This is a genomic window from Crossiella sp. SN42, assembly GCF_023897065.1.
Lineage (GTDB): Bacteria > Actinomycetota > Actinomycetes > Mycobacteriales > Pseudonocardiaceae > Crossiella.
The window spans coordinates 1-115,343 of the sequence record NZ_JAMHIV010000003.1; the positions used below are offsets into that span (position 1 = coordinate 1).

The window sequence follows — 115,343 nt, forward strand, 5'->3', positions numbered from 1 at the left end:
GGTGTACTGATTACAGAGGTTGCGAACGGTCCGACACGTAGTCGGATGATCTTGGAGTGAGGGAGGGCCTCCGGGTTCGGTGTGGATTGCGACATCTACCCGAACAGTCCAGGAGGCCCTCGTGACCCACGCTAACGCACCGCTGACTCCGCTGGGCAGGCTGCGGCTGGCTCAGTGTGTCGTGGACAAGGGCTGGCAGGTGCGGCGAGCCGCTGAGCGCTTCCAGGTCTCGGCATCCACCGTGCACCGGTGGGCCAGCCGGTACCGGGCCGAGGGCGACTCGGGGATGACCGACCGAAGCTCACGCCCGCTGTCAAGCCCGCACCGCATTCCGACCCGCACCGAACGGCGGATCATCAAGGTCCGCCTGGCACGGCGGTGGGGACCGGCCCGGATCGCATTGCTCCTGCAGTTGGTGCCCTCGACCGTGCACCGGGTCCTGACCCGTTACCGCCTGGCCCGCCTGACCCACCTGGACCGGGCCACCAGCTAGCCGGTGCGCCGCTACGAACGCGCCACCCCTGGTGAGCTGGTGCACGTCGACATCAAGAAGCTGGGCAACATCCCCGACGGCGGCGGGCACCGGGTCACCGGCCGCCAAGCCGGGCAGCGGCATCGCACCCGCACCCCGGGCAAGACCCTGGATGCCAACGGCAACAGCCATGTCGGCTACGGCTATCTGCACAACGCCGTGGACGATCACTCCCGGTTGGCCTACAGCGAAATCCTGCTCGATGAGAAGAAGGAGACAGCGGTCGCGTTCTGGCAGCGAGCCCAGATCTTCTTTGCTGCCAACGGCATCACCGTTGAACGCGTGCTCACCGACAACGGCGCGTGCTACAAGTCCCTGCTCTGGCGCGACACACTCGCCGCTGTCGGGATCACCCACAAACGCACCCGCCCCTACCGGCGGCAGACCAACGGCAAAGTTGAACGGTTCAACCGCACCCTGCTCGATGAGTGGGCCTATGCCCGCCCTTACCGGTCTGAGACCGAACGTCGCGAGGCGTTCCCGAGGTGGCTGCACACCTACAACCACCACCGCAGCCACACCGCACTCAGCGGCCATCCACCCATCAGCCGAGTCAACAACCCAGCGGGTCACTACACCTAGGGCGCGTTTGAGGTTGGTTCGGGCGGGTCCGGGTAGCTGTCACCAGCAGCACGTCTCGTGGCCCGCCCGACTCGAACTGCGCCGCAGCCGATCCGGCTGGATTGGCCTGTTGCGACTGCGGCGGACAGCTCAGCGTTTGTGGTGTGTGAGAGGCCAGCGGAAGCGTGTCCGTAGAGGCAACGGTATGGCTGCACGACGTTGATGATCTTGGATTCCGCAGGACAGCCGCAGTGGAGCGACCACATGTCCACAGTGGACAGTCCAAAATGAACGGTCCCACCTACTAATGCAGGTGGTGTTGGTCGGGGTCGCTGCGTGCCGTCTTCGCAGTTCGGGCCGAGTTCGCCGTGCCGGTATCTACCGTGCGCTGACAGCAGGTCCGCTGCAGCGCAGCGACCACGGAGCAACCATGTTCCTGTTGAGCGGTTGCGCGAACCTCAGATTGTCAGACCCGACTACTGCTTCGCGTGCATGATTGAGCTGGTACTGATCACTAAACAAGCGTCAGGTTTCCTGGCCTACGGGCCTGCTGGGGCTGGCGAAGCGGGACAAAGTCAGTCAGCCAATGTCTCGGAGGTCTACCGGCGGGACTGCGTGGAATTCAGCATGAAATGCCGCCGATGGGTCATGAGTTCGGCCGGACCTGTCAGTGGGACAGCTGCCAAGACCGCCAGCAACAGGTCAATCCGGTAACGTTCCGCGACTTCGGTGAGGCCAGTCAGGATCAGCACGAAGTCGGCGAGCAGCATCCCGCACAGTCCGATCCCGAACATGCCGAGCAGGCCGAGCCGCTGCTTTCCAGGTCTGATCAGACAGGCCAGCGCTCCAACGGCCAGCGCGGTCCAGAACAGGGTGATCACCATGTCTCCCGATCAGGATTCCGGCGTGGACAGCTGTGCAGCGGCCCACTGCTGGTAACCGGCCAGCTCGGATGCCAGCAGGTCGTCCATGACGGCCTGCACCAGTTGCGGGTGCTCAACGTCGCCCCGGGTGAGGATCGTCCGCGCTGCACCGGTGGTCGCCTCGGTGACCAGGGCGAGCGCGAGCAGTCCTGGCGGGATCAGCGTCATCTCGTAGTACTCAGCCGCCTTCGCGGCCAAGCGGACCGATGCGGCCAAGTCCTCGGACACGGTGATCCACAGCGCGCCGTCGTCGAGCACGAGCGGCATGTCCGCGGCCTCGGCGCGCTGGTCGAGAGCCTGTGCCAGCCGTTCCGCATCGGGAAAGCCGGCGTGCAGCCAGAACTTGTCCCAGTCGCCGTGGATGTCCTCACGTGCCAGCGCGACGAGCAGTGCGCCGGTGTGCAGAACGTCGCCAGTGTGGGTGAGGAATGCCCGGCGGAAGGCATTTTCCGCACTGGTGGTCAGCCGTGGTTGATCCCCTCCGGTGGTGGTCGCCGCGCGTGTCGATGTGTGATCGACCGCCCCTCCGGGATGATCCGCTGCCGGCTGTCGGCTTCGTTGGCGCTCAAGTTGGGCGAGCCGGTTGTAGGCCTTTTCGAGCAGGGTTTCCAGTGTCGCCTCGTCGGCATGGCGTGCCTGCGCCGCACGCAGTGCGGAGGTCACGGGTTCGGATTCACCCGCATGGGCCTGCCAGAATTCCCGGGCGCCGTGGACGATCAACACTCGCGCCAGCCCCACCGGCTTGCTCGGTTGGATCGAGATCAGCCACTCGTACAGGTCCGAGAGGCCCACCACGGCGTCCGGCACACCGTTGTTTATCGCCGTGCTCCACCACTGGATCGCGCGGAAGGCCGACCACAGATGGGGAACCAGCGGTTGGGTTCGTGCTCCGTCGTCGCGGTACATCCCCCGGAGGGCTTCGCGAGCGTCCGGCTCATACATCGCCAGCTCTTCCAGCAGCTTCAAGGCCGCGACTTGCGCACCTGCGCCACCCTCATTGTGGTAAAGGGATTCTGCCCGATGGACGATGTCCTTGACTGAGCCGTGCGGCACCGGGCGGGAGAGGTGCCACTGGACGGTTCGGTGACGGAACTCGTAGGCAGTGCCGTTGCGCCGCAACACGCCCTGACCGTGAGCATCTTCGAGAAACCTGACCGCGCGCAGCGGCGTTCTCCCGGACAAAGCCAAGATCAGCCACGACACGCGAAACCGGAACCAGGCGGTCGCACTCACATAGACGCCCAGTACGACTGCCCAGGTCGAGGCGGCGGCCACGGCGGCCCAACCCAGCCGCGTCTCCTCCCGCGGTACGGCCAAGGCGAATTCCAACGGAGCCAGTTGTGGCGGATCCACCAGCGTTCTGGCGAGGTCGGCAGCATTAGGCCAGCCGAAGGCCACTGCGGCGAACACCGCACTACCGGCCACCACCGCCGCGAAACCTCCGCGCAGCACTGCTGCGCGCCGGTCGGCGGCCAGCTCCGAGCAAAGGCCGTTCTCACTCACGACCTTCGAGCTGGGGGCGTTCAGCAGGATCCACATCATGGCGAGGGTCAGAACACCGGACGCGGCGAGCGCGATCGGCTGCCAGTCGAGTGCCACGAGCAGCTCCCTGGCCCGCGTAAGCGTGTCGGGACGACGCAAGTCCTCCAGGGAGATCGCCAGGTAGCCGCTCACCCCGGCGACCACGCCGGCGAGCACCCAGAACAGTGACCTACCGAGCCTGGCCAGGACCCTGGACCACGCGATCCGAGTGGCCAGCCGCCGCGGCCTTCGCGCGGACAGCGGGAACAAGGGCAGGTACTCGGGCAGCATCCACCAGATGAACTCGCCGCTGTGGTTACGGGTGAGCATCGACGCTAAATACCCCAGCCAACGTTTCACGCGGACGGCTCGGCGCGTGCCGAGCGGGTAGGTGCTCTCCAGATAATGGGACAGCAGGTGATTCTCGATCGCGCCGACTGTCAGCGTGGCGCCGATGTCGACCAGGTTGGCCGGATCGCGTTCCCGGTCTCCGTAGACCACGAGCGCGAGTTGCAGCATCAGTGGCAGGGACAGCGTCACGGCGAGGGAACCGTTCGGCTCGGCGCGCAGGTGCTCCGACACCGGTGACCACCGATGCCGATCCGCGGCCGCGTGCAGGTACGCGACAGCTGATTCGACTCCGACAGGCGCGAGCTGCAACACCCGGGAACCATCGGCGTCTACGCACTCCTCGGGCACGATCTCGTCGGCCGCCTCGGACTTGCACGCCAGCACGAACTCCCGGTCGGGCGAGCCGAAGGCGTCGGCCAACCGTTGACGGGCGGCCGGCCACGACGAATCGGGTAGTTCATCGACGCCGTCGAGGATGGGCAGGACCCGCCTGGTGCTGACCAGATCGACCCGGCCAGCGGTGCGACGACGCTTTCGCCGTGTCGTCGGCAAGCCGAGTCTGCGCCGGATCGCGTCGTCGAGCGCCTCCCGCTGTGGATCCCAGTTGGACAGGTTGACCATCACGGGTACCGCACGGGCAGCGGGGGCGCGCCCGCTGAGCACCCGGCGAGCGAGCATGATCAGCGCCGTGCTTTTGCCGCTGCCTGCGGGTCCGACCACCACTAGGCGCTGGAAGGACTCTCCCAGTCCTGCCGACACCTCGCTCAGTTTGACCGGCGTTGCGTGGTCACCGACCACCAGCGAGCCGGGTAGGTCGATCGGCTTGCTGAGCCCTCGTGCGCGCAACTCGTTGTCGAGTTCATTCCTGAGTGCCACGGCGAGCGCCTCCATGCCCGCGCCCATGGCCTCCGGAGAGGAGTTCATCGTCAGTCGGGCTTCGTCCTCCGCGCGCCAGGAAACCCGCATGGTCAGCACCGTCCACACGGCCGCCAGTCCGAGCACGGCGCTCAGGGCGTGCCAGGGGTATCGGCGGAGCAGGTCGAGGCCCCAAGGCCACACCGAATCCGCGGATGCGACGTTGACCGGCAATCCCACGAGCACCATGGCGATCGCGACAGCCACGCCGACCAACAGCAGCACGAATCGACCAAGTCTCACCCTGCGGCGAGATGGCACATTGTTCATGTCCCACCTGTCTGGACGGACCAACGCATCGGTCACATTCGCGACGACTCGGTCGCCATGTAGACCTGCGACATGTTACGACCCGTCAGGTAGCGTATTCGATGGCGCGACCTGACTGTGGCGCCGATTGTCCACAAATCGCGATCGATCACACCTCTCCAGTTATTTGGGGCCGGACCGTGATTACACCCTTAGTGATGAGCTCAGAATGAGTTTTCGCAGGCAGATGATCGAGCAGGTCATTGGGTTCGCTCTGGTACGGCCACTCCCGAGACGGTGGCCGAGGCGCTGGCCGCGGTTGTCTCCTAGGACCTCAGGCGGTCGGCGAGGACATGACCAGGACTGGCTTGCCCATGCTTCGTCCAGCGCGCGCTGCGGCCTCGTCAATCTGTATGAAGGGGAACGGGTTGATCAACCGATCGAGCAGAAGCCGCCCCGCACCGTGCAGCTCGATCAGCCGTGGCAGGCGGAGCCGCGGATCCTTGTCGCCGTGGTTGGTGCCAGCAGAACGGATTCTCCGCCCGAGCAGGTTCGGCGCGCTCTGGGGATGCTCGTGTCCAACGGGGTGGGGCCTACCGCCAGGCAGGCGCTAGCCGGGTCAGGGAGTCGGTAGCGGTCCGCAGCACCTCCGAGCGGCCGGCGGTTTCCACGATGGATTCGGCGCTGGTGCCGCCTGGCTGCTGGCCGACTTCGCGGCACAGGAAGGCTGGCGGTACGTCGAGGTGTTGGAGGCCTGGGACCGGGCGTTACCGAGGTGACCACCGATGGGCCCCACCTGCTCGTGTGCACCGCCGACGGTGCCGAACTCCGCACCCGCAAGGTCATCGCCGCCACCGGGGCTTTCGGCCGTCCGCACCGCCCCGAGCTGCCCGGCCTGGACACCTTCACCGGTGAGTTGTGCCACGTCGCCGACTACCGGAACCCCGTCGCCTACGAAGGAAAACGGGTGATCGTGGTGGGGGCGGGCAACTCCGCCGTGCAGATTGCCGCCGAACCCGCCTCGCAGGCCAAGGTCACCTTGGCCAGCCGCACACCGGTCAAGTTCACCCGCCAGTGTCCCCTCGGCCGGGACCTGCACTTCTGGTTCCACCTCACCCGCGTCGACCGCCTGCCCATCGGCCGCTTCTTCCCCCCGAACTTCCCCCAACCCGTCCTCGACCACGGCCCCTACCGCGCCGCCCTGGCCACCGGTCACCCCGACCGCCGCGAGATGTTCAGCGGCGTCAACGGCTCGACCATCACCTGGCCTGACGGGCACGCGGAGACCGTCGACGCGATCATCCTGGCCACCGGGTACCGCCCGGACCTGCCCTACCTCGCCTCGCTCGGTGTCCTCGACCGCGATCAGCGCCCACTGCACCGGGCCAGAGTGTCGACGGTGCATCCAGGACTCGGCTTCGTCGGCCTGGAACTCCAGCGGAGGCAGGCCTCGGGAAGTCGGCGCGGATGCCCGCTTCGTCGTCACTCGCTTGCTGCGCCGCGCGGCAGCCGACGCCAGATCTTGACCGCCCGCACCGTCTCGAGCTGCTCGGCCGGTGGGCTGCGGAGCGGGACGGTTGGTCAGCGTGTCCCGCTCCGAACCGCGCCGCCAAGGTGCCCCATCGACTGTGCGTGCCTTGCGACATCGGGGCCCGCCGGATGCCCACTGGCTACCCTGCCGAGAGCCCGATCCGGCCCGGCGGGAGCCGCTCTCGTGCAGAGCGGTCTGGTGGGCGCCGGACAGCTTCGGTTTGCTCCGGGCAGCGGCTCGACCGGACCTCGACATCGCGGCGGGTGATCTCGGCGAGTAGCCGCCGCTGGTCCTGAGTGGACGGTGGGGCGGTCCCGGTTCGCCGGTGCCGCCCCACTGGTCCGGCTGGGGTCACTCGGTGAAGACCTCGGTCCGGGTGATGAGTACGGTGTCGCCGTTCGGTCCGGCGTTACCGAGTACGGACGCGCCGCCCGCGATGAGCACTCGGCCGTCGGCGAGCTTGACCGCGCCGAACTTGGTCCGGCCGACGGTCAGTCCGATCAGCGGGCCCCAGGAGCCGGTGGCGGGGTCGAAGATCTCGGAGTTCTGGTACCCGGCGTCGTAGCCGCCGTATTCCAGCCCGCCGATGGCCAGGACCTTGCCGGAGTCCAGGCGCACCAGGCGGAACTCATCGCGCGGGATGCGCATTGCCGCGGCGGCGCTCCACGTGCCGGTGGCTGGGTCGTAGCGTTCGGATTCGCTGAAGCTGAAGGGGTTGTAGTTCCAGTTCAGCGGGCCGCCGGAGTGGCCGCCGGTGAGCAGCACGGTGCCGTCGGCCAGAGCGATCATCTGGGCGTTGCAACGCGGCTGCCCGGTGCTCTGTCCGGCCACGGCGCCGATCGGCGCCGTGGGCGACCAGATTCCGGTGGCGGGGTCGAAGATCTCGCAGTAGGTGAGCCCGGCCAGGTCGCCGCCGGTCTCGATGGTGCCGGCAGCGACCAGCACCTCGCCGCCGGGCAGGGGCGCCACCGGGAACGAGGCCCGCGCGTAGATCATGGAGGCGGTCCTGGACCAGGTGCCGGTGGCCGGGTCGTAGAGCTCGGCGCTGGCGATGATGAAGGAGTCGACGCCGGGCAGCTCGGTCGCGCCGCCCATCACCAGCACGCGGCCGTCGGTGAGCAGGATGGCGTTGTGGTTGCTGCGGGCGGTGTGCATGGAGCCGGTCGGACTCCAGGTGCCGGTCGCCGGATCGAAGAGCTCCGCGGAGGCGAGCAGGTTGGGCGAGGTGGACGGGTGGCCGTGGAAGCCGCCGGCGGCCAGCACCTTGCCGTTGGGCAGCACGGTCATGGTGTGCAGGCGGCGGCTGGTGGCCAGGGAACCGGTGACCGTCCACTGTCCGCCCCGCGGGTCGTACAGCGCGGCGTCGGCGTAGGTCACCGCGCCCCGGTTGTTGCCGCCACCCGCGGCCAGCACCCGGCCGTCCTGCAGCAGCACGGGTCCTTCGCTCGGGCCGTCCCATTGCCGGGGCCAGGGCAGATCGCCGGTGGCCACCCAGCCGCTCGCGTTCGTCTGCGTATCGGTCTCTGTGCTCATACCACCGAAGGTCACCGCGATATCCGCGCGCAGCAACCGATTGCGCGATCGTCTTCCCCTTCGGCGGGAGAACAGGGCCGATCGGGTGGCCTTTCAGCAAGGGGATCTGCTCGCGCCGGTGTCCACATGGGACGCCGGTCAGTTCGCCACCGCCCCGGCATCTGCCCGCCCACGCCGGTCCTTCCATCGTCGAACAGTGTCGGGCCATTCTGTCATTGGCGGGCAGGCGGCGTCGGGCCGCGAGTTCCTGACTCGCACCCGGACTGCGGGCCCTACGAGGGCAGGTCGTCCCGGTTGACCTGTCGCCGATGCACCAGCAACCTGCCGCCCTCGCGCACCAGCACGTCCTCGCACAGGCAGGCGAGCTCCAGCTGGCTCGGGCCGCCGGGCGGTGTTCGGATGATCTGCGTGTAGGTCCGGGCGAGCACTGAGCCGTCCGGCTGCTGGTAGGCCTCCAGCATCCCCAGCCAGTGCCTGCGGGCGATGCCCTCGGTGCGCAGCCGTTGCGCGGCCTCCTGCGCGTTGCGGCGGATCGTCTCCCGCCCGACCAGGGGTTCCGGCCGGCCGTTGGTGCCGAACACCGCGTCCTCGGTGAAGTCGGCGGCCCAGGCATCCGGCCTGCCCTCGTCGACGGTGCGGACGTGGCTTGCGTAGAACTGCTGGATCTCCTGGTACAGCGCGGGACTGACGGCGGCGGGCGCTTCCTGGTGAGAGGTCATGTGGAGCAGGATCACCGGTCGTTCTCAAGCCATTCTCGAGCCTTGAGGTTGGCTGGCGCTCAGATTGAGGCCGGGGAGTTTGCGTTGGGACACAAGGGGGATCTACTGCTCCGAGGAGGCCGGATGAACCGGATCAGGACGAGCTCGGCGGTCCTGTTCGACCCCGAGGACGCACCCGGTGGTCCGCCGTGGACCGACCTGAGCTCCCTGCTGGCCGATGCCGCGCGGCGCCACGGTGATCGCGAGTTCCTGCGCTGCCCCGACCGGAGCGTCAGCTTCGGCGAAGCCGGGCAGCGAACCCTGGGGCTGGCCGAGGGGCTGCGCGCTGCTGGGGTCGGGCCCGGGGACCGGGTGGCGATCATGGCGGCGAACCTCGCCTGCTGGCCGCTGCTGTGGCTGGCCGTGCTGCGGGCGGGCGCGGTCGCGGTGCCGGTGGACATCCGGTGCCGCAGCGCCGATCTGGCCCACGTGCTCGCCGACTCCGGCAGCACCGCGCTGCTGACCTCCGACCGCGACGAGGACCTGGTCCGTTCGGTGCTGGCCGACATCAGCGCCGCGGTGCCGGTGCACACCGAGAGCACCTTGGCCCGAACGCCGGTGGGCGCTGCCGACTGGCCGGTGCGGGCGCTGGCCAACCTGCAGTACACCTCGGGCACCACCGGCTTTCCCAAGGCCTGCATGCTCACCCACGAGTACTGGTTGCGCACGGCCTGGCAGATCGCCGTGCACGCCGGACTGCGCGCGGACGACGTCGTGCTCACTGCGCAGGCGTTCTCCTACGTGGACCCGCAGTGGAAGACCGTGCTCTGCCTCATGGGCGGTGTGCCCCTGGTCGTGCTGCCCCGGTTCTCCGCCTCGGGGTTCTGGCCTTCGGCGCGGACACACCGGGCCACGCTGACCTACGTACTGGGCACCATGCCGCGGCTGCTGGCCAAGCAGCCCGAGTGCGCGGGCGACCGGGACCACCGCATGCGACTGGTGCTGTGTTCGGGCATCGATCGCGACCGGCACGCCGAGTTCGAGCACCGGTGGGGGGTGCCCTGGCGCGAGGTCTACGGCTCCACCGAGAGCGGGCTGGACCTGATCGTGCCGCCGCAGGCCACGGAGACGGTCGGCACCGGCGCGCTCGGCAGCCCGCCGCCCGGCAAGGAGGTCGTGGTCGCCGACAGCGGCGGCCTGCCCGTCCCGCCCGGCGGCACCGGCGAGATCCTGGTCCGGGGGGAGCCGATGATGCTCGGTTACTGGAACCACCCCGAGGAGACCGCGCGGGCCTTCCGCCAGGGCTGGTACCACACCGGCGATCTGGGTGCGGTGGACGAGCACGGCGCCATCCGGCACGCGGGCAGGCTCAAGGACGTCATCCGCAGGGGCGGGGAGAACATCTCGGCCGCCGAGGTCGAAGGCGTGCTCGCCGAGCACCCCATGGTGCTGGCCAACGCGGTGGTCGGCATCCCCGACCCGCTCTTCGGTGAGCTGCCCAAGGCCTTCGTCCAGCTGCGCCCTGGCCACGCCGGGCACACCGAGAGCGCGCGGGCGTTGCTGGCGCACGCCAGACAACGGTTGGCGCGCTTCAAGATTCCCGCCTACCTGGAGTTCGTGGCCGAGTTCCCCATGACTCCGTCCGCCCGGATCCGCAAGCGGCAGCTGCTGGCCGGGCGGCCGGACCAGCGAGCCGGTTGCTTCGACACCGGGACGGGGGAGTGGGCGTGAACGGGATCGTCGAGGTGTCGGTCCGCACGGAGGTGGCGGTGTTGCGGCTGAACCGCCCGGAGAAGCTCAACGCGCTCAACCGGGACATGCGGCGCGAGCTCGCGGCGCGCATCCGCGGCCTCGGCGAGGGGGACCGGGTGCGCGGGTTGGTGATCACCGGTGCCGGCCGGGCCTTCTCCGCGGGCATGGACCTCGTTGAGGCGGAGAGCTCGCCGCCGGGCGGGCTGCTGGCGGAGGTGTCGCTGTTCCACGACCTCACCAGGGCGGTGCTGGACACCAGGATGCCGGTGGTCGCCGCGGTCAACGGCGTGGCCGTCGGCGGGGCGGGGGAGTTCACCTTCTGCTGCGATGCCCGGATCGGCAGCCCCTCGGCGGAGTTCGTGCTGCCGGAGAACGCGGTCGGCCTGACCGTGTCCAACGCGGCCAGTGTGCTGCTGCCCCGCCTGGTCGGTGGCCGGGCGCTGCGGCTGGTGCTGGACAGCAGCCGGATCGGCGCGGAGCGGGCACTGGAGCTGGGGCTGCTGGATGAGATCGTGCCCCAGGAACGACTGCTCGACGCGGCCGTGCGGCTGGTCCGGCGCTGGACCGAGCCCGGGAGCGCCACCGAGGCGCACCTGGCGTTGTTGCGGCCGTCGCGGGCGGAGCTGGAGGCCGCCTTCGAGCGGGAGACCGCCGCCGTGCGCGCCACCGAGGAGAACGGGACCGCCCGGGCCGGCCTCGCGCGGGCGCTGGCCGGCCGGGCGGCGGTCAGTCGGTGACCTCGACCACCAAGGCTGCGCCGCTGTCCCCGGCGGCGCAGCCGGTGAACAGGCCGATGCCGCCGCCGCGCAAGCGCAGCGTCTCCACCAGCTGGGCGATCGCGCGCAGCCCGGTCGGGCCCTGCGGATGCCCGAACACCAGGCTGGAGCCGAAGCGGTTCATGTCCTCCAGCTTCACCCCGGTCTCGCGCGCGAAGTGCAGGTCGTTCACCGCGAACGGGTTGTGCGTGGTGATCTCGTCCACCGAGCCGATGTCCAGGCCGGCCGCGGTCAGCGCGGCCTCGGCCGCGGGCGCCACCGCCTCCGGCATCCTGGCCGCGGCCACCCTGGCGAACCCGCTGGCCAACAGGCGCACCACGCCACGGCCACCGGAGAACTCCCTGGCCCCGGCCTCGGTGGTCACCACCGCACCCGCTGCGCCGTCGGCGGGGTAGGTCTGCGCCGCCGTGCTGTGCACCCCATCCCTAGTGGCCGGGGGCAACTCGGCGGCTCGCCGCGCGTCGCACAGCCGCACACCCTCATCCGCGGCCAGCAGCACCCGGCCGTCCTCCTCGACCACCTCCACCAGGAACCGGCGCTGGAAGGCGCGGCTGTCGGCCATGGAGGCCGCGTACTGCTCACCGCGCAGCACCGCGACCCGGTCGGCGTCCGCACGGGTGAATCCGGCCTTCGCGGCCAGGGCTTCCGCGGTGGCCAGCATGCCCACCCCGGTGAGCGGGTCGCGGCGGAAGCTGTCCAGCACCCAATTCTCCGTTTCCGGCTCCTGCCCGGCCGAGGGACGCGGCCAGTCCAGCACCGGCCCCCTGCTGGTCCGGTCGGCGACCACGACCAGCTGAGCGCCCGCGCCGGTCAGCACCGAGCCTGCCGCCTGGTGCAGCGCGGCCACCGAGGTCGCGCAGGCCTGGCTCACCATCGGCCCGGTGACCGAGGGCAGCCCCAGCCGGGCCGCCACCACCGGGCCGCCGTAGAAGATGACGGGCTGGGGCACCGTCCAGCCCAGCACCAGCCCACGCAGCTCCTCCGCAGGCAGCCGCCGGGTGGCCAGCGCCCGGCGGGTCACCCACACCCCGACATCCAGGCTGGCCGGTGCGGCCAGCGAACCGCGCCACCTGGCGAACGGCGAGGACCAGATCCCGCCGTAGGGCGCGGCCACGTCCCGGTAGCGCACCCCGACCTTCATCGGCTGTCCCCGTGCAGGTGGCCCGCGAACAGCGCCACGCTGCCGCGGATCTCCAGCCAGTGCGAGTCGAAGTGCTCTCCGAGCGCCTGGTGCAGCATGTGCACGCTGTCCCGCTGGGTGTTGAACGAGCCCTGGCGCTGGTAGAGCTGGTTGAAGTAGCGCGACAGCGGGGTGTGCGCGACCCCGTGGGAGAGCACGGTGCTGCCGAAGAGCACTCCGCCGGGCGCCAGCACCCGCTTGAGGTTGGCGAAGACCAACTGCTTGCCCTCCGGCGGCTCGGGCAGGCAGTGCAGCACGTAGTTCAGCGCGATCGACTCGAACGGCGGACCGGCCAGCGGGGGCAGCGGCTCCAGGATGCTGGTCTGGATCACCTCGGGCCGGTAGCGGCCGATGCGGCCCGCGGTGAACTTCAGCGGGTCCGGGTTGAGGTCCAGCAGGGTGATCCGCGGCGCAGGGGTCGGGAACCGGCAGTGGTCGAGGTAGTAGCCGCTGCCGGGGCCGACCTCCAGGTGCCGGGCGCTGACGTGGTCGTTGTACAGCTGCACCAGGCGTTCCCGGGGGCAGCGCCACAGGAAGCGGTTGGACAGGGTGGTGACGACGAGGTCGTAGAGCTTGAGCCTGCGGTTCTCGTACCACGGCTGGCCCTCGAAGGCGGGACGGGTCTCGGAGATCTCGAAGGTCATGGGTGCATCCCCTGGTCGGGCCGAAGGAACCGGTCAGTAGCTGCCGAGGCCGCCGCAGACGTTGAGGGCCTGCGCGGTCACCGAGTCCGCGACCGGGCCCGCGAGGTAGCGCACCATGCCGGCCACCTCCTCCGGCGTGCAGTAGCGGCCGAGCGGGATCTTGGCCTGGAAGGAGGCCAGCACCTGCTCAGGTGTCACGCCGTTGAGCGCGGCGTAGTGCTCGCGGATCTCCACCGACATCGGTGTCTCCACGTAGCCGGGGCACACCGCGTTGACCGTCGGGCCGGTCGCCGCGTACTCCTTGGCCAGCGCCTTGGAGAAGCCGATGACACCGGCCTTGGCCGCGGAGTAGGGCGCGCCGAAGGGGACGCCCTGCTTGCCGCCGGTGGAGGCGATGTTGATGATCCGGCCGCTGGGGGAGCGCAGGGCGGGGCTGGCGTTGAGCACCTCACGGGTGACCCAGAAGACGCTGTTGAGGTTGGTGTCGATGACATCCAGCCACAGCTCGTCGGACAGCGCCGTGGTGACCCCGCCCCCGCTGCGGCCCGCGTTGTTCACCAGGACCCTGGGCGCGCCCTGCTCGTCCACCACCGTCCGCACCGTGGCGGCCACCGCGGCGCGCTCGCGCACATCGCAGAGGTACCCGGCCACCCGGTGCCCCTGCTCGCGCAGCGTGCCCAGAGCACTGTCCATCTTGGACTTGTCCCGTCCGGTCACCACCACGGTGAACCCGTCGGTGGCGAGGGCGGCCGCGATCGCGAGGCCGATGCCACTGGTCCCGCCCGTGACGAGGGCGACGTCGTTGCTGTTGCTCGTACTGGCCATGGGGCGAGGCTGCGGCCGGGGCTTGGAGCTGACCTCAAGCCGACCTGGTGTGTCCTAAGTAGACAGTCCGGACCAAGTCGGCTCCAGGTTCAGTTGAGCCGACGGGCGCATCGTCCCGTGCCGTGAGCCGACGAGTTGTCATCACCGGACTGAGCGTCCTGGCCCCGGGATCCACCGACACCGAGGGGTTCTGGGCGATGATCACCCAGGGGCGCAGCGCGATCCGCAGGATCACCGCCTTCGACCCCTCGGCCTTCCGCTCCCAGGTCGCCGGCGAGATCGACTTCGATCCGCTGGCGCACGGGTTCCGCCGCAGGGAGGCGCGCAGGCTGGACCGGGCGAGCCTGTTCGCGGTCACCTGCGCCCGGCGGGCGCTGGCCCAGTCGGGAACCACCCTCGGCGACACGGTGCCGCCGGAGCGCGTCGGGGTCTCCATCGGCACCGCGGTCGGCTCGGCGACCAGCATCGAACGGGAGTACGTGGTGCTCTCCGACGAGGGCCGCGAGTGGCTGGTGGATGAGAACTACGCCTCCCGGCACCTGTTCGACTACTTCACCCCCGGCTCGATGGCCAGGGAGACCGCGTGGGCGGTCGGCGCGGAAGGCCCGGTCGGCGTGCTGTCGGCGGGCTGCACCTCCGGCATCGACGCCGTCGGCCACGCCTACCAGCTCATCCAGGACGGCGCGGCTGACGTCATGGTCGCCGGGGCAACTGACGCCCCGATCACCCCGATCGCGGTGTCCTGCTTCGACGCCATCAAGGCCACTACCCGCCGCAACGACGATCCGGTGCGCGCCTCGCGGCCGTTCGACCGCACCAGGGACGGCTTCGCCATCGCCGAGGGCGCCGCGGTGCTCGTGCTGGAGGAGCACGGGCACGCGCTGCGGCGGGGCGCAGAGATCCTGGCCGAGATCACCGGGTACGCCACCCACTGCAACGCCCACCACATGACCGGGCTGGCCAGGGACGGCCACGAGATGTCCCGCGCCATCGACACCGCGCTCGCCGAGGCGCGGCGGCCACCGACCGCGCTGGGCTACGTCAACGCACACGGCTCGGGCACCAAGCAAAATGACCGGCACGAGACCGCGGCGATCAAGCGCAGCCTCGGTCAGCACGCCTACCGGGTGCCGGTGAGCTCGATCAAGTCGATGATCGGCCACTCACTCGGGGCCATCGGCGCGATCGAGGTGGCGACCTGCGTGCTGACCCTCCAGCACGACCTGGTGCCGCCGACGGCCAACCTGCACGAGCCCGACCCGGAGTGCGACCTGGACTACGTGCCACTGGCGGCGCGGGAGACACCGGTGGACGCGGTGCTCACCGTCGGCAGCGGGTTCGGCGGGTTCCAGAGCGCGATGGTGCTGGAGACCTTCACCAAGGAGCGGCCATGAGCCAGGACGTGCTGGTCACCGGGATCGGCGTGCTCGCGCCGAACGGGATGGGCGTGGAGGAGTACTGGAGCGCCACGCTGGCGGGCCGCTCCGGCATCCGGGCGCTGTCGAACTTCGACGCCCGCCGCTACTCAGCGGGCACGGCCGGCCTCATCGAGGGCTTCGCCGCCGAAGAACACCTGCCGGGCAGGCTGCTGCCGCAGACCGACCGGGTCACCAGGATGGCGCTGGTCGCTGCGGACTGGGCGCTGGCCGACGCCAAGCTCGACCCGGAGCAGCTCGACGACTACACCACCGGCGTGGCCGCCTCCAATGCCACCGGCGGGTTCGAGTACTCCCACCGCGAGATGGCCAAGCTGTGGACCCTCGGCCCCCGGGAGGTCAGCGTCTACCAGTGCTTCGCCTGGTTCTACGCGGTCAACACCGGGCAGATCTCCATCCGCAACGGCCTGCGCGGGCCGGGCAGCGTGCTGGTCGCCGAGCAGGCCGGTGGGCTGGATGTGCTCGGGCAGGCCCGGCGCAGCCTGAACCGGGGCCGGGCCTCGGTGATGCTGGCCGGCGGGGTGGAGTCCTCCTTCGACCCGTGGGGCTGGGTCTCGCACCTGGCCTCCGGCCGGGTCAGCGCCGAGCCCGACCCCCGCTACGCCTACCAGCCGTTCGACCCCTGGGCCCAGGGCTACGTGCCCGGCGAGGGCGGCGCGATCCTGGTGCTGGAAAGCCCCGAGCGGGTCGCGGACCGGGCGGTCACCCCCTACGGGCGCATCTGCGGCTACGCGGCCACCTTCGACCCGGCGCCGGGATCCGGTCGCCCGCACGGCTTGCGCCGGGCCGCCGAAGGCGCGCTGGCCGACGCCGGGATCAGCCCGCCCGAGGTCGACCTGGTGGTGGCCGACGCCGCCGGGAGCCCGGACCGCGACGCCCAGGAAGCGCAGGCGCTGCGCGAGCTGTTCGGCCCGCGCGGGGTGCCGGTGTGCACGCCAAAAGCGTTGGTGGGCCGCCTGATGGCCGGTGGCGGCCCGCTTGATGTGGTGTGCGCGCTGCTGGCCATCCGCGACGACGTGGCGCCACCGGCACGGCACCTGGACGCCGGCGCCGGGGACTACGGGCTCGACCTCGTGGTCGACCGGCCCAGGGCCATGCCGATCTCCACCGTCCTGGTGCTCGCCCGCGGCGAAGGCGGCTTCAACTCCGCCGTCGTGGTGCGCGCGCTGTCCTGAACCACCGCCGAACCACAGCCGACCACCGACCGGAAGGACACCCACCATGCTGACCCTCGACCAGCTGCGCGAGGTCCTCACCCAGTGCGCGGGCGCCGACGAGGGCGTCAACCTCGACGGCGACATCCTGGACCAGGACTTCCTCGAACTCGGTTACGACTCCCTCGCACTGATCGAGACCACCGCCGAACTGCGCCGCCGCTTCGGCATCGAGATCCCCGAGGACCTGGTGAACGAGCTGGAGACGCCGCGCGCGATGCTCGACTACGTCAACGGCGTCAAGGCCGAGGGCTGACCGTGACCGCCGCGCCGGAAGTGGTGCTGCTGTTCCCCGGACAGGGCGCGCAGCAGCCCCGGATGGCCGCGGGCCTCTACCAGGTCTCAGAGTCCTTCACCCACTGGATGGACCAGGCCTTCACGCTGCTCGGCCCGGACGGCCCCCGGCTACGGGAGCTGTGGCTGGCCGAGCGCCCGCCCGCGTGCTTCGACGACATCACCTGCGCCCAGCCGCTGCTGTTCGCGGTCAACCACGCGATGGGCCGGATGCTCATGGACGCGGGGGTGCGATTGAGCGCGTTGCTCGGGCACAGCGTGGGCGAGCTGGCCGCGGCCACCCTCGCCGGGGTGTTCGAGTTCGCCGACGGGCTGTCCGTGCTGCGCGACTTCGTGCGCGGCTACGGCCGAGCGCCTCGGGGCGGCATGCTCGCGGTGGCCGCGGACCTCGCGCAGGTGCGGCCCTACCTGCGCGGTGATGTCGTGGTCGGCGCGGTCAACGGCCCGCGCCAGCTGCTGCTGGCCGGACCGGATCCCGAGCTGGGCGAGGCCGAGGCCGAGCTGCGCGCGGCCGGGGTCTCCTGCGCGCGGGCCAAGGCGCGGCAGCCCTTCCACAGCCCGGTGATGAGCCGGGTGGTCACCGAGGCCGATCGCCAGGCCTGGCGCCCGCCGCTGCGCCCGCCGCGCATCCCGGTCTGCTCGGCCTACCTCGGCGGCCCGCTCGACGGGGCGACGGCGACGGACTGGGACTTCTGGTTCGCCGGCCCCGCCTCTCCGGTCCACTTCGGACCGGCCCTGGACCGCCTGCTGGCCACCGGCAGGCACGTGCTGGTCGAGGCGGGTCCAGGACAGAGCCTGACCGCTCTGGTCCGGCGCACCAGCGCGGCACGCGAGGGCCGGGCCGCGGTGGCACCGGCCCTGCCCGCGCGCCGGGGCGGCGGCGAGACGGACCGGCGCGCCGTGCGCGAAGCGCTGGCCCAGCTCCGCGAGCACGGCTGTGTGCTCGACCCAAAACCAGGAGGAAGTGCAGGACATGCAGTCAACACAGATCGACCTGGCGGCCGTGCTCCGGACCTCGTTCCGGGGCGAGATCGTCCTGCCCGGTGACGAGGACTACGACGAGGCCCGCCGGATCTGGAACGGCACCATCGACCGGCGGCCCGCCCTGGTGGCCCGCTGCGCCGACGAGGACGACGTGCGCGCGGCGGTGCGCCTGGCCCGCGAGCACGGACTGGTGGTCGCGGTGCGCGGCGGCGGGCACAGCATGGCCGGTCACTCCACCTGCGACGGCGGCATCGTCATCGACCTCTCCGCGATGAGCGCGGTGCGGGTCAGCAAGGCGCGGCAGCGCGCCAGGGTGCAGGGCGGTGCGCTGCTGGGCGCCTTCGACACCGCCACCCAGGCGCACATGCTGGCCACCCCGGCGGGCGTGGTCTCGCACACCGGGCTCGGCGGCCTGGTGCTCGGCGGCGGTTTCGGCTGGCTGAGCCGCAAGTACGGCCTGTCCATCGACAACCTGGTCTCCGCGCGCCTGGTCACCGCCGCGGGCGAGGTGATCACGGCCAGCGAGACCGAGCACCCCGAGCTGTTCTGGGGACTGCGGGGCGGTGGCGGCAACTTCGGGGTGGTCACCGAGTTCGAGTTCCGGCTGCACCGCGTCGGGCCGGTGCGCTTCGCCAGCGTCTACCACACCCTGGACGAGGCGCCGCGGGTGTTGCGCGCCTGGCGGGACCACATGGCGACCGCGCCGGACGAGCTGACCTGGGTGCACTACCTGCGGCTGGCCCCGCCACTGCCCGAACTGCCCGCCGAGCTGCGGGGCAAGCCGGTGTTGTGCTCGATGGTGTGCTGGATCGGCGACCCGCACGAAGGCGACCGGCGGATCGAGGAGGCGCTCTCGCACGGCAAACGCTACGGGATGACCAAGGCGACGCTGCCGTACCGGGCCGTGCAGGCCTACTGCTTCCCCGGCGGGGTGGTGCCGGACCGGATCTACACCAAGAGCGGCTACCTGGCCGAGCTGCCGGATGAGGCCATCGACGTGGCGCTGGCCCATGCCGAGCGGATCGAGTCCTACATGACCCAGCTGGAGCTGCTCTACCTCGGCGGGGCGGTGGCGCGAGTGCCCGACGAGGCGACCGCCTTTCACAACCGGCGGTCGCCGTTCGTCGTCAACCTTGCCGCGTCCTGGATGGACCCGACCGAGGATGATCGACACGTCCGATGGGCCAGGGAAGGTCATGCGGCGCTGGCGCCGCACCTCACCGCCGGGGCCTACGTCAACTTCACCAACCCCGGGGAGGCCGCTCGGACGGTGGAGATTTACGGTGGCGACAAGTACGCCCGGCTACAGGAGCTCAAGGGCCGGTACGACCCGAACAACCTGTTCCGCCTCAACCAGAACGTGGCGCCGCCCGGCCGGTGACCGGTCGGCAGCCAGTGGAGACCGGTGCCGGTTCGTCCCAGGGCGGACCGGGCCGTGCCCCCACCCGGCCGGCACACGGAGCCGAGCACCTCAGGCCCCGAGCATGATGGTGAACTCATCCGAACCGGCGGCGCTGGTGGTGGGCTCGCCGGCCAAGATCCGCCGGTGCAGGCGAACCAGCTGCGCGGAGGGGTCGATCCCCAGCTCCACTCGCAAGGTTCGCTCCAGGTTCCGATAGGCATGCAGTGCCTCCCCCCTGCGCCCGCAGCGGTGCAGGGCGCTCATCAACTGATAGTGGAACCACTCCCGCAGCGGGTAGCGGCCGGTCAGCGCCTGAAGCTCGCCGACAACCCGGTGGTGCCTGCCGAGTCGCATGTCCAGGGCGATCCGCAGCTGGATCGCGTCGAGCACCTCTTCACGCAGCTGCGTGACGTAGGGCTGGAGCACCACGCCGGGCGTGATGTCGGACAGCGGCTCATCGTCGACCAGGCTCAACGCCTCCCGTGCCACCTCGGCCGAGCGGGCCGGGTGGTCGTCGGCGAGACCGCGGGCCTGCTCGATCAGCCGGTGGAACCGGTAGGCGTCAACGTTTGTGCGGTCCACCCTCAGCACATAGCCGGGGTGGTGGGTGGCGAGCACCCGCTTGCTCGGCTTGGTCTTGGTCAGGTCGCCGATGAGCCTGCGCAGTTGGTAGATGTAGGTCTGCGTGGTGGTAATCGCGGTGCGCGGTGGTTCCTCCCCCCACAGCTCCATGATGATTCCGTCGCTGCCCACCACGTCGCCGGCGCGCAGCGCCAGCAGGGCGAGCACCTGACGGACCTTGGGCGCCGGTGGATTGATTATCTGGTTTTGGGCTCCTATACGTGTCTGCCCCAGCAGTTTGATTTCCACTCTTCCGAGAGTCACACATCCGATCTTCGGCTGTCACTAGGCTGAAAGTGTGCCTTTGAGTAACAGCATGTAGCGATCTCAGTGTAATATGAACGAGATCGGGAAACGTACCGCAAAGGTATCGACGAAGTATCGCATTTGTGATGTATGGGATACCATGGTATCACAAAAACTAGCCGTTCGGCGGGTCTGGCTGCGAGGAAACCTGCTGGCAGTCGCGTCGTCACGTAAAATTTGTGTGAAGTGAAAATTAGGAGCCTCGATCCGATAGCTGCGCTTCTAATTTCTCCCCATCTTGGCTCTAGGTTCGCTCCGTGAGCGGCGTGGCTAATGATTTCATGGCCGAGCCAGTCTTCAATATCTCTACTTTGGTCGATGGTCACGTCACCGCCGGAAGGGCCGTCCGGACCGCATTTGTGGACGCCTCGGAAACAATCGACTACGGCGAGCTGCACCGGCGGATGTGCGCCGCAGGGCTGACCTTGCGCGCACTCGGCGTGCGCCGCGAGGAGCGCGTGCTGCTGGTGCTCGACGACTCCACCGCCTTCCCGGTGGTGTTCCTGGGCGCGCTGCGCATCGGCGCGGTACCAGTGCCGGTCAACCCGTGGCTCACCGGTGAAGAGCTGGCGTACGTGGTGCGGGACAGCTACGCGAACGTGGTGGTGGTCGAGGCGAGCCGGTACCGGGAACTCTCCGCCGCGCTCGCCGGCACCGGGGTGCGGCTGCTGCGCACCGGCTCCGGCGACGAGCTCGCCCTGGACGACCTGCTGCGGCAGCACCACGGCGAGCTGGACCCGGTGCGCACCCACCCGGAGGACATGGGGTTCTGGCTGTACAGCTCCGGCTCCACCGGCAGGCCCAAGGGCGTGGTGCACCGGCACCGGGACGTCCTGCTGCCCTGCCGCGGCTACGCGGGCGAGGTGCTCGGTGTGACCGAGACCGACATCCACCTGTCCACCACAAAACTGTGCCACGCCTACGGGTTGGGCAACTCCCTGCTGTTCCCGCTGCACGCCGGTGCCGCCGCGGTGCTGTGCCCAGGACGGCCCGCCCCCGGCGCGGCGCTGGCCGCGATCGAACGGTACCGGCCTACCCTGTTCTTCTCCGTGCCCGCGCTCTACCACGCGATGTTGCGCCACCCGGCCGCGCCGGAGCGGGACCTGTCCTCGGTCCGGCTGTGCGTCTCCGCCGCCGAGCACCTGCCCGCCGAGACCTGGCGGCGGTGGCGGGCGGCGTTCGGGCTGACCATCCTGGACGGGGTCGGCTCGACCGAGCTGACCCACATCTACTGCTCCGCCCGGCCAGGCGCGGTCCAGCCGGGCTCTGCGGGCACCCCGGTGCCCGGTTACCAGGTGGAGTTGCGCGACGAGCACGGCGAGCTGGTCACCCCACCCGGCTCGGGCACCATGCACGTGCGCGGCGCCAGCGCGCTCGCCGCCTACTGGCACCGGGACGAGCGCACCAGGGCGGCCCTGCGCGGGGAGTGGTTCGACACCGGGGACCGGTACCGGGTCGACGAGGCCGGGGCCTACTGGTACGAAGGCCGCGCCGACGACATGCTCAAGGTCGGCGGGCTGTGGATCGCCCCCGGCGACATCGAACAGGTCCTCCAAGCCCACCCCGAGGTCGTCGAGGCGGCCGTGGTGGCCGTGCGGGTGGACCAGCTCAGCCGGATCAAGGCCTTCGTGGTGCCGAGGGCCGCGGTGGATCGCACCGCGCTCGCGCGCACCCTGCGCGGCTGGTGCCGGGACCGGCTCGCCGGACACCAGAACCCGCACCTCCTCGAGTTCGTCGAAGCGCTGCCGAAGACGGCCACCGGCAAGCTGCGCCGGTTCGCGCTGCGCGCGGGCGGGGCCGGGCCGCCGGGGGAGTGAGGGCCCGCCTCAGGCGGCGGCCCGGTTCGGGCTCAGGTGCAGTCCGGCCAGGCGCAGCACGGCGCCGTCGCGGACCAGCACGAGGGTGAATCGGAACGCCCCGCTGGCGTCCGCGCCGTTGTTCGTGCCCTGCTGCGTCTGCGCGGCCACCACCACCGCGGTGTCGCCGTAGCGGCGCAGGTCGTAGTCGTGCACGGTGAACTCGGTGTTGCGCACCGCGCCGGAGCTGTGCCTGCCCAGCCACTGCGCCCTGGTCCGGACGAAGCCCTGCGGGCCCACGCCGACGAAGTCCTCGGTGAGCAGCGCTCCCAGCTCCCCGGCGTCCCCGCTGCCTTCAGCCTCGGCCCACTTCGCCACCAGCTCGCGCACCTCGCGCTCGTCGATGCCCGCGCTCATGCCGCGCACTCCGCGAGCTCGGTGTCGCCGAGCAACTCCTCGGCCAGCCGCTCGAGGTAGTCGGTGATGGTCACGTCGTGGTCCAGGAACGGCACGATCGCGCGCACCCGCTCGTACAGCGGCCGGGTCCAGCTGGACAGCTTGTCCGCGCCGCGGATGTCGGCGGCCTGGCAGGCGCAGAGCAGCTCGAAGGCGACCACGTAGGCGCAGTTGCGCAGCACCTCCCTGGCTCGCCGGGCCGCCACGAAGCCGAAGGAGACGATGTCCTGGAAGTCGGCGGTGCTGCTGAGCGACTGAATGGACATCGGCATGCTCATCGCCCTGGTCTCCGCGGTGAGCGAGGCGGTCATGAACTGCCCGCCCATCAGACCCAGCCGCAACCCGGGGTCCACACTGCACAGGAAGGGCGGCAACCCGTTGCTGTTGCTCTTGTCCAGGAAGCGATCCACCCGGCGGTTGGCCAGGTTCGTCAACGTGGTCAGCGCGATCACCGCGTGGTCCATGGCCATGGCCACGTACTGGCCGTGGAAGTTGCCGTTGTGGAAGACCTCGTTCTCCTCCGGCACCACGATCGGGTTGTCGTTGGAGGAGTTCAGCTCGTCCTCCAACGTGCGGCCCACGGCCAGCAGCGAGTCGAGCACCGGGCCGAGGATCTGCGGGGTGCACCGGATCGAGTAGGCGTCCTCGATCGGCGCCGAACCCGCCTTGGCCGCATCGCCCATCTCCTTGGCCAGCAACCGTTCGGTGTCGCCCTCGTTGACCGCCATCCGCGAGTCGGCCAGGCCACGCCACAGGTTCCTGGCCACCGCGAGCTGGCCGTGGTGCGGCTTAACCGTGTGCACCCTGGGATCGAACGGCTTGGTGATGCCGGCCAGCGCCTCCACCGACAGCGCCGAGATCCGCTGGTACCGGTTGGCCAGGCGCAGCGCGGACTGCTGCACCACCGCGCCGAGGCCGACCATGCCGGAGGTGCCGTTGATCAGCGCCAGCCCGTCCTTGTAGCTCAGCTCCATCGGCGCGATGCCCGCCTCGGCCAGTGCCCGCGCGCCGGGCAGGACGCGTCCGCCCAGCCGGGCCTTCCACTGTCCGATACAGACCAGCGCGATCGCGGCCAGCGGTCCCAGGTCGCCGCTGGTGCCGAGCGAGCCCTTCTCCGGCACGCACGGCGCGATACCCGCGTTGAGGACCGCGACCAGGGTGTCCAGGTTGCCGGGCGAGATCGCGGAGTTGCCCCTGGCCAGCGAGACGATCCGGGCCAGCATGATCGCCCGCACCGTGGTGTCGTCGAGGTGGTCGCCGACGTTGGTGGCCACCGCGTTGAGCAGGTTCTCCTGCAGCCGCCGTGCCTGGGCCACCGGCACCAGGTGGTCGACGAAGCCGCCCATGCTGGTGTTGACGCTGTAGATGATCCGGTCGTCGGCGACGAACTTGTCCAGGATGTCGCGGGAGGCCACCACGCGGGCCCGCGCCGGATCCGACAGCCCGACGGCGACGCGGCCGGTGGCGACCCGCGCCAGCTCGTCGAGGCGCACACGTTGGCCTGGGTTCAGCACAAAAGTCACGTTGTCTGCCCTGCCCTCGCAGTGGGTGGTCGTGGGACTCCTGTACTGAAGCGAAACCACCTAGACCCAAAAGCAATCCGTCCTCAATGCGCTGTCGCGCTCCCGGCTCGGCCCAGCAGCCGGTCCAGGTGGTAGGCGAGCACGGCCTGCGCGTCCTTGGGGGTGCGCTGCCCGACAAGCACGTTGGTGCCCAGGCCGTGGGTCATGGTCAGCAGCATGGCCGCCTCGTGCCCGGGATCGAGGTGCTCGGCCAGCTCGCCCCGGTCCTGCGCGGCCCGCAACACGTCGGCCAGTTGGCGTTCCAGGCGGCGGGGGCCGGCGATAAAGGGCTGCGCTGCGTACTCCGGCTCGGTCATGGCCAGCACCGCGAAGGAGGTGAAGACCTGGTGGAAGGCGCGGCTTTGCCGGTCGGTGGGCAGGGCTTCGGCGAGGAAGGCGGTCAGGTAGGCGCGCAGCGCGGGCGGTCTGGGCAGGGCGGCCAGGCGGGCGGCGAGGCGATCGTCGCTGCGCCGTTCCAGGTACTCCAGGGTGGCCAGCAGCAGGTGGGCCTTGGAGTCGAAGTAGTACTGGACCTGGCGCAGTGAGACCTCGGCCTCGGCGGCGACGTCCCGCAGCTTCACCGCGTGCAGCCCGGTGCGGGCGGCCAGGCGGACCAGGCCCTCGATGATGAGCGCCCTGCGCTGCTCGTGGTCGACGATCTTCGGCACCCGGTCCGTCCCTCACTCATCCGGCTTATTTGATACCACGGTATCCTAAAGGCATGAGGAGTCAGCGCACGAGCGCCGCGCCCCCGCCGATCCCGGCCCGCACCTGGCAGATCTCCGCGATCACCGGCGCGGGCGCGTTCATGGCCATGCTGGACTCCACGGTGGCCAACCTGGCCGTGGAGTCGGTACGCGCGGACTTCGGCTCCACCCTGCCGGTGGTGCAGTGGATCGCCACCGGCTACCTCATCGCGCTGGCCGTCTCCCTGCCCGCCACCGGCTGGCTCGGCGCGCGCTACGGACAGGGCCGGGTCTGGGCGGTCTCGCTCGCGGTGTTCACCGCGGCCTCGGCCCTGTGCGCCTCGGCCTGGGACGCGCCCTCGCTGATCGTGGCGCGCGTTCTGCAGGGCCTGGCCGCCGGGCTGATGGTGCCCGCCGGGCAGGCGATCGTCGCCCAGGTCGCCGAACGCGACCAGCTGGGCCGCCTGATGGGCGTGCTGGGCCTGGTGGTCAGCCTCGGACCGGCGGTGGGACCGGCCGTCGGCGGCGTACTGCTGGAGGCCGCCTCCTGGCGCTGGCTGTTCTGGATCAACGTGCCGGTCGGCCTGCTCGCCCTGCTCGCCGCCCGCGGCCGGGTGCCCGGCGGCGAGCAGAGCACCGCCCGCACCCTGGACCGCCGCGGCCTGCTGCTGCTCGGCCTCGGCCTGCCGCTGTTCCTCTACGGCGGCACCGAGATCGGCGCGTCCGGCGTCAGCACGGCGCACGTCCTCGCCATGGCGGCCGGTGCGCTGCTGGTCGGCGCCTTCCTGCTCACCGCCCGCCGCGCCGAACACCCACTCGTCGACCTCGCGCTGCTCCGCAACAGCAGGTTCGCCGCCGCCACCACGACCACCGGCCTGACCGGCGCGAACATGTACGGCGGCCTGCTTCTGCTACCGCTGTACCTGCAACTGGTGGCCGGCCTGGACACCGCGGGCACCGGCCTGCTGCTGCTGGCCATGGGCCTGGGCTCGGCGCTCGCGCTCTACGTCGGCGGCGCGCTCACCGACCGCCACGGGGCAGGCCCGGTGGCTTTGACCGGGGCGGTCCTGCTGGCGCTCTCCACCGTGCCGTTCCTGCTGCCGGAGGTGCTGCCGATTCCGGTTCTCGCGATCCTTCTGGTGGTCCGGGGGATCGGCCTGGCGCTGACCCAGATGCCCGCGACCACCGCCGCCTACGCCTCGGTCGACAAGACCCAAGTGGGCGATGCGGCCACCGTGGTGAACATCGTGCAGCGCGTCGGCGGCGCGCTCGGCGCCATCGTGCTGGTCATCGTGTTGGCCCAGTTCGCCGGCCCGACCGGCTACCTGCTCTCCTTCGCCGCGCTGGCCGCGATCGCGGCGGGCACCGTCCTGCTGGCCCTGCTGGTGTGGCGGCACACCCCGGTCCGCGACGGGGAAGACGTGGCGCGGAAAGCGAGGTAGCCGGAGCATCGTCGCAGGTGCAGGACCGATCGGTCTAGAACCCGGTTTCCGGGCTCCAGACCCTCGTGTTGATCAGTCGTCCTGGTGCTCCGTCCACCACTGCCGCCCGGTCTCCGGCAGGCTCGTGATCGGGTCGTAGTACGGATACCGCCGGTCCAGCCCTTCGGCGTCCTGAAGCTCGATCCCGGTCCGGTAGTTCTTTGTCCAGTAGGAGATTCCGCGCTCCCGGTCGTACTGCGAGACCTGGTGCACCCACCGCTTCCCGACATACGGCACATCGCACACGATCCGCGGCGTGGCATACCCCGGCAGATACCCCATGATCGCGTGCTGGAACTCCTGCGCCTCCCACACCGCGACCCGCCAGGGCTCGGCGTTGGGGATCATGTCGCACATGATCAGCGTAGCCCGACTGAGGTGGCGCTGACATGGGACTTCCGGGTTTCGGGATGATCATGGGGCCGATTGTGGGCCGTCGCGAGTCATGCAGGGCCGCCGCCACCAGCCCACCCCAGCCCGACCCACGGCGGCTGGCCGCGCTGACCGAGCGGGAACGTGAGGTGCTGGCCACCGTGGGCGCGGGCTGCTCCAACGACGAGATCGCCGCCCTGCTGCACATCAACCCAGCCACCGCCCGCAACCACGTCAGCCGACTGCTGACCAAACTGCACGCCCGCGACCGCGCCCAGCTGGTGGTCCTGGCCTACGAAACCGGCCTGATCACCCCGGGCAGCCGGTGATCCGGGTCAGCGCAGGTCGACATCGACGTGGTGCTCGGCGAACAGTTCCAGCACATCCTCCAGGGTGATCGCCGGTGACCTTCGGCGGCGGTCGTAACCCGCGACGAGGTGCGCGCGGGCGACGGCCGAGTCGCGCCACACCAGACGGAACGGCGTCCGCGCGCCGTAGCCGTCGCTCAGGCAGTCGTGCAGCGCGTCGAAGTTCCCGCCGAAGTACCCGCCCGGGCCGTTGATCGCCTCGCCGAGCGCGCAGTAGAACCCCGCGATGTCGGTGACGAATCTGCCGTCGAGTTCGTAGGTCGCGCCTGCGGGCCGGTTCGGCGCGCCGGACCGGTGGTGACCGTTCGCCGCGTCGATCCACTCATACCGCAGGTCCTCGTCGTAGCCGACCCACAGGTTCGGCCGGTCCGGCGGTCCGGCGGGCCAGTGCTCCAGGATGTCGAGGGCACTGGTCGGCAGCGGCACGCCGGAGTCTCGGCTGACGGTCACATCGAGCAGCCCCGCACCCAGTCGCGACGGCTCGGCCGCGTCGACCGTGCCGCGGATCTCGGCGCCGAGCACCCACCCCACCGATCCGTCGTCGGCCACCACGCGCACCCACGCCCAGAACCAGCGCCGCCGCAGGCCCTCCTCGGAGCGGTCCCCGATCGCCGCCAGTGCTGCCAGCAACGCGGGCTCCGGCCGGCAGCCGATCAGCCGCACCTGCGGCACCGGCAGTTCGGCCCCCTCGCGGAAAACACCCGTGACGTCCCGGCAGGTGCCACAGGAGGACCCATCCCAGTCCAGGAGGCGGAACTCCTCGACCTCGTGCGGACGGGCCACCACATCGGTGTAGCCGTGGCCGAGCACGAATCCGTCCAGGTCGATGTCCACGGTGGCCGGGATCGTGGCGTTCTGCCGTCGCCCCAACACGACCAGGTCGCCGAGGTCCTCGCCCCACCAGGACGGCCGAGTGCCCGGCGGTGGTGGCGGCCCGTCCAGGAAGAGGTTGCCCAGCAGGGCTCGTTCGGTGCCCAGTTCCGCCGCGGGCAACCGGTCGAGGAGTTCGGCGAGCTTGCCCTCCGGGACGCAGTCAATGAGGGTGAACCGCTCCCGCGGCTGGGGCGGCAGGTCGACGAAGAGCCCTTCGATCTCCGCGCACAGGGCCAGCGGCTCGTCATTCCAAGATCATCCGACTACGTGTCGGACCGTTCGCAACCTCTCCGGTCAGTACAACTAGCCGGAGCTTGCTGTCGACTCGACCTCGCACGCGTCGCCGCAGAACTGTCAGCGTGCTCTGTTACCGTCCTTCCAGGCGATAGTGCTCCAGGTCAAAGCAGGGCCCGTTCCAAGCCTAAGGCATTGGAACGGACGAACTACGTCATCGCACGCCGATGACGCTCGGATAGCCCTCCGTCACGACTTGGTGGTGCTCCGACCGTCAGGCTGTGGCAATCCGCGGCCCTGCGGACGGGAACGCGCTTGATCGGGCCAAGCGGCCCTTCGCGTTGATTGCGGCCCTTTGGTGCCGTGACTGTCACGGTGCTTGAGCAACGCGACAGGAAGAACGACATGGTCGAACCGACCACCGACGCGCCGGACAACGACCTTGTGATCGAGCCGATCAGCTCGGCCGAGAAGGAGTTGCGCGCCAGCCGTCTCAAGGACATCACCTTCGGGCAGTACAAGGCCATCCGCTCCGAGGCGATCAAGCTGGGCGTGCCGCTTGAGGTCGCCTCGATGCTGCCCTGGTACGCGGCGGACCCGCAGGCCGTGGTGTCGGCGCTGCGCGCCGCCGCACACCGCCAGGAGATCATCGCCCGGAACGTCTTGGGCGTGATCATCGAGTGCGACGTGCTCACCGCCCACATCCTGCGGTCGCTGGAGAACCTGCGCGCCGAGCACGAGCGCTATCAGGGCAAGTTCACGATCGACCGCCTCACCACCACTGACGACGGCACCGCCCTGCGCGCGGACCTGGCGGGCCAGCCGTCGATCCAGTCCGCCTTTGGCGCGGTCGAGACCCAGTTGCAGGTCGTTGACGACCACATCAGCAGGAAGAGCCCGTACGGGGAGGACATCAGGGTCAACGGCATCCGCCGTGGCGGCGTGCTGTTCCCGGTAGTGCTCGATCTGCCCGGCAGTACCCGGATCGGCGGACTGGAGAGTACCGACTCCTACTCCCGCACCCTGTTCGCCCAGCACCACAGCGGCATCACGGTGTCCACCGTGTTGCAGACCTGGCTGGAATACCCGCCCACCACGCCCAAGGAGTTCAGTAACCACCCGGCCAAGAAGGCACGGAACAAGCTGGTCGCCATCGCCAGGGCCATCGTCGCCGACCCCGAGTCGGTCACCAAGGACGAGACCTCGGTGGTGCTGCGCGCCGTCATGCCGAAGACCTCGGTCGTGCTCGCGGTCGATGCCTCCAACGGCCTGCGCCTGGACGAGGTCCGGCGGCGCCTGGTCAGTGAGCGGCACCTGGACAAGCAGTTGGAGTTCAGCGAAGACGCGCAGAATGAGACCCGTGCCGAGGCGGTAATCGGTGAGTTCGACCGCCGCGCCATGCTGCCCGAGCGTCCCGGTTTCACCCAACAGGACACGTTGGGTCTGCTGGAGAATCCGCGCGTGGCCATCGGGCGGGGGGTGTATCGCGACGATCTGATGGTCGTGGCTGCGGCGGTGTTCCTTCCTACCCCGAACACCAAGCAGGATCGGCTGATCTTCCCAGCGATCCGTAGCCGTGGCGTGATCACGCCGGACGAGCAGAAGAAGAAGTGGCTGCGGTCCGAACTGGCCACGCAGGTGATCATGCGCTCGATTCCCGAGGAGTTCCCGGAACGGGGGCTGCGCAAGTCCGCGCTCGAACGCGCGCTTCGTCAGGGCAAGCTCCGCGGCGCCACGCTCGATGCCCGCCCAGTGCCCGAACTGCTGACGGCTGCGCTCGCCGAACTGGAGGAGTCCGACCGGGCCCGTCGCCGTGGCGAGCCGCCGACCTGGGGGTCGGCGATGGTGCAGATCACCCTGCGCGGTGCCTTCTACCTGTTCTTCGGCCACAAGTTGGCCCTGGACCGCAGCCCGGTTGGCGGGAAGAAGGGGATCGGCGACAACCGGGAGGCCACGCAGATCATCGAGGATCTCGGGAACATCGAGGTTGGTCTGCAGCAGCTGGCGCAGGCCATCTACGACGGCCGCAACAACATCGCCGTACGCCTGTTGCCCAAGGGCACCAAGGCTGAGGACATCCGCACCGAGCCCTCGGAGGAGAACGAGCTGACCGACCAGCGCCTGCGGAAGTGGCTGGGTGAGGCGATCGAGGAGGACAAGGCCCAACGGCTGGGCGAGGACAACAGCGCGCGCTCTCGCGTTCACACCGCTGCGGTTGAGGTCAAAGGGCTGACCAACCGGCTGGACAACCTCGTGAAGGGGATGGCCGTGATGGCGGACAAGGTCCACAACGGCGACCGGGAGCTGGAGGAGGACGGAGAAAACTCGACTGACGCCGGTCCGCCCTACGTCAGGGTGCACGGGTTGTGCGACACCTTCAACCTGGCGGGCACGCTCGACGAGATCGCGCGCACGCTCGCCAAGTGGCACATGCGGTTCGAACTCCGCGGAAACTCGGAGGGGAAGGCATGATCCGCCCACCGGTCCAGTTCACCCACGCGCACGCGAGCCACATCCACGCCATCCTGTCCGACCTGGTGCCCATGATCGGCGAGCCGGGCCCGTACAACCGGCTCGGCGTGGACAGCAGCTCGCTCGGGCCGACGCTGATGCCGGTCCGCCAGGTCCTCGACGGTTCGGAGCACGCCGAGGTGAAGACCGCCGTGTACGTGGTGACCGACGAGGATCGCACTGTCCGGTACGTAGGTTCGGTTGACCGCCGCACACCTGCCCTTCGGCGGCGGCTGGCCACGCACTTCGCTGAGCGCAGAGCCGAATCCATCCGTGCGTGGACTCGCGTGGGCCTGGTGCTCATGCCCGAGGACTTCACACACCAGAAGGTGCTGCTCTGCGAAGGTTGGGTCGGGCGCGTCCTTGATCCGCTCGACAACGACCGGCTCCCGTGCACAGGCATGCCATGGACGCCCCGGCCGGGAGCCGCTTGATCTCCAGGTGTGGTCCCGGCGTGAACCGGGATCACACCTGCCGTTCGAGTTCCTCGGGTCGGCCGTCTGTGTTTGGATTCGGCGCTGCTGGGCCGCGCTGCCTACGTGCCTTCATCGTGGTTAACAGGGGACTCGAACCCCGAACCCGCTGATTAAGAGTCAGCGGACTGGCATGTCGGGTGGTGTCGTTCGCGGCCGTCTCGTGCCGTTCCCACAGTTCAGTTCAAGATCGACGTGTCGCCACGTGTCGTGCGTTGATGGCGTGTCCGCCGCAGTGGAGCGACCACGGAGCAACCAGGTTCCTGTTGATCGGTTGCTGAAGTTAGTGCGCAGATTGGTGCCCACGGCGGGACTATCAAAGGATGGGATCCGGTCTAACCAGAACTGCGCGTTGGCGATCGAGTAGCTGACGGGCGAGCGGTCGTGATCCCGCGCTGTTGCCGATCAGCAAGGCATGTGGGGCGGGCCGCTGCCGATCGACGTCACAAGGTCGTCGAGTTGCCGTTGCACATGCGCGGCGTCGTTGTGACGGTTTTGCTCTTTGTACAACCGCAGGGCCAACTGCCATACCGCGCGGGCCTGTTCGTGCTGGCCGAGCGCGGCGTGTGGATGGCCGAGCCCATCGAGGGTGTTGGCGACCTCGTAGCTGCTACCGAGGTCGTGGAACAGGTTGAGAGCGCTGTGGTAGTGGTCGATGGCCTGGAGGTGGTGGCCACTCTGGTGGTCGGTGTAGCCGAGGCTGTCCAGGGCGCCTGCTTCGCCTTCGGAGTTGTTGTGGTGGCGATGCAGGACGAGGGCAGCTTGGCAGTGGTGGCGGGCGGTGTCGTAGTCGCCCAGGCGGGCGGCGTACCGGCCCATCATGTTGAGCGCGTCAGCTTCCCATGCTGGCTGATCGAGGCTGCGGTGGAGATCCAGGGCGTGACAGGCGTGTTCCAGAGCCCGCCGGGCATCGCCTCGTCGTGCCCAGACCCATGCGAGCGCCCGGTGGGTGCGGGCTAGATGAGTGGGATCGTGGTGATGTTCGGCGATAGCGAGGGCATGGTGCAACTGGTCGAGGGCGTCCTTGTGGCAGCCCAGATCAGCGTAGGCGTAGCCGAGGAGCCGGTGGGCATGGATGCGGGTGGTCTGGTCGGGCAGGTGGGTTGCGGCGATGACGGCGGCCTGCCACACCGTGAGCCGGTCGGGGAGGTGTCCGCGCCGGGAGTTGAAGGTGTGCAGACTCCAGGCAAGGTGCCAGACCGTGAAGTGCCAGGCTCGGGTGGTGGCGGTGTGCTGGGCGGCGAGCAGGCAGGCGTATTCGGAGTCGAACCAGGCCATTGCCGCCGCTGAAGTGGACAGCGGGTGGGAGCAGACACCGAGGGCGGGCGGGGCGAGCTGCACGGAAACGCGGTGGGGGTACAGGAGCCGGTCCGCGGCATGGGCGGTGTGGGTGTAGAAGTCGAGGACTCGCCGCAGCGCAGGCTCCCGCACGTTGACGGGCAAGGCACCGGCGAGGGTGGTGGCGTAGGCACGCACGAGGTCGTGCATGAAATATCGCCCGCCTGCGGCGCGATCGAGCAGAGAGGCGTCGGACAGGCCACGCAGCACCGCGTGCGTCTCTCGCTCGGGTAGGCCGGCGAGGCTGGCGGCAGCGGGTAGGCCAATGTCGGGTCCGGGGGCGATTCCTAGGAGGGCGAACATCTCGCGTTGTTGGTGGGTGAAGTGGCGTAGGGACCAGGACAGCACGGTGGGCAGGCTGGCTGTGGGGTCGTGGGAATCCAGGGCGTCGAGGCCGAGCATGCGCAGTTCGGTGACGGTGTCCGCCAGGGGTAAGCGGGGATCGGCGGCGGTGCGAGCGGCGATCAGCCCCAGCGCCAGGGGGAATCCCCCACACAGCTCGATCAGCTCCGCGATCGCCTGCTTGTCAGTCTCGGCGCGGTCGCGGCCGATCGCGGTAGCCAACAGGGTGTGAGCGTCGCCGTCGGTGAGAACCTCCAGGTGCACCGTGCGGGCACCATGGCCGGTGGCGAGGCCGTGGAGGTGGTTGCGGCTGGTGATCAGCACGGTGCAGTGGCGGCCGCCGGGCAGGAGTGGGGTGATCTGCTCTGAGGTGGCGGCGTTGTCCAGCACGATGAGAATCCGTTTGTCGGCTACCAGACTCCGGTACAGCGCGGCTCGTGGGTCCCGGTCGGCGGGCTGGTGGTCACGGTGGACACCCAGAGCATCCAGGAATCCGCTGAGCACATCGACCGGCTGCGCCGGTTGTCCGGTGGGGCTGAAGCCGTGCAGGTCGGCGAACAGCTGTCCGTCGGGGAACCGGTGCAGGTTGCGGTGGGCCCAGGTCAGGGCTAGCCAGGTCTTGCCGATCCCGCCGGTGCCGCCGATGGCGGAGATCAGCGCCATCGGCGCTTGTTGCTGCCCTTCTGCTCTTGATGCCTTGTAGGCGGCGGTGCTGGGGGCATGGCGATTGAGGTCGGTTAGGTGGTCGACGCGACCGACGAACCTGTGCGGCGCCGGTGGCAACTGCCGTGGCACCGGCCGGGTGGGCGATCCGGGATGGTGATCGTGGTGGTGGACGCCACCGGTGATCGTGTGGGCCTGCACCAAACCTGACGCCGTGGTCACGATGGAGTTGTTCTGCACCTCAGCGCCAGTCTTGAGCGATTGGCCGCCCGCAGAGTCGGACTGGTCAGTGTCGCCGGTGTTCACGTCGTTCTGGCTTTGGACCGCCATTGTCCCGTCCCGGCTGCCTGATGAAGAGACTCCGACGCTACGAGTCGGGCACCGGCCCGTCTCGGGTACCGAGGCGTAGCCACCCGTATGCGCGAACGCGACGATGTGCCGAGGACGGAATGCTGGGTTCAGCGGCTTGGTGCTTTGGTATGGCCTCCGACAGCGGTACCGGTTTCGTGCATCCGGTGAGCGAGGTCGAGCGACAGCGCGATTCCCAGCCCCGTCTTGCTCGATCTAAGCCCGCCCGACACAACTTGACGCCTAGGTTGAGCGTGCGGCAGCAGTTGACGATCACGGCCAGCGATCCGCTAACGCTGCCGCCATCTGGGTGTCAGCGCAACAACTCCGGGGCCGTGGGCTGCGGGGGCCTCCGAAGAGGGCAAGTCGAGTTCCATAATCGTCCTGCTGGCTCGATCACTCCGCGCGACTCAACTCCGAACGGATGGTTGCGGTGACAGGTTCAGAACGGCCGGTCTCGCCTCGGTTGACAGTGTTGGGCACCGCCGGTACTGCCGGTGGTGCTCAAAGAGGGTGGGCGCTGGTCACTGATGGGACGGCGCCCCTGACTGTAGGCGGGATGGCGGCCGGTGGGTTCGGGGTCGAGGCCGCGAAGTCTTTCCTGGCTGATGAAACTGCCGGGCGGTGGTGGTTCGTGCTGGCCTTCGCCGTGGGGCTCGCACTTGTTGGTCTGGGGCTAGGGCTGAGGAGCAGGGCGCGTCATCAGGTGCGGGTGGGCATCGTGGTCACCGCGGCGGATGACCCCCGGGGGCTGGCAGGCGCACGTCAGTTGGACCAGCAGGCGGAGATGTTCAGCCGCAGCACCTGCGCGGTGACCCTCAAAACCGGTTTCGAGTTGCCCGGTACAGGGGTGTGGGACTGTCAACTGGTCGACGCCCTCGCTGATGAGACGTTGTCGGCCATGACGCTGGCGGAACGCCTGAGCCCGGACGCCGTCCGGATCAATCTGATCCCGACCATGCCGCTGCATGTCGGTTTCTGGTTCGGTGCCAGGCTGGGCTACACGCATGCCCGTGACGTGGTGGTGCACGCCATCCGCCAAGCCGATGGCGCGCCGCCGTACTTCCCGGCGACCTCACTGCGTGCGGTGGACTCCACCAGCGAGCCGCTGACCGTGGACCGGTTGAAGGCGATCGAGGGCGGCGATCCGACCGTTGTCGCTCTCGCGCTGGACCTGCAGGGCCGCGGAGACCAGTTCTTCGACTCGGTGGAGGCGGTGTGCCGCCGGCACCGTATCGGCTACCTCCTCCCGCTCCGGAGTGCGTCGTCACGGTTGGCCCAGGACAGCCTGACCTTCACCGGGGTGGTGGAGCAGACCTGCCGGGCCTGGCGGCAGGCGCCGTTGCCGGCCGGTGCGCGAACCGGTCGGCACGCGATCTTCCTCAGCGGACCCGTTGCGATCGCGGTGGCACTTGGCGCTCGGCTGGCCGCGCCCGAACGCGGCCGGTGGACCGCTTTCACCCTCGACGCGGCCAGCGGCACTTACGAATCACTTCCCGAACCAGACTTCACCTGACATGGGCAAATAGGTCGGAACCGGGTTGTGCGCCGATCGGGTGGCACCGTCTTGACACCCTATTGGTCGATATGCGTGCCCGCCCGTGCGCGGTGGGGTAGGTGTCTCCATCCGTCAGTCGGGGATGTCCGGTTCCGCTGCAGTAGGGGGGCACGTCCGTGCACCTGGTGCGCATTGAAGCGCTGAGCAAGCAGTCCTACATCTTCGCCAGCAACAAGCTCCGGGAAGCAGTCGGTGCGTCCCAGCTCATCGCTGTCTCCACCACCGACTGGGTGGACGAGGTCACGGCAGGCCTGGGCGTGACGGTGACCGAACGCGTCAAGGTGTCGGGCTTGGCGGAGTTGGCGATCTCTGGGAGTTCGGCGGAGGAAGAGCAGGCGGCGTGCCGGGCACTTCTCGCCGGCGTCACCACCCGAGCGCTGCGCCCCGCCAGGGTGATGGAGTCCGAAGACGGCGGCTGCGGGCTGCGGCTGCTCGGGGCGTGGATGGCAGTCGATGGCGAACCGACCGAGAAAGACCGGATCGAGCTGATCAGGCTCCTCGCCCAGCACCGGGAAGAGGTGGCGTCGCCGCTGGCGCGCTTTCCGCGGATGCCGGTCGTCGCCGCCTGCACCACCAGTGGCGGTCCCGCCGCCCAAGTGCTGGATGACAAAACCGGGGATCCGCCGCGGCCGCTGTCGGCGATCAGCATCGCCAAGCGTGCCGCCAACTGGCGGGGTCGTCGGAAGATCCGCACCAAGCTGGACCACCTGTTGGCCGACAAGCTGGGAACCACGCCGGAGCAACTTCTCGTGGCTTCCGGTGACCTGGAGTCCGTGCTGCTGGGCGAGGTGGGCTGGCTGGGTGTGGTGCACGCCGATGGCAACCGCATCGGGGACCTGTTCACCCACAACTCCGACCGCACGGCCCAGCTGAGCCAGGCGCTGAACGCCTGCACCGAGCAGGCACTGGCCGAGGCCGTCACGGCGCTGCGAGCGTTGCGGGCCGCGGCCGACCCGCAACGTGGGGGAGCGCGGTTGCCCCTGGTGCCGCTGATCGCGGGCGGGGACGACCTCACCACCTTGGTCGACGGCCGCTATGCCCTGCAGTTCGCCGCGGCCTACCTGCGCGCCTTCACCGCACTCAGCGCCGAGGACCCGACGTTGTCCGACGCCGCGCGGCAGGCGGGCCGCGCCCAGCTGACCGCATCCGCGGGAGTGGCGATCGTCAAGCCGCACTTCCCGTTCTCCACCGCCTATGAACTGTGCGAACAGGCCTGCGCGTCGGCGAAACGCCTGGCCGCCAGGGCCCAGGTGCCCGCCCTGGACTGGCACGTGCACTACGACTCCACCAGCCGCGGACTCGCCGCCGCGCGCGCCACGCTGCACCACGACGACGTGATCTACCAGCGTAGGCCTTACGCCGTCCTCCCACTAGGCGCCGAGCCGCCCGATGCCGCCGAGGGGCGAGACTGGTCCAAGCTGGAGCACCTCGTGCGCACCGTCCCGGTGTCCCCGCACCCCGATCCCGGCGAGGCCCTGCCCTCCAGCCAGCTCCAACGGCTGCGCCACGAACTGATCGTCGGCGGGCCGGAGCGGGCCTCCCGCTTGTTCCGCACCCTGCTGGGCCGTGCGGAGCTGGCCGAGTTGCTGCACCAGCTCGGCACCGACCTGTTCACCGTGATCCCCGACCTGACCGGAAAGCACGACCGGGTCCGCTCGACCCTGCTGCTGGACTTTCTCGACGGCCAGTTCGTCCACCCCTGCCCCGACCAGGTCACCGAGGAGGAGGCATGACAGAGCCGTTCCTGCTACCCACCACCACGGTGATGCGGGTCCGCACCCGCAGCGACTGGCACGTCGGTGCCGGGGCGGGTGCCCCCGGCGACCGCAACGCCCTCATCCGCCGCGACGCCGACGGCCTGCCCTATCTGCCGGGCACCACCCTCACCGGTGTGCTCCGCGAGCAGTGCCTCCAGATTGCCCGCGGCCTCGACGACGGCGCCCCGGCGGGGATCTGGCAGGCGTGGCATCGATTCCTGTTCGGCAGCAGGCAGCACGCCAGCACCGAACCCGTTCCCGCCGCCGTCGCGATCCGCGCCGCACACGCAGAACCCGCGCTCGCCGCGATGCTCACCACCACCCCGGAACTGCTGGCCGCGACGACCTTCCGCAAGCCGGGCGTCAAAATCGATCCCGATAGCGGGCGCGCCCAGGACAAGTTCCTCCGGTTCACCGAGCTCGCCCGCGCGGGCATGGTCCTGCGCGGCCTGATCACCCTCCCCCTGGACGGACTGACCGCCCGTCAGCACACCGTCGCGACCGTGCTGCTGGTCCTGGGCGCCCGCTCACTGCGCGCACTCGGCGGCGACCGCAGGCGCGGGTCCGGCGCGGTCGAGGTCGACCTGATCGCCGCCGACGGGCCCGAGTGGCAGGTATGGGTCCAAGACTGCATCACCTGGGCGAGCAGCCACACCCCGCCCGGCCCACCGGTGCCAGCCACGGGAGAGAACGCACTCGCCTTCACTGGGACGACCACCGCGACCACCGGTCGGTGGGTGGAGATCCCGCTGACCATCACCACCGTCGACCCCGTCCGAGTGCCCAGCACGATCCTGGGCAACGTCATCACCGGCCACGACCACATTCCCGGCACCACACTGCTTGCCTGGCTGCTGCGCACCCTGGACGGGAACCCGACGCTCCGGCATGCCCTGACCAGCGGTACGGCGGTCATCACGCACGCTTCCCCGTTGCTCAGCGGCCACCCCGCCAGACGCAGTCCCTCGGTCTTGCGCCTGGACAAACACGACAGCACTGGCGTGCTGCCCAACGCGTTCCTGCGGGAGGATGCTCGTGGCGCCAAGGCCACCGGGTGGGGCGTCCACCTCGGCCCCCAGCAGTGGGGCACCCGCGATCCGGAGGTGCTCGCCACCGAGCTGATCACCCACAATGTAATCACTGAGGACTCCGGCAAGCCCACCAGCGACGACGGCGGTGTGTTCACCGTGGAGGCCATCCCGGCCCGCCGAGCTCTGCGCGCGGTCCTGCGGATGCGGAGGACCGTCCACGACTCCATGGTCGCCGAGCACGGCGCGGACTGGGTGCGGCGATTGGCGGGCGAAGCTCGGCTGGGCAGCGCCGCCAAGAGCGAGTACGGCCGCGTCACCGTGGCTGTACAGCCCGCTACTGCGATTGCTCACCCTCCTACCAAGCAGGGTGAGCTGACTGTCTGGGCGCTGTCGGAGGTGCTGGTGCGCGATGAGAAGCTGCGCTACAGCGGCCGGGTCGAAGACGTGGTGTCCGCGCTGTCGCGGCGATTGGGGGTGGAGCTACAGCTCCTCTCCAGTTCCGTCCGCGACGTGCGCACCGACTCCTGGCAAGGGTCCTGGAGACTTCCGCGTCCATCCCTGGTCGGCCTGGCCGCCGGGTCCTGCCTGCGGTTGCACGCTCGGCAGCCGATCTCGGCTGACAGGCTGGCCGACCTCGCCGCGGGCGGCCTCGGTGACCGGCGAGGTGAAGGCTTCGGACAGCTCGCGCTCAACCACCCCTTGCTCGATGTCGGCGAGGCAACCCGTGCCGTGCTCGTCGAACCCCACCCCACCACTGCACCTGCCTCCGGCCAGTTGGACCAGGAGGACAGCGGCTACCTGGCCGTGGTCCGAGAAGCCGCGCTGCGCGCCACCCTGACCGCCACCATCGACGCGGTGCCCGCAGCGGTGCGCACCAAGCTCGACTCCGCACTGCGCGGAGTCAGCCGCTCCCAGCGCGGCGCGGTCCGCCAGGCCATCACCACCCTCGGAGCGACCTCCGGCGCGTCCCTGGACTCCTACCTGCGCCGCACCGGTGCTCCGAAGACGGTTCAGAACCTGCTCAACTGCTTGGCTGAGCTGAACAACACCGTCGACAGCCCGCTGCGGGCCTTCGCCGATGACGCCGCCGCGAAGGTCGGTATCACCGTCCCGTCCAGCCTCGCGCTGCGCGAAGCCCTCGGACTGCTGGTCCTTGACCTCCTGGCGGGCATCGACGCCCAGCGCGCCGCTGCCGCCCCCGACGGTCGCCGGCACCGCAGATCCCCAGCGGCGACGGCAGTGGCCAGCGTGCCCCAACGCCAGCACCGCGACGGCCGCGGCCGCAGCACCAGCACCAGCACCCAGACCCCGCCTCCTGTCCGGGTGGTCTACCGCCCAGTTCACACCCGCTGGGAACTGACCGCCACCCTCATCGCCCGCACACCCCTGCACGTCGGCGGCAGCCACGATGACCCGTACGTGGACCTGACCGTGGCCCGCGACGGCCGCGGCGCCCCGTATGTCCCCGGCACCTCCCTGGCGGGCATCCTGCGCGCTTGGGCTGCGGAGAAGGCGGAGAACCGGGAGCAGGCTGAGGCACGTGTGCACGCGGTCTTCGACGGCCTCGCTCGCCGCTCCGGCCCAGGCGATGAGGAGTTCCTGGCCAGTCTCATCGAGGTCGACGACGCCCCGCTGCGCACCGCCGAAGGCGCCCCGGCCGTCCCGGTCCTGCGCGATGGCGTCGGCATCGATCGCAGGCGGGGAGCCGCCGCGTACCGAGTCAAGTACGAACGTGAGGTGGTGCGCGCCGGGACCCGCCTGCTGCTGCGGGTGCGCGCCGAGGACGTGGAGAAACCCGCCGACCTCAACGGGGAGAGGACCCTCGGCCAGATGTTGACCGAACTCCAGGAAGACCTGCGCTCCCGCGAGTTCAGCCTCGGCGCGGCAGGCACCCGCGGCCTGGGCCGGGTCGTGGCCATCACCGACACCGTCACCCTGACCGAATATCCGGTCGGAACCCGCGCCGGCGTGCTCGACGCCTTATGCGCCACCACCCCCTGCGGTCCGCTGACGGATCCGGCCACCACATCCGACCCGGGGCCAGGGCCGGGTGTGCTGCGGATCGAGGTGGGCTGGCAGGCGGTGGGCCCGCTGCTGGTCGCGGCATCCGAAGAAGGCGTCACCGCGCAGACGGTCCCGCTGCTGGACGCCCACCCAGACACCGGGGACCCGGTCCCCGTGCTGCCCGGCGCGTCAGTCAAGGGTGTGCTCAGTTCTGAGGTAGAACGCGCCCTGCGCACCCTGTTCGAGCGGGACCTCGGCACGAGCTTCGTCGCGGCCCGCGCGGACATCGCTGAGGAGTGCCCGGTCTTCGGCGCGTTGTTCGGCTCGCAGGATCGCCGAGGCGCACTGTCCATTCCGGACACCTATTCGGTGCCATCGACGGCGTTCACGTGGTCGCAGTGGAGCGACTACCTCGCCACCGGCGAGCAGCCTCCGCACGGCTGGGCGGAGACCACGCACGTCGCCATCGACCGCTGGTCCGGGGGAGCGGCGAACAACCAGTTGTTCACCGTCCTGGAACCCCACGGCCTCGCCTGGGACGACCTGCGATTGGACATCGACACCAGCCGCCTGGCCCAGGACGAGGCCCACCGGGCGGCGGCGGTGACCCTGCTGCTCTACGCGCTGGCAGACTTCGCCGCCGGAAACGTGCCCCTGGGCCACGGCACTCACCGCGGCATGGGCGCCGCCCAAGCCGCCGGCATCACCATCAGGGGAACCGGCCTGCCCAGGCTGCCGAGGGGCGAGCACCCCCTCACCGGCGAGCCGGCCGAGCGCCGCGCCAGTGTCCTCACCCTCGCCCGAGCGCTGTGGGAGGACCCCGCCACGTGGACCGACCACCTCTCCCGGGCACCCGAAGCCGAGCAGACCGACGGAGCCGCGTCATGACCACAACGTTGCTGTGGAACGGAATGGACACCGTCACCCTGGCAGCCGCCCTCGAAAAGGCGGATCTGACCGACGCGAAGGGCATGGTCAGCACCACCGCCTGGCACGGCTTCGTCACCGTCACCGGCACCACCCTGACCACCCCGACCGGGCCGATTGACCCGTCCACTGTTTTCGAGGCCCGCTTCTTCGCCTCCGGCCCGATCGAACTCCGCTGGGTCCATGACCACAACGGTGCCGGAACCGCCGTCCTGCTGTCGGAGAACCCGAACCACCCGGAGTCCACCGAGGTCCACACCACCTTCGAGCAGACCCACCTCCTCTGGGGCACCCCCGACGGCACTCCGGGATCGGGCTGGACCACTCTCCGCGAACACCGCACCGGTCCCCTGCACGTGCCCATCAGCCTCACAACCAAGTCCGGTGACCGAGTCGCCCTCACCACCCGCGAATACATCGTGCTCGACGACTACGGCAACGCCTCGGTCGCCGACGAGCTGATCACCGGCATCCAGTGGCAACCCACCGACCGCTGGGAGGCAGACCAGTGAACGGCTTCCACAACCCCTACAACTTCATCCCCGCCGCCGACCGCGATGCCAAGGACCAACACCTCGGCGACCGTGCCCCGGCGGGTCACCACCGTCTGCACGAGAAGCTGTGGACCGGCACGATCAAGGTCAATCTCACCACCGTGACGCCCATGCTCATCCCCGACAAGGGCGCCAAGGACGATGCCACCGGTCACCACACCTTCGGCACCCGCATCGTCAACGGCCGGGTGGACCTGCCTGCCAGCACCGTCAAGGGCGTCCTCCGCTCGGCCTACGAAGCCCTGACCAACTCCCGGATGGGGGTCTTCTCCCACCGCACCCGCCTCGGTTACCGGCCGCCAGCCAACAGCGGGCTCCAACTCAGGCCTGTACTGATCACACTCGACGGGCAGGGTGAGCCATCCAAAGCGAGATCGTGCGCCCACCTCTATCCCAAGGGGCACCCGCAGGTGCTTCCGTGCGTGGCGCTACCTGCCTACCTCCCAGGGACCAAGACACCACTTACCTTCGCGGACGATACGCCGCCGCAACACGGACAGCAGGTCTCCGTGTGGGCCGAACTCGTCAAGCGGCCGAAGACCGCAAAACAACGCGAGTACCTCTACTGGCGGGCCGCCCAGGCCTGGCTCCATTCTGACAACGATCCGCCTCGTCCCGACAATCTGGGAGTACCCGCTAAACCAGCCGAGCGGCACCAGGTACTCGGCCCGTATGCGCTGATCCAGGGCATCGTTCATCGCACCAACCACAACATCCATCGTAAGCACGACGAACGCCTGTTTCCCACTGAGATCGACCCCAAGAACACGGCCGACTTCGACAACGGCCCGTTGAAGATCAACCTGGGAAAATCCCTGGAGCTGGAGGATGACGCATGGTCGACCTACCAAGAACTGCTCGCGGACTACCGTGCACAGCACACCACGGCCAAGCGCGACGGCATCTGGGACCGGCCGCAGGGTCTGAAACCGTGGGAGACTCTCCTCAAGAAAGACAAGAAAGACAAGGAAGACGAAGTCTACGCCTGGTCCAGGCACCTCTATGACAACCCCGACAACGGACAGGGGCCGGATGCGTTGCAGCCCAACATGGAAATCACCTGCTACGCCGAGTTGAACGGCAACCGCATCGTCGCCCTGTACCCGGTGCTTATCAGCAGACGGTTTTACGAGATTCGGCCCGGAGCGCTGCTGCCCGCCACCGTGGCTCCCGCGAAGGCGCTGGAGAACCTATCGCCAGCAGACCGGGTGTTCGGCTGGGTCCGGAACTCCAGATCGGAAGAGGAGTCGAAGGAGGTCGCCGAGGACGACCGTGAAGCCGCTGTCGCCGCGGCACTCCGGGTCGGACCCGTCACCGGACCGACAAAGGAAGACGCAGCCAAACCGTTCCCCGGCGGTGGAATTCCGCTGGATATCCTCGCCTCGCCGAAACCCTCGCAGGGCCGCTTCTACGTCGGCAAGAACACCAACGACTTGCCCGCGCCACTTGAACCGGGCACGCGAAAAGACAAGTTCTTCACCGAGGACAACCTACTGCGCGGGCGCAAGGTCTACCCCCACCAGGAGAAAACACCCGACTACTGGAACCCCGACGACAAGGGACAGGAGTTCCGTCGACCGAAGAACAAGCCCGACAGCCAGAACCGCACCATCACCAGCTGGGTCAAGCGCGGCGTGACGTTCGAGTGCACCCTCCACGTCCGCAACCTCACCGACGTCGAACTCGGCGCCCTGCTGCTCCTGCTCACCCCGGAGCAGTACGGCAAGGATGGCAAGGACGGCCTGCACCGCATGGGTGGCGGCAAACCCCTCGGTTTCGGCTCGGTCAAGCTGACGGTCCACGACACGGACCTGCGCCGGGGTACGGACTGGCGGAAGGACTTCACCACCCTGGGCGAGGCCACCCCCGCACAGCCGAACCTCGACGAGGTGATCGGAACCTTCCTCACCGCCCTGAACAACACGCCCCACGGGCCCCGCATCCTCCGCGACATCCGGACGGCAGCGGTGGGCTTCGCCAAGACGGACCAGGTCCACTACCCGAGGATGCTGGGAGATAAGGACCCCGACGGCAAGAACTACGAATGGTTCATCCACAACGAAAGGCAGAAGGGAGGCGCCGCTTCCCTGCCCGCCGTCGGCGAGGCACTGCCGTACTACAAGCGCGAGCAGAAGCCGAAGAAGGGAAACGGCAAGCAGCACAACAAATCTGAATACAAGGGCAAGGGGCACAGCGAGAGGTGACTCCGTCCTCCGTCAGGAGAGGGTATGACACGACATCCTCGCGCAGCCGCCGCCGATCCGCTGGCGGTCGTGGCGCGGCCGGAGACGGTGTGGGCGGCGTGGGCACGGGTGGCCGCCGGCAGCGGAATACCGGGGGCGGACGGGATCAGCGTTGAGGAGTTCGCCCGCGCTCTGGGACCGCGGCTGTGGCTGCTCGGCGACCTGCTGCGTTCCGGTAACTACCAGGCGCAGCCCCTGCGTCCGGTGCTGGCCACCCGTGGCGGCCGGACACGGCAGCGGGGCATCCCCACGGTGGCTGACCGGATCGCGCAGCGCGCGGTACTGCACGCCTGCGCGGACCGACTGCTGCCGGCCGCGTCGGAGACCAGTTTCGCCTACCAACGGGGCAGATCCTGGCTGGATGCCCTCCAGCGGGCACGCGCCCACGGTGCGGCCGGGTTGCGGTGGGTCTTCCGCACTGACATCGCCGAGTTCTTCGCCACGATCGACCGCCGCCTGCTCACCGAGCCGTCGCTCGCCGTGTCCTGGATGCCGGCGTGACCGATCTCGTGGCCCAGTGGATCGCCGCGCCGATGGTGACCGAGGCGGGCCCGCGCCGAGCGCGCCTTGGAATCGCTGAAGGAGCGCCGATCAGCCCCGCTCTCGCCAACCTCTTCCTCGCCGACTTCGATCAGGCAGTGGACCGGCGCCACGGCAGGCTCGTCCGCTATGCCGACGACCTGGCGTTGTTCTGCCGCGATCTCGACACCGCGGTGGCCGGGGCCGAGCACCTGCTGCTGGAACTGGCCGCGCCCGGACTGCGGCCCAACCCGGACAAGACCTACCTCAGTTCCTTCGACACCGGATTCCGTCTGCTGGGATGGGAGTTCAGCGGTGGCCAGGAGTATCCGCCGTCAGTGCCGCGGGGTGCGGGGTGCTGAGGGGAAAGCCGTTCCACGTCGCAGGAGCGGACTGTGTGCTCACCCGGCGTGGCGGTCGCCTCGTGGCCTTCCGGGATGGACAACCGCGGGCATCGGCTCCACTGTCGATGGTGAGCGAGGTCGTGCTCACCGGCCCGGTCAGCGTCACCACCGCGGTCATGCACCTGTTGCTGCGCAACGGTGTCCCGCTGATCCTGCTCTCCGGCACCGGCCGCCCCCTGGGCAGGATGGAGCCACCGAGCGCCCCGCACATCCAGGCCCGCACCCGGCAACTGGACCTCCACCGGGATCCGGCCACCCGCCTGGCGGTGGCCGCCCGCATCGTCTCCGGCAAGATCCACAACCAGGGTGTGCTGCTGCGCCGGCGTGCCCGCCGCAGCCTTGACCCGGATGCGGTGTGGACGGTGGTGAACCGGTTGGCCAAGCTGGAGGAGACCGCGGGGAGTGTCACAACGCTGCCCGCTCTGCTGGGTGTCGAGGGCGCGGCAGCGGGGGCCTACTTCGGTGTCATCCGCGGCTTGGTGGTGCCCGGTCATGGCTTCAGCACCCGGGACCGTGCGGGCCGCGACGTGGTCAACCAGTTGCTGAACTACTGTTCGGCGCTGCTGCGGGAGACCGTGGTCTCCGCACTGCTGTGCGCGGGACTGGACCCGTTCCTGTCGTTCCTGCACACCCCGGCACGGGGCCGGCTGACGCTGGCCTTCGACCTCATGGAGGAGTGGCGCCCGGTGCTGCTGGAGTCCACCGTGCTCGCCCTTCTCGGCCTGGGCACGGCCACCGCCGCCGACATCGAGGACGGCAGACTCACCCGCCCCGTGGTCGCCGCCGCCATCAACCGCTTCCAGACCAGACTCGCCGCCCCGGCCCGCGGCTGGCCCGCGGTGGCAGGTGGCGTCACCTACGGCGAGGTGGTGCGCCGCCAGTCGCTGCGCCTGCGCGCCCACCTGCTCGATCCGGCCAGTGCCTACGAGCCATTTCGGTGGCGGTGATGATGGTCCTGGAGTGGCTGGTGACCTTCGACGTACCCGGCGACCGTCCCCGCCGGGCCCTGACCCGTGTGCTGGAGGCGCTCGGCCCGCGCGTGGCCCACAGCGTGTTCCTGCTGCCCGCCACCCCCTCGGGCATCGATCAGCTGCTGACGCGGACGGCGGATCTGCTGGTGGGCGGGCATCTGCTGGCACTGCCGTCGTGTCCGCGCTGCCGTGTGGTCGTGCTGGGCCGAGATCTGGAGGAACTGCCGGATTCGGCGTGGATCGCGTGGTGAGGGCACCGGTGGTCGTGGTCTACGACATCCTGGACGACCGCCGTAGGGCGCGGGTGCGCGCGGTGCTCGACCCGATCGCGGTCCGTTTCCAGCAGAGCGGCTGGTTGCTGCCGGCGGGGACCGGTGAGACGGTGCGGTCCCTGACCCGCAGGCTCACCGAGGTCACCGCCCCTGCAGACCGGGTGCGCCTGCACGCTCCCTGCCCGGGATGTGTGGCGGCGGCACGATGGCTCCCCACCGGATCCGTGTGGACACTCCGTCCGTTCCCCGGCTGGGTCGTGAGTTGAGAATCGTTGTCCCACCATGGAAAGGAGCGTCCGTGCCGGTGCGGATCAGGGTTGAGCTGGAACCCGAGCAGCCCACGGCGGTACCGCCGCCGCAGAACGCCCCAGCGGTCAACGCAGCCTTCCTCGCCGCGATCCGCGCCACCGACAAGGGCCTGGCCACGGCCCTGCACAACGCCCCCCGCTACAAGCCGTTCACTCTCACCCCGCTGCTGGACCACCAGGACGCCACCCCCACTGATCCGGGTCAACCGGCCAGGTTCGAGGTGGGCCTGCTGGCCGACGAACTGACCGCTCCGGTGCTGACTGCACTGCACGGACGTGCGCGCATCCGGGTCGGCACCACGGGATACCGAGTCGCGGAGGTGGGGGTGGTCGCGGCGGCGAGCTACGAGGCTCTGGCCCACTCGGCGGCCACCCGCAACCGCTGGTCGTTCACCCTGATCACCCCGGTCAGTTTCGCCACTGCCGCCAACGAAGGCGTCCGCCGCGAACGCCCTTGGCCGGACCCCGACCGCATCTTCACCAACCTCGCCAACCGCTGGGACACCTTCGCCGGCGACGTCTGCCTCCCCCTCGCCGCGGGTGACCTGATCCGCGACAACCTGGAAACCACGGCTGGCACACTGCGCCTGGTGCCACACCTGGTCAAGGCCCCGGACATCCACCGCCAGGGCTCCGTCGGCGAGGTAACCTTCCGCGCCGCCTCCGCCACTGGAGCACCCGCGGAGGCGGTACGCGCGGTCGACGCCCTGGCCACCTTCGCCAACACCGCCGGTTTCGGTGACCGGACTGCGCTCGGCATGGGTTATGTGCGCCTCCACCAGGCCGGACTGCCGTAGGATGAGGCATCCGTTCCTTGACAACAGCAGACCGTTCCCTCGTGTCGTGACGCGGGCTGCCACAACCTCTGTGACAGCGTTATGGAGCAGGGGTTGGCGCACAACATCAACAACTGTGTTGAGCAGCTGTAACGAGTGTACTCAAGATCGGGATGGTCTTTTGAAGGTGATCTTCGGGGACAGGTTGGCGCAAGGCGTCGCATCGTCGCAGGTCACAGGCGTCAAAATCGGGGTACCGTCGCAACCCTCCGCAAAACCGGGTCGGATTGAAACGATTTGCCTTCAGACAGCTCGAGCTGCATCAACTGAGGTCGCAACCCTCCGCAAAACCGGGTCGGATTGAAACGCCTAATACACCCCAGAGAAGCGGAACGAGTTGTAGGGTCGCAACCCTCCGCAAAACCGGGTCGGATTGAAACTGGAGGCGGAGGCGGGAACCCGCGTACAGGGCTGTCGCAACCCTCCGCAAAACCGGGTCGGATTGAAACCGAAAGCATAGGCGGTGGAGATTGCCTGTTTGGGTCGCAACCCTCCGCAAAACCGGGTCGGATTGAAACCGAAAGCGGCGGCCATCAGGGTCGCAGTTGACTGTAGAGTCGCAACCCTCCGTAAAACCGGGTCGGATTGAAACGGAATCATGACGCTTCCTTTCGATGAAGTGTGTCGCAATCCTCCGCAAAACCGGGTCGGATTGAACCTCCAGGTGAACAGCAATTTGCCTGTTCAAAGTCGCGGCCCTCGGCAAAGCCGCGTCGGATTGAAACACTTTCCCGTGACGGTTCATGCGGGTTCTCGGGTGTTGTAGCCCTCAGTAAAATCGCGTCGGATTGAAACGACAGACGGCATCTTTACGGCCAATGCACTTGGGTTCGAAATGTTGCGCACGGTGCCGGGGCTATTTCGGCACGATGATAGGTTGTTGCAGTTGAAGATCCAACATTTCCGCAGCACTATGATCTCGTCGACGGAGGCAGGATTTCCTGTTGTCGATCTTGAGAAATGTCGAAAGCTGAATCAGGTCGACGACTGGTGATCTTCGTGCAGCATAAAAGCGAGGTCCCGACCCGGCAGGTCGGGACCTCGCTTTTATGTTCGATTTTAGGCAGTCGGATCAGGTAGTGGGGCCGGAGTGGTGGTGAAGGTGGGGGTTCCGCCTCCATCGGCGAGGGCTCGGGGCGAGCCGGGGCCACAGGCGGGGCAGGTGTCATTGCGGGTGGCGGACAGGCTGGTCGTGGTGTCGGCGACCAGGTCAAGCAGGGTGTACGGGGTGTGCGGCCGCCAAGGGGTCAGCCAGTTGAGTAACTCGGCAACGGCATGGCCTGCGATGATCTGGTTGAGGAAAACCACGCTCGGTGTTGGCTCCGCTGGTGCGTCGGCGCGATATCCGATGGCGCGGACCGCAGCGGCGAACTCGGAGTCGAGCTCATGGGCTGCGGCGCGTGGGTCGTAGCCGGACAGGCACAGTAGACAGGGACCGGCCGGGCGGACCACGGCCACATGGCCGCCTGCCTCCAGGTATCCGGCCTCTGTCCGGCGCAGGTCGACGCCGGTATCGGCGTACCAGCGGCCGTACTGGACGGCCAGGCGGTTGAGCGCCCACCGTGGGGCATGACCATCAACCGCCCCGATCACCAGGTCAGCCGACCGCAGCTGCCGCCACGGCTCTGGCGTCAGGACGCTGCCGATGATCGCCTGGATCTCGATGGTGGGGTTGATTGCCCGGGCGGTGCGTGCGGCCACATCGACCTTGGGCACAGCCTTTGCGGCGTCGTCGGGACCGGCGCCGATCAACCGGTTGAGGTTGCTTGGCTCGGCCACATCGGGGTCCAGCAGAATCAGTCCACCCACGCCGAGGTGTGCCAGTGCTTGCGTGATGAAGCTGCCTACGCCGCCGAGGCCGACCACGGCCACCGTCGTCGAGGCCAACGCGTGCTGGGCCGTCGTGCCAAAAGCCGCTATCTGCCGGTCGAAGCGAGTGCTCCCGGTCAGTTCTGGCACAGCGTCACCGCTTGGAGATGCTCGCCCAATACGGTCAGCGAGTGCAGCGGTAGCAGTGCGCCTGAGCGTGGATCGGTGAACGCCCCGGCGACCGATTCTCGGCCGAGCACGAGAGATGCCACCCCGATCGGTGGGTCGGCCGGCATCCGCATGAGGAAGTCACGGTGGGTCTCCCGCATGTTCGCCACGTCATGGCCAGAGAACGAGACGTGATCGGTCGCGAACGGGTGGGAGTGCACATCAATGAGGGACAGACCGGTCTCGTAGCAGGCGATAAGCAACTCACGTGTCACCGACGCCTCCGGAACCACACTCACCGCGCTCTGGTGGGACAAGCCGCTGTCAGGCACCAGTACCACCCTGGTCACCAGCAGGTCCAGCACCGGTGAGCCCGAGTGGTCGGCCCACCTGGTGGCTCTGGCCAGCAGGTACGCCATGCGTTCCTGCTCGCTGCCCAGCAGGTGTTCGCGCAGGTGCGACCACGAGCCGTCGCCGGTCCGTATCGAGGCGCGCATCAGTCCGCGGTCCCCAGGTAGGTCCGAATCGCCTCGACGAAGCTGACCAGGGAGTCCTGCGCGGAGTCCCACCGGCCTTCCGGATCTTCCAGGTAGTACCAGCGGTATCCGGCCTCGGCGTAGGGGTTCTTGTAGTTGGTGAAGTAGTGCCCTGGAGTTCGGGTACGCAGTCCGTCTCGGCGGAAAAGATGATCACCCAGGTAGAATCCGTCCGGAGCCGCTTCGGGATAGTTGACCGGCGGTGTGATCAACACCGAAGTGGTTCTGGGGCTCCAGTGCTGGGGCAGCCGAAACGTGGGGATGTGCACGTGGGATTCGTTCTCGGCCACCGTCAAGCCAGGGTAGGCGGCGGCCAGTTGTGTGGCTTCCTGCCTAATCCTCCACTTCCGCATGGGCAGACTGGCCTTGGAATGCCGGGCGTGGTGGGTGAACGACTGTCGATTCGCCACCCGAATCCGCTGGTCGTCGGGCACGATGGTGTTGGCGTCCGTGTCCTGGCGAACCAGCACCCGGTCGGACGAGATTCCTGCTCGTCGCTTGATTTCCCGTCCTGACAATTGATCTTCGATCACTGGCACGTCGATCCCGTTGATCCGGATCGTCCTACCCATGTGTGGCTCCCTTCGCTACCGTCACCCAGTAACGACGGATGGAGAACCGGTGGCTGCTCCCACGCTCCGCCGCAACCTCCGTGACACTGTTACTGAATGGAGGTCGCGGCAGAAGATCATTCTATCCGCTGAGCTGCGCAGATGCGTAAAATCAAGGTCAAGAAGGGCGAGTGAGAGTGATCTTGGAGTGGAGGTTGGCGCATGGCGTCGCGTCGTCGCAGGTAAGGTTGGGTGTGTTGGGGGGTGCTGTCGCGCCGCTGAGCAAAACCGCATCGGATTGAAACTGCAGGTAGGTATGAGATTCTAAATTTTAACCGTCGCGCCGCTGGGCAAAACCGCATCGGATTGAAACTGAACTGTGGACTCCACAAAGACATACGTGCATAGTCGCGCCGCTGGGCAAAACCGCATCGGATTGAAACCGAAAGCTAGCCCGCACGTCGTGCGCGATCAACAAGTCGCGCCGCTGAGCAAAACCGCATCGGATTGAAACTGAAAGTACAGCGATGCTTGGCTTGACCTCGTAGGTCGCGCCGCTGAGCAAAACCGCATCACATTGCGATGTCGTCCGCTCATGCTGTAGACGTGGTCGCCAAAGGCGTGAAGCGACCCAGCCGCCCGAGCGGAGGTGAGGTGTAGGAGATCGGCTGCGGCGCGGCGAGGAAGGTTTGACTGCTCACACAGCCGTGTGTAAGTGTCTCGAGCGTTCAAGCCAGAACCATCGCTAGACGGGTACCGGTCCGCGTTGGCGGCCGGGCCGGATGAGTCGCAGTGGGTGACACACCGGCCGGACCCAGGTGGTTTCCATGGCTGGCCCAGCAGTGCCCGAGTTCCTTGAGATCGCGCGCGTCGTGTTCGACGAGACCCGGGCGGTGCGCCGCGATCTGCACCGCGTGCGCGGTGCACTCGGGTGTGATGCGGTGTACGAGTTGGCCGAGCGGTACCGCATCAGCGGTAACTGCCCGTGTGTCGACGAGTTCACCGACGCCGTTGTGAAGGTGTGGCGGTACCTGGAGAGCAGGAATCCCGACGAAGTCCGCTCCTACGGGGCGATGGCCCGCGCACACTGCCAACTGCGGATCGTCGGTGACCTGGTGCGAGCGCGACGCGGCGCCCGGGGACTGCAGCGCACCGAGTACCTGGCTGACTCGGTGATCGGGCGGGCGTTGGCCACAGACCAGCAGCGGGCCCTGTTGCGGCACCTGGCCGATGAGGCCGCCTCCTCGGCGCCGCTCGGTAGTGACGCCCAGTTGCTGGGCCGGTTGGCCGAGTTGCGGGCCCAGGAGTTCGGCGGCAGCCGGGAGCAGCACCGCGCGGGCGTCGTCGCCGACCTGCCCGTGGTGCGGGAGGCCGCGCTCCGGCATGGCCGGCGGCGCCGCGACGGTAACGGGGACCTGGTGTCGTGGTGGGAGTTCTACATCGAGACAGGCCTCGGCCGCCGGGAGCGGCTCAACCTTCTCGTGGACGTCGATCTCGCCCATCCCCACACCGACCACGTTGAGGATGAGGTCGTCGTGAGCGCGGTACTCAACCACGCCCGGAACGGGACCGATGTCCCCACCCTGATCACCCACCTCGGCCGACTGGGCCTGGTGAACGCCCGCCTGGGAGCGGAATTGCTCGCGGATCCGAACCGGCGGGATCGCGCGAGCAGGGCCGTCGCCGAGTTGGTCGCGGCTACCGTGACACCATGAGGACGTGGCTGGTCCACATCGTCGGTGACGCCGACCTCGGAGTGCCCAAGGACGCAGAACCGGAACTGCGGACAACGCGGGTCCAGGCCCTGCGCGAGTCGGCCGACCCCAGCGGCGCGCTGGTCTTGCTCGACTGGCCCGGCCCGGTCACGGCATCCCTGTCCCCGCTGGCCGCCGCGACCCGCGGGATGAACGCCCCGGCCGCGCTGGTCCTGGTCGCCACGGCGGTCACCAAACCCATCGCCGAGGCGCTGGCCCACGCTCTGACCGTGGCTCCGGCCGCGTTCGGAGTGGAGTTCGGCACGGTCGTGATCGCCGAGGGCGACCTCGCGGAAGCCCGTGTGACCACAGCGGTCGCCCAGGCGCTGGCCCCTGCGGCATCAGGTGATCAGGCCGTACTCACGTGGGGGAGTGGGTCCACCCAGCTGGCCCTTGGCGTGATGGACGCGGTGATCGACCGCGGGCTGCGGTGGCGGATGTCCGTGGTCGGCGTCGACTCGGCTGGTGGCGACCACCAGATCTTTGACCCCACCCTCGGCCTGCGCGCCGACCCCATGCGCGCGTTGGCCCGGCGTTGGGGCTACACCTTCGACTCCGAGGCCGGCCGTTGGCACCGCGCGCACCTCGCCCCGGATCTGGACGGTCTAGGCCTGCTCGTGGCCGACCTGTTGACCAAGGGGGATGCCACCAGCGGCTTCGCCGTCCGCGAGTACATCTGGGCCCGCTACCGCGCACTGCGCGACCCGGCCCACCCCGATCTGCGGCAGTGGGCCGAAGGGCAGGTGCACAACGCCAGGCCCACCACCGGCCGGCTTCTCGGCGTCATCGAACGCCTCGGCCCCCACGCCGCTCCGGCGGTCCGTGCCGCGGTCGACTCCACCGCGGGTGCTTGGCTGACCTCCCAGCCAGCCAAGCTACTCAACAGGATCGGTGCGAGGAGCAGCCATTCCCTGCTCCCGCCCTGCCCGCAGGACAGCCAGCTCCTTCGTCGCGAACTGGGCATGACTCTGGCCACGACCGCCTGGTACCTCGGTGTCCTGGGTGACCAGCCCGAGGTCAGGCGGAACGAGCTGTTCCTGGCCGTCCACGACAACGGTGCCGACCGTGCGGTGGTCGACTATCTCGGGTTCGCCGAACCGGCCGATGTGCCCCGCCGCTACCTGGTGCTCGGCACCCCGCCCACCCATTCGCATGCCGGGACCTACCCCCATACCCACGAACTGGCCGCCCGCCTTGGCACCGGTGTCGCCGACCTCGCCCCCGCCACTCCGGAAGCTGCCCACGCGCTTCTCACCCAGCACTGGGCAGCCATCACGGACCAGGTCGGCGCCATTGTGCTCATCCCGTCCGGACCCAAGCCCGTTGTGCTGCCCGTGTTGCTGGCCGCCTATCGCATCGCCGCTGAGAACGGGATACCGCTGTACGTGCGGGAACTCGCCAACGACGGCACGATGCACCGGCTGGTCACCCGCTTCGGCGCCCACCGGGACTTGCTGGAACTGGCCGGACACGCACTGTCCACAGTGGAGCTGGACGTGGCGGCCCGGGTGCTGGAAGCCTGCGGACAGACCTCGCTCGCGGACCGGGCCCGCAGACTGGCCATCGCCCTGAGCTGCCGCACCCTGGATAACTCCCGCTGGCCCACCGAACTCCCCGACACCGGCCAGGCCATCCTCACCCGTGGCCTGCTCGCGCAGCGACTGCTGGTCTGCGCGGAGCTCGCCGCCCGGCACACCGACCCCGGCCACACCGTGCGGGCACTGTGCGCGGCACGAGCGGTGATCGAGGAAAGCGTCCGTAAGTCCGCCACCGGCCGCACCGCCGACCAGGAGTGGGTGCACTTCCGCAACTTGCTCAATCGCTCCTCGGACCAGGCGAGTCGTCTGATGGCCGCGGTGATCGAACTCCGCGACGCGCTGCCCATCGTCCACGGCCCCCACCTGTCCAGTCCGGCGGAGTTGGCGCGGCTGATCGCGGACAAGCTCACCACTGCAGGGGTACGCGGCGCCGTTTCCCGGCCCACCGCCGCCACGGTGCTAGCCGCCGCCGCCCACACCGCCCGCGCGGTGCCCGCGCTGGGCATGCCGATGGCAGCGCACCGTGGGCCCATGCTGTCTGAGTTGTTCGCCGCTCTGCGCGACGACGTCGCCGCATACGCCGCCGCGGAGTGGGAGAGGCTCGTGGCCGCGGCCCGGTTAGCGTGAGGTGGTTCAGCACAGCACTGGGCCATCGCCGACTTCCGGGGACACCGTGGCCATCGCGGCCCCATCCCCGTGGCAGAAGAGACAAGACTCAGGCGCATGGGCAACCGGGTTGATGTACAACGTGGTCAGCGGGGCAGCCGGATCGGCCGCACAGGGGGGCACCACCCACCGAGTCGCCCTGCCACTGTCGCCGGAGGCCCGCCGATCCCACAGCAGCTTCCCCCGCGTGCGCGGGGACGACAGGATCCGTGGGGTAAGGGAGTGTCCGAGGGGGGACTTGAACCCCCGCAAGTAGCGTCCCCGCGCAGTGCGCGGGTTCATGTGAACTATTATAGCGCTCCGACTTGCGGACAGTCCACTCTGGCTCAGTTCGTCCGTGTGGATCACCAGGGCAATCACGACATCAGGACTCAATCCGCAATGTCGGTGTCCTGCTGTCGAGGTGAGCAAGCTGCTCTCGTAGCCGACTGGCTTCAGTCTTCGCTTTGCGAAGGCGCTGCTTCAGGCCGGCACGTGACGGCGCTTTCGGAGATCGGTCGTTGTTGAGGTCCTGGCACTCCCGCAGCGCCGCTTCACGCGGCCTGGCGGTCCTGGGCAACTTCTGTAGACGTGTGGCTGGCGCGAGGCTGGCTGGCTGTGACGGAGCAACGACCGCGCAGGAAATCAGTCCGGTTGTCGACGGTTCTACTCCGGCTCCCTCTCGGCCGGTCATGACGACCGATCATGCCAGCCCCAAGGGTCCGAGCAACGTTACAGGCCAGCACGCGAGGATGGTCAATCGCGATCTCCGGCGAGAGCGCACTGTCAGGGCGAACCAAACATCGACGGAGTTTCCACCAGCCCGATTAGTCCAAGGCACTTCGAGGAGCTGTTTGCGCATTAGCGGCACCCAGGTTCGTCGTCCCGGAGACATCATCATCGTCGGTGAATGGGATACTTGACCGCAAGGACACGTGCTCGACGTCGCCATCCAGCTTGGCGTCGGCTCTATCTTCACTGAGAACGATCGCGTCTTCCAGCGGCAGCTGCGTCGCGTGCACGCCATCGAGTTCGACACGTAGGCCATAGGTGCTTTCGTATTCGGTCGGGAACATCTCCCAGTGCACCGACGGCGCCAGGACCGGCATCTTGGCCTCCAGCTTCGCCAGATAGACCGCTGCCCTCAGCAACACTGCGGACGGTGAGTCGCCGGCGAACTCAACCCAACTGCTGCTTCCGCGGCGAAAACCCGCAGCCCTCCACTCGGGTTCTGACAATCCGGGCTCGCTGGACAGCCCGACAGGTACCGGCATTGGCATGGCGGCACGCACGGCAGCGAGACTTGTCCGCATGGGATCCATGCGCAGAACCGTGTAGAACAACGTCTTCGTCATGGCAGCCAGCGGGAGATACGGAGACTCATCGAATTCGCGAAGCGTGGCCGGTCGGTTGTCTAGAGCATGCTGGACGTCTCGTTCGAACATACTTACGCCGTGGGTGGTCATGTTTCGCAAAGGCACTCGGGGATTCGCTTGCGCTGCTGCCGCAGCGGTCTTGGCTGCCTTCCATCCCGTGAAGTATGCGAACCCGAGGGAATACTCGGCTACCAGCCGCTCAACGGCCTCTGTCAACCGCGGCGCGTGATTCTCCGCAACCTCTGGAAGGTTGTGCCTCTCCAACTCCCGCATGAACCATCGTATTGCCTCGGCCACGAGAATTTCGTACACCATGCCCAGCAAGTCCTCCTGTCGCTGTGCGGTCATATTTTCCGGAGCAAGTCGCTCGCACAAATGGGTATCCAGCAATGCTCGACCCGTGTCCGGGCTCGACCCAAACGGGATGCGCAGGAGAGTGTCGAATGGATAGTATTCATCGGTGCGCTTCGGTGGTTCAAGTTTTTCTAGATCACCCCCTGCTGCTGTCCATGCCTCCTCAAAGGTAGGCGGGTCCCAAATAAATGCAGTCAGTGGAGTGTTGGAATGAGGTAGGACGAGACCCGCAGTGCGGGCATCGTTGATCAGCGGTCCGACCCCAATGGCGGCGTGGAAGGGAAACGGGTGATGCCACTGTCGCATCGGCGGTATCGGGTCGACTTGAGCGGCGAAGCGCAGAAGTGCCAAGGTTGTCAGCTCCGCCCTCACAGAAGCGGCCGGAATCTCATCAGTCGGTCCTTGTCCTGAGAAGTCCGCCTGGAGCGCGTGCTGCTGGTGACGGCGCCACACTTCGTTGCCACGCAGATAGGTCTCCCGCAGTCGCTGCTCGCGCTCCTTCTGTTGCTGTCGCTCCTCGCGGCGTCGTCGAGACTCCTCGGTCTCGGGCGCTACGACGGCTGCAGCCCTCTGCACCAACTTCGGCTCGCAGTCCACACAATGCGTGGCCCGACCGGACAGCACATCAGACAAGCTGGACCGGCTACGAAGACGAAGCAGTTGCCCGCATCCACTGCACTGCACATCCGGCAATACCGCACGTACTGCCGCTGCCGCAACGACGTTCGCCTGCCCACGGCCACGAGTGTCGATGTTCTTGACCGACGTCTCCCACGTCGGTTCGCCATACTGGTCGACACCGGTCAATGACCAGTACTGCAAGCCAATCTCCACCAGCTCGGCATCCACGCCAGAGATGGGCTCCACGTCAAGCTTGTACTCACCCGGCAGATCCATGATCACCCCTAGTTCACCCCGTGACAGCAACGCGCGAGGGACCGTAGCCCACGCAGTTTGTCTTTCCCATTCGGGTGATAGGTGCGTCATGACGACGCAACGGGTTAGCGATCATCCGCCACATCTGACGCTCAGCACCGGCGGAGCGCGCCCGGCGCTCCGCCGCCGCGCTGCACCGGAACGAAACTGGAGCCAGCTGAGTCACCCCGCCGCGGTCGAGCCCGCCATCTGCCGAAGTCGATCAAGTGCCGCGCGGCAGTCTCCGATGGCGCGGTGCCCGCCGTCGAGCTTGTGGCTCCGGAAGCCCGTGCCGCGGGCGTTGGGTACGGCAGCCCACACGGCGTGCCAGCGCATCGCGCATTCCCAGGGACGGGCCAGCCACTCCGGCTCTGGAGCATTGCCGCTGATCCGGTTGTACTCGGCACGTACACGGGCCTGATCGAACGAGGCGTTCCACGTGATCACGGTCTTGCCCTGCAACACCGCGTCCAGTTGCGGCCACACTTCTGTCATCGTGGGCGCGTCGACGAGCATGGCCGCGTCGATGCCGTGTTGTTGCTGCGCCTGGGGGCGAATCGCGGCTCCCTCGGGATTCACCAACGTGTCCAGGAGGGCCGTGCCGTCCATGCTCAGCACGCCCAGTTCGATGATCCTGCCCGCGAAGTCGGTGAGTTCGGTGTCCAGGACCACCGCCTGCTTGTTGCCGAGAGCTGTGGCGGCCAAGTGAATGGCGTTTTGCCGGGACACCGTCCAGGGTCGAGTTGCGAGGTCCGCCGCGGTTTCGGGCTGGAGTCGCTGTTGAACTGGGGGGATTCGACCAGGCACGTTCGGGCGCGGTGATGTGCGTGTCGACGGTTCTCCTCGCGTCGAGGCAGAGGCAGTCGGCGGTTCCGGGTCCCAGTTCGTGATCAGACCGGGTACGGGCAACAGGTGAGCTCCAGCGGCGGTGAGGACGGATACCTCAACCAGGCGCCCTGCGGCCACGGTCCTGTTGGCCATGAACCAGGTGCCCACCGCCAGGATCTCGTGGTCGCTGGTGCTCACGGCGAGGCCGGTGATGGTGAAGCGGCCGTGTGGATGCTGCGCGAACGTCGCGAACACCAGGTCTCCGTGGCCGATGCCGTCTACGGTTTTCTGGAGCACTTCGCGGTCTTCCTCGACGCCTTCGGCGGGGTCGAAAGCCGGTGCCTCGCTGGATTCGATTGCCAGGACCGATTTTTCGGGTTTGAGGCTGGACTCGATGAACAGCGAGCCGACCATGAAATTCTTCACGCTGGGGGAGAGGATCGCCGGACCCTCCACCACGAAAATCCCGTATCGATGATGTTGGAACGTAACTGTGAGCTGGTTCCCGTTCCGCAAGTTCGCCAACAACTCGGTCATGCCCTTGACGTCCCGGCGAGCCGGGGGCATCAGGAGACGAGACTTAGGCACGCGACGGTTCCTTCCGACAGATGTCAGTGGTTGCATACCGGCGCAGTGCGGCTGCCTCGTCACTGTCGGCACCATCCGTTGGTTCCTGTGCAGCAACCCACGGATGGGGTGAATGAGGTCAGTACATCGAGTGGCGGTGAGTCTCCTGCCGGAGGCAGGGCGCGGCGTCTAACGGGTAGAAAACAGTGCGCACAACATCAATCCTGCGGTACACCCGCGTATGTGGTACCGGGACGCTGGCTCGATCTGGAACTCCGGGCGGCGGGCTTACTGCAAGGTCGAGTTCGATCACGAAGCCCCCAGAAGACTCCTATCAGCATCTGGCGGGTGCGGATGCTGCAGCACCCGCCGGGCCGGTCGGCCGGGCGTCTCGGCGTTAGGTCAGGGCGCGACGGAGCGATGTTGTTCGGATCGATTTTTCGTATTCGGCCGTGGCTCACCTGGTCGGGGTACTGGGTGGCCTTGGCAGGCAGCAGGATCCGGGAGGCCATGTGCGCCTGGGCCACATGTCCGGGCGGGATCTCCAGGAGGTCGGCGACACCGGTCCCAGATACCTGCGGCCCCACCGTGCGGACAGCGCGAGCAGCTCCGCCCACATCTGGGCCAGCTCGTTGAGCACCCCGGCATCACCGCCAGGTCAGCCGAAGGAGCCTGCGTGCCTCCGGCGGAGTGTTCGGCGACGCGTCGGTGGCCTGGTGCGGGAACACCGCCTGCCGGGACCGAAGTGCTCGCCGTCTATAGGGAAGTGCTCCTGGTGGACTGAGCGCTGGACCGTTCGAGTGTCACTTCTGGTACGTGTCCCCGGCGTAGCGCACCAGCGCCGCGCGCACTGTTGATAGCACCTCGAGTTTCGAGCTCGAGAGCGCCAGGACAGTCCGCCAGTCGTGTTCTTCCTTGAAGCCGTGTTCGTACTCGAAGGTCCGCCCCGCCCACGGGTCTTTGAAGCGCACCGCGATGTGGTGGCCGCCATGGTCGGGATGAGCTCGTACACAGATGCTGTCTAGCTGTGCCCAGTTCAGCCGCACACTCCGGTTCTTCCAACTGATCCATCGCCGGTCGGCGAGGCTCAGCCCGTCGGCGTCGATGATCAACGTGTCCCTGCCTCCCGAGTGCGCGTCGGCGGCACAGGCCAAGACTAAGATCACCATCAGCAGCAAGGGCATGCGGGGATCCATGGCCACCAGTTCGGCCCGGATCTGCGCGACCGGGTTGCCGGCGAGATACGCGAGCACGAGGAGGCTGCCGCACAGCCCCACCCACCAAGCCACTCCGGTGAGGGCACCGGCCGCTCGCGCACCGATCCGGGACGCGGAGGTGGTCAGGTGCACGATCACCGGCTCGGACTCGTCTTCGGCGCGCACCGGGGTGGGCTGGACCGCCCGTGACGCCGGTGGATGGGCGACGGTGAGCGCCACCACGAGCGAGGACACCCCGGTGACGAATGATCCCGCACCGGCGATCCACGACATCTTTTCCAAGTCCGACAGGTGCAACGCCACGGCCATGGCCGCACACGCCAACGCGGCAGATCCGCCCAGCCAGACGCGACTTTGCCGCATGGCATCATTATGGTGTCCGCCCCGTGTAGGGGGACACCAGCACGTAGGTGGTGTGCGCACGTTTTCCGGGTGGGAGCACCTGCCCAGGTGGGGCAAGCCGCTGTTGAGGGTCGGAGTCGCCGATCAGGTGCAGCGTGGTGCCGTTCGAGGTTGACCGGGGCCTCGACCGGGCGCGCGGGGCTACTTCCCGCACACCGGCTGGCATGCCTCGAAAGGCACGTTGCGGCCCCTCGTCATCGACGTAGCCGAACTCGAACCGTTCGATGAGTTCGGCAGGTGTGCCACCGGGCACCAGATCCGGTTGCGGCATCGGGGTTATCCCGCCCCAGTCAAACCAGCTTCGCCAGCCCGAACGGTAGAACCGAACACCCGAACTCTCTCCCGAAAACTAGGTGCGGAACCCGATCTGTTGACCGGACTAAGCGGAGACACGCCGGGCTGGTGTCGCGTCGGCTGGGCTGGACGTCGGTAGACCTCCACCTAGATCGTTGAAGGTGGGTGAGAACGTGCTGGTCGATATCGATCGGGACATCATCTCGATCCGGTTGCCGAGGTGGGGGCGGGTCGTTGCGAACGACGGCGTCGTGCCCTGGTTGGTGGCTGCTGACGCTGGACAGCCGGTGGAACCGGTTCGCCGTACCTGACCGATTTCGTCGCCAGGGACACCAGCCTCGGGTCGGTTCGCAGCTATGCACACGTTCTGCTGCGCTGGTGGCTTGTCCGGACCTAGACGAGTAATGCGTAAGTCGGTCAGTGGTCGTAGGCGATCAAAGACCGGGTGACGGGTTGGCCGGTGGCGCGGTTGTGCCAGATGGCGGCGGTGAGGGCCAGCAAGCGTTGGGCGATGCGGACTCCGAGGCCCTCGATGGTGCGTCCGCCGTGCTGTTCGAGGTCCAGCTGGCCTTTGAGGGTGTCGTTGACCGACTCGATGAGCTGGCGGATGGACTTGAGCAGTGGCTCGCCGGGATGGGGCTTGCGGTTGCGGTAGGAGGGCCGGATCAGCCGGGCTCCGCGTTGGGTGAGGTAGTGGTCGAGTTTGCCGGAGACGTAGCCCTTGTCGGCGATGATCAGCAGCCCGGGGCGGTCGGTGAGCAGGCGGGGTTCGTGGTCGCAGATCGCCATGAGCACCTGCCGTTCGTCGATCTTGGGGTCTGCCAGGGCCCAGGTGATCGGCAGTCCGGCTGGGGTGCAGACCAGGTGCAGGCGCAGTCCCCAGAACCAGCGGGAGTGCGAGCGGCAGAAGCCGTACTTGGCCCAGCCTGCCAGCTCTGAGCGCTTGACCGTGGGCCGGGACCGGCCGCATTCCACCGGGGTTGAGTCGATGATCCAGGTGGTGTCGGTCCACAGGTCGGTGTCGGCGGCCAAGCAGCGTATGACCTGCTTGACCAGTGGTAACGCGGCACGCAGGCGGCGGTTGTAGCCGGACTGGCCGGGCAGGTACCGGAAGGCGCCGGGCATCCGGGCGGGCAGGAAGCGCAGCCACCGGGCTTCGGAGGTGAACCCGAGCAGGGCTTGGGCCACGGCCAGGGTGACCAGCTCGGAGTCGGTGAGCTTGGGCGGTCTGCCCATCCGGGGCCTGCCCGTGAGGTGGTCGTCGATCTTGACGTAGAGTGCGGTGAGAAGGGTGTTCAGGTCGGTCGTCACAAACTGATCTTGGACACCCTTCGCCTGTCTTCGGCTACCGCCTCGACTTACGCATTACTCGTCTAGGTGGCGGAATCGGGGTTGCTGGGCAAGCCCTCGGGCGGCGCGACGTCGCGGCCCGGTGGTCGGTATGGGCCAATTTCATCCGAAACGCTGCCGCTGAACTCTGCCTCGTCGAAACGGATGTTGCGGCTGAACTTTGCCCCGTCGAATAAGGCGTCACCACCGAACTGCGCCCTGTCGAACTGGGCTCCAGCATTGAATTGTGCCCTGTCGAACTGGGCGTCGCTGCTGAACTTCACTTCTCTGAACAGGGCGTCGCCGTCGCCGAACGGGGTGTCGATACTGAACCGCGCCTTAGTGAACATAGCGTCCGCACTGAACTGCGCCCTGTCGAACCAGGCCCCAGCATTGAACTCTGCCTCGTAGAACTGGGCGTCGCTGCTGAACGTCACCTCGATGAACCTGGCGTCTCTGTTGAACTCTGCCTTGTTAAACCGGACATCGCCTCTGAACTCGGCATTGCCGAACATGGCATCGTTGAACTTCGCCCAACTGAACAAGGCGCGGCCACCGATCTGCGCCCCTTCGAACAAGGCGCGGCCACCGAACTGCGCCCCTTCGAACGAGGCGCCGCCACTGAACTTCGCCCTGTCGAACAGGGCGTCCCCAGTGAACTTCGCCCTGTCGAACTGGGTATCGCCACTGAACCGTGCTCTGGTGAACGTTGCGGCGTGGATGGCGATGTCGTCGAGTTCAAGGTTGATGAGGGTGGCGCCGGTGAGGTCGAGGGTGATATCGCTCCAGAAGGTGGTTACCGATTTATCGGGGTTGCCTCCGGGGTTTAAGTGGTGGGTGAGGATGCGCTGGGCGGTGAGGCGCACCTCGAGTTCTTGGGCTCGTTCGCGGTAGACGTCGCCGATGGCAGTGTTGGTGTCGTCTTCGGGTAGATCACCGGGCAGGATGTAAGGCATGCGCAGGTAGGCGCAGAGAACGTCGACGATGGTTTGGCGTTGTTCGGGGTGATCTTGCGCAAGGCGTTTGAGAGCGTAGAGACCGCCGAGGCGGACGGGGGCCTTATCGGAGCCGAGTTGCTCGACCGATTTGCTGTAGAGGTCGGTGATCCGGCGGGCTTCGTCGGCGCGTTCGGTGGCCGCGGCGACCCGTTCCTGGTGGAGCCGGTTGGTCTCGAAGGTCTCGCGTTGTAGGTCGTAGGCGCGGGCGATGTCGGCCTGGTCACGTTCTTTCTGGGCGAGTGCTGTGGCGGTGTGTTCGAGGGCGATTTCGGTGGAGCGTTGCCTGCGCCAGGCGATGTAGAGGGCGAGGATGCCGCCGCCGCCGACGGCGATGCTGAGGGCTGTGCTGAGGGCGGTGAAGCGGGCTGTGACCAGCGTCGCGCCATTAAGTCCGGCGGTTCCGGCCCACCACCACAGGGCGACCCCTGTTCCTGCGGCGATGGTAATGACCGCGCTGACGGCGAGCAGGATTTTTGTCCGGGATGGCGGCGGCATCCGCGGCGCGGGCGTCGGGGCCGGATCTGGTTGAGGGATGAGGCTGGTCACCTGACGATCATCGGCGTGCGATGGCTGATCGTGTCGTATGGGCGTCTCGAATTCACAACGATCATGGCGGCCGATCTTGGCGACGCGGGCACCGACCTGCCATGTACCCCCGAACTCCGCCACTACCTCCGCCAACTAGGCCCGAACACCGACCTGAGCGGACGTTGTGGTGGTCAGCGCACCGCTGACGCAGGGGGCGTGTCTACCGTTTGACGCGGGCTCGGATGGCCAGCGCGGCCAGGGCCAGCAGCAGCGGGCCGAGGGCCCGGCCGGCCATGACCGTCCACACCCCGGCGGGGGTCAGCCTCTGGTCGGCGTCGCGGAAGACCACCGACCCGAGCGCGATGCGGATCGCCTTGTCCATCCGGTCCGCGGTCCAGCGCTGCTCCGGCGGTGGTGGTGTTGCGGGTGCGGGCTTGACCTCCAGGGTGACCTGCTGCCCTCGCTCGGCCACCTCGGCGGTGATCGTGCCAGTGACCTGCTGCAGGCCGGTGCCCTGCGGCAGGCCGTAGGTGGTCAGCAGGACGAAGAGCACACCGATGGTGGCGGCCAGGATCGCGAGTGCGCGGCTGGCGCGTTGCCCGTACCCGGAGATCAGCCAGTACATCGTGAGCAGGATGCGTTCCGGGAGGCTGGTGGAGGGGGCGTGGCGGCGGGCCTCCATCTCGCCGTAGTAGAAGTCCCCGGCCCCGGCCTCGTTCTTGGCGTCCTCGAAGGCTTTGCGCAGCGACCGGTACACCACAGCCAGCCGCTCCGGACCGACCGGCGGACGCTCAGCGGTACTGGAAGGAACGGCATCACCGAAACTGGGGAGGGTGTTGGCCCAGCCGCTGGACTTGCATCGCCCGGCGCGCCACGGGTGTTCCTCGGCCAGTACGCGCCGGGAGGTCCACCGCCACACCGGTGGCCAGGCCCGGCCGGTCTGCCAGCGGGGTGGCCGGTTGAATGGGCTACGTCCTTCCAGACGGAGTTTGTCCAGCTGGTGTGCTCCGGCGAAATGGCACCACCGCAGATCCACATCGGCCAGCGTCAGCTGCGAGACGTCGGTCTCCTGTACTGACAACAGCGGCGGAATCCACTCCTCAAGGCCAGCACCGCGGTGCCCGGACGAGCTCGCGGGGTCGGCGAGGTCCCGCTCAGCCACCCACGTGCTGGCTTGTTCCTGCTCCGCTGCCACGGGCATGCCCAAGATTTCGAATGGTGCTGGCGCGCCGCTCAGTGAGGAGGGCGCGCCGAAGAACGTGCGCTGCAACTTGATCCTCGCGTACCGCACACGAATCTCCACACCACTTTCAAACCGCGTATCCCTGGCCGAAAGCCTGTTCGCCTCCACCTCAACAACGACTCGCTTCGCGAACGACACGCCGTCCACCGAAAGCAGGTTCGCCACCAGGGGCCCAAATATGTTGTCTCCGCTGAACTCCGCGCCGTCGAACCTGGCGTCCCTGTCAAACTTCACGCGATCGAACCTGGCATTCCTGCCGAACTTCACGCCGCCGAACCAGGCATTCCCGCCGAACTTCACGCCCTCGAAATCGGCGCCCCCGCTGAACGTCACGCCGTCGAACCCGGCGCCCCCGCTGAACGTCACGCCGTCGAAATCGGCGCCCCCGCTGAACTCCGCGCCGTCGAACCCGGCGTCCCCGTTAAACTTCACGCCGCCGAACCCGGCGCCCCCGCCGAACTCCGCGCCGCCGAACCAGGCATTCCCGCCGAACTTCACGCCATCGAACCTGGCGTCCCCGCCGAACTTCACGCCCTCGAAATCGGCGCCCCCGCTGAACTCCGCGTCGTCGAACCTGGCGTCCCTGTCGAACTTCACGCGATCGAACCTGGCATTCCTGCCGAACTTCACGCCGCCGAACCAGGCGCCCCCGCTGAACTCCGCGCCGTCGAACCCGGCGCCTCCGCCGAACTTCACGCCGCCGAACCCGGCGCCCCCGCTGAACTCCGCGCCGTCGAACCCGGCGTCCCCGCCGAACTTCACGCCGTCGAACCGGGTATCCCCGCTGAACTTCACGCCGCCGAAATCGAAGGTAGTGGTGGTGTGGTCGTTGAAGGTGGCATGGTCGGTGTGCTGTGGGACGGCACCGGAGAAGAAGCAGTGTTGGAAGTCTGCGCGGCCAAAGCGGGGAGTGCGGGGTGCGGGGTCTTCCCCCTCGGACATGCCTGCTAACAGCCGGTGGAGGAGCTCCGGGGTCAGGGTCGTGCCGCGAAGGTCCACATCGGCCCGGGGGGTGAACCGGGTGAGTGCGGTGTCGAGGTCGTCGGCAGTCAGGTGCGCAAGGCACTGGTCGAAGTCCTCAATCCTCCGGCCGGTGCACTGTCCCTCGTTCTCGGTGCAGGTGGGCCAGTTGGGTGTGAAACGAGGCCTGCTGTCGGTGGTGTCATCGGGCATCGCGCAGTTCTAGACGAGCATCATCACGGCCGGGGGTGCCGCGCCCTTCGAGCCTCAAACTCACCCCTGATGGCGCAGCGCTGGGTGTGGCCTTCGTGGGAGCCGCCCCAGCCATCGGTGGTTCGCGATGGTCGCAGATGCAAACAGCCACTTACCAGTCGAGCGGCTCGACCGCGCTGGTCAGGAACTCCGAGTCGACAGGCTCGGGCCGGACGAACTCCAAGCGGCTCAGCGAGCCGAAGTCGCTGAAGTGCCCCGGCTCGGTCTGGCAGTAGGTGACCTCCGTGGTGTGGGCCAGCGCGTCGGCGAAGACCTCCATGGGCGGCGTCCAGGCCCGGTACACCACCGGGCTGAGCGTGCGGTGGTGCAGCACCACCGTCCCGCCGCGGCGGTTCTTGGCGAAGCTGGCCGCGTTGGTCGCCCGGATCTCCTCGGTGCGCTTGTCCGGCGTGCGGAAGGTGCTGCCGCCGAAGGTCTTCGCCTTGCGGTAGTTGCTGATCGGGGCGCTGGGCGGGTGCCAGCAATCGGCCTGCATCCAGTGCGCGATCGGGTCCTCGGTCCGGCGGGGCTGGTAGTCCGGCTGCCCGAGACGGCGCCCGATCTCGGCGGCGAAGCGCCGTTGATCCCGCGGGTCCCCAGCCGCCAAACGCCGCCACCGCAACGAGCTCAGGACCTCGGCGAGGCTGACCGCCTCGGGGTAGAGCACCGCGAACAGCCGCGACGCGCTGAACGCGCCGGTGATGTTCCCGGGCGGGATGAGCAGTTCGACGCGCCGTTCCCACCCGTGCCACACGTCGGTCGTGGCGATCCTCTGGCGCGCGGGCCGGCCGAGGGTGTCCCAGCGGTGCGCGCAGATCAGGAACCCGGTCAGCACCGCGTCGAAGGTCGCCGCCAGCCCCCGGCGCCGCAGCAGCCGCAGGTGCTGGCGCTGGGCGGCGACCACCTCGGGCAGTAGATCCAGGCTGGGCTGGAGGTGGTCGGGATGGTCGGGCGGGCCGATCCAGACCCGGTGCCGGGTGCAGACGTAGCGGTGGTGGCCCAGCAGGTGCAGCACCGGGCCGCCCGGGTGCCGGGCGTCGCAGCGCCAGCAGTCCCGCTGGGGTTCGTGCCGCAGTGCCAGCCACTCCGGCTCGGGGTCGAGGACCTCGACCACCGCCCTGGCCAGCCGGGCCAGGGGCTGGTTGGCGACCGTGGCCAGCAACTCCGCATCCAGCCGCGGTACTCGGCGCCCGATCTGGCGGCTGACCTGCGACCACAACCCCGTCGGGGGCAGCTCGTGCAGGGCAGCGAGCCGGGCCAGGTAGGACAGGGCGATCTCGTTGTGGGCGGGCCCGATGGTGATCGGCAGACGCGAGACCATCAGGCACCGGCCTTCTTGGCCGCGGTGCGCGGCCGCGGCCGCCGCTTGGGCGATGCCTGCACCGCGGCGAAGTCGACTGGGACCAACTCCAACAGCTCCTGGGTCACCTGTTCCTGTTCGCCGACGGCCAGGATCGCCGCCCCGCGCACCAGCTGCGAGAGGCTGCCGATCATGCCGTCGGTGCGTTCGTAGAGGTAGTCGGCCAGCTCGACCAGGGTGCCCTGGGTGTGCCGGTGCAGCCGCAGGCTCGACTCCAGCGTGGCCACCAGCGCCCGCCAGTCCGCGCGCTGCGCCGCGGTGCCGTAGTCGAAGGAGGAGGTGCTGATCAGGGTGAACCGCCCGGCGATCTGGCGGCCGCGAACCCCGGCGAACAGGCCCTGGGCCTCGACGTCGATCCCGGCGTAGGCGAAGGTCGCGGGCAGGCGTTCGGCGAAGTACTTGAGCTGGTCGGAGACCTCCGCGCCGTTGCGGGTGGCCAGGTTCAGGGTTGTGGATCTCATCGACCAGCACGAGCTCGAACCGCTCGGTGAGTTCAGTCGGGGCGCCACCGGTCGCCAGATCCAGTTGCGGCATCGGGGTTCCCCGTCCCAGCCAGACCAGCTTTGCCGGCCCGAACGGTAGACCCGAACACCCGAAGCCACACCCGAAAACTAGGTGCGGAACCCGAAAAGTCGGAGCGGAAAAGACAGGAGGCCCACCGCCTCGGGGGGTGGGCGGTGAGCCCCCGGTGCCCTCCTGTCGCAGAACCCGGCCCCAGCGTTACCCCTGCACCCCGCCGTGCACCGGCACCACCGCGCCTCTCCGGGCCGGGACCTCGGCGTCTACCGCCCCTGCCGGCACCGACACGGTGACCTCCGAGAGCAGCCGCTCACCGCCGCGGTCAGGATGACCAACTGGACGACGGCATCGAGGAGCACCTGGTCATCGCGTGGACCGCGTCCTCCTGCTCGACGACCAGGGCGCGGTCGAGAGGGCCTGGCACTGCGCATCGGGCGAGCCCAACCTCGACACCGAGCTGTTCGCCGCCGGTGTCCGCGCCCACCTCGACCCGCGCGCCGACAGCGTCTGGGCGCTCGGCCACGCCGACACCGTCCACCTGATCGTCAGCTTCACCGCCGACCGCGCAGAACTCCTCACCGACCGCAACGGGCGCCTCCCGCTCCCCGACGAACTGGAGGAGCTGGCGCTGGCCCGGAGGAGGTCCTCCACCACCGAACACACCCCACCAGCGTCCCGGGCCGCCGCCCGCCGCCGACACCGCCGTAACGACGGCCCCGGCCTGCGACGACACCACCTGTACAGACATCTTCCCACGGGGGCTCGGGCAGAAGGGAGGCGTGATGTTCGCGTTCGACCTGGACGAGGTGTAAAGCCGCTGCGAGCCGGGTCGGGCCTGGCTGGCCGCCGCACGGGCCGCCGAGCACGAGCTCCACCGCGCGCTGCGAGAAGCCGCCGGGGTGGGCCTGATCCAGTTCCTGGCGCTGCAGGCCCTGGATACCCACGGCGGGCGGCTGCCGATGACCCGGCTGACCGAGGCGGTCGGCATCTCCAAGTCCCGCTTGTGCCACATCGTGGACGGGATGGCCACGCTGGGCTGGGTGCGCCGCGAACCCGACTTCGACGACGGCCGCGGCATCCAAGCCGTGCTCACCAACCTCGGCGCCGGCGTGCTCGTCCCGGCGGTGCCGGTCTACGCCGAGACCATGGCCACACTGGCCCAGACACCCCTGACCGGCCAGCAACGAGCCGAACTACGGGCGCTCGTCGATCAACTGGCCCAGCGCGCCGCGGCCCCGCCAGCCGACCGCAGCGACGCGGAACCGGCCCGCCGGATCGCCTAAGTCCCAGGCGACGGCCAGCCCTCACCCCTCCACCCGCGGCCGAGCGAGGGTCATCCCGGGATGTGCCGCGGGTCCCGCCCGCGGGGGTAGGTGTTGCGCTCGCCGATCGTGCCGTCGACCTTGCGGATGAAGTGCTCCACGGTGCCGTCCTCCAGCAGCTCGGCGCGCTCGATCGCGGCCGTCCGGCCCGCGGCCACGGCCTCCTCCCGGGTGTCGTAGGTCCCCATCACCTCGCCGGTGCCCTCGATCTTGTTGTGCCACCGGCCGTCCTGGTGGAAGGTCTCCACATCGCCCCGCATGAGGCCACCTCGCTCATCCCCGGCGCCCAGATCGGCGCGTTCACCCCGAGATACCCGCCGCAGCCCTCCAGACACCTGGCCTTCGCCGAAACCGCTGATCCGGGGCGTGATCAGCACCGAACTGGGGTGGCTGAGACACGTCCACACCGCCTGCGCGACCGTTGCCGCTCGCCACCGGCCGGCGCGCCGCCAGCAGCGAGCCGCACTCGCGCCGACGCTGCTCGGCCAGCACGGCCGAGGCCGCTCACTACTCCCAGCCGAAGCGCTCGGTGCGCGCGTCCAGGCACAGCCGCCAGCACGTGTCCACGACGTCGGCGATCCACTTCCGCCCCACCACCGCGGGATCGCGCAGATCGTGCAGCATCAACGAGTGGGCCACCATCTCCCCGAGCACGGTCACCGCGTCCTCGGGCAGGCCGGTCAGGAACCTCAACGTGAAGCTCGGCAGGTCCTGCCGGTCCTTCTCGGTGCTGAAGTCCTCCTCACCCTGGTGGTGCCGGACCGCACCGGCGTAGTAGGCACACATCATGTGCCCGGCGGTCTGCTCCGCCTCGCTCAACCGGGCCTTCTGCACCTCGGAGGCATAGCGCAAACCGCACTGGTTGGCCTCGTAGTTCGACCAGCCCACCAGGGAAATCAGCTTGATCAAGCGGTAGTTGTCATCCACAGCTGCGAGCATGCCGCACGATCATCAGCACCGTGATCTCCAGCCTGACCACACCCAGCGGGGACGACGACGGCGACCACGCCGAGCGGCCGGAGCCCGGGGGAGGACTGCGCCGCCTACCGCCAGGCAGCACCGCTGCGGCGAGTTCGACGAGCAGCCGCGCACCACCTTGGTCAGGATGGCCAGATGGACGAGGGGATCCAGGAGCACCTGGTCATCACCGCCGACCGCGTCATCCTGCTCGACGACCAGGGCGCGGTCGACCGGACCTGGCACTGCGCGCCCGGCGAGCCCAACCTCCACGCCGAGCTCACCCACGCCGGCATCCCCACCCGCCCCGACCCGCACACCAGCACCGGCACGCCCGGCTCCAGCGGCACCATCCACCTGGTCGTCGACCTCACCGCCGACCGCGCCGAACTCCTCACCGACCAGGACAACCGGCTCCCGCTCCCCGCCGAGCTCGAGGAGTTGGTGCTGGCCTGGCTCCGCTGGCGCGCCGACGACTGCGAATAGACCCCGGAACACCGGGACAGCGGTTGCCCACCCCGGCCAGCCGGGCCAAGGTCAAGAAGTTCCGGCACCGGAGCGCGCGAGGTCGCGGTGGGGGAGGAGCGAGGTGAGCGGCAAGGACTACATCACGCTGGGCGAGACGCTGCGCACCTACCTCGCGCTCGACCGTCGGCGCCGTCGCGGAGAACTGACCCTCGGCCAGCACTGCCCCGGACGCCGAGGCCGGTGCAGCTCTGCCGGCCGTGCAAGCGGGCCCGCCAGGCCGCGGTCATCCTGGTGCGCAGGCCGGTCCGAGGTCTCCGCACACCGACTTCCGCCGAGGTCGCCGAACTGCTGCGCCAAGACCAGCACCGACACCGTCCCCGACGACTTGCCCCGCTCACCTCGGGAGCTGGATCACAGGCAGCTGGCCGGATCACCGTGGTCCGGGGCGGCCTGCCCGGCCTGGGGGCCCGGAACCGATGAGTGCCTGCCTCGAACCGGTGTCCACAGTGGACTTCCACTGGGTGCTGAGAGGGTGTTTCCGAACTGCCACCGTCGTGTCCTTAGTGGACAGACAGGCGCTCGTGGGCGACTCGCACAGATCGACCGACCAGAGCCGCCTCCTGTGCCGTTCGCCACTGCTGACCTGCTCTGATAGCCGATCGGCAACGATTTTTGCTGTGGTTCCACCCGTGTAGCCACAGCGTGCATCGCTGCGTGGATCTCCTGGACACGACATGGTCGTGATCGTCATCGTGGGGTCCGCACGGGCCGCGCGGCGGCCCTGAGGATCGGAGGCTCGTGGTGGCAGTGCAGTGGGAGTCCAGTCCCCCGGCGGTCCGGGCACTCGGGAGGTGGCTGCGCGATGAGATCGCAGCCACCGGGCTGACCCACGCCCGGCTGGGCGCCAGGATCAGCTGCCACGGATCGACGGTGTCGCGTGCGTGCAGCGGACGCGCTGCACCCCGCTGGGGGCAGGTCGCCGCGATCGTGCTCGCCTGCCGCGCGGATGTCGACATGGCACGCCGGCTCTGGGAGGCCGCCTCGGAGGCTCAGCAGGCGTGTCGGGCCCGGGCGGCCAGCGGGTGGCCACCTGCCGAGATCCGCACGCTCGATGAGCTGAGCACGGCTCTGAGGCAGCTGTGGATGGGCAGTGGACTGTCCCAGCGTGCGATCGCCGACGCTGACGAGACCGGCTGGCTGGGGCGCTCGACCATGGGTGCGGCGCTGCGTGGGAGCCGGAGGCCCACCCGCGGGCTGACCGAGGCGCTGGTGCGTGCGTGTGGCGGGGACGAGCGGAGCGTCGCCGCCTGGCTGACGGTGTGGGACAGACTCGACCGGGCCCGATGCCGGGATGCGTGGTCCCTGTCGGCGTGGCGTGCCTACGAGCGGCGTCGCCAGTCGTGGCCGCGGCGTCGGGCGAGCCTGGCCGCGTACCAGGCATCCCGGTAGCAGGCGCCGTTGGTCAGAGGGATGGACGGGAGGGGCCGAGAGCCGGGAGACTGGGCGGGTGCGCCAGCGACAGGTCGATTCCGCGATGCGGGTGTGGTGGAGCGGGCCAACTCCAACGTGCCCGCGGTGCCTGGCGACCCCCGACGACCAGGGGGATCGCTGGCTATGCGACTGGTGCGGCTGGACAGAGCCGATCACCGAGATCGACAGCAAGCTCGCCGCGCGGAGAACGCGGAGAACCTGAACGCGCGGTGAGCTACCTGCCCCTCGGGCACGAGCAGCGGCGCAGCACGTCCAGCGCTCACGACACCCCGGCCCCAGCCCGCGATCACCCCATCCGGGCCACCGTGAACACCGCGGCCCCACCTCGGCGTCCCCACCGGCGCGAGCACCGCGGCCACCGTCTCCAGCCGCATCTCGCACACCCGCGCAGGCAGGGGGAGCGGTCCGGCCGCCCCGCCGGCACCTACCCGCGGCTGCGGGGACGACCCCGCACGAACAGCTGCTCACCCTGCTCCGGGACAATGCCGCCCGGCACCCCGAACACCGTCCACAGATCCAGGCTCTGCCCCGGCTCATACACCTGAAACCCTTGCGCCGCATAGAAATCCGCCAGACCTGGCCGCTGCGGCATCTGCCCGTACACGTAGAGGTAGCCGTGGTAGAAGAACAGCCTGCGCACCGCCGAGAGCAGCGCGGCGCCGACCCCGCGCCGCCGGGCCGAGCTGTCCACCACCAAGGCGCTGACCTTCGCCAGCCCGCTGACGCCCTGCACCAGCACCTGCAGGTTGTGCTGCGCCGCCGCATCATCGGCGATGAGGAGCCGCTCGGCCACGTTCGGGGGCGGGAAGGCCACCACCACGCCGAGCACTCCGTCCTCGCGGTGCTCGGCCACCAGCACCACCGTGGCCGCCAAGTACGCCGTGTCCGGCCCGACCGCGAACGCCTCGGCCATCGCCCGCAGAAACCCCGGGGTGCCGTGGTTCTCCCCGCGCTGCGCCAGCGCGGCCCGGTGGGCCTGGCCCACGGTGCCCTCGGCCAGGCCGGCCTCCACCCGCTCACCCAGGTCCACCCCGGCCTCCGGCAACAACCTGGTGATCACCGGCAAGTCAGCCGTGGTCGCCAGGCGCACCCGTGTCCTCGGCACCGCCGTCGTCCACCCCTGGAGCAGTTTCCGCTCGCTCAACGTCCGCAGGTCCTTGCTCATCCGGCCAGCATCCCGCACCAGGCGGCCAGCACCGCGGAACCCGGCCGAGCCACTCCAGAACTGGCTGGTCACAGCAGGGACAGCTGCTCGCCCTCGGGCAAGTCGAAGTGGGTGATGCGCTCGGCGCTGATCGAGCCGGTGGCGATGAGCCGCTGCACCTCACCGGCGTTGCGCACGAAGACCAGCCTCCTCCCGGGGAGGCGGTGAACCGACGCGGGGCTGGGACGGATCACCGCGTACCACTCCTCGTAGGAGCCGAACTGCGGAGCCATCAACATCACCGCGACGCCGTAGGCGTGTTCCCGGGCAGGCTCATCCCCAAGCTGCACTCGGGTACCCGCTATCCGCCAGGCCGGGGGAAGCCCGGTCTTCATCACAGCGGTGCGCACCAGCGCGAACAGCTCCTCGCGCTGGGCCGGTGAGACCTCCCGCCACCAGGCAGCGGCGGCCTTGGCCTCGGCCTTCTCCCGCCGCTGACGCTCCGCCTCTTTCCGGACTTCCTGCTCCCGCCGCGCCTGATCCTTCAGGTCCAGCTCCCGTCGGCGCCGAGCCCACCGCGCCTCCTCCTGTGCCTGCCCGGCCCGCCGCACCCGCTCAGCCTCAGCTCGCCGCGCATCCTCGGCCAAGGCCTCCTCGTGGGCGCGGAGCAGCTTCTCCTGGTGCTCGCGCTCGGCCTGCTCGCGCTTGCGCTTCTCCTGGCGCTGCCGCATCAGCTCGTGGCGGCCCTCGGCCTCCACGCTGCGCCGGGTAGTCCAGATCGCCGACCGCCACGCCGAACCGGAGCCGAACAGGACTCTCCGGTAGCGCGGCAGGACCTGGTGGAAGAAGACCTGCTCGCGCAACACCCACCCGAGCGCCTCCGGCAGGCTCACCTCCGCGGCCTTCCAGGAGCCCTCGCCGAAGTCGAACCCGGCCACCCCGTCGACCACCAGCCACGGCCCCTCCCGATCCGGGGCTCGGACCTTCAGCGACGGCACCACCCACGGCCAGGACACCCCGCCGGCCACCCCGACCCAGCACACCGCGATGCCGTCCTCGGCGTAGCGGCCGGTGCGCGCGGCGATGTCCTCGCCGCTGATCGGGGAAAGCTGGACTTCCCAGGCGACACGGCCAGTCCCGTCGTGCGCGCTGGAGAGCACATCCGCCCGCCACCGCCCATCCGGTGCGCGGACCTCCAGCTCGGCGTGCCAGCCCAGCGCGCGGATCGTGGTGGCCAGCTCCAGCTTGAGCAGGTGGTGCTCCAGCGACTCATTGTCCCAGGCGCACTCGGTGGGCCGGCCGGGGTTGTGGGCGAAGAACCGCAGGCTCCGCGGCCGCGGGGATACCTTGGCGTGCACACCATGCCCGCAGTCCGGGCAGGTCAGCGCGACCCGCGGCCGGGCCTTGTGCACCTGCTCCCACACCAGGCCCGCGCCGAGGTCAGACCGGGTGGCGTCGACGCGCCCGGCTTCAGGGTGGATCGCAGCGAAGGCCACCTCAACATCCCTACACCAGCAGCAACACCCCAACTACGGCCACACCACACCCCGCACAGCCTGGCCCCCTGCCACCTCGGTCCCGCCCCACGCAGTGCGGCAGAACCACCACGCCGCGGTTGTAGGCACCGTTTTCCGGGGTGGTGCCAGCAGGCTTCAGCCCGCGCGGCCAGGACGACCCGCAAGCCGGGAGAGTCGCCCCCGTGCCCGGCCTGCTGGCCGCGCTTGGACTGGCCACCGAGGCCCGCTGCGCCGGGCACGCCGCCAAGACCATCGCCACCCAGGGCGGCTGGCGGCCCAACTCCCGGGAGCTGTACCGCTACATGCAGATCGTGGACCGGCGGAGCGACAACGCTCTCAACGGCATCGGCCCCTAACCCCGCCGCTGCCCCGGCCGGCCGGGACACGCTCGTTCGCACCACCGGTCACCGTCACACGCCCTCAGTGCCCGGACTGGTCGTCACGCCGGTTCTCTGGGGATCGCAGCGTGACGCCAGGTTCTGCGGTCGGTTCTTTGCAGCTCAGCGACCTTGATCGAGAAGCGTAGTGATCACGACAGGTGTCGTGCAAGCAGCTTGGATGCCAGTTCGACGTGGAGCCAATTTAGGATCGCGGGATGATGCGGTCGGCTTGGATCAAGTGGGCTCGTGGTGTCGAGCACCAGCAAGTTCTTGCTCGTGCAGTGCGCGAGTTCGACTTCAGCTGGGCGCATGCATATGACCGGACTGACAATGTCAGCGCGTTCAGTGACGCGTTGGTGCGCGCGCAGTGGCGCTTGAAGATCTTGGTGCCCTTCCCAGAGCGGTGGGGTGTCTTGGTCGGCGACGTGCTGACGAACCTGTGCGCGGCGTTGGACCACACGCTCTGGACCGCGGTGCTGACGCATTCGGGCATGTCGGCCCGGCCTCACCGGATCACCTTTCCGCTGACAACCGCCAGAAAGAACTTCAAGGGCTGGGACGGGTCCTGATTACCCTTGGAGCGGTTGGAGGACGCGGAGACCGCGATCAGCTGTGGGCTGGCCAGGTCGTTGGCGAAAGCCCTGCGCCGGGCGTTGTCCCATGCCCAGGTGCCGGAGCGCCACCCCACGGCCAGCGGCACCATATGGTCGATGTCCACTTGGGATGCTGAGGAAAGAATTCGGTTGTCGTACAAGGACTTCAAGGTGCCAGTGACGGCGCGGCAAGTGGTGTCGGTGGTGACGTCGGATCCGTCGCGGGCCAGCACGACCTCGCGCTGTTTCCCGTCAAGTTGCGGTGTTAGATGACCCAGTGTTAGGTGGCGCAGTGACGTCGCGTGACACCGATGGTTGGGAACTGGTGTGGACGGAAGCCGCTTCTCAGCCACCCGCTGGCTTCGATCGGGCGCTGGATGAGTTCCTCGACATCAGCGAACGGGAAGCGGCGCTGGATATTGCTCCGCGTACACCGATTCTGGTGTCACCGGCGGGCGAGATCGATGACCAGCTGATCGAGTTCTTCACCTCGCCGTCGTTCGCTTCCCTGAGCCAGGCGACTCGGGAGGGGTACGCGAAGGACATCCGGTTGCTGGTGGCGCATTTCGCGGCGCGGGGCATCGACTGGACCGAGGCGACGACCGAGGACCTGCGGTTGTTCAAGGTGTGGCGGCGTCGGCGGGACCTCAACGAGCGGGCGGTCAGCGGCGCGAAGTGGGCCCGGGAGAACGCGGCGTTCACCAAGCTCTACACCTGGGCGTCGGCACCGAGCAGGCGGCATGTGGAGTGCAACCCGATCGAGTACGAGACGGTGTATGTGGGCCGGGGCAAGACCGTGGAGTCGAGCACCCTGTCCGATCCGGACGCGGTGACCACACGCGTGGTCTGGGCCACTCCGCGGACTTACCGGTTGTGGCGCGATGTCGGGCTGCTGGGCTATCAGGTCGACGGCACCCGGGATGAGAAGTGGCGAGGCCGACTGGCCAGCCGGAACCGTGCCTATGCGGACCTGTTGTTCGGCAGCGGGCTGCGAAACAAGGAGGCATCGAGCCTGCTGACGGTGGAGATCCCCACCCCTGGGGATGAGGGGCCGTTGCAGTCGGCGTGGCTGGGGCGGGAGGTGGCGAAACGGCGGGGCCGTACATTCTACATCCTCGAGGACGCGGTCTCCCGGATACAGGAGTACGTGCGCCTGTCCCGGCGGGCTGCGGTCTCGCGTGCCCGCCGGGCCGGCCGCTACGAGGGCCCGGGACTGATCTGGGTGAGCCAGGTCCGGGCGACTGGGCGCGGCATGGCGTTGCGGATCGACGGCCGCAATCACTCGCTCGATGATCTGGCTCCGGCGATGAGGCAGCGGCTGATGAGGCGTACGGCGGAGGGTCCGGAACCGCTGTGGTTGTGGCTGAGCGAGGCTGGGGCGCCGTTGGCGCCGGAGTCGTGGGACGGGGTGTTCGACGCGGCCAACGAGCGGGTAGCGAGGATGTTGGGCGAGGTCGGGAAAACACCGGTGCACTTGACCGCCCATTCCCTGCGGCATTCCTACGCGCTCTACATGCTGATCACCTTGCATCGGGCGATCGACCTCCAGCGCGGACACGTGCCTGATCAGGGTTACGACGAGGATCGCTACCGGCAGGCGTGGGACATCGTGCGGGATCTGCTTGGTCACCGCAGCACCGAGACCACGCGCTCGATCTATCTGGAGCCGGTCAATGGGGTCCGCATGACAGATCTCCTGGGCCAGGATGGGGACCTGGACACGGTGTTGGGGCGGCTCGCCGCGGTCGAGCCGCGGGTGCGGGATCTGGCGGCCGGCACACGGTGAGCGGAACGCGAACATGCCGGCGGTCCGCGCTACCGCCGCAGGATTTCACGTTGCCACCCGAGCTGGACGAAACCGGGCTGGTGGTGTCGGCGGCCACCAGCGACGGCTCCGAGCATCATCGGTTCGACCTGGGCCGATTTCCCGGGGATATTCGGCTGCGACAGGAGATCGCCGGAGTGCTGGCCCGGCTCTGCAACGAGGGTGGGTCGTGGCGGTCGATCTGGACGATCCGCAGCCACACCGCACTGGTCGGGAACTTCCTGCACTGGCTGGACCGCCAGGACATCCGACCGGGCACGGTCGCTGAGCTGAGGCGCAGCCATTGGGATGCGTGGGTACTGCATTGCGCGCCAACCAAGACCGGCGGTGGTGGGGGCAAGGTCAGCAAGACAGGACGGTGTTGCTGAAATGTCCGTCGCTGACGGCGGAGACCCGCGCCGCGCTCCGGCGCCGGGTGGGCAAGCCGGCGCCGAAGGAGGTGGTGGAGTCCTACACCACCGCGCAGTTCGCGGCGATCCGGCGGGCGGCGCTGCGCTGCGTCCACGCGGCGGAAACCCGGATCTTGGGCAACATGGCCGTGCTGCGCCGGTTCTGGGCTGGTGAGGACCTGGACACGGCGACGCTGGCCAAGGCTCGCGCACTGGAGTTGGTGCTCGATGGTGGTGAGTTGACCTCGGCCGACTATAAGGCAATCGATGCCTGGAAACCCGGTCGGCCACTGGTCACCCTCGCCCGCTACAGCTTGTTTCTGCGCTGGGACGAAGCCTGGGCCTGTGCGGTGCTGCTGGTGTGCGAGAACGGGTGGAACAGCACGGTCATCACCCGGGCGACGGTGCCGAGCACAGCGGCCAGCGCTGGCGAGGAGGTCACCATCTACACCCAAGACCTGTTCAAGCCCCGCCGCGGCCGGGAACGGCACATGACTAACAACCTGGTCGACGACGGCCAGGACGGACCTGGCCGCACCATGACCCGCATCATCAACGCCACCGAACCCGCCCGGCTGCGCCTGGCCCGGCACGGGGAACCCACCAACCGGTTGCTGATCTGGCTCAACCGGCGCTACGCCACCGTACGGGGACGGGCGGCCTTTCGCGTCGGCCCGCCAACAGAGAAGCGGTCGCGGCGGGTGAGCCCGTGGGTGACCGAGGACCTGCCGAACATCACCCTGATCGGGCTGCGGCAGGTACACCAGAGCCGCATCAAGCGCAGCAGCGGCCAGAACTCGCGCCACGTGCACGAGGACGTCTACCTGCTACGGGACGCGGTGGTGCGGCAAGAGTCGGAGGGGCTGATCGCCCAGGGACAGCAGAACGCCCTGGACGCCGCGCTGGGCCGGTTCCGGATGCGGCTGCTGGATGAGGCCGAGGTCGACCAGCGGATCCGGTCGGGAGCGGCGGACACACCGGTCGGGGCGTGTGAAGACATCCATCACCACCCGGTCACTGGTGAGGTGTGCCGGGAGAATTTTCTGGCCTGTCTTGGTTGTGAGAACGCGGTCGCGACTCCCCGGCACCTGCCCCGGCTGGTGTTTTTGGCCGAGTGCCTGGACGAGCTGGCCAGCGCCCTGCACCCCGACGACTGGCGGGACCGCTGGAGCGAGCCCTACATCCAGCTGACCGCGCTGCTGGACACCCACACCACCCTGGCCGAACGCGGGCAAGCCCGCGCCCACGTGACCCCACTGGAGAAATCCCTGATCGATCGACTGCTGCGAGGAGAGTTCGCCCCGTGACGTCCCCGCTGCCCACTCCCTCGACGTCCTCCTCGCTCCTGCCCGTGCCCTGGTCGCTGATGCGCGGCCGAGCGGCCATCGTCGATGACCGGGCCCAGGTCCCGCACGCACGCCGGGACACTTTCGAGGCCGACAGCTGGTCGCTGGACGTGATGGGGCTACCGCCGAGCATTCCGCGGCGGACGCTGCTCTGGCCCCGGTTTCCCGCGCCGTTGCGGGAGGCGTTCCGCCGGGCCGCCTACCTGCTGATCAACGCACCGACCCCGGAGGTGATGCTCACCCGAGCGGGCACGTCGATGGTCGAGTGGCCCGCGCCCAACTCGATCCGCACGATCGTGATGGCCGACTGGCTGCACTTTGCCGCCTGGCTGCACGAGCGGGGCTACACCACGTTGCGGCAGGTCGACCGGGACGCGTTGGAGGTCTACGCCACAGCGCTCAACCAGCGAGGTGGGACCTGGCGCTCCCGGCACCGGTGTTTGCGGTCGGTGTCGCGGCTGTGGGCAGCTGGCCCGGCCCTGCCCCACGAGGACCAGCTGGTGATGCCGCCCTGGGAGGACGAGGACATCAAGGGCTACCTCTCCGGGGAGAAGGAAGGCGGTGATGCCGCCACGCCGGTGATCCACCCGAACGTGATGGCCCCGCTGCTGGCGTGGTCGCTGGCCTTCGTCACCGACCTGGCCGAGGACATCATCGCCGCGGTCGAGCATGTCGAGAAGGCCAAACAGGACTTCCCCGCCGAAGCCCACTCGGAGGGCCGCGCTGCCGCGCTGGCCTTTCTTGTCCGAGTGCTGCGCGAGTCCGGCGGCACCCTTCCCGCAGTCGTCCACAATGGACATGCTCGTCCCGCCAACGTCTACCTGGCGGTCACGCACGGCGGCTTCCACCCCAACGATCTCAGCTACCTGCTCGCCGGTGACCGGACGCATTTCACCCTCGATCTCGACCAGCCGCAGCCCCTGCCGATCCCGGTGACCGGACGCATTTCACCCTCGATCTCGACCAGCCGCAGCCCCTGCCGATCCCGGTGACCGGACGCATCGACGGCCGCCCTTGGGCCGATCATCTGGACTACCGGGATCTGCCCACGTTGAAAAACTCGCTGATCGCGGCGTGCTTGGTGCTGACCGCGTACTTGTCCGGCATGCGCCCCTCCGAGGTTCTCTCGCTGATGCCCGGATGTTGCCCGGCCCCGGCCCAGCGCGAGGACGGAGCCCTGCGCTACGAACTGGTCGGGCGGCGCTACAAGCGCGTCCACATCGACGGTCGCTCCCACCACGAAGGTGCCCAACGCAACTGGGTGGCGATCAAGCCCGTCGCCCAGGCCATCGCGGTGCTGGAACGGCTGGCACACAACCGCTACCTGTTCACCTCGCCGCGCGACTCCGACCGCGCCATGAACGCCAAGAGGGCGACCGAACGGATCGGCGCGTTGATCAGCACCGCCAACCGGCTCACCGAAGCCCTGAGTCTTGGAGACGCCTACTTCATCCCAGCCGACCCACAAGGGGCGGTGACGTTGCGGCGTTTCCGCAGGACTCTGGCCTGGCATATTCGGCGGCTTCCCGGCGGCCGAGTCGCCCTGGCCATTCAGTACGGCCACCTGTCTCTGCGCGAGGGAGAGAGCTACGCCGGGCTCAAGGACATCGGCCTACTCACTATGCTCGATGCGGAAGAAGGCACGGCGGTCATCGACGGACTGCACGATCTGCAGACCGCGCTGCGCCACGGTGAAGGCGTCTCCGGGCCCGCAGCGGACCGGCTGCTCACCGCGGTCGACAAGGCCGCCCGCTACGAGGGCGTGTATCTCACCGCCCGCGAGTTCAAGCAGATCACCAACGACAGCGACCTGCAGGTCTTCGACAACTCGGAGGCCTACCTGTTCTGTGTTCACGATCCCGATCGCGCGAAATGCCACCCCAGTCGCCGGGCCGCTGTTGGTAGAGCAGGCCCTGACCTGAACAACTGCCACCAGGACTGTGCCAATGCCGCCCGCACAGACGCCCAGATGGCCGGCCTGGCCGCCAAGATCGAGCGGATGCGGGCTGAGGCCGCCAGTCCTCTCACTCCCGAGCCGCTGCGGCTGCGGCTGGCCGCCCGAGCCGAGGACTACGCCGGGATCATCCAGCGGCATCACACACAACGGCGAACCTACGGCGAGGACACCGCGTGAACCCCAAGCACCAGGCCGAACGCGAAGCCCTGCTTGCCGCCATCGACGTCGTCCTGGCCGGACCGCCGGAACACTGGACCCAGACCGCCGTAGCCAAGCGGGCCGGTCTGCATCGCAGCCGACTGGCCATTGTCCACACCGACCTCAACGACCTGTTCAAAGCCAAACGGGCCGCGCAGTCGTCGATGTCGGAAACCGAGCGGAAGCTGCGCGACCAGCTCGCCATGCTGGAACGGCGAGTGAAGACCCTGCGCGACGAACGAGACAGGTGGAAAACCGCAGCCCGCACGTTCGTCAGAGCCATCCAGGTCCTCAAGATCGAGAACAAGCGGCTAAAGTCCAGGACAGCCAGCAACATCCGTACGCTCAGTCCCCGCCTATGAGATTGCGGCGTCTCGGTCGGAGCGATCAGCACGTCCCGGTCCTGGCCTCTTCTCACCACGATCCCGCGCTGGGCGCGCCAGCTCGGCCAATCAGCCGAGGCCGCGATCCTTTGAGCTGTCGAGGTGCTACCTGTGGTCAGCGCCGCACTGAAGCCAGACTCATCCCTAGGCTGAGCCGTCCAGGGGCGCCGACTGGCCGCTGACAGATCGGCGGGGTGCGCTCATGTATCGAGCGCACCCCGCCATTATGAGCGCGAGGGCTAAGCTAGGGGAGGCAGAAGATCACTCCGGTGTAGTTAGCGGGTTCGGGCGGCAGAGCAGCACGCGGCACGTGCCACCCCACTCTTTGTCCTCTGGGCGCATTCTGACAAGAGAGGTTGACATACGCGTTGCCGCCACCGCCGTTATGCCACACGGGTGCGATCGGGCGGACATAGTTCCAGCAACTCGTCCAGTACAACTTCCAGCCACCTGCTCCATCTGGCTCTGCGGACTTACCGCACGCACGAGGGCCTGCCTCGGTGGCGGGGAGGATCGCCACAGCAGCGCTGGGCTCAGTTGAGGCTTCGGGTGCAGCCGATGCCGCCGGAATGGTGTCCGGTGCAGCCGATGCCGGTGCGATCGCGGGAAGCGTCAGTGCCGTCGCGGCGACCAATATGGTCAACAACTTTCTCATGTTTACCCCTCGAAACTGTCACTGTGCAGGACCGTCGGACTGCTTGCCTGCGCTTGCAAAATCAATAGCGACTTAGATCAAGCAGGAGCCGACCTGCTGAGAAATACATTATCCTTGAGAAATTAAGTAAGTGGCTGGCCGGCGACGCCTTCCGGCCACCTACCCCTGCGGTCTTCCGGGGACCGCGGGCTTGTGTGATTGCTCGGCCAACCTCACCACCGAAGTTGGCAACTGTTCCGCGGCGATCAGGGTGTTCAGTACCCCTTATTCACGTGAGCTCCACGATGTCAGCCGGATGTGGAGCCATCCTTGATTCGGAATCCGCAGCGTCTGCGACGGCTTCCGTCCGACGACCGGCAACTAACCGGCACAATCAACCTGAAGGGGAAGCGCTGGGGGCATGACGACGAACGACGTGGGTGACCAGATCCGGACATGTCTGCTCAAGGCTGGACTCACCCAGGAGGAGCCGGCACGCCTTGCCGGAGTGAGTTTCGAGATCATCTGCGTGTCCCCTCTGGTGTGTCCGTTGGGCTTGGCCAGCCTCGCCATCTCGACTTGCACCGCTCTTGCACGGCGCTAACCCCCGCACCCGGAGTCAACCAGTGGCAGGCCTGTGCCTCGGGCTACTACCGTGGGTGATCGGGGATACGCAGGGGGTGCGGGTGTGGCCAGCGGTGATCTTCGATACGGGCTACTCGGCCCACTCACGGCCACCCGGTCAGGAGTGGAGCTAGATCTCCGCGCGGGCAGGCAACAGGCCGTGTTGGCGGTGCTGGCATTGGAGATCGACCGGCCCGTATCCGCCGAGAGCCTGGTGGAGGCCGTGTGGGGCGAGTGGCCCCCGCGAAACGCCAGCAACGCCCTGCACAGCACCATCAGCCGCTTGCGCCGAGTGTTGGCACCGGCCGTCGGGCGGCGTGACCCGGCCGCGATGCCGGTGCGCACCACGGCCGGCTACCTGCTGCCCGGCGCTCCCGAGCAGGTCGACGCCCTCTGTTTCGAGGCCCATCTCGCCGACGCGCGGCGACATCACCGCGCCGGTGACCACATCGCCGCCGAGCACGCCGCCGTGGCCGCGCTGGGCCTCTGGCGTGGGCAGCCGTTCACCGGCTTGGACAGCCCGTACTTTCACGCCCAGCGCGAGCGGTGGCGCCAGAACCGCCTGCTGGCCCTGGAACTGCGCGCCGAAGCGGCGATCAACCACGGCCGCGACGCCGAGACGGTGGCCGAGCTGACCGGCCTGGTCGCCGAGCATCCGCTGCGGGAACGCCTGCGTGAGCTGCTCATGCTCGCCCTCTACCGCAGCGGCCGCCAGGCCGAGGCGCTGGAGCTCTACCAGCAGACCCGCTCCGAACTCATCACCCAGCTCGGGGTGGAACCGGGTCCGGCGCTGCGCATTCTGCACGAGCGCATCCTCAGCGCCGATGCCACCCTCACCGCCCCTGCCCGCCCGGCGGTGCGGCCCAGTCAGCTGCCATTGCCGGTGCGGGGCTTCACCGGCCGCGAGCGGGAACTGGCCGAGCTGACCGCCCTGGCGCGTCGCGGCGGGGTCGTGGCGGTGGTGTGCGGGCCGGGTGGGATCGGCAAGACCTCGCTGGTCCTGCAGTGGGCCCAAGTCCACCTGCAGGAGTTCCCGGACGGGCAGCTGTATGTGGATCTGCGCGGCTACAGCCCGCTTGTCCCGCCGTTGCCGGCCTCGGCCGCGGCCGCTGGCTTTCTGGCCGCGCTCGGCGTGCCCCCCTCGGCGCTGCCGCCGCGGGAGCAGGACCAGGCGGCGTTGCTGCGCAGCCTGCTCACTCAGCGCCGCATGTTGCTGGTGCTCGACAACGCCCGCGACAGCGACCAGGTCGCGCCGCTGCTGCCCGGCACCGCGCACTGCACCGTCCTGATCACCAGCCGGCACCGGCTGGACGGTCTGCTGGCCACCTCCGGCGCCCAGCCCCTCGTGCTGGAGGTCTTCACCCAGACCGAGGCGCGGGAGTTCCTGGCACTGCACGCCGGAGCCGACCGCGCCCGCGTCGAACCCGAGGCCCTCGACGCGGTGATCGCCCGGTGCGCACGGTTGCCGCTGGCCCTGGCGATCGTGGCCGCCCGCGCCGCGACCCACCCCCAGTTCTCCCTCGCTGCGCTGGCCGAGGAACTGCGCGAGGACGCCGACCGGCTCGACGTCCTCGACACCGGCGAGATCACCACCAGCCTCCGTGCCGTCGTCGCCGCCACCTACCAGACCCTCAGCGCTGAGGCCGCCCGCCTGGCCGGGCTGCTCGCCCTCGCCCCGGGCCCGGACATCGGCCTGCCCGCCGCGGCGGTGCTGGCCGATCTGCCCCCACGGGCCACCCGCCAAGTTCTGGTCCAGCTCACCCGGGTGCACCTGGCCCAGGAACACCGACCCAGCCGCTACCGAATGCACGACCTCGTCCGCCTCTACGCCGCCGAACGCGCCAGCACCGACCATCCGCCCGCCGACCTCGCGGCCGTGCTGCGGCAGCTGTGCGAGCACTACCTGCGCGAGGTCACCGCCAAGACGGCCACGGCGCAGGCACTGTCCTGGATGGACACCGAGCGCTCCACCCTCATCGCGGCAGCGGAGATGGCCATCAGCCGAGGCTGGTCACCACCGGCGGCCGGGCTGGCCATCGCCATCCAGCAGTACCTGGACGACCGCGGGCACTACGAGCAGGCGCTGGCCCTGGGACGCCAGGCGCTGACCCTCGTAGAGTCCACAGTGGACGCACCGGTGCTCACCCTGCTCGCCCTGACCCTGTGGCGGCAAGGAAACTTCGCCGGATCCATCCCCGTCTACCACCGTGCCCTCCGGGCCGCCCACGACACAGCCGATCACCGCAGTCTCGGCCGCGCCCACAACGGCCTGGGCTTCGCCCACTGGCGGCTGGGCGATCTCCCGCAAGCGCTGGCGTGTTTCGAGGCGGGGCTGGAAGTCGGCCGGCGGATCGGAAACCACTCGATCCAGGCCTACGCCCGCACCGGCATCGGCTACCTCGCCCACTGGCGCCGCCAGCACCGCAGCGGGCTGGCCCACCACGAGGAAGCCGTGCTGCTGGCGCGGCTGGCCGGTGATCAGGAGGTGGAATGCCACGCACTCAACGGAATCGGCCTGGGCGCACTCGCCCTGGGGCGAGTGGAGCAGGCACTGGAGTACTGGCAGCGGGCGCTGCACCTGGCCCGTGACTCCGGTAGCCCGTTCAGCGAGGCCCGAGCCCTGGTCGGACTGGGCTGGGGACACCAGCGGCAGGGCGAACTGGACACCGCGATGCGCTACCACCACGCGGGACTGGTGGTGGCCGAGACCATCGGCGATCGCTACCAGCAGGCCCGCGCCTGCGCCAGCCTCGCCGACATCCACACCACCCGCGGTGAACGGGAGGCCGCCAGGCAGTGCCGGATGCAGGCACAGGAGCACGCCGAGGCGGCCGGGGTCTCCGTGGTCGAGGTCGAACTCCGATGGATCGCCGGAGTCGCCCCAGAGATCAGCACGAGGCGGGAGTAGAGGCTTGAGCCTGTCATTGAATGGCCGGGCCATCGAGGACACCCCGGTTGATCACGCGCACGGCCTGTTCATGCCGGGTAGTTCTGGCCCCGAACCCGTGACGGGTCACCAGTCGCAGTGGCCGAATCCGGAGTGCCAGCCTGACTAGCCGACAGCGATGCCGTCGGCAGAGTAGAACCGTCGAAGCAGATCGCCACGGAGCTCACGCACGCGGTACCCATACATCTCGACGGCAGCACGTCACTCCTGGCTGTTGACACCATGCTCGCGCTGGATCTCGCAGGCCGCAGCAAGTTCGGCGACCGCCAGAGCCTCGGAAGCTAATGTCGCTCCACAGCTCACCGACTGGACGCCCAACCTAACAACGTCAAACGTACCGGGAAAGCGGGTGCTGCACCCGTCCCGGTCGATGTCGGTCCAGTGCTTGAACTTCTCCTGTTCGTACCCGTCCCGGACCTCCTTGGCCACGACGAGGTGCGCGACCGCCTCTCGCAACGGCACCCCGTCCCGCTTCGCGCCATACGCAGCGACCGGCAGCGCGGCGCCCACCAGTACCGCAGCAGCCGCCGTGATCCCAGCCCGAGTCCACGACCACATCTCGCCACCCCGTCTCTCGTCGCCAAGGTGTTCCAACTCGAAGACTCCAGACCTACCTGGGGCCACGCGCAACATCGATCCGGGTGACCCGGAAACACCCGGTAAGACAGCACAGTCACCAGACCGGGCATCCGTCATCGACGGTGACGTAGCCGCTGCGGCGGCCGGACATGTCGGCTCGGGAACGCCGAACTCGACGGTTCGACGAGTGCGGAGACCTAGCAGGGTCGTGCTTCCCGCGAACTCGCGTCGGCCTCGTACTCGCTTGTCCCAGCGAGCGAGGGCGGCATCATCCGGTTTTGCAACCGTTGATATCTCCGGCGTCGCCGCGCCAGTAGGCGAGGTTGTTGCGGGTGGTGAGGGTGTCGCGGTGGTCAGGGCCGAGTGCCTCGGCCAGCTCGGCAGTGCCGTCCGCTTGCCGCAGGCGCCGCGCGAGGCGTTCGGTGATCAGCGCCAGAGACTCCGCCGGTGTGAACAGGTCGACTTCGATGCGGTGGCGCCCGGTGCCGTCAAGGGCGGAGCCGCGGTGCCGGGTGGTGACCACGATCTTGCCGGTGCGGGTGTGCGGCGGCCATAGGTCAGCGAGGTCAGCGGGGGATTGGAGGTCGTCGAGGACGATCAGCCAGCGTTTCGGGGTGGTGGCCAGCCAGCCCAGCCACCGGCGCGCGGCGTCTTCGGCGTCGTGGGGTTGGTCGTGGTCGGCCAGCGCCGGTGCCGCTCATGGAGCCACTGCAGCGCCAACCGGTGGGTGAGTTCGTCGGGGTGTGCCCAGTTGCGCTCCGTCATCGGCTCGTCCTGCGTAACCATGATCGTCGGCTCTGGACGGCCAATGATGAGATCAGCGCGGGCCCGGTGCCAGTGCCGCAATCGATCTTCGTATCTTCTCGAAGATCTGGGGGGTGGGGCAAAAGTACGGCTTGGTATCAACTGAGACTCAACCTGGTGATGGTCGGCGTTGCAAGGAAACACTGGCGTGCATGTAAACGACAAGTGCATGCTTGGAATCCGATGGAGGAGCGCAGACTTGATACCTAGACAATAGACCGAACCTGCGGGAGGCGCTGAGGTAGCGAATTTTGACGTTGTCAAGTTCGAGGGACCCAGGTGGTGACCCGTGTTGCGCATCGGGGCAAGGGAGCCAATTGAATTCTATTCTTCAAAAAATCGCATGGCTTGCCGTATTCCTGGTGAGTGGAAGCTTAACGGTCGCAGCAAACCTGTGGCTCGCAGCATCGTGGTGGCCTCAGGACTTTAGCGGAAGTGAATTTCTTGATGTCGGAGACAAGGTCGGCTCCATTTCTGGAGTTTTGATTGCTACGGCTGGCCTGATTGTGGCGATCCTTGCTTGGCGCCGCCCAACCGCTGTAAAGAAGATGAAAAAGTTAAAGAATGGGTCACGCTGGCGCATTCTCAAAGTAAAGAACTGCCGACCGAACGAGCTAGGAGTTCGAGCCACCATCCCTGAAGGTGATATGCGTTCTAGCAGAACCAGTGATGAGTGGGCTTTGCTTCCAAGTTATGTAGTTAGAGATCATGATGTGGATCTCCGCGAGAGATTGCGAGCTGTGTCAATCTCTGGCGGATTTCTGATTCTTGTCGGAGGTTCATCTACCGGAAAGTCTCGAAGCTTGTCGGAAGCTGTACGAGAGGTTCTGCCGGACTGGAACATCCTATTCGCGCACGATGCTGACACTATCCGAGAAGTCGCTGAAGCTATCCCGCCGAGAACGGTGGTGTGGCTTGATGACACTCCTTCAGAGAAGTTTCTCGCCGATGTGAATGGATTGCGAGCAGTGGACGTGCTCTCCCTCATCGGTCGAGGCGAGAATGCGCCAGTGGTAGTTGTTGACACGCTGTGGTCGAGCAGGTACTTAGAAATCATCGAACTTCCGTCGTTAACTATTCCGGGTGCGGACACCAGAAATAGTCAATTGGTGGACCGAAATCGGAATGCCAGAGAGGTTCTATCTCTTGCTCAAGCGGTACTGGAGATTCCGGATCAATTTAGCCACTTGGAACGGAGTCGAGCGCAAGCTGAGGCTGGTGACTCGCGAATTTCTCGGGCGCTGAACGACCGCTACTTCGGTTTCACCCAAAGCCTCGCTGGTGCACCTCAGCAAGTGCATAGGTGGAGGTACGCCCAACCTTACTCGAAGGCGATCATCAACGCGGCGATCGATGCGCGCAGAGTAAACGTCAGAGGACCGCTTGGCATCGAGTTCCTGAAAAATGCAGCATACGGTTACCTATCAGATTCACAATGCGCTGCAGTCTCAATTGATTGGTTTGAGACTGCATTGGCGGACCTTAGGATCTCGCCAGGTGATAACTCGAGCCCTCTTGTTGCGGTCTCAGTCAGCGCGAGCGAAACTGGTGGCGGGTATGACGTAGCCGACTATCTGCTCGAGTATGCTCAGAGGAAGCGATTCTACGAGCCCATACCAGAACTAGTATGGGAATCGCTTGCGAAATTTATTCAGAATCCTTCTGACGTGCGAAGGCTTGCCGGAGACGCGGATTCTCGCCGTCTCTATCACTATGCAGAGAAATTCAACAAAATAAGCGTAAAGTTTGGCGGGCATGATGCGTCCAGATATTTGGTAGGTCTGTACTCGAGGCAGGGGCGTGTCGAGGAAGCAATGCCTCACATTCACGCAATCGCCAGCTCTCAAGCTAGTGACATTATTCGGCTTCTGGCGGGAATATTGATCGGCCGACTTCAGTGTAGCGGACTGGAAAAGCTCGGGCAGTCAGGTAACAGATACGCGGTGCCAATGGCGGCATTTTTTCGCATAGGACAAAGGAACTTGTCTGAAGCCGAAGCATCGGTTCGCAAATCATCTGACGGCGGGGATCTCCGCGCCACCTATTTCCTGTTAGGGTTGCTGATTGGCCAGAATCGGCTAAAGGAGCTGGAGGAGCTAGTAGCTACCTCGGGAATAAGTCACTATTTCGAAGATGGTCGAATCGAAAGATATAGGGGTGCCGCATGGAATCTGGGGGAACTTGTCAGTGAGCTACGAGAGAATATGGCTAATGGGGTGGAATACGCGGAGGAGATCCTCCTGGGCGTGGCATCTGCTCAACTTGATCTTCGAAATTTGGCGCGCTTGCTACGGCAGTGCACGTCTGCTCCTGGCCGTGAAGACGCGACTAGGTACGGTTCCATTTCATCTTATGCTGCTCTCATGGCCGGACAGGGGCTGGCTAATGAGGTGGGCGATTATCTTCGATCTTGTGCCATCGAGGGAATAATCGGAGCGGATTCCCTCCTGTCTGGGTACTACCTTGGTGGGCTGGATGTAAAAGGTCTTCGAGTTCAGGGTGACGATCGATCTTGTCGGCTTCTTATTGGTATATTGTTGGGGCGCGGTGATCTGGCAGGGTCGGCCGCGTTACTTCAGCGGTTCAGCAATATGGGCGTTGAGGCCTATATGGAACTGCTTACCGCACACATGGTAGGACAAGGGCGAGTTGATGAGGCCAGTGAATTTCTTCAGGCTTGTATTAGCGAGGACCTCCTTGGAGCAAATGCCCTTCATGAAGACTTCTCTAGCGGATTTGATGTAGAAGATCTTCGAGCTCAGGGTGAAAATCGATCTTGTCGGCTTCTTATTGGTATATTGTTGGGGCGCGGTGATCTGGCAGGGTCGGCCGCGTTACTTCAGCGGTTCAGCAATATGGGCGTTGAGGCCTATACGGAGCTGCTCGCCGCTCACTTAGCCGGACAGGGTCAAGTTCACCACGCCATATCCTTGCTGCACGGGGCGGCGCCTGCCAGTGGTCGCATATTTTGCGAGATCGCCAAAGAGATAACTCTAGAAGGATTCCGACTGGCGGGAATCGAAATCCTGCGCCGCGCTTCCGAGCTAGGACATTGGGAAGCAGTGGCAAGTTTGCTCGACAAGTACGTGTCAGAGAATAATGAGGATGCGCTACTTGAAATGGTTGGAGATGGATTCTCAAGTGCGGTTGAAAGGCTGGCTGAGATCTATGTTGCCCATGGTCAAGTGGATAAGGCAACGGAGTTGCTCGATCGATCTTCGAGTAAAGATAGTTCGGATGCCAAAATTCGCCTCGTGGGTAAACTTGCTAGAGAAGACCGAATTGAGGAAGCGATAGTAATTCTTCGTCAAGAGTACGCAGGTGGAGGAGTAGACCAAGCTGCGCCTAGGATCGTTGGCCTGCTTGCAAAGGCAGGCAGGTTTAAGGAAGCGATCGATTTCCTAAACACGCTTGTCGCTGCTGGGCACGCTTGGGCAGCATCGCGCCGCGTAAGCCTGATATCAGGATTGATGAGCTCCGGTGGAGCGAAAGTGCTCGCAAAATGCGGTGAGGAGATCAGTTCGAGAACACTGGCAAATCAAGATTTTTCTAGTGTCCTCGGGGAAAGCGATGGCATTCCAAGTCAACCTATCTTTGGGGCGCTTGAGGAAATTCCTTCAGACATGCTGGGAGTCGTTGAGAGCCGCGCGGATCTGTCCTGTGTCGATGAAGGTGAAATTGACTCTGTCTTGGCCGACGAAAATGAATTATACGTAGATCCGTTGGAGCGTGTTTACGTAAAGCTCCAGCATTTGTTCGATTCTGGGGACATTGAATCGGCCGTTGAACTGGTTCGGAGCAGAGTAGAGTCTGATGATTTGGTTGCTCAAGCTAGACTTGCTCAATTGCTCGTTCGTCATGGCAAGGTAGATGCGGCGCTCGATGTTCTGAGAGCTGGTCTAAATAGTGGAAATATTGAGGACTCGGCGCCGAGATTGATAGCGATTCTGGCAGCATATAGACGCTACGACGAGGCGCTCGTCCTTATGGATAAGCTGGTTGGTCTTGGTTATGAGTGGGCATCTCTTCGTCGTGCGGCTATCGAACTGGAAAAAAGTACAAGGGGCAGGCCTGTGAAAAAATCTCATGGCAGGCTGCGGGATTCAAAGCCTCCTATCGAGCGAAAAGAGGTTCGGAGTCGTGATTCGGATTATGCTCTCTACGGTGGTCCGGAGGTTGATCTGAATGAATCCGTGAAGCAGCTTCGAGAGTTGTTCGCCGCCGGTGATTCTGCCGTCGGTGTTGAGCTTTCTGCTTTCTTATGGAAGTGCAATAGGGAGGATGAGTTGCGATCGATGGTTGTATCCGGGCATAGCGTCGCCTACCCATTTTTGTTGAAACTGCTTCAGGATCAAGACAGGCACATCGAGTGTCACATGATTCGAAAGTTCGGTCTAAATGCTGATGGCGCCACTCGAGGCCTGCCTTGAAAGATTGTAAAGTGTCGCCAGGGTGGGACGATCTGGACTGTCCGCAGTGGGGCGCGAAAGATGCTGGAACTGGTTCACGGATGATGACACCATTGACCTGACCAAGCAGGTGAACTGCCGTTGGAGGACCTGGCGCGTCAGGTTCCACGCCGCCAGCTCTCGCGGACCGACGCCGGTGGAGAGCGAATGGCTGCTGGTCGCAGACCACGTGGCTACCGGCGACCCACATCGTCGAGCGATGGGTGGTCCAGGAACGGGCAGCGGCAACGAGCTGGGCTCATGCGGGACAGGGCGCGTCACCAGGAGATGTGCCCACCAGCCGGACGTCGTGGCGGCGAAGGCGGTGAGTTCTGCGGGCTGAGCCTTGGACCAGCCGGGAAGGCGAGCCGCTCGAACTTCCGCGTCGTGTGGTGTGTGACCGGCCGCGATGAGCCGGATGACCAGGTGGGCCGGATGTACCCCGGCGGCAGCCCGGGGGCACACGCCCAGTCGTCGAGCTCGCTCGGCCGGCGACCAGGATGTCGAGCGGGTTGCAGAGGGCGGCTGGCCGGAGTTACACCGAAGTACGAGAAGAAGCTGCCCACCGACGAGCGCGTAGTTGTAGACGACAGCGCGCCCATCCTCTTGGCATGGTCAAGGACACTGAAGCCAGGCTCGCAGACGCCGATTTGGTACCAAGTAGTCAGGGAGATGACTAGGTGGACTTTCCGCAGGTCAGGCCACTATCATGGTTCGCATGAACACCTGCCTTGCGCAGGGATGCGACATTTTTGTGTCCGAGGGGGGACTCGAACCCCCACGAGTAGCGTCCCCGCGCAATGTGCGGGGTCATGTGGACCACTGTAGCGCTGTGATCTGCGCATAGTCCACTAGGGATCGCGATTCCAGCAGTTGCGGCACCCCGGGCTAACGCACGAGTCCAGGGGCGGCATCAGCAGGCCGATCCTGCTCACTCGCTGTCGGCACGCCTCGGTGCACTCCCTGGAGCGCTACCTCTGGTGCAGTGTGGAACGCCGTGGCCGTGCACTTCGCCCGCTGTGATCGCGGCGTACGGTGGCCCGCGATCGTAGGCCATGCATCGGCAGATGCCGCGCGGGTGTGCACTTGGGGACAGCGGACAGGCGTTTGAGCACGTTGCAGCCGACGGACCGCAGGACGAGCTGGTCGCCCCAAGAACTTCTGGATTAATTTCCGGAGACGCCGTGAACAGCTGAAACCCGCTGATTAAGAGATGGTGTGGTGTCGTATCACCTGGTGTTGTATCGGTTCGCGCCATGTCGTTTTCGCAGTTCGCGTGAAGCTAGGCGTGCCAGTGCATGCCGCACACTGCCGGTCCGTTCTTCGCAGCGGAGCGACCACGGAGCAACCAGATCGGCATAACGTAGGGCGTTGGTGAGCTGGGAACCATGAAGGTATGTGTGGGCAGCCGGTCCGTGCTCACGACTCGGTAGCGGAGGACCAGTCTCATCTGCTCTCCGATTGATCGTCGTGTTGCAAGATTCTCAAGGAAGCGGATACAGGGCGTCTCCCGTTGTTTGCCTTCAGCCATCTTCGCGCCGCTGGTGGCGGACTGCTGCTCGACGCGCGAAACCGCGGCGGGTGACGAAGGGACAACTTCACGGAGGCATGTTCTTGAGAAGTTCTCGGACTGCAGCAGCTCGCTGAGTATCTCCGGTTTCGGCATAGGCTTGTGCGGCTTCTTCTGCCGCGTGCTTGGCGTCGTCGAAGCGGCCGACCTCTTGGAGGGCGAGTCCGAGGTTGTTCCAGGTCTTGCTTTCGCTGTGGCGGTCGCCGAGTTCTTGGAAGGTGGTGCGGGCGTGTTGGTGGGCGCTGATGGCGTCGTCGAAGCGGCCGACCTTTTGAAGTGCGTTGCCGAGGTTGTTCCAGGTCTTGCTTTCGCTGTGGCGGTCGCCGAGTTCTTGGAAGGTGGTGCGGGCGTGTTGGTGGGCGCTGATGGCGTCGTCGAAGCGGCCGACCTTTTGAAGTGCGTTGCCGAGGTTGTTCCAGGTCTTGCCTTCGCTGTGGCGGTCGCCGAGTTCTTGGCAGATGGTCAAGTCGTGTTGGTGGGCGCTGATGGCGTCGTCGAAGCGGCCGACCTTTTGAAGTGCGTTGCCGAGGTTGTTCCAGGCCATGCCTTCGCCGTGGCGGTCGCCGAGTTCTTGGAAGGTGGTGCGGGCGTGTTGGTGGGCGCTGATGGCGTCGTCGAAGCGGCCGACCTCTTGGAGGGCGAGTCCGAGGTTGTTCCAGGCCTTGCTTTCGCTGTGGCGGTCGCCGAGTTCTTGGCAGATGGTCAAGTCGTGTTGGTGGGCGCTGATGGCGTCGTCGAAGCGGCCGACCCCTTGGAGGGCGAGTCCGAGGTTGTTCCAGGCCTTGCCTTCGCTGTGGCGGTCGCCGAGTTCTTGGAAGGTGGTGCGGGCGTGTTGGTGGGCGCTGATGGCGTCGTCGAAGCGGCCGACCTCTTGGAGGGCGAGTCCGAGGTTGTTCCAGGTCTTGCCTTCGCTGTGGCGGTCGCCGAGTTCTCGTGCTGCGGTGAGAGCTTGCTGAGTCACCCTCAGGCGATCTGCTGTGCGGTATCGCAGGCGTTGAAATTCCAGGAGACACGCCGCGAGGCGGACGGTCATCTCGTAGCGGCCCGTCGTGACAGCATGGTCAACCGCAGCAACCAGCGAGGCATGTTCGGCCTCGAACCAGGCCAGAGCATGCTCGCGGCCAGCGAAGTGTTCTGGTGTCTGCTGCCCTGCCCGCTGGTCCAGCCAGTCGTCGGCCGCATCGGCGTGGTGCAGGTAGAACGTCAGTAGCCTGTCAACAGCGGCGTCAACGTCGTCGGCGAAGCAGTGCTCTCGGGCGTGAAAGCGAATCACGTCGTGGAGTGCCCACCGATCCTTGCCCTGGCGCAGCAGGAGATGAGCCTGCCAGAGTGTGCGCAGCCTCGTGCCGACCTCAGCCGAGGTGGTTCCTGCCAGTGCCGCGGCCGCTTGAGTAGACAGGCTCAGGCCCGGGGCGCTGGCCAGCAACGTCAGCAGCGTCGCGGCTTGGGGGTTGCGGCGACGCAGGTGGTTCCAGGACAGCTCGTACACCGGGCCCAGGCTGGACTCACCGTGCTGAAGTGCGGCCATACGTCGCGGCGAGTCCTCCAACTCGCTCACTAGCTCGGCGTAGTCGATCTCAGGTTCGTCTACCAGCCGGGCGGCGGCAATGGTCAGGGCCAGCGGCAGCCACCCGCACAACTCCACCATCCTCAGCAGTGCCGGGCGATCCTGGCCGAGGCGCGGGTCCTCATGCCACGCCCGACGAAGCTGTTCCTCGACCAGGTCAGCGGCAGCTTTTGCAGTCAGTACACCGAGCTCTAAGCGGGTAGCGCTGGGAAGGGTGAGTGTGTCGCGGGTGGTGACCAGCGCCCGGTGCGCCGCCTGTTGGGGAAGAAGGTCTCGTACCTGGTCACTGGTGGAGGCGTTGTCCAGGATCAGCAGCAGTCGCCGGCCCTGGGCGGCGAGTCGGTCCAGGACATGGTGGTAGACGGCGGCTTGCTCGGCCACCGTGACAGGCCACGGCTCCGCAGTGGCACCGAGTCCGCGCAGCAGGGGCGCGAAGACCTGGTCGACGCCCACGGGTCGGCCGCTGGGGTCATAGCCGTGCAGGTCCACGGTCAGGGCTGCGCCGGTGAACCAGCCGCACTCGACCGCAGTCATAGCAGCGCGGCGGGCCAGGGTGGTCTTGCCGATCCCGCCCATACCGGCCACCGCCGAGACCACCGCCGTGCCCGTTGAGGAGTTCGGATTGGGCTGGAGGAAGTCCAGAAGCCGCTGGAGTGCGTCGTCACGGCCGACAAACAGCTCGGGTGCGCTCTGCCCAACGGCGGGGACAGCGGTGACGACAGCCGAGGGCCCCGGGCGGCCCACCTGAGCTGGCGGAGAGTCGGCACGGTCCGTTGCCGCCTCGTCGACGGGGCTGGTCGAGTGCGGCGGTTGTGGGCGAAGGGGCGTATAGATGCCGCCGTGCACGACCCCGATCTGGAACACGGTGCCCGTGGCCGTGCCGTGGAGGGTGTTGGTCACTGCCGAGTTGGTTGTCGGCGCGGAGTCATGCGCCGTTGGCTGGTGTGGGTCGGGTGTGGGTCGGGTGTGGCGGTGCAGGAGTTCGATGGCGAAGGCGGCGGCGTGGCGGGCGGCCATCGGCTGCCAGTGCTTGTCGGCGGCCTCAGTTTTGTCGTCAAGCAGGTCGGAGATCCCGCGCACCACCAGGGCGGGGAGCGAGTCGTTGACGTAGGCCCCGTGCAGGAACCCGGCGCCTTCCATCTCTACGGCGATGGCGTCCCCGCAGTGCTCGCGTAGGAACAGCGCGGTGGCCGAGCGGCGGTCGGCGGTCACCTTGCTGCCCGCGGCCAGTGGGTTGACCACCGCCCGTGGCACCTGCTTGGGGGTGTGGTTGAGGATGCGGTGGTGCCAGGGCCGGTCGCGGGCGATCTGATGGGCACGTTCGACCAGGCGGTGGTTGCAGTGGTGATTCTTGCGGCGGGAGTGGAACCCGGAGGCGGTGTCTTTGCCGGTCTCGTACTCGTAGACCAGGCTGGCCACCGCGACATCGCCCAGCGTCACGTCTTTAAGACCGCCGGCCACGCCGACGAAGAGCACGAGCCGGGGCTGAAAGAACTGGACCGCGCGTTCCAGCTGGACGGCTGCCTGGATGTTGCCCGCGCCGCTCTGGCCCAGCACCACCCGCCACCGGCCCCGGTCGGTTGCCAGCGTCCCGGAGGCGAAGAGCATGCCGCCGACGTCGTGTTCGTCGAGTTCGCCCGGCGGCAGGTGCTCGCGGACGGCGAGGTACTCGATCGGCAGCGCGGTGCAGATGACCACGGTGCCCAGGTCATGGCTGTTGTTCATCTCCGGCCGTCCCCTCCGCCGCCTACCCGGGCTGGTGCTGCGGGAGAGGCGGCCATGCTCTCGGGGCTCGGCCGGAGCCGGCACCCGCATGCTGCACAAGAGTGTCTCGGCACACCGGCCGTCCCTGCTGAAGGGCTTGCGCCCAACGCGGTACCGCTGAGGAGGGTGCCGGAGCCGGAAGATCGCATTGCCCGAGCAGCGGGGACTCGACGGTCACCTGCCGCCGTGCCCGCGTTCATCGTCAAAGTGCCGAGGTGTGGGTGGCCGACCTCGGTACGGGTGCGGCCACGGTGCCGGACATGCCGTGGGCGAGCAGCAGGCCCAAGAGCACCCCGGCCAGCAGCGCCAAGATGGTGAGTCGGATCAGGGTTGTGGGCGAGCACAGGATTCTCACGGGTCCTCCCGCGGCAGGCGTGGCCGGTGCTGCGGCTTCCGCCCCCTCACCGGTAATCGTCGGATTGACGATTAGCGTCTTGAGGTGAACGGTAGCGACCAAGACTCCTTTGGGTCAAGAAGACGAGAAGCTAGGATCGGGGCATGACGGACAGGGTGTTGCCCCGGGTGACGGTCGCGGTCGACCTGGTGGTGTTCACCGTGCGCGAAGGCGATCTGCATGTGCTGCTCGTCCGGCGCGGCAAGCCCCCATTCTCCGGTGAGTTGGCACTACCGGGAGGCTTCGTCGAGGAAGGCGAAGACCTGGACGAGGCGGTCGAGCGGGAGTTGAAGGAGGAGACCGGTCTGGATTCGGGCGCTCTGCATTTGGAGCAGTTCGGTGCCTACGGGACGGCCGGCCGGGACCCGCGCGGGCAAGTGATCTCCCTCGCCTACGTCGCCCTCATGCCCGACCTGCCCCTGCCCACCGCGGGCGGGGACGCCCACGAGGCGCACTGGATCCCGGTGTCCACCGCTTCGGCGCCCGGCGCCCTGGTGGCATTCGACCATAGGGACATCCTGGCTACGGCGGTTGAGCGGGTACGTACCAATCTCGAGTACACCACTGTCGGTGCGGCGTTCTGTCCGGCGGAGTTCACCGTGGCCGACCTGCGTCGGGTGTACGAGCTGGTCTGGGGGCAGGCGCTGGATCCCCGCAACTTCCATCGCAAGGTCACCGGCATTCCCGACTTCCTCGTGCCCACCGGCGCCAAAACCACCCGGGACGGCGGTCGCCCTGCGGAGCTGTACCGCCGGGGGGTGGCGAGGCTGCTACACCCGCCACTTCTCCGTGCCCACCCTGGCTGAGCCCTCCGCTGAGCTTCGACGCGATCATGGCCACAGCCCTGGACGGCGCCGGTGGCGTGAATCAGGGTGCTGGCCAGAGAGCGTCCATCCAGGACTGCGGCGCACCGAACCGACCCCGCTAGGGGTAGATCTGCTGGAGACGCGCCTTCGACAATCCCGCGTGCTGGGCGATCTTCCGGTATGGGCCCCGCCAGCGACGCATTGTGCTGATCAGCTTCGCGCGGCGGGCCTCCAAGACCCGTACTCCGACCAGTCCGCCAGCGAAATCAGCTTGATCAAGCGGTAGTTGTCATCCGCCGCACCGAGCATGCCGCACAGTCACCAACACCTCGACCGCCAACCCGGCCGATGCCCGCGGTCACGAACTCCGCCCCCCGCGGCCAGGCCGGACAGCAGGGGCCGGAGCGCGGCGGCCACCGCCAACGCCAGCACCGACAAGGTGACCTTGACCAGCAGGCGCGCGGCACCGCGGTCACGATGACCGGGTGGACGACACGATCGACGAGCACCTGGTCATCGCCGTCGACCGCGTCGTCCTGCTCGACGATCACGGCGCGGTCGACCGGACCTGGCACTGCGCACCCGGCGAGCCCAACCTCCACACCGAACTCACCCACGCTGGCATCCCCACCCGCCCCGACCTGCATCCCAGCACCGGCCCACCCAGCCCCGCCAGCACCATCCACCTGGTCGTCAACCTCGCCGCCGACCGCGCCGAACTTCTCACCGAACAGAACGGCTGCACTGCCCCGCCACCTGGAGGAGCTGGTGCTGGCCTGGCTTCGCTGGCGCGCCGACGACTGCGAATAGGCCAGCCGAGCCTGCTCACCCGGGAGCTCATCGAAAGCCAGGCGAGCACCAGCAGCACGACCCGGTACAGTTGGCCGCCAGTGGCGATCGTTCCGCTCCAACACGATGGGCCCCAACTGTTCATGAACGAGAGCCGCTATGCGAGCCGGAAGGCCCTGAAATCGTTGTAGCTCAGCGCTGATGTGGTTATCGTTCCACGCGAAGAAGCAGCGCCAGGCATGTCGGCTCTCGATCGACTTCGACTCAGCGCCTCGGTGAGCACCGCGTACATTCCGGCCCGGGTGCCCAGTTGGTGGAGCAAGGCTCGGGCGGGGGCGCTGCAGCGCTCTACGTCGATGAGGACCATCGTGCGGTGAACCGCGTGCCCAGCAGTGCCCGTCATGGAGACCCCACTTCCTGGGACATGCGTGGTGTGCCGATGGACTGAAGTTCTACCGACAAGTCCGGGCGCGGTCTGTGTCGTGTGCCGCACCGGTCGCTCGTCTGGCCGCACAGATCCACCCGACCGGTCGAAACGCCGCCGCGTAGCCGACCCCCAGGACGCCCACGGTGCCCCGGTACAGAACAGGATGCCGCTACCCCGCAGCGGCCGGTACCTGGCAGGGTTGTGCTGGGCGAGTTCGCCGACGCTGTCGACCTCGATCGGCGGTCGGCGCCGGCGCGCGCCCAATTCGGGCAGGCCACCGAGGTCGTCGCCAAGTACGGCCGTTGTTCTCTGGTGGTGGTCACCCAGCGCGCCGGCGATCCTGCGTTTACCAGGCGGGCGTGGTCACTGTGGTTGTACAGGTTCGGACGTGGTCGAGGTGGGCTGTCAGCAGGCCGGTGCGGGCATCGACCTGATAGAGCAGGGTCGGGGCGCCGGAGCGCTCGCGCAGGAACACCGCGCGCATGGGCGAACTGCGGCTCGGCTGGGTGGATTTCGTCGTCGAGCCAGGCCAGTGGGCGCCCGGAGGCTGCCACCACCGGCCGGTACACCGTGGTCGAGGTGGACAGGCAGGTCTTCTATGGGCGCGGCCACGGGGACACCGGGCTGGGCCTGGTACCTGGCGCTGGCCACGGCCTTCCCCAACTCGCCGCCGTCGATCTGGAAGCCGGAGGCCCGGTCACTGAGCGGCTCACGCGGATGGGCGCTCCGATCAAGTCCCCTCGGCATGTATGTCTGGCCGTCGTTCCTTGTGCCGGCGCTGGTGAATGTCCTCGGTGAGGCCGAGGGCTTTGAGTTGAGTGCGGATCTGTGCTGCTTGCTGAGGGTCTAGGTTAAGCAGGATCGCGAGGGCTTCGCGCCAAGCGTTACGGGCCTCTTCGTGGCGCCCCATGTCGTTCAGGATTGCCCCAAGGTGGTTAAGGGTGTCCGCGTAGTCGTGATCCAACTGTTGGGATCGGTTGTGAGTGGCGGCCTGCATCAGGTGGTTCAGAGCGTCGTCGCTGTCCCCCTGTCGGTGGCGGATCTTCGCAAGGGCAGTCAGAGCAAGTGTCTGCAGTCCCACTGCTCCAATCGTGATGGCGATGTTCATACCTTGCTGGATATAAGCGAGTGCCTGGTCGAGTTGTCCCAGTCCGTAGAGCGCCTGTCCGAGGTGTACCAGACTGAGGCTTTCGTTGCGCTGATGGCCAATTTCGCGGTTGATATCGAGGGCTTGTTGACTGTAGTTCACTGCCTCCACGTAGCGCTCGATTTCGAGGTTGTTATAGGCTAGGTCTATAAGTGCGGCGCCTTCTCCGAATTTATGGTCGATTTTCCGCGCAATCTCCAGTGCTCGCTCAAGGCATACTGCTGCGGGGCCGTATTGGCGAGCGCTTGGATATGGCTGCTGGTATGTCTCGCCGAGACTAAGGTATGCCCAGTGTTCCCCGAGTCGGTCGCCGAGGTACTGGGCAGCGGAGGCACCGAGTTGGTGAACTGCAATCTTGTCGGCTAAGTGGCGGCGCTCGCCCAGGTAGCAGTCGATGGCCTGGGGAAGCTGGCAGCCCACGGTGTACTGGCCGACCGAGGACGCGTGGCGGATGAGGGCCACCAGGTTGACGTGTTCAGCGGTGAACCACCTGAGTGCGTGGTCGCGACCGGTGAAGTCGCATGGCTGACAGTTGGGTGGCCGCGGGGCGATGGGGATGTCGGGGTGTTGTGGGTAGTAAGCGAACAGGGCGGCGTGAGCGGTGTGGAGGTACCACTGGAAGAGTCGCTCGGTCGCAGCGTCACGGGTGTCGCCGGGTTCGTCGGCCGCAGCTCGCTCAGCGGCGTAAGTACGTAGAAGGTCGTGGAATTGGTAGCGGTCTCGCCCGACTTCTGCAAGGAGGTGCACACTGACCAAGGTGTCGAGTTGCCGTCGGGCTTCAGCGTTGGTGGTGTCGAGGAGTGCCGCCGTGGCCTCAAGGCTGATGGTGGGCCCGGGGTGTAGCCCCAGCAGTCGAAACATGCGGGCGGCCTCGCCTGGGAGGGCGTGGTAAGAGGACGCGAACACCGCGCGTACCGCAGCGGCCTCGTCGTCATCGGCGGCGAGCACGTCCAAGCGGCGATGTTCGACCGACAGTTCCTCCACAAGGTCCGTGACGGTGAGGTGCGGCCGACTCGCGAGGTGCTCAGCGGCGATCCGCAGAGCTAGAGGCAGATACGCGCAGCGACGAGCAAGTTCGGCGGTCGCGTGCGACTCATGGTCAACTCGGTCACGCCCGCTGACTTCGCCGAGCAGGGTGCACGCTTCGCCGGGCGTCAGGACGTCAAGGCTGATGCGGTGCGCTCCGTCGCAGGCGACGAGCCCGGACAGTCGGCTGCGACTGGTCACGAGCACGAGGCAGGCCGGTTCGTTGGGCAATAGGGGGCGAATCTGGTCAGGGGTGGCGGCATTGTCGAGCACTATGAGGATCCTGCGTCCCGCCAGCAGCGATCGGTACATGCTGGCCTTGGCGTCTACGTCGTCGGGAAGCCGCTCTACGGGCAGGCCGAGCGCCCGCAGGAATAGGTCGAGTACGTGGGTTGCGGTCATCGGTGGGTGGGTGTCGAAGCCACGGAGGTTGACGTACAACTGCCCGTCGGGGAAGAGGCGCTGGACCCGGTGCGCCCAGTGCACCGCCAACGACGTCTTGCCGATCCCGGCGGCGCCGGCGATCGCCGAGATCACCACCGTCGAAGGTTGCTGAGGCGCATCGCTGCCGAGCAGCGTGTCCAGCTTGACCAGTTCCGCCTCGCGGCCGGTGAAATGTGCGACCGTCCGCGGCAGTTGCCGGGGTGGGGGGACCTGCGGCGGGGTGGACGCGGGTTGGCGCGGCTTGGGTTGGTGGATGTGAAGATTGCCGACGGCGGTGCCCCCACTGGCCGCGACGATGACGCCGTGCACCTGTGCCGTCATCTCCACCCGGGTCGACGGCTCGGAGCCGCCGCCGGTGTGGTGGGCGGGGTTGGGCGCCGACTCGGTGTGCCCGTGGTCCGGGTCGGCTACCGAGGGTGGCCCGGCTCCGGCCCTGTCGGCGGGGCGGCAGGTGGTGGCAATGGGTTGAGGGTGAGGTGGTCGCCGGTGGCCGCGCCGATCGTGATGCCCGACCCGGTGCCGTGCACGCCGCCGGTGATGCTCACCCCCCGCGCCCCGGCCCCGAGGTCACCTGTGCTGCTCCCGCCGCTACCGAGCTCGGAGCTGACTCGACCACCGGATGCTGGATCTTCTGCAAGGTCAGGTGGTAGCTGGCCGAGCACCGCGGGATCGGCCGGGTACGGCCAGTCCGGCAGGGCGACCCAGGCGAGCTCACGGAACTGCTTCACCGCCACCTCGACTGGCCGGAAGGTGGCCGGATTCAGGGTCGTGGAGTTGCGGACGACTTCGTCGAAGATCAGCCGGGATACCACCATCGCCACCACCCCCGGCGAGTCGACCAGGGCCTCGCGCACCGGAGCGGCATCGAGCAGCCGGAAGGCTTCGACCATCGTCGGCGAGGTGGCGCCGTGCTCGTCGAAGACGACCTCCCCGGCGTGGATGGCCAGCCGCAACCGGGCACGCGCGGCCTCAGGGCTAGTGGTGTTGTACCCACGCAGCGCCCGCGCCAAGGCCTCGGGCAGCACCTCCACCAGCGGCGCTTTCGGATACTCCGGCGGAACCAGCACGGCCACCCCGTCCCCGGCGTCCCCGTGCCAGCAAGCCTCCGCCGGCACCCCGGCCGCCTGGAGCGCCTCGGTGAGCACCGCGTACATCCCGGCGCGGGTGCCCAGCTGATGGGGCAGGGTCCGGGCCGGGGCGCTGTAGCCCTCCACGTCGATGAGCACCATCGTGCGGTGAACCGCAGGCCCAGCCGTACCCGCCATGGAGACCTCCGCTTCCCGGGACAACCGCGTGCTGTGCCGATGGACTGAAGTTCTACCGACAAGTCCGGGCGGGTTCTGTGTCGTATGCCGCACCGGTCGCTCGTCTGGCCGCATGGATCCACCCGACCGGTCGGAACCGGCAGCCGCGCAGCCGATCCCCAGGAGGCCGACGGCGACCCGTTCGACCAGGCCGCGCACCGGGGGCACGCGGGGCGGTCGCCGGAGGAAGCGGCGGACGCCGGCCGAGCCCGGTACAGGGGCCCGGCCGGTGCGGGTGGATCAGCAGAGCCGTCCGGTGTAGTAGGCGTTGCGGATGTCGTCGGCGGCACCCAGCCAGACATCGGTGTTCTGCTCCCGGATGCACTGGAACCGGCCCCCACCACCGTGGTAGTCCACCCGGATGATGATTCTGGTGCCGTTGCTGGTGCAGTGCCGGTAGTAGGAGTCCTTGGAGTTCTCCCAGAACCCGCAGGTGCTCGTGGTGTCCAGCCCGGCGGCCACGGCGGTGGTGGAACCGACCGCCAACCCGATGGCGGCCACGGCGGCGATCACTGCTGCGCGCATTCTCTGCTCCTCTGCGATATCGCGTGTGCCTGAATGGATGTCATGCCGACCGACCAGGTGTGCCGAATCCCTGTTCCGAGGTGGCTGGCTGGTGGGCGTGCGGGTTTGCTCCTCCGTGTTGTCGCCAACATCCGACCAGGAATCCGATCGGTCGAGACCAAGGGTGACCAGGGACGTTGCGCTCCTCCAGCAATGCTGGAAGGTCCTGGAAACGGCTGAAGTCACCTGAGGCGAGCGCCGGTCGCGGCGGATCACGCGTGGAGAGACGAGTGCTGCGGAAATCCCTCGAGGAACCCGGGCAGGCCACCCGGACCACCCCGCGCGTGACGGCGGGCCAAGCGGTCGCCGCCGCCTTGCGGCAGGCCCTCAGCGCGGTGGAGACCCGAACCGGCCGCAGCATCACCCGGACCGCGCTGGCCGGCTGCCTCGGCGTGTCGGCCAGCAGCGTCTACGCCTACCTCAACGGCACGACCCTCATCCCCGCCGAGGTCCTGCACCGGTTCCTCGTCGAACTGGAGGTCGAGGAGGAGCAGGCCCGGCGGCTCCGCGGGCTCCGGGAACAGCTCGCCCGGCCCACCACACCGGCGATCATCACCTCGGCGATGCCGCTGGACACCGGCCACTTCACCGGCCGGGTGCGGCACCTGGAGGAACTGGACCGGCTGCGCGGACTGGGCAAGGCGGCCACGACGGTGGTGGTGTGCTCGGTCTCCGGCACCGGCGGCATCGGCAAGACCGCCCTGGCCGTGCACTGGGCTCATCTGCGCCGGGGCCGGTTCCCCGACGGGGTGCTCTACCTCGACCTGCGCGGCTTCCGCCACGACACCCCGATCGAACCCTACGACGCGCTGGCCGCGTTGCTGCTGCGCCTGGGCGTACCCGGCGCTGATCTGCCTACCAGCCTGGACGAGCGGATCCTGCGGTACCAGCACCTGCTCTCGGGCCGACGGGCACTGCTGTTGCTGGACAACGCCTTCACCGCCGACCAGGTCCGTCCACTGCTGCCGCCAGGGGACTCCGGCTGCTTCGTGGTGCTCACCAGCCGGGACCGCCTGGACGGGCTGGCCGTCACGCACGGAGCCCGGCCGCTGGCCGTCGACGTGCTGGACGAGCTCGAATCCCGCGCACTGCTGGCGTCCAAGCTGGGAGAGCAGCGGCTGGCCGCGGATCCGGCCGTGGTGGCGGAGATCCTGCTCGCCTGCGGCGGTCTGCCGCTGGCGCTGAGCGTCGTGGCCAGCCGGGCGCAGGCCAACCCCGAGGTCCCGCTGGCCGAGTTCGCCACCGACCTCGGCGAGGCGACAACCCGGCTGAGCGTGCTCTCGGACAAGGACCCGGCCGCGAGCCTGCCCGCGGTGCTGGCCTGGTCCCTGACCGCCCTCACCCCAGAACAGGCGGGCCTGTTCGGTCTGCTGGGCATCGCTCCCGGACCGGACATCAGCGCCGAGGCCACGGCCAGCCTCGCCGGACTGCCCGCCGGGCGCACGAGGGCACTGCTGCAGGAGCTGGAGCAGAGCAGCCTGCTCCGCCGGGACACCACCGGCCGCTACCGGATGCACGACCTGGTCCGCCTGGTCGCGCGGGACCACAGCCGCCAGGAGCAGCGACCCGGACAGCGGGAGGCAGCGCTGTCCCGCCTGGTCGATTTCTACCTGCACACCGCCCGCACCGCGAACTGGCTCATCGATCCGCACCACACACCCTGTGAGCTGGCCGCGCCCACCCCCGGTTGCACCCCGGCGGTCCCAGCCGACCGGGACGCCAGCTGGGCCTGGTTCGACGCCGAGCAACTCTGCCTGCAGGCCGCGCAGGAGCACGCGCTGGCGGCGGGCTGGCACCACAAGGCCTTCGCTTTCGGGCTGACACAGCAAAGCGTGCACCGGCTGCGCAGACCCGGGCACGACGAACCCACCTGGCAGAACTGCCTCGCCGCCGCGACCGCGCTGGGCGATCCGGGCCGGCTGGCCCTGGCCCACGGCTCACTGGCCCGGACGCTGACCTACCGCAGCCGGTACCCGGAGGCGCGGGCCCACCTGGAGCAGGCCGTCGCACTGGCCGAGCCGAGCGAGGACTACTTCCTGCGTGCGCTGACCCGCGTGATCTTCGCTGAGCTCTGCGCGAAGCAGGAGGACTGGGCGGGGGGTGTCCAGCAGGTGGAACACGCCGAGCGGATGTTCCGCGCAGCGGGCTCGGCGCAGGGCGTCGCGGGCTCGCTCCGGTGCCTCAGTTGGTACCAGGCGAACCTGGGCCACTACCCGGAGGCGACCACGTTGATCGAGCAGGCCCGAGCGCTGTACCGGCAGCACGGCTGTATCAACGACGAGGCCGACACCAGGGAAATCCTGGGCATCATCGCCCAGCGCACCGGCAGGCACGAGCAGGCAATCCAGCACTGCACCGAAGCGTTGGAGCTCTACATCGAGTACGGCAACCTGCCACAGACCGCGGTCATGCTGGAACGCATCGGGAACAGCCACGCCGCGGCGGGCAGGCCGGAGATGGCCCGCCCGTACCTGGCCAGGGCCGCGCGGTGGTACCAGGAGCAGGGCTATCTCGACCAGGCGGCCAGCCTGCGGCGCCGGCTCGCGGAGCTGGGCGGTGAACCCGAGTCCTGATGCCGTCGAGCCGGAACTGAGTGCCAGGCACTCAGGCGGGCAGCAGGCCTGGGGGCGGCCACCGGCCGGACAGCCGCTGGCGCCACAGCCACACCCCGGCGCGCACCTGCACCTGGCTCAGCCCGGTCCGCGCGGCCAGCACATCGACGGTCATCCGGCCCGTGACCGGTACGGTTACCCAGGCACGCTCGACGCGTCCGGCCCACAGTTCAGCCGGGATCCACGGGCGAGCCTGGTAGGCGGCGATCAGCTCTCGCAGGTGTTGTTCACCGCAGGCGACCACCAGCCGCCAGCCGTCGGCGCAGACGCTGACCATCCGGACCGCCGAGGAGTCCGGGACCACGGCGAAACGAGCCTCCGCCAGCGGATCCAGGATGCGGGCGCACACATCGCACAGCTCCCAGTCCGGCACGCCCTCGTCCCGCATGCGAGTCGGGATACCCGGCCCCGCGCCACCGATTCGCCCGCGGGCTCAGCTTGCGAGAGCCTGGTCCACGGTGGCGAAGACCGGCAGCAGGTCGGTCAGCCCGGTCACGGTCAGCGGCCGGACGACCGCGAGGCTGGTGGCCACCACCCGGACCTTAGTGCCCTGCTCGGCCGCGGGCAGGATCTGCACGAGCGCGGCCAGGCCCACCGAGCCGAGGAAGCTCACCCCGGTGAGGTCGACGACGAGCACCGGCGGGTGTCCGGCCACCGCCTGTTCCAGGGCCTGTTGGAGGGCGGGGGTGGTGAGCAGGTCGACCTCGCCGGTGGCCGCGACCACGACGCCCTGCTCGGACTCGGTGGCGGTGACATGGACGGGCAGGTCGGAGACGGCGTCGCTGCTCATTCCCTAGACCGTACTGCCCGAGTGAATCTTCGGCCGATTTCCCGGGGACCTCCACCCACCACCTGGGTGATCAGCCCCCTGCGGCCGACGCGCACCACGACATCAGCCAGCCTGGCGTCCTCGCCGTTCCGGTTCAGTACTGCGGTTCCCGTCCCCGCTCCTCCGGCGCCCTCGGTCGCAGCGCCCCTCTCGGCGCCAGGTGCTCGAGAGCCAGTGGAGGCACCGTGCTCTCCGCCCGGCCCGCGATGCAGAAGGACACCAGACCCGCCCAGTAGCCCTCCTCGGTGCGCAGCCACGCGTGCAGGGCACCCGGCACCCGGCCGCTCACCACGAGGCCATGCTGGCGGACCAGCAGGACGGCGGAGGACTGCTCGCCCATGAAGCCGTGCCGGTACAGCTCGTTGAGGTCCACCCAGACCGGCCTGCTGCGGTCGTAGACCCGGCCGAGGTAGGGAGCGAGTTGCACCATTCGGTCGAACACGTGTGCGAGTCTGGATGACTAGGTAGATCCACAGCAAGCCGCGGTCACCCAGTTGTTGTTCGGGACCCCGGCCCCGGGCGGTGGTGTCGCAGCCGGACCGCCGTCTCGGAGGTTATCGAGGTAGTAGGACCTCCGCTGGCAGCGGGGGCCTATGGCTGGTGTTGTCGGCCGAACCGAAGCCGCAGTTCACGGCAGCTCGCTACCGCCGGACGGTGTCGGTCGGTCGACATGCCCAGGAAATCAATCTGCCCGGCAGATCCACTCGTCCGGCAAATCCACATCGCCAGCAAACTGACCCTTGGGGTATCCGGGTAAAGCCCGGCGGCAGCGTTAAGCCATGAATCCGGAGTCGCGGATGGCCTAGATGGTGGTGCGCAACACCAGCGGGACCTGTTCGAGGTGGTGATCGCGCTTGATCAAGTTGACCAGGTGGCCCACTGCGCGACGGGGAGGTGGTCGCAGGCGTCACGGGCGAGGTCGTTTTCGGGGTTGGTGGGTCAGCTGCGTTGGTCGTAGGCGATCAGGTCCCGCGCCAGCTCCTCAGTCAGGCGTCGCGCGCGAGCCCGGTCCGCCGGAATGGTCGCGGTGGTTCCGCTCGCCGCAGCTGGTTCCCGGTACTCGTAGAGCCGGTAGTGCACCAGCCACACCCAGCTGCCCGAGTGCGGTATCTGGATCCTCATGTCCACCACAGCGCGGCCATCGGCAAGCGGCATTGTCTGCGCGGCCACCTTGCGACCGGCGATCTCGATCTCCTCCACTGCCGAACCGGGGACACCAGAATCGGGGCAGGTCCAGCACGGGTCGCCCTTCGCGCGTTTCTCGGGACTGATGCTCCACGGGCCACGGTGTAGCCTGACCCCCAGCCGAGGGTTGGCTGGATGGGTATCCGCCCAGATCTCGCACTGGCTGGTCTTGGTCGCCCGCAAGTAGCGCGGTTCGGCGATCCTGCCGTCGGTCATCATCTGCGCCAGGCGCCCCGGGACGAGTGCGTCGCAGGAGTACATCGCTCCCCACTTCGCACCGTAGGCATTGTCCTTGGTGGCGTAGGGCAGGATCGCCGAGAACGGACGTGGTTCCGGCTGTGCCCACGGGCGGCACAGCGTCCGCGAGGCGCGGGGATGCTCGCAGGCCTGATCGTCGGGCTTGCCGATCAAACGCGGTGCCATGACCTTGGCATCGGTGGGCTTAAGGTGCTCGGTCGGTTCTGAGGGCGGTGGGCCGTCCAGACCAGTGCAGCCACCAGCGAGCAGCAAGACGGCGACGGCGACGGCGGCGGAAACCCGTCGAGAGGACCCGGCTCGTAGGTGAGTGGGTTGGGACGTCATGGCAAGTGTCCTTGGCTAGTAATGGATTCGGTGTTCGTAGTGGTGCCCGTGGTGCCGTCTGACGCCCACCGGTAGGCGGAGGGGAATGCAAACAGAGCCGCAATCCGTTGCGGTGTAAGCGCATGTCCGGTTCGCCTGCGCCGAGGTGAAGGGCGGATGCCCACTACGAGCCCACGAAGGTGGCTCTGTTGAGCCGAATCACCGTCGGTACCGAATCGAGGGAGGGCGCTGGCCGGATCAGCACTAGCCGATCAGACCGTGGAGGCGGTCACGGCCCAGGTGAGGGCGGCGATCGCGGGCAGGTCATCCAGGGCCAGGATCTGGGGTGTGGTCACCCACGGGGCGAGCATGGCCTGGAGCGCATCGGGGCTGATCGGCTGCACGGGCGTTCCCTCGTCGGCGTGGTAGTCCAGGTAGGCCAGCAAGGGGTGGTTGGTGCTGATGTCGCTGAGCACCGTGACGGCAAGCGCGCTGCCGGGCGTGGCCGCCGCGCGGTAGTCGGCCAGGGCTTGGCGGAGGCGGTGGTGATCGGTGACGCTGTGCAAGCTGTCGATCGCCAAGACTCCCAGCGGCTGGTTCAGGTCCACAAGTGGCCCGGCAGAGGTCCGGGCGTGGAGTACCTCGTCGGTGTCGGTGAGGTCGGCGTGCACTACGTGCATGCCCGGTCGTGCCAGGCGCAGGGCCTGTGCGGCGGTGGAGGGATGGTTTTCCACCATGACGACGGTGGCTGTCGGTGCCCGGTCGTTGATGGTGTAGGCCGGGGAGGGCGCCGCCGGCATTCCCGAACCAAGGTCGAGGAACTGCTTGATGCCGCGGGCGAGCATCTCCTCAACGGCGGCGGTGGCGAACCGCAACTGCGCGCGGGCGAGCTCTTCGGCGCATGGTAGAGCTTCCAGCAATCGTGCGGCGGCAGCTCGGTCCAGCGGGCAGTGCAGGGCGCCGCCGACGAGGAAGGTGTGAACGCGCGCTGGAGAGGGATGGATGTCATTAGTGTCTTGCCAGGCAAGGGCATTCACTCTTTCACCGGTCATTTTCTCTCTCCTTCAACGGGTTCTGGTGACGGTGCGGCTCTTGTTGGGAGGTTTGGGTAACTGCGCTTGGGGCGGCGGGTACGCAAGCGAGTTTGCGAGTCGGCAAGGGGATGCACTGGGGTTGTTGGTAGTACTACTCGGCGGGCAGCACTACCAGGACTAGACCGTCCACAGTGGACAAGCGGTCATTCTGAGGGCAGGCGCGGTTGGTGAGGTGCAGGTGCCGACAACTTGGCGACGGGCCACAGCGGTCGCCCGCAGTACATGCAGGGCCAGTACCTACCGCCGGTGGCCGGATCGTGCCGGGGCAGGTCGGCCGGATGGCACCAGTCGCCGATGACCGAACATTTCTCGGCTGTCCCGCGCAGCCCGTCCAAGGGCGTCATGGGAGTTCGGCCGACGGTGAGGCAACGGTGTCAGGAGTGGCGGGCCTGTCGTTCCCACGTGACGGCCGAGTGATGGCGCCTGCTTCCCTGAGCAGCCGGCGCACCGTCTCGTGGGACCTGCCGAGCGTTATGGCGATTCGGCAGATTTCGTATCCGGCGGCGAGTAGCTGTTTGCAGGTTTCCGCGGCCCTTGCACGGTGATCGCCTTTCAGTGAGGGGCGGGTATGGGCGCTCAGCGCCCGCACGCAGTGGCCGATGACCGACGGCGACCGGCCGAGGATGAAGGCGACCTCGGCGGTCGTGAAATGCCGTTCGCGGCGCAGGTGCCATGCCGTGAGCGCGCAGCGCACCTGGTCTTCGCGGGAGAGCCGGACGGGGCTTGCTTCGGTGCTGAACACCGCGACGTCGATTGGCCGCCGAGTGATTGTGGCCGAACCCATCTCGGCGTGAGGTTGAGTGCGGGCTGCGCCTGCCTCCACGGCGTTGTCCAGCCGAAGCTGTTGCTGACCGGGAACAACAGCGTGGTGATCCTTCTCCGCCAGGCCGGAGCTTGGGCACGGAAACGTCGGGTGGCGGGTGCTAGGGCCGTTGGCCAGCGTGGTCTCGTGCTGGGCGACCTGTCCCCAGGCTTCCCGTTCCTCCGCGCTGACGGCGGCGAGGTCGAACGGATCAGGAAACTGCTCAAGAGCGCGGGCAATCTCCTCATCACTCCACTGATTCAGGTCCTCCTTCAAGCACTGCCGGATGGAACCGCGGGATCGACCGGTGATTCGAACGAGGTCGCTGACGCTTATCGTCTGCCGCCGTTGCTGGAGCCAGGCGATGGCCGCGATCCGCCTGGGTCCGACGAGCCAGGTCCAGGTCCGTCGCGGCGGTGCGGTGCGCATTACTCTCAGCACCTGGTTTACCGCCCGGGTGTTCAAGCCGAGCTCGTCCCCGATCTGACGGCCGGTGAGCCCTCCGTCCCACAGGCGCTCGATCTCCGTGGAGCGCGACTCGGCAGCACGTAGGTGCACGCTGCTCACCATTCCTCCAGAGGCTTGAGCACATCCGCCAGCTGCTCCCCGTCGTCCAGGGGCAGCAGGGCCAGCGCGGCGTCGCGGAAGGTGATGGCCCGGGACCGGTTGTTGCGCATCCCCCACAGCAGCGCTTGCGCGGCATGCACCTTGGCCAGCAATCCGGCGCGGCCGACCTGATCGAGCAGCTTCGCGGCGTGCTCCAGCACAGCGATGCCGCGGTCCAGGTGCCGCTGACTGGCGAAGAGCACCGCAGCCGAGAGCAACACCGTGGCCTTGTCGGCCGGGTCGTGGAGAAGTTGCTCGGCGGTGGTGAAGGCGGACACCGCCTCCTCGTCCCGGCCAGCTGCGGCCAAGAGGGTTCCCAGCATCCACGTGTGCTGGCCCTGCGGGCTCTGCTTACCGACCTGGCGCGCGTGCTCGATCGCCAGGCGATGCAGGGCTTCGGCGACCAGTTGATCCGCGTGATGTGCACCGGCAGCCCGAAGCGCCACGTCCAGCAGCTTGCCCAACTTCCACAGCTTGTTGCCGGGAACCGATAGTTTGCGGGCGGCGTCGAGGTGTTTCTCCGCTTCGCGCGTGGGGGTGGCGCGGTCCTTGGCCGGGACAGTGCGCAGGGCGCAGAGGGTGAGAACGCTCAGCATGACCAAGAGGTCGGCCTGGAGCAATCTGTACGGCGACGCCTTGCTCGGGGACAGCTTGCCGAGGGCTTCCCTGATGCAGTCAATCGCCATTTTCAGCACGGTCATGGCCTCGGGCACGCCGCCGTGCTGCAAGCACAGCCGTCCTAACGCGCCCGCGCTCATCCAGGCCACCAACGGATCGCCGAGATCGGTAGCGGCCACGGCGACCTGGCTGACCACGACGCGTTCGGCTTCCAGCCAGTCCGCGGCAGGGAGACCGTCGAAGCGGCAGTTCGGCTCCATCGCCACGGTTGGCCATTGCCCCTTTGGCAGCAGCTCCCGCAGGTTCTCGCGGTACTCAGCTGCACATTGACCGGCGACGGCAGCCTCGAAGGCGGTCTGGATGATGCCGCGCCGGATCACCGTCTCGCACTCCGTAACCCCGAGGGTGGTGTAGGCGAGCTGGTGCACCACCTGGGAGAAGGCCTCCGGGATGCGATAGCGCCCTTCAACGCTGTTAGTGATCAACTTTCGGTAAGCAAGTTCCTCCAGCAGGCGCCCTGCCTCGGCCACAGTGGACAGACCGAGGGCCGCCGCAGTGATCGACTTCGTCAGCGTGGTCAGCGGCAGAACCGAAAGCCTCTGGTATGCGGTGAAAATCTCGTTCGGCAGCCAGGAACAGGCCACCGTGACCGCAGCCTCGATCACGGCTTCGCCCTCGGCCAATGCGGCCTCCAGCGCAGCGACTGTCGCGGCCAGGGTGGTCGATGGCTTCAAGGCGAGCCCGCTCGCAAGGATCTGCAGGGCGCTGGGGTTCCCCGCACATCCGGCAGCGATGCGTCGGGCGTCGGATGCCTCGGCGTCCACGCGGTGCCCGCCCAAGACGTTGACCAACAACCCGAGGGCCGAGTCGGCGTCCAGGGCGCCCAAGGCGATATCGATTTGCCCGGCTCGCAACGGCGGGATGGTCTCGCGGCTGGTGATGATGACCATGCTGAGGGGCGAGTCGGGCACCAAGTAGCCAAGATCGGCGGTGTCGACGACGTCGTCCAGCACGATCAGCAGCCTTCTGCCAGCGGTGAGCTGGCAGAACAGCGCGTGTTTGGCGGCTAGGGTCCCAGCGGCGTCGATCTCGGTGACCGGCACCCCCAGGGCGCGCAGGAACTGATCCAGGGTGATGCTGGTGGTCACCTCTGGGGAGAGCGCGCCGTGGTTGAGCGTGGCGTAGAGGCAGCTGTCACCGAAGCGGGCGGTGGCTCGACCGTGCAGAGAGGCCCACCGATAGGAAAGGCCGGACTTGCCGATGCCGGCGGGCCCGGAGATCGTTACCACCATCGGCCCGGTCACGGTGACCACCTCAGCGGCCTTGCTCAGGCGGGCCAACTCGTCCGCGCGCCCGCCCAGGGCTGAAAACGACCCGTATGGTGCCACTCGGGCTACCGCCGGGGGTGTCGGAAACGACGGAGTGGGGTGGCTGGCGGCATCGAGCTGCCGCAGTCCCGCCAGGAGGGCTGCCGACGGCAGCCGGGCAGGCAACTCCAACGCCTCTCGCACCAAGCGCCTTGAAGGTGTCCCCCGCGCGACCAGTTCGAGCGCTCCAGCGCGCTCGAACTCCGCCTCGGCGCGCTGGCCGAGTTCGTAGTGGGCGGTCGACTTCACCGCCTTGGCCACCGCCAGGTACCGGGGATAACCCAGGCCCTCCAACTGCCGGACAGCGCTTACCGCGTCCGGCAGTGCGAGATCGGCGCGCCCCTGCTGCAACGCCAGGCGGCACAAGGCGGTCCACACCCGCCCCACCCCGACCTCGTCCCCCGCGCCGGCCAGCAGATCCAGGGCGTCAAAGAGATGCTTCTGAGCGATCCGGTGATCACCCCGCCCGGAAACGATCTCGGCCAGCAGCATGGTGTGCAGCCCCTGCAACCGTGTGTCGTGCAGTTCCTTGTCCAGGGAGATCGCATCAACCGCGAACTGCTCGGCAGCCTCCAGATCATCATCACACTTGGCGGTCAGGCCCGACACACCAAGGGCCACTGCTTTCACGGCGCGCGCCTTCTCGATGGCCCTGACTTGTTCGATCGCGTAGCAAGCCTTGGCGTTCTCCGTCTTGATCAGCTGAAGCGCGACGTCATCCGGTCCGGAATCGAGCAGCAGCGTTGACAGGAACAGACGCAACCGGCTTTCAGTCAGCCAGTTCCGGTCGTGACGGGCGATCTCCGTTGCCATCCGGACGGTGTAGATCTCGATCGGACCGCTGTCGAAGTGGGACAGCAACTGCTCTCCCAGCGCCTCAGCCAGATTGAGCGCCAACTGGTGCTTTCCCCACTCCGCCGCGACCGAGACGGCCGTCGTCAGCACCGGACGCAACTGCTGCAGGGACTCCAGTGCGGTAGTCGAGGTGGCTGCGCGCTCGGCCACCGCCGATGCTGAGGGCGGCCGGGGTGCGGGACGCAAAGCGTTGTTGGCGGAGCGGGCCGCTTCCAGGACATCGGCCAGATTCCGAGTAGTCCAGCTAGGGCTGCGACTGATGTCGAGGTTGCTGATGGTGCGGCTCATAATGGTGCCCTCAGGATGGTGTGGTTTCGTTCAACAAGTTGCAGGCCGTGATGAGGCTTATGCCGTCCTTGTCCGCGGCGCGGGCGCGGCGATCGTCATGCGCACCGGCCGTGGTGTCCCTTCGGTAACCGGCTTTCAGTAGCACTCGGCACAGGAAAATGGTTCGGCGCCGGAACGGGATTGGCCACCCAATTGCCGTCTGGACGGTGCGCGGTGGAGGAATCAGTTCGCAAGTAGAGCAATTCGTCAAGGCGAAGAGTGGGAAAACTTTCGACCTGTCCCCTGACCCGCGAACTCAGCGCCAGAATCGTGGGGCCAGCCTCCCAGCAAAGCACATAGCGGCCTTGTCGCCTGTCGAACTGCGCCACCACGGGGGTGCCTGTGGCCGCACTCAGGACGGTCGCCAGGCTGCGGTAACGCCGCGCCCGCGCACTCATGCCCACCCCTCAACGAATCCGCACAGGACCGCCGCACCGGAGATGACACCAATCACGGTCGTCGCCAGAACGAGAGCACCGGTCCTGGACGAGGTTCCGCGCGCCCGAGTGGGACGGCGGCGAAGGAGCTCGAACACCGCCAGCAACACCACCGCGCCGAGCGACCCGAGAAGAAGGTCGCCCACCAGCTCGCCGACTGCAGCAACAGCCAGCACCGTGGGGCCAACTGCAGCCACAACCGTCGCCACCAGCAGCAAGTCGACCCAGCTGTCCATGCAGGTCAACATGTAAGACAACGGTGCCTGCTTCGGATACAGAGGCCGGCCGCGGTCGTGTTTGCCGAGCTGATGCCGGTTCACCCTCGACCTCCTAGAGCGGCCGCTGCCAAGGGGGTCGTGTCATCCAATTCAGAGGTGGCTGCCCACTCGACCGCTACACCAACCGGTACGAGGAAGCGGAATCGCTCTTCACCGAGGTCGCGTGGCTGGTTCGCGTTCCAGGAGTTCGGCAGGCACACCACGATGGACGCGCCGACCCTGGGCAGCGTCATCACGATCAGCCAGGGTTCCCGTGCCAGTGCGAGCGAGGGCTCGACCGCGCCGGGGAGTTGCACCCCCCAGCGCCATCCCTGTGCTTGGAGCACCGGCGCGTAGAAGTCGACGAGGTCGGGGTTTGTGTTCCTGGGCCTTGCGGCTCGGAGACACGCCGAGCAGGCTCGTCCGCAGAAGCTCGTCAGCAATCGGACCTCGTGAGGCAACCACGAAACGAGAGGTTCCTTCTTGCACAGCAAGGCAAACGGAGATGGTTGCACCTCGTAGCCCGGCGGGCCGTCACGACGAACCAGGTGTACGTCGTTCCTAATGCCGGGATCTGGGCTGTGCAAGACCTGAACGAAGAACCAGGCGTCGAGGGTGCGCGTAGTCGCGTCACCGCGTTCCAAGTAGCCACCACGAGCTGAAGGAAGAGGATTCGGCGCGAACAGCTCGCCGTTGAGTTGGCACTG

89 protein-coding genes, 2 pseudogenes and 1 CRISPR repeat array (1 of these 92 running past the window's edge) are annotated in these 115,343 nt (G+C 67.9%); of the genes and pseudogenes, 43 read left to right on the plus strand and 48 right to left on the minus strand.

All coding sequences use genetic code 11. From position 1 onward, the window contains the following. The first annotated feature begins 121 nt into the window (after positions 1-121). A pseudogene (locus tag M8C13_RS04840) lies at positions 122-1,114 on the plus strand (IS481 family transposase). A gap of 578 nt (positions 1,115-1,692) precedes the next feature. Here M8C13_RS04840 and M8C13_RS04845 read toward each other — a convergent pair. Further along, positions 1,693-1,974 carry a hypothetical protein gene (locus tag M8C13_RS04845; protein ID WP_252479239.1) on the minus strand — a complete coding sequence of 94 codons (282 nt, stop codon included), beginning with the start codon at positions 1,972-1,974 and terminating at the stop codon, positions 1,693-1,695. A gap of 12 nt (positions 1,975-1,986) precedes the next feature. Beyond that, positions 1,987-5,028, minus strand: a complete 3,042-nt coding sequence (locus tag M8C13_RS04850) for an NACHT domain-containing NTPase (protein ID WP_252479240.1) — start codon at positions 5,026-5,028, stop codon at positions 1,987-1,989. 799 nt (positions 5,029-5,827) lie between these two features. On the opposite strand from M8C13_RS04850, the gene M8C13_RS04855 reads away from it, so the two are divergent. Continuing rightward, positions 5,828-6,850, plus strand: coding sequence for an NAD(P)-binding domain-containing protein (locus M8C13_RS04855; RefSeq protein WP_252479241.1), 1,023 nt, complete (start codon positions 5,828-5,830; stop codon positions 6,848-6,850). 84 nt (positions 6,851-6,934) lie between these two features. Here the strand turns inward: M8C13_RS04855 and M8C13_RS04860 are convergent, their stop codons facing one another. Together M8C13_RS04860 and M8C13_RS04865 are read right to left on the minus strand one after the other, a co-directional pair. Continuing rightward, positions 6,935-8,116 (minus strand): kelch repeat-containing protein, encoded by a 1,182-nt coding sequence (locus M8C13_RS04860; RefSeq protein ID WP_252479242.1) that lies wholly within the window; start codon positions 8,114-8,116, stop codon positions 6,935-6,937. Between the two features lie 272 nt (positions 8,117-8,388). Further along, entirely contained in the window at positions 8,389-8,835 is a 447-nt protein-coding gene (locus tag M8C13_RS04865) for a nuclear transport factor 2 family protein (RefSeq protein ID WP_252479243.1), read from the minus strand. A 123-nt stretch (positions 8,836-8,958) separates the two neighbouring features. Between M8C13_RS04865 and M8C13_RS04870 the strand changes: the two genes are divergently transcribed. Both M8C13_RS04870 and M8C13_RS04875 read left to right on the plus strand, forming a co-directional pair. After that, complete coding sequence (locus tag M8C13_RS04870; RefSeq protein WP_252479244.1) at positions 8,959-10,545, plus strand: class I adenylate-forming enzyme family protein; 1,587 nt, start codon at positions 8,959-8,961, stop codon at positions 10,543-10,545. Beyond that, positions 10,542-11,303, plus strand: a complete 762-nt coding sequence (locus tag M8C13_RS04875; RefSeq protein ID WP_252479245.1) for an enoyl-CoA hydratase/isomerase family protein — start codon at positions 10,542-10,544, stop codon at positions 11,301-11,303. The genes M8C13_RS04870 and M8C13_RS04875 overlap by 4 nt, the downstream gene beginning before the upstream one ends. Here M8C13_RS04875 and M8C13_RS04880 read toward each other — a convergent pair. The 3 genes from M8C13_RS04880 to M8C13_RS04890 are packed head-to-tail and all read right to left on the minus strand — an operon-like array spanning position 11,293 to position 13,991. Further along, positions 11,293-12,483 (minus strand): thiolase family protein, encoded by a 1,191-nt coding sequence (locus M8C13_RS04880; RefSeq protein ID WP_252479246.1) that lies wholly within the window; start codon positions 12,481-12,483, stop codon positions 11,293-11,295. The genes M8C13_RS04875 and M8C13_RS04880 overlap by 11 nt on opposite strands. Then, the gene (locus tag M8C13_RS04885; RefSeq protein WP_252479247.1) at positions 12,480-13,166 is read right to left on the minus strand and encodes a class I SAM-dependent methyltransferase; all 687 of its coding nucleotides are present in this window, start codon (positions 13,164-13,166) and stop codon (positions 12,480-12,482) included. The genes M8C13_RS04880 and M8C13_RS04885 overlap by 4 nt, the downstream gene beginning before the upstream one ends. Positions 13,167-13,199: 33 nt before the next feature. Then, positions 13,200-13,991, minus strand: a complete 792-nt coding sequence (locus M8C13_RS04890; protein ID WP_252479248.1) for an SDR family NAD(P)-dependent oxidoreductase — start codon at positions 13,989-13,991, stop codon at positions 13,200-13,202. A gap of 122 nt (positions 13,992-14,113) precedes the next feature. On the opposite strand from M8C13_RS04890, the gene M8C13_RS04895 reads away from it, so the two are divergent. The 5 genes from M8C13_RS04895 to M8C13_RS04915 are packed head-to-tail and all read left to right on the plus strand — an operon-like array spanning position 14,114 to position 19,300. Beyond that, positions 14,114-15,385 carry a beta-ketoacyl synthase gene (locus tag M8C13_RS04895; RefSeq protein ID WP_252479249.1) on the plus strand — a complete coding sequence of 424 codons (1,272 nt, stop codon included), beginning with the start codon at positions 14,114-14,116 and terminating at the stop codon, positions 15,383-15,385. Then, positions 15,382-16,602: a ketosynthase chain-length factor gene (locus tag M8C13_RS04900; RefSeq protein ID WP_252479250.1), complete on the plus strand. Its 1,221-nt coding sequence runs from the start codon at positions 15,382-15,384 to the stop codon at positions 16,600-16,602. The genes M8C13_RS04895 and M8C13_RS04900 overlap by 4 nt, the downstream gene beginning before the upstream one ends. 46 nt (positions 16,603-16,648) lie before the next feature. Beyond that, a complete protein-coding gene (locus M8C13_RS04905) occupies positions 16,649-16,897 on the plus strand; it encodes an acyl carrier protein (protein ID WP_252479251.1) in 249 nt (82 codons plus the stop codon). Between the two features lie 2 nt (positions 16,898-16,899). Next, the gene (locus M8C13_RS04910) at positions 16,900-17,982 is read left to right on the plus strand and encodes an acyltransferase domain-containing protein (protein WP_252479252.1); all 1,083 of its coding nucleotides are present in this window, start codon (positions 16,900-16,902) and stop codon (positions 17,980-17,982) included. Continuing rightward, positions 17,909-19,300, plus strand: a complete 1,392-nt coding sequence (locus M8C13_RS04915) for an FAD-binding oxidoreductase (protein WP_252479253.1) — start codon at positions 17,909-17,911, stop codon at positions 19,298-19,300. Before M8C13_RS04910 ends, M8C13_RS04915 begins: the two co-directional genes overlap by 74 nt. A gap of 90 nt (positions 19,301-19,390) precedes the next feature. Here the strand turns inward: M8C13_RS04915 and M8C13_RS04920 are convergent, their stop codons facing one another. Further along, entirely contained in the window at positions 19,391-20,206 is an 816-nt protein-coding gene (locus M8C13_RS04920) for an AfsR/SARP family transcriptional regulator (protein ID WP_308202766.1), read from the minus strand. Positions 20,207-20,529: 323 nt separating this feature from the next. On the opposite strand from M8C13_RS04920, the gene M8C13_RS04925 reads away from it, so the two are divergent. Beyond that, positions 20,530-22,065 (plus strand): benzoate-CoA ligase family protein, encoded by a 1,536-nt coding sequence (locus M8C13_RS04925; protein WP_256508614.1) that lies wholly within the window; start codon positions 20,530-20,532, stop codon positions 22,063-22,065. Positions 22,066-22,074: 9 nt separating this feature from the next. On the opposite strand, the gene M8C13_RS04930 is transcribed toward M8C13_RS04925, so the two are convergent. From M8C13_RS04930 to M8C13_RS04940, 3 genes are all read right to left on the minus strand, one after another. Beyond that, positions 22,075-22,461 carry a nuclear transport factor 2 family protein gene (locus M8C13_RS04930; RefSeq protein WP_252479256.1) on the minus strand — a complete coding sequence of 129 codons (387 nt, stop codon included), beginning with the start codon at positions 22,459-22,461 and terminating at the stop codon, positions 22,075-22,077. Further along, complete coding sequence (locus M8C13_RS04935) at positions 22,458-24,014, minus strand: phenylalanine aminomutase (D-beta-phenylalanine forming) (protein WP_252479257.1); 1,557 nt, start codon at positions 24,012-24,014, stop codon at positions 22,458-22,460. Before M8C13_RS04935 ends, M8C13_RS04930 begins: the two co-directional genes overlap by 4 nt. Before the next feature lie 92 nt (positions 24,015-24,106). Then, a complete protein-coding gene (locus M8C13_RS04940) occupies positions 24,107-24,730 on the minus strand; it encodes a TetR/AcrR family transcriptional regulator (RefSeq protein ID WP_252479258.1) in 624 nt (207 codons plus the stop codon). A gap of 53 nt (positions 24,731-24,783) precedes the next feature. Here M8C13_RS04940 and M8C13_RS04945 point away from each other — a divergent pair, with 53 nt between their 5' ends. Continuing rightward, positions 24,784-26,190 (plus strand): DHA2 family efflux MFS transporter permease subunit, encoded by a 1,407-nt coding sequence (locus M8C13_RS04945; RefSeq protein ID WP_252479259.1) that lies wholly within the window; start codon positions 24,784-24,786, stop codon positions 26,188-26,190. Between the two features lie 72 nt (positions 26,191-26,262). Here M8C13_RS04945 and M8C13_RS04950 read toward each other — a convergent pair. Continuing rightward, positions 26,263-26,586: pseudogene (locus M8C13_RS04950) on the minus strand (lysine 2,3-aminomutase); the annotation flags it as partial. A 32-nt stretch (positions 26,587-26,618) separates the two neighbouring features. Between M8C13_RS04950 and M8C13_RS04955 the strand changes: the two are divergent. Beyond that, the gene (locus tag M8C13_RS04955) at positions 26,619-26,930 is read left to right on the plus strand and encodes a response regulator transcription factor (protein WP_374213024.1); all 312 of its coding nucleotides are present in this window, start codon (positions 26,619-26,621) and stop codon (positions 26,928-26,930) included. Positions 26,931-26,936: 6 nt separating this feature from the next. Here M8C13_RS04955 and M8C13_RS04960 read toward each other — a convergent pair whose 3' ends face one another. Continuing rightward, a complete protein-coding gene (locus tag M8C13_RS04960) occupies positions 26,937-27,962 on the minus strand; it encodes a barstar family protein (protein ID WP_252479260.1) in 1,026 nt (341 codons plus the stop codon). Between the two features lie 477 nt (positions 27,963-28,439). Between M8C13_RS04960 and M8C13_RS04965 the strand changes: the two genes are divergently transcribed. Together M8C13_RS04965 and M8C13_RS04970 are read left to right on the plus strand one after the other, a co-directional pair. After that, entirely contained in the window at positions 28,440-30,548 is a 2,109-nt protein-coding gene (locus M8C13_RS04965; RefSeq protein WP_252479261.1) for a hypothetical protein, read from the plus strand. After that, positions 30,545-31,021, plus strand: a complete 477-nt coding sequence (locus tag M8C13_RS04970; RefSeq protein WP_252479262.1) for a GIY-YIG nuclease family protein — start codon at positions 30,545-30,547, stop codon at positions 31,019-31,021. The genes M8C13_RS04965 and M8C13_RS04970 overlap by 4 nt, the downstream gene beginning before the upstream one ends. 444 nt (positions 31,022-31,465) lie before the next feature. On the opposite strand, the gene M8C13_RS04975 is transcribed toward M8C13_RS04970, so the two are convergent. Beyond that, the gene (locus M8C13_RS04975) at positions 31,466-33,733 is read right to left on the minus strand and encodes a tetratricopeptide repeat protein (protein ID WP_252479263.1); all 2,268 of its coding nucleotides are present in this window, start codon (positions 33,731-33,733) and stop codon (positions 31,466-31,468) included. A gap of 577 nt (positions 33,734-34,310) precedes the next feature. Between M8C13_RS04975 and M8C13_RS04980 the strand changes: the two genes are divergently transcribed. The 11 genes from M8C13_RS04980 to cas6 all read left to right on the plus strand — a co-directional run bounded on the left by M8C13_RS04980 (position 34,311) and on the right by cas6 (position 47,096). After that, positions 34,311-35,267, plus strand: a complete 957-nt coding sequence (locus M8C13_RS04980) for an SAVED domain-containing protein (RefSeq protein WP_252479264.1) — start codon at positions 34,311-34,313, stop codon at positions 35,265-35,267. A 167-nt stretch (positions 35,268-35,434) separates the two neighbouring features. Beyond that, positions 35,435-37,042 carry a hypothetical protein gene (locus M8C13_RS04985; protein WP_252479265.1) on the plus strand — a complete coding sequence of 536 codons (1,608 nt, stop codon included), beginning with the start codon at positions 35,435-35,437 and terminating at the stop codon, positions 37,040-37,042. Next, positions 37,039-40,989 (plus strand): RAMP superfamily CRISPR-associated protein, encoded by a 3,951-nt coding sequence (locus tag M8C13_RS04990; protein ID WP_252479266.1) that lies wholly within the window; start codon positions 37,039-37,041, stop codon positions 40,987-40,989. Before M8C13_RS04985 ends, M8C13_RS04990 begins: the two co-directional genes overlap by 4 nt. Further along, on the plus strand, positions 40,986-41,540 hold the full coding sequence (csx19, locus tag M8C13_RS04995) for a CRISPR-associated protein Csx19 (protein ID WP_252479267.1): 555 nt from the start codon (positions 40,986-40,988) through the stop codon (positions 41,538-41,540). The genes M8C13_RS04990 and csx19 overlap by 4 nt, the downstream gene beginning before the upstream one ends. Beyond that, positions 41,537-43,786 carry a TIGR03986 family CRISPR-associated RAMP protein gene (locus M8C13_RS05000; RefSeq protein WP_252479268.1) on the plus strand — a complete coding sequence of 750 codons (2,250 nt, stop codon included), beginning with the start codon at positions 41,537-41,539 and terminating at the stop codon, positions 43,784-43,786. Before csx19 ends, M8C13_RS05000 begins: the two co-directional genes overlap by 4 nt. 24 nt (positions 43,787-43,810) lie before the next feature. After that, the gene (locus tag M8C13_RS05005; protein WP_252479269.1) at positions 43,811-44,326 is read left to right on the plus strand and encodes a hypothetical protein; all 516 of its coding nucleotides are present in this window, start codon (positions 43,811-43,813) and stop codon (positions 44,324-44,326) included. Further along, entirely contained in the window at positions 44,323-44,706 is a 384-nt protein-coding gene (locus tag M8C13_RS05010) for a reverse transcriptase domain-containing protein (RefSeq protein WP_252479270.1), read from the plus strand. The genes M8C13_RS05005 and M8C13_RS05010 overlap by 4 nt, the downstream gene beginning before the upstream one ends. After that, positions 44,646-45,695, plus strand: coding sequence for a CRISPR-associated endonuclease Cas1 (cas1, locus tag M8C13_RS05015; protein WP_252479271.1), 1,050 nt, complete (start codon positions 44,646-44,648; stop codon positions 45,693-45,695). The genes M8C13_RS05010 and cas1 overlap by 61 nt, the downstream gene beginning before the upstream one ends. Beyond that, positions 45,695-45,970: a CRISPR-associated endonuclease Cas2 gene (locus M8C13_RS05020; protein WP_252479272.1), complete on the plus strand. Its 276-nt coding sequence runs from the start codon at positions 45,695-45,697 to the stop codon at positions 45,968-45,970. Before cas1 ends, M8C13_RS05020 begins: the two co-directional genes overlap by 1 nt. Next, complete coding sequence (gene cas2 / locus M8C13_RS05025; RefSeq protein WP_252479273.1) at positions 45,967-46,257, plus strand: CRISPR-associated endonuclease Cas2; 291 nt, start codon at positions 45,967-45,969, stop codon at positions 46,255-46,257. The genes M8C13_RS05020 and cas2 overlap by 4 nt, the downstream gene beginning before the upstream one ends. A gap of 32 nt (positions 46,258-46,289) precedes the next feature. Further along, complete coding sequence (gene cas6, locus M8C13_RS05030) at positions 46,290-47,096, plus strand: CRISPR-associated endoribonuclease Cas6 (protein WP_252479274.1); 807 nt, start codon at positions 46,290-46,292, stop codon at positions 47,094-47,096. A 237-nt stretch (positions 47,097-47,333) separates the two neighbouring features. Continuing rightward, a CRISPR array of direct repeats spans positions 47,334-47,930; the repeat unit is 36 nt; unit sequence GTCGCAACCCTCCGCAAAACCGGGTCGGATTGAAAC. Positions 47,931-48,194: 264 nt separating this feature from the next. On the opposite strand, the gene M8C13_RS05035 is transcribed toward cas6, so the two are convergent. Genes M8C13_RS05035 through M8C13_RS05045 form a run of 3 tightly spaced genes read right to left on the minus strand, consistent with a single transcriptional unit; the run spans position 48,195 to position 50,220 of the window. Beyond that, positions 48,195-49,094 (minus strand): ThiF family adenylyltransferase, encoded by a 900-nt coding sequence (locus M8C13_RS05035; RefSeq protein ID WP_252479275.1) that lies wholly within the window; start codon positions 49,092-49,094, stop codon positions 48,195-48,197. Continuing rightward, positions 49,082-49,609, minus strand: coding sequence for a hypothetical protein (locus M8C13_RS05040; protein WP_252479276.1), 528 nt, complete (start codon positions 49,607-49,609; stop codon positions 49,082-49,084). Before M8C13_RS05040 ends, M8C13_RS05035 begins: the two co-directional genes overlap by 13 nt. Beyond that, positions 49,609-50,220, minus strand: coding sequence for an E2/UBC family protein (locus tag M8C13_RS05045; RefSeq protein WP_252479277.1), 612 nt, complete (start codon positions 50,218-50,220; stop codon positions 49,609-49,611). Before M8C13_RS05045 ends, M8C13_RS05040 begins: the two co-directional genes overlap by 1 nt. A gap of 821 nt (positions 50,221-51,041) precedes the next feature. Between M8C13_RS05045 and M8C13_RS05050 the strand changes: the two genes are divergently transcribed. Both M8C13_RS05050 and M8C13_RS05055 read left to right on the plus strand, forming a co-directional pair. Next, positions 51,042-51,914, plus strand: a complete 873-nt coding sequence (locus M8C13_RS05050; protein WP_252479278.1) for a hypothetical protein — start codon at positions 51,042-51,044, stop codon at positions 51,912-51,914. Further along, positions 51,911-54,118: a hypothetical protein gene (locus tag M8C13_RS05055; RefSeq protein ID WP_252479279.1), complete on the plus strand. Its 2,208-nt coding sequence runs from the start codon at positions 51,911-51,913 to the stop codon at positions 54,116-54,118. The genes M8C13_RS05050 and M8C13_RS05055 overlap by 4 nt, the downstream gene beginning before the upstream one ends. A gap of 845 nt (positions 54,119-54,963) precedes the next feature. Here the strand turns inward: M8C13_RS05055 and M8C13_RS05060 are convergent. The 9 genes from M8C13_RS05060 to M8C13_RS05100 form a co-directional block, all read right to left on the minus strand. Beyond that, a complete protein-coding gene (locus tag M8C13_RS05060; RefSeq protein WP_252479280.1) occupies positions 54,964-56,769 on the minus strand; it encodes a hypothetical protein in 1,806 nt (601 codons plus the stop codon). A 195-nt stretch (positions 56,770-56,964) separates the two neighbouring features. Then, complete coding sequence (locus M8C13_RS05065; protein ID WP_252479281.1) at positions 56,965-58,146, minus strand: 3'-5' exonuclease; 1,182 nt, start codon at positions 58,144-58,146, stop codon at positions 56,965-56,967. A gap of 833 nt (positions 58,147-58,979) precedes the next feature. Further along, positions 58,980-59,702, minus strand: a complete 723-nt coding sequence (locus M8C13_RS05070) for a hypothetical protein (RefSeq protein ID WP_252479282.1) — start codon at positions 59,700-59,702, stop codon at positions 58,980-58,982. An 804-nt stretch (positions 59,703-60,506) separates the two neighbouring features. After that, on the minus strand, positions 60,507-61,400 hold the full coding sequence (locus M8C13_RS05075; RefSeq protein ID WP_252479283.1) for an IS982 family transposase: 894 nt from the start codon (positions 61,398-61,400) through the stop codon (positions 60,507-60,509). Positions 61,401-61,462: 62 nt separating this feature from the next. Then, positions 61,463-62,962, minus strand: a complete 1,500-nt coding sequence (locus M8C13_RS45290) for a pentapeptide repeat-containing protein (RefSeq protein ID WP_252479284.1) — start codon at positions 62,960-62,962, stop codon at positions 61,463-61,465. A gap of 202 nt (positions 62,963-63,164) precedes the next feature. Beyond that, positions 63,165-65,360, minus strand: a complete 2,196-nt coding sequence (locus M8C13_RS05085) for a pentapeptide repeat-containing protein (protein ID WP_252479285.1) — start codon at positions 65,358-65,360, stop codon at positions 63,165-63,167. Between the two features lie 151 nt (positions 65,361-65,511). Further along, complete coding sequence (locus M8C13_RS05090) at positions 65,512-66,720, minus strand: hypothetical protein (protein WP_252479286.1); 1,209 nt, start codon at positions 66,718-66,720, stop codon at positions 65,512-65,514. Then, a complete protein-coding gene (locus M8C13_RS05095; protein ID WP_252479287.1) occupies positions 66,720-67,220 on the minus strand; it encodes a hypothetical protein in 501 nt (166 codons plus the stop codon). The genes M8C13_RS05090 and M8C13_RS05095 overlap by 1 nt, the downstream gene beginning before the upstream one ends. A gap of 380 nt (positions 67,221-67,600) precedes the next feature. Continuing rightward, entirely contained in the window at positions 67,601-68,026 is a 426-nt protein-coding gene (locus M8C13_RS05100) for a hypothetical protein (RefSeq protein ID WP_252479288.1), read from the minus strand. 151 nt (positions 68,027-68,177) lie between these two features. Between M8C13_RS05100 and M8C13_RS05105 the strand changes: the two genes are divergently transcribed. Next, complete coding sequence (locus tag M8C13_RS05105; protein WP_252479289.1) at positions 68,178-68,561, plus strand: MarR family winged helix-turn-helix transcriptional regulator; 384 nt, start codon at positions 68,178-68,180, stop codon at positions 68,559-68,561. A gap of 50 nt (positions 68,562-68,611) precedes the next feature. Here M8C13_RS05105 and M8C13_RS05110 read toward each other — a convergent pair whose 3' ends face one another. Next, positions 68,612-68,860, minus strand: a complete 249-nt coding sequence (locus M8C13_RS05110) for a DUF2188 domain-containing protein (RefSeq protein ID WP_252479290.1) — start codon at positions 68,858-68,860, stop codon at positions 68,612-68,614. A gap of 247 nt (positions 68,861-69,107) precedes the next feature. Next, entirely contained in the window at positions 69,108-69,539 is a 432-nt protein-coding gene (locus tag M8C13_RS05115) for a hypothetical protein (protein WP_252479291.1), read from the minus strand. Between the two features lie 174 nt (positions 69,540-69,713). On the opposite strand from M8C13_RS05115, the gene M8C13_RS05120 reads away from it, so the two are divergent. Beyond that, the gene (locus tag M8C13_RS05120; RefSeq protein WP_252479292.1) at positions 69,714-70,043 is read left to right on the plus strand and encodes a hypothetical protein; all 330 of its coding nucleotides are present in this window, start codon (positions 69,714-69,716) and stop codon (positions 70,041-70,043) included. A 789-nt stretch (positions 70,044-70,832) separates the two neighbouring features. Next, positions 70,833-71,474, plus strand: a complete 642-nt coding sequence (locus tag M8C13_RS45725; protein WP_374213029.1) for a helix-turn-helix domain-containing protein — start codon at positions 70,833-70,835, stop codon at positions 71,472-71,474. A 466-nt stretch (positions 71,475-71,940) separates the two neighbouring features. Here the strand turns inward: M8C13_RS45725 and M8C13_RS05125 are convergent, their stop codons facing one another. Together M8C13_RS05125 and M8C13_RS05130 are read right to left on the minus strand one after the other, a co-directional pair. Beyond that, positions 71,941-72,681, minus strand: coding sequence for a GNAT family N-acetyltransferase (locus tag M8C13_RS05125; protein ID WP_252479293.1), 741 nt, complete (start codon positions 72,679-72,681; stop codon positions 71,941-71,943). 68 nt (positions 72,682-72,749) lie between these two features. Then, complete coding sequence (locus M8C13_RS05130) at positions 72,750-74,156, minus strand: competence protein CoiA family protein (RefSeq protein ID WP_252479294.1); 1,407 nt, start codon at positions 74,154-74,156, stop codon at positions 72,750-72,752. A gap of 140 nt (positions 74,157-74,296) precedes the next feature. Here M8C13_RS05130 and M8C13_RS05135 point away from each other — a divergent pair, with 140 nt between their 5' ends. Beyond that, a complete protein-coding gene (locus M8C13_RS05135; protein ID WP_252479295.1) occupies positions 74,297-74,533 on the plus strand; it encodes a hypothetical protein in 237 nt (78 codons plus the stop codon). A gap of 305 nt (positions 74,534-74,838) precedes the next feature. Further along, positions 74,839-75,126, plus strand: coding sequence for a hypothetical protein (locus M8C13_RS05140; RefSeq protein ID WP_252479539.1), 288 nt, complete (start codon positions 74,839-74,841; stop codon positions 75,124-75,126). Here M8C13_RS05140 and M8C13_RS45295 read toward each other — a convergent pair. Then, on the minus strand, positions 75,063-75,503 hold the full coding sequence (locus tag M8C13_RS45295; RefSeq protein ID WP_308202767.1) for an HNH endonuclease family protein: 441 nt from the start codon (positions 75,501-75,503) through the stop codon (positions 75,063-75,065). The two genes, M8C13_RS05140 and M8C13_RS45295, sit on opposite strands and share 64 nt — an antisense overlap. Between M8C13_RS45295 and M8C13_RS05150 the strand changes: the two genes are divergently transcribed. The 7 genes from M8C13_RS05150 to M8C13_RS45300 all read left to right on the plus strand — a co-directional run bounded on the left by M8C13_RS05150 (position 75,443) and on the right by M8C13_RS45300 (position 85,414). After that, positions 75,443-76,936 carry a site-specific integrase gene (locus M8C13_RS05150; protein ID WP_252479296.1) on the plus strand — a complete coding sequence of 498 codons (1,494 nt, stop codon included), beginning with the start codon at positions 75,443-75,445 and terminating at the stop codon, positions 76,934-76,936. The two genes, M8C13_RS45295 and M8C13_RS05150, sit on opposite strands and share 61 nt — an antisense overlap. Positions 76,937-76,986: 50 nt before the next feature. Beyond that, the gene (locus M8C13_RS05155) at positions 76,987-77,343 is read left to right on the plus strand and encodes a hypothetical protein (protein WP_252479297.1); all 357 of its coding nucleotides are present in this window, start codon (positions 76,987-76,989) and stop codon (positions 77,341-77,343) included. Beyond that, complete coding sequence (locus tag M8C13_RS05160; RefSeq protein WP_252479298.1) at positions 77,334-78,671, plus strand: hypothetical protein; 1,338 nt, start codon at positions 77,334-77,336, stop codon at positions 78,669-78,671. The genes M8C13_RS05155 and M8C13_RS05160 overlap by 10 nt, the downstream gene beginning before the upstream one ends. Beyond that, a complete protein-coding gene (locus M8C13_RS05165) occupies positions 78,668-79,702 on the plus strand; it encodes a hypothetical protein (protein ID WP_252479299.1) in 1,035 nt (344 codons plus the stop codon). Before M8C13_RS05160 ends, M8C13_RS05165 begins: the two co-directional genes overlap by 4 nt. Continuing rightward, positions 79,699-80,844, plus strand: coding sequence for a hypothetical protein (locus M8C13_RS05170; protein WP_252479300.1), 1,146 nt, complete (start codon positions 79,699-79,701; stop codon positions 80,842-80,844). The genes M8C13_RS05165 and M8C13_RS05170 overlap by 4 nt, the downstream gene beginning before the upstream one ends. After that, a complete protein-coding gene (locus tag M8C13_RS05175; RefSeq protein ID WP_252479301.1) occupies positions 80,841-81,227 on the plus strand; it encodes a hypothetical protein in 387 nt (128 codons plus the stop codon). Before M8C13_RS05170 ends, M8C13_RS05175 begins: the two co-directional genes overlap by 4 nt. Positions 81,228-82,630: 1,403 nt before the next feature. Then, positions 82,631-85,414, plus strand: coding sequence for a BTAD domain-containing putative transcriptional regulator (locus tag M8C13_RS45300; RefSeq protein WP_252479302.1), 2,784 nt, complete (start codon positions 82,631-82,633; stop codon positions 85,412-85,414). A gap of 240 nt (positions 85,415-85,654) precedes the next feature. Here M8C13_RS45300 and M8C13_RS05185 read toward each other — a convergent pair whose 3' ends face one another. Both M8C13_RS05185 and M8C13_RS05190 read right to left on the minus strand, forming a co-directional pair. After that, on the minus strand, positions 85,655-85,963 hold the full coding sequence (locus M8C13_RS05185) for a hypothetical protein (RefSeq protein ID WP_252479303.1): 309 nt from the start codon (positions 85,961-85,963) through the stop codon (positions 85,655-85,657). Positions 85,964-86,300: 337 nt separating this feature from the next. Beyond that, positions 86,301-86,555, minus strand: a complete 255-nt coding sequence (locus tag M8C13_RS05190) for a hypothetical protein (RefSeq protein ID WP_252479304.1) — start codon at positions 86,553-86,555, stop codon at positions 86,301-86,303. 598 nt (positions 86,556-87,153) lie between these two features. On the opposite strand from M8C13_RS05190, the gene M8C13_RS05195 reads away from it, so the two are divergent. Continuing rightward, a complete protein-coding gene (locus M8C13_RS05195) occupies positions 87,154-91,266 on the plus strand; it encodes a lipopolysaccharide assembly protein LapB (RefSeq protein WP_252479305.1) in 4,113 nt (1,370 codons plus the stop codon). Between the two features lie 1,616 nt (positions 91,267-92,882). Here the strand turns inward: M8C13_RS05195 and M8C13_RS05200 are convergent. Continuing rightward, positions 92,883-96,146: a tetratricopeptide repeat protein gene (locus M8C13_RS05200; protein WP_252479306.1), complete on the minus strand. Its 3,264-nt coding sequence runs from the start codon at positions 96,144-96,146 to the stop codon at positions 92,883-92,885. A gap of 241 nt (positions 96,147-96,387) precedes the next feature. Continuing rightward, positions 96,388-96,540: a hypothetical protein gene (locus M8C13_RS05205; RefSeq protein ID WP_252479307.1), complete on the minus strand. Its 153-nt coding sequence runs from the start codon at positions 96,538-96,540 to the stop codon at positions 96,388-96,390. A 143-nt stretch (positions 96,541-96,683) separates the two neighbouring features. Between M8C13_RS05205 and M8C13_RS05210 the strand changes: the two genes are divergently transcribed. Continuing rightward, positions 96,684-97,385 (plus strand): NUDIX domain-containing protein, encoded by a 702-nt coding sequence (locus tag M8C13_RS05210; RefSeq protein WP_252479308.1) that lies wholly within the window; start codon positions 96,684-96,686, stop codon positions 97,383-97,385. A gap of 485 nt (positions 97,386-97,870) precedes the next feature. Continuing rightward, positions 97,871-98,365: a hypothetical protein gene (locus M8C13_RS05215; RefSeq protein ID WP_252479309.1), complete on the plus strand. Its 495-nt coding sequence runs from the start codon at positions 97,871-97,873 to the stop codon at positions 98,363-98,365. Between the two features lie 582 nt (positions 98,366-98,947). On the opposite strand, the gene M8C13_RS05220 is transcribed toward M8C13_RS05215, so the two are convergent. The 4 genes from M8C13_RS05220 to M8C13_RS05235 form a co-directional block, all read right to left on the minus strand. Further along, positions 98,948-99,085: a hypothetical protein gene (locus M8C13_RS05220; protein WP_252479310.1), complete on the minus strand. Its 138-nt coding sequence runs from the start codon at positions 99,083-99,085 to the stop codon at positions 98,948-98,950. Positions 99,086-99,331: 246 nt separating this feature from the next. Continuing rightward, on the minus strand, positions 99,332-101,539 hold the full coding sequence (locus tag M8C13_RS05225) for a tetratricopeptide repeat protein (protein ID WP_252479311.1): 2,208 nt from the start codon (positions 101,537-101,539) through the stop codon (positions 99,332-99,334). Between the two features lie 86 nt (positions 101,540-101,625). Then, positions 101,626-102,447 (minus strand): hypothetical protein, encoded by an 822-nt coding sequence (locus tag M8C13_RS05230; RefSeq protein ID WP_252479312.1) that lies wholly within the window; start codon positions 102,445-102,447, stop codon positions 101,626-101,628. A 315-nt stretch (positions 102,448-102,762) separates the two neighbouring features. Beyond that, the gene (locus M8C13_RS05235; RefSeq protein ID WP_252479313.1) at positions 102,763-103,047 is read right to left on the minus strand and encodes a DUF6355 family natural product biosynthesis protein; all 285 of its coding nucleotides are present in this window, start codon (positions 103,045-103,047) and stop codon (positions 102,763-102,765) included. Between the two features lie 257 nt (positions 103,048-103,304). Between M8C13_RS05235 and M8C13_RS05240 the strand changes: the two genes are divergently transcribed. Then, the gene (locus M8C13_RS05240; protein WP_252479314.1) at positions 103,305-105,659 is read left to right on the plus strand and encodes a helix-turn-helix domain-containing protein; all 2,355 of its coding nucleotides are present in this window, start codon (positions 103,305-103,307) and stop codon (positions 105,657-105,659) included. Between the two features lie 31 nt (positions 105,660-105,690). Here M8C13_RS05240 and M8C13_RS05245 read toward each other — a convergent pair whose 3' ends face one another. The 9 genes from M8C13_RS05245 to M8C13_RS05285 all read right to left on the minus strand — a co-directional run. Continuing rightward, positions 105,691-106,086: a hypothetical protein gene (locus M8C13_RS05245; protein WP_252479315.1), complete on the minus strand. Its 396-nt coding sequence runs from the start codon at positions 106,084-106,086 to the stop codon at positions 105,691-105,693. 45 nt (positions 106,087-106,131) lie between these two features. After that, the gene (locus M8C13_RS05250) at positions 106,132-106,488 is read right to left on the minus strand and encodes an STAS domain-containing protein (RefSeq protein ID WP_252479316.1); all 357 of its coding nucleotides are present in this window, start codon (positions 106,486-106,488) and stop codon (positions 106,132-106,134) included. 133 nt (positions 106,489-106,621) lie between these two features. Then, positions 106,622-106,969: a hypothetical protein gene (locus M8C13_RS05255; RefSeq protein WP_252479317.1), complete on the minus strand. Its 348-nt coding sequence runs from the start codon at positions 106,967-106,969 to the stop codon at positions 106,622-106,624. A gap of 497 nt (positions 106,970-107,466) precedes the next feature. Next, a complete protein-coding gene (locus M8C13_RS05260; protein WP_252479318.1) occupies positions 107,467-108,135 on the minus strand; it encodes a hypothetical protein in 669 nt (222 codons plus the stop codon). A gap of 410 nt (positions 108,136-108,545) precedes the next feature. After that, entirely contained in the window at positions 108,546-109,325 is a 780-nt protein-coding gene (locus M8C13_RS05265) for an SAM-dependent methyltransferase (protein ID WP_252479319.1), read from the minus strand. A 382-nt stretch (positions 109,326-109,707) separates the two neighbouring features. Then, the gene (locus tag M8C13_RS05270; protein ID WP_252479320.1) at positions 109,708-110,736 is read right to left on the minus strand and encodes a helix-turn-helix domain-containing protein; all 1,029 of its coding nucleotides are present in this window, start codon (positions 110,734-110,736) and stop codon (positions 109,708-109,710) included. Continuing rightward, positions 110,733-113,903: an NB-ARC domain-containing protein gene (locus M8C13_RS05275; protein WP_252479321.1), complete on the minus strand. Its 3,171-nt coding sequence runs from the start codon at positions 113,901-113,903 to the stop codon at positions 110,733-110,735. The genes M8C13_RS05270 and M8C13_RS05275 overlap by 4 nt, the downstream gene beginning before the upstream one ends. A gap of 433 nt (positions 113,904-114,336) precedes the next feature. Further along, positions 114,337-114,699, minus strand: coding sequence for a hypothetical protein (locus tag M8C13_RS05280; RefSeq protein WP_252479322.1), 363 nt, complete (start codon positions 114,697-114,699; stop codon positions 114,337-114,339). Further along, a protein-coding gene (locus M8C13_RS05285; RefSeq protein WP_252479323.1) for a hypothetical protein crosses the window boundary here: on the minus strand, positions 114,696-115,343 show its 3' portion. 33 nt of this gene lie beyond the right edge of the window; only the last 648 of its 681 coding nucleotides appear in the window; its start codon lies off the right edge, out of view — the gene reads right to left on this strand; its stop codon occupies positions 114,696-114,698. Before M8C13_RS05285 ends, M8C13_RS05280 begins: the two co-directional genes overlap by 4 nt.

Excerpts from the sequence above, each read along its gene's own strand:
- M8C13_RS04860 (WP_252479242.1), bottom strand. The coding sequence starts at position 8,116 with ATGAGCACAGAGACCGATACGCAGACGAACGCGAGCGGCTGGGTGGCC.
- M8C13_RS04865 (WP_252479243.1), bottom strand. The coding sequence starts at position 8,835 with ATGACCTCTCACCAGGAAGCGCCCGCCGCCGTCAGTCCCGCGCTGTAC.
- M8C13_RS04870 (WP_252479244.1), top strand. The coding sequence starts at position 8,959 with ATGAACCGGATCAGGACGAGCTCGGCGGTCCTGTTCGACCCCGAGGAC.
- M8C13_RS04880 (WP_252479246.1), bottom strand. The coding sequence starts at position 12,483 with ATGAAGGTCGGGGTGCGCTACCGGGACGTGGCCGCGCCCTACGGCGGG.
- M8C13_RS04885 (WP_252479247.1), bottom strand. The coding sequence starts at position 13,166 with ATGACCTTCGAGATCTCCGAGACCCGTCCCGCCTTCGAGGGCCAGCCG.
- M8C13_RS04890 (WP_252479248.1), bottom strand. The coding sequence starts at position 13,991 with ATGGCCAGTACGAGCAACAGCAACGACGTCGCCCTCGTCACGGGCGGG.
- M8C13_RS04900 (WP_252479250.1), top strand. The coding sequence starts at position 15,382 with ATGAGCCAGGACGTGCTGGTCACCGGGATCGGCGTGCTCGCGCCGAAC.
- M8C13_RS04905 (WP_252479251.1), top strand. The coding sequence starts at position 16,649 with ATGCTGACCCTCGACCAGCTGCGCGAGGTCCTCACCCAGTGCGCGGGC.
- M8C13_RS04915 (WP_252479253.1), top strand. The coding sequence starts at position 17,909 with ATGCAGTCAACACAGATCGACCTGGCGGCCGTGCTCCGGACCTCGTTC.
- M8C13_RS04925 (WP_256508614.1), top strand. The coding sequence starts at position 20,530 with ATGGCCGAGCCAGTCTTCAATATCTCTACTTTGGTCGATGGTCACGTC.
- M8C13_RS04930 (WP_252479256.1), bottom strand. The coding sequence starts at position 22,461 with ATGAGCGCGGGCATCGACGAGCGCGAGGTGCGCGAGCTGGTGGCGAAG.
- M8C13_RS04945 (WP_252479259.1), top strand. The coding sequence starts at position 24,784 with ATGAGGAGTCAGCGCACGAGCGCCGCGCCCCCGCCGATCCCGGCCCGC.
- M8C13_RS04955 (WP_374213024.1), top strand. The coding sequence starts at position 26,619 with ATGGGACTTCCGGGTTTCGGGATGATCATGGGGCCGATTGTGGGCCGT.
- M8C13_RS04970 (WP_252479262.1), top strand. The coding sequence starts at position 30,545 with ATGATCCGCCCACCGGTCCAGTTCACCCACGCGCACGCGAGCCACATC.
- M8C13_RS04975 (WP_252479263.1), bottom strand. The coding sequence starts at position 33,733 with ATGGCGGTCCAAAGCCAGAACGACGTGAACACCGGCGACACTGACCAG.
- M8C13_RS04980 (WP_252479264.1), top strand. The coding sequence starts at position 34,311 with ATGGCGGCCGGTGGGTTCGGGGTCGAGGCCGCGAAGTCTTTCCTGGCT.
- M8C13_RS04990 (WP_252479266.1), top strand. The coding sequence starts at position 37,039 with ATGACAGAGCCGTTCCTGCTACCCACCACCACGGTGATGCGGGTCCGC.
- csx19 (WP_252479267.1), top strand. The coding sequence starts at position 40,986 with ATGACCACAACGTTGCTGTGGAACGGAATGGACACCGTCACCCTGGCA.
- M8C13_RS05005 (WP_252479269.1), top strand. The coding sequence starts at position 43,811 with ATGACACGACATCCTCGCGCAGCCGCCGCCGATCCGCTGGCGGTCGTG.
- cas1 (WP_252479271.1), top strand. The coding sequence starts at position 44,646 with ATGGGAGTTCAGCGGTGGCCAGGAGTATCCGCCGTCAGTGCCGCGGGG.
- M8C13_RS05020 (WP_252479272.1), top strand. The coding sequence starts at position 45,695 with ATGATGGTCCTGGAGTGGCTGGTGACCTTCGACGTACCCGGCGACCGT.
- M8C13_RS05040 (WP_252479276.1), bottom strand. The coding sequence starts at position 49,609 with ATGCGCGCCTCGATACGGACCGGCGACGGCTCGTGGTCGCACCTGCGC.
- M8C13_RS05045 (WP_252479277.1), bottom strand. The coding sequence starts at position 50,220 with ATGGGTAGGACGATCCGGATCAACGGGATCGACGTGCCAGTGATCGAA.
- M8C13_RS05055 (WP_252479279.1), top strand. The coding sequence starts at position 51,911 with ATGAGGACGTGGCTGGTCCACATCGTCGGTGACGCCGACCTCGGAGTG.
- M8C13_RS05065 (WP_252479281.1), bottom strand. The coding sequence starts at position 58,146 with ATGACCGAGTTGTTGGCGAACTTGCGGAACGGGAACCAGCTCACAGTT.
- M8C13_RS05070 (WP_252479282.1), bottom strand. The coding sequence starts at position 59,702 with ATGGCCGTGGCGTTGCACCTGTCGGACTTGGAAAAGATGTCGTGGATC.
- M8C13_RS05085 (WP_252479285.1), bottom strand. The coding sequence starts at position 65,360 with ATGCCCGATGACACCACCGACAGCAGGCCTCGTTTCACACCCAACTGG.
- M8C13_RS05090 (WP_252479286.1), bottom strand. The coding sequence starts at position 66,720 with ATGGTCTCGCGTCTGCCGATCACCATCGGGCCCGCCCACAACGAGATC.
- M8C13_RS05095 (WP_252479287.1), bottom strand. The coding sequence starts at position 67,220 with ATGAGATCCACAACCCTGAACCTGGCCACCCGCAACGGCGCGGAGGTC.
- M8C13_RS05100 (WP_252479288.1), bottom strand. The coding sequence starts at position 68,026 with ATGTCTGTACAGGTGGTGTCGTCGCAGGCCGGGGCCGTCGTTACGGCG.
- M8C13_RS05110 (WP_252479290.1), bottom strand. The coding sequence starts at position 68,860 with ATGCGGGGCGATGTGGAGACCTTCCACCAGGACGGCCGGTGGCACAAC.
- M8C13_RS05115 (WP_252479291.1), bottom strand. The coding sequence starts at position 69,539 with ATGCTCGCAGCTGTGGATGACAACTACCGCTTGATCAAGCTGATTTCC.
- M8C13_RS05120 (WP_252479292.1), top strand. The coding sequence starts at position 69,714 with ATGGACGAGGGGATCCAGGAGCACCTGGTCATCACCGCCGACCGCGTC.
- M8C13_RS05125 (WP_252479293.1), bottom strand. The coding sequence starts at position 72,681 with ATGAGCAAGGACCTGCGGACGTTGAGCGAGCGGAAACTGCTCCAGGGG.
- M8C13_RS05200 (WP_252479306.1), bottom strand. The coding sequence starts at position 96,146 with ATGAACAACAGCCATGACCTGGGCACCGTGGTCATCTGCACCGCGCTG.
- M8C13_RS05210 (WP_252479308.1), top strand. The coding sequence starts at position 96,684 with ATGACGGACAGGGTGTTGCCCCGGGTGACGGTCGCGGTCGACCTGGTG.
- M8C13_RS05220 (WP_252479310.1), bottom strand. The coding sequence starts at position 99,085 with ATGCGCGCGGTGTTCCTGCGCGAGCGCTCCGGCGCCCCGACCCTGCTC.
- M8C13_RS05225 (WP_252479311.1), bottom strand. The coding sequence starts at position 101,539 with ATGACGGCACAGGTGCACGGCGTCATCGTCGCGGCCAGTGGGGGCACC.
- M8C13_RS05230 (WP_252479312.1), bottom strand. The coding sequence starts at position 102,447 with ATGGTGCTCATCGACGTGGAGGGCTACAGCGCCCCGGCCCGGACCCTG.
- M8C13_RS05235 (WP_252479313.1), bottom strand. The coding sequence starts at position 103,047 with ATGCGCGCAGCAGTGATCGCCGCCGTGGCCGCCATCGGGTTGGCGGTC.
- M8C13_RS05245 (WP_252479315.1), bottom strand. The coding sequence starts at position 106,086 with ATGCGGGACGAGGGCGTGCCGGACTGGGAGCTGTGCGATGTGTGCGCC.
- M8C13_RS05250 (WP_252479316.1), bottom strand. The coding sequence starts at position 106,488 with ATGAGCAGCGACGCCGTCTCCGACCTGCCCGTCCATGTCACCGCCACC.
- M8C13_RS05260 (WP_252479318.1), bottom strand. The coding sequence starts at position 108,135 with ATGGCACCGCGTTTGATCGGCAAGCCCGACGATCAGGCCTGCGAGCAT.
- M8C13_RS05265 (WP_252479319.1), bottom strand. The coding sequence starts at position 109,325 with ATGACCGGTGAAAGAGTGAATGCCCTTGCCTGGCAAGACACTAATGAC.
- M8C13_RS05275 (WP_252479321.1), bottom strand. The coding sequence starts at position 113,903 with ATGAGCCGCACCATCAGCAACCTCGACATCAGTCGCAGCCCTAGCTGG.